General features: G+C 71.8%; 113 protein-coding genes, 1 tRNA gene and 6 pseudogenes (1 of these 120 running past the window's edge). 67 read left to right on the forward strand and 53 right to left on the reverse strand.

The genetic code is table 11. From position 1 onward, the window contains the following. Positions 1-357: 357 nt before the first annotated feature. Both ACLFMI_RS16075 and ACLFMI_RS16080 read right to left on the reverse strand, forming a co-directional pair. Entirely contained in the window at positions 358-972 is a 615-nt protein-coding gene (locus ACLFMI_RS16075) for an Asp23/Gls24 family envelope stress response protein (protein WP_410948674.1), read from the reverse strand. After that, positions 969-1,529, reverse strand: coding sequence for an RNA polymerase sigma factor (locus ACLFMI_RS16080; RefSeq protein WP_410948675.1), 561 nt, complete (start codon positions 1,527-1,529; stop codon positions 969-971). The genes ACLFMI_RS16075 and ACLFMI_RS16080 overlap by 4 nt, the downstream gene beginning before the upstream one ends. 449 nt (positions 1,530-1,978) lie before the next feature. Here ACLFMI_RS16080 and ACLFMI_RS16085 point away from each other — a divergent pair, with 449 nt between their 5' ends. From ACLFMI_RS16085 to ACLFMI_RS16115, 7 genes are read left to right on the forward strand one after another with little or no spacing between them, the layout of a single operon-like run. Further along, positions 1,979-2,524, forward strand: a complete 546-nt coding sequence (locus ACLFMI_RS16085) for an Asp23/Gls24 family envelope stress response protein (protein ID WP_410948676.1) — start codon at positions 1,979-1,981, stop codon at positions 2,522-2,524. Then, positions 2,524-3,027 carry an Asp23/Gls24 family envelope stress response protein gene (locus ACLFMI_RS16090; protein ID WP_410948677.1) on the forward strand — a complete coding sequence of 168 codons (504 nt, stop codon included), beginning with the start codon at positions 2,524-2,526 and terminating at the stop codon, positions 3,025-3,027. The genes ACLFMI_RS16085 and ACLFMI_RS16090 overlap by 1 nt, the downstream gene beginning before the upstream one ends. Next, entirely contained in the window at positions 3,027-3,257 is a 231-nt protein-coding gene (locus ACLFMI_RS16095; protein ID WP_410948678.1) for a hypothetical protein, read from the forward strand. The genes ACLFMI_RS16090 and ACLFMI_RS16095 overlap by 1 nt, the downstream gene beginning before the upstream one ends. Then, positions 3,254-3,757 carry an Asp23/Gls24 family envelope stress response protein gene (locus ACLFMI_RS16100; RefSeq protein WP_410948679.1) on the forward strand — a complete coding sequence of 168 codons (504 nt, stop codon included), beginning with the start codon at positions 3,254-3,256 and terminating at the stop codon, positions 3,755-3,757. The genes ACLFMI_RS16095 and ACLFMI_RS16100 overlap by 4 nt, the downstream gene beginning before the upstream one ends. Further along, positions 3,754-4,281: a DUF6286 domain-containing protein gene (locus ACLFMI_RS16105; protein ID WP_410948680.1), complete on the forward strand. Its 528-nt coding sequence runs from the start codon at positions 3,754-3,756 to the stop codon at positions 4,279-4,281. The genes ACLFMI_RS16100 and ACLFMI_RS16105 overlap by 4 nt, the downstream gene beginning before the upstream one ends. After that, complete coding sequence (locus ACLFMI_RS16110; RefSeq protein ID WP_410948681.1) at positions 4,281-4,901, forward strand: alkaline shock response membrane anchor protein AmaP; 621 nt, start codon at positions 4,281-4,283, stop codon at positions 4,899-4,901. The genes ACLFMI_RS16105 and ACLFMI_RS16110 overlap by 1 nt, the downstream gene beginning before the upstream one ends. A 60-nt stretch (positions 4,902-4,961) precedes the next feature. Further along, complete coding sequence (locus ACLFMI_RS16115) at positions 4,962-5,318, forward strand: PRC-barrel domain-containing protein (protein WP_410948682.1); 357 nt, start codon at positions 4,962-4,964, stop codon at positions 5,316-5,318. A gap of 96 nt (positions 5,319-5,414) precedes the next feature. Here ACLFMI_RS16115 and ACLFMI_RS16120 read toward each other — a convergent pair whose 3' ends face one another. From ACLFMI_RS16120 to ACLFMI_RS16130, 3 genes are all read right to left on the reverse strand, one after another. Beyond that, a complete protein-coding gene (locus tag ACLFMI_RS16120) occupies positions 5,415-6,206 on the reverse strand; it encodes a GAF and ANTAR domain-containing protein (protein WP_410948683.1) in 792 nt (263 codons plus the stop codon). 88 nt (positions 6,207-6,294) lie between these two features. Further along, the gene (locus ACLFMI_RS16125; RefSeq protein ID WP_410948684.1) at positions 6,295-7,032 is read right to left on the reverse strand and encodes a GAF and ANTAR domain-containing protein; all 738 of its coding nucleotides are present in this window, start codon (positions 7,030-7,032) and stop codon (positions 6,295-6,297) included. A 169-nt stretch (positions 7,033-7,201) separates the two neighbouring features. Further along, a complete protein-coding gene (locus ACLFMI_RS16130; protein ID WP_410948685.1) occupies positions 7,202-7,798 on the reverse strand; it encodes a TetR/AcrR family transcriptional regulator in 597 nt (198 codons plus the stop codon). A gap of 172 nt (positions 7,799-7,970) precedes the next feature. Between ACLFMI_RS16130 and ACLFMI_RS16135 the strand changes: the two genes are divergently transcribed. Continuing rightward, the gene (locus ACLFMI_RS16135) at positions 7,971-8,762 is read left to right on the forward strand and encodes a GAF and ANTAR domain-containing protein (RefSeq protein ID WP_410948686.1); all 792 of its coding nucleotides are present in this window, start codon (positions 7,971-7,973) and stop codon (positions 8,760-8,762) included. 624 nt (positions 8,763-9,386) lie between these two features. Here the strand turns inward: ACLFMI_RS16135 and ACLFMI_RS16140 are convergent. From ACLFMI_RS16140 to ACLFMI_RS16165, 6 genes and pseudogenes are all read right to left on the reverse strand, one after another. After that, entirely contained in the window at positions 9,387-9,776 is a 390-nt protein-coding gene (locus ACLFMI_RS16140) for a L,D-transpeptidase (RefSeq protein ID WP_410948687.1), read from the reverse strand. Positions 9,777-10,022: 246 nt separating this feature from the next. Continuing rightward, positions 10,023-10,322: pseudogene (locus ACLFMI_RS26780) on the reverse strand (arsenic resistance protein); the annotation flags it as partial. Positions 10,323-10,769: 447 nt separating this feature from the next. Beyond that, on the reverse strand, positions 10,770-11,450 hold the full coding sequence (locus tag ACLFMI_RS16150) for a cation transporter (RefSeq protein WP_410948688.1): 681 nt from the start codon (positions 11,448-11,450) through the stop codon (positions 10,770-10,772). Further along, a complete protein-coding gene (locus ACLFMI_RS16155) occupies positions 11,447-11,767 on the reverse strand; it encodes an ArsR/SmtB family transcription factor (protein ID WP_458788589.1) in 321 nt (106 codons plus the stop codon). Before ACLFMI_RS16155 ends, ACLFMI_RS16150 begins: the two co-directional genes overlap by 4 nt. Positions 11,768-12,013: 246 nt before the next feature. Then, positions 12,014-12,172, reverse strand: coding sequence for a hypothetical protein (locus ACLFMI_RS16160; protein WP_410948690.1), 159 nt, complete (start codon positions 12,170-12,172; stop codon positions 12,014-12,016). A gap of 79 nt (positions 12,173-12,251) precedes the next feature. Beyond that, complete coding sequence (locus ACLFMI_RS16165) at positions 12,252-12,941, reverse strand: TetR/AcrR family transcriptional regulator (RefSeq protein ID WP_410948691.1); 690 nt, start codon at positions 12,939-12,941, stop codon at positions 12,252-12,254. A 319-nt stretch (positions 12,942-13,260) separates the two neighbouring features. On the opposite strand from ACLFMI_RS16165, the gene ACLFMI_RS16170 reads away from it, so the two are divergent. From ACLFMI_RS16170 to ACLFMI_RS16195, 6 genes and pseudogenes are all read left to right on the forward strand, one after another. Beyond that, complete coding sequence (locus ACLFMI_RS16170; protein ID WP_410948692.1) at positions 13,261-14,085, forward strand: thioesterase family protein; 825 nt, start codon at positions 13,261-13,263, stop codon at positions 14,083-14,085. 70 nt (positions 14,086-14,155) lie between these two features. Continuing rightward, positions 14,156-14,290, forward strand: a pseudogene (locus ACLFMI_RS16175) (hypothetical protein); the annotation flags it as partial. Positions 14,291-14,717: 427 nt separating this feature from the next. After that, on the forward strand, positions 14,718-15,155 hold the full coding sequence (locus ACLFMI_RS16180; protein ID WP_410948825.1) for an MFS transporter: 438 nt from the start codon (positions 14,718-14,720) through the stop codon (positions 15,153-15,155). Next, positions 15,155-15,637 (forward strand): MaoC family dehydratase, encoded by a 483-nt coding sequence (locus ACLFMI_RS16185; RefSeq protein WP_410948826.1) that lies wholly within the window; start codon positions 15,155-15,157, stop codon positions 15,635-15,637. Before ACLFMI_RS16180 ends, ACLFMI_RS16185 begins: the two co-directional genes overlap by 1 nt. A 672-nt stretch (positions 15,638-16,309) precedes the next feature. After that, positions 16,310-16,501, forward strand: a pseudogene (locus tag ACLFMI_RS16190) (CNNM domain-containing protein); the annotation flags it as partial. A 171-nt stretch (positions 16,502-16,672) separates the two neighbouring features. Next, positions 16,673-16,876 (forward strand): cold-shock protein, encoded by a 204-nt coding sequence (locus ACLFMI_RS16195; protein WP_410948827.1) that lies wholly within the window; start codon positions 16,673-16,675, stop codon positions 16,874-16,876. Positions 16,877-16,950: 74 nt separating this feature from the next. Here ACLFMI_RS16195 and ACLFMI_RS16200 read toward each other — a convergent pair whose 3' ends face one another. From ACLFMI_RS16200 to ACLFMI_RS16210, 3 genes are all read right to left on the reverse strand, one after another. Continuing rightward, entirely contained in the window at positions 16,951-17,598 is a 648-nt protein-coding gene (locus ACLFMI_RS16200) for a TetR/AcrR family transcriptional regulator (RefSeq protein ID WP_410948693.1), read from the reverse strand. 160 nt (positions 17,599-17,758) lie between these two features. After that, positions 17,759-19,363, reverse strand: a complete 1,605-nt coding sequence (locus ACLFMI_RS16205; RefSeq protein WP_410948694.1) for an alpha/beta hydrolase — start codon at positions 19,361-19,363, stop codon at positions 17,759-17,761. Beyond that, the gene (locus tag ACLFMI_RS16210) at positions 19,364-19,687 is read right to left on the reverse strand and encodes a hypothetical protein (protein ID WP_410948695.1); all 324 of its coding nucleotides are present in this window, start codon (positions 19,685-19,687) and stop codon (positions 19,364-19,366) included. 202 nt (positions 19,688-19,889) lie between these two features. Here ACLFMI_RS16210 and ACLFMI_RS16215 point away from each other — a divergent pair, with 202 nt between their 5' ends. Next, the gene (locus ACLFMI_RS16215) at positions 19,890-20,303 is read left to right on the forward strand and encodes an SRPBCC family protein (protein ID WP_410948828.1); all 414 of its coding nucleotides are present in this window, start codon (positions 19,890-19,892) and stop codon (positions 20,301-20,303) included. A 31-nt stretch (positions 20,304-20,334) separates the two neighbouring features. On the opposite strand, the gene ACLFMI_RS16220 is transcribed toward ACLFMI_RS16215, so the two are convergent. Continuing rightward, positions 20,335-21,108, reverse strand: a complete 774-nt coding sequence (locus tag ACLFMI_RS16220; protein ID WP_410948696.1) for an IclR family transcriptional regulator — start codon at positions 21,106-21,108, stop codon at positions 20,335-20,337. A gap of 146 nt (positions 21,109-21,254) precedes the next feature. Between ACLFMI_RS16220 and ACLFMI_RS16225 the strand changes: the two genes are divergently transcribed. Further along, positions 21,255-22,745 (forward strand): aldehyde dehydrogenase family protein, encoded by a 1,491-nt coding sequence (locus ACLFMI_RS16225; protein ID WP_410948697.1) that lies wholly within the window; start codon positions 21,255-21,257, stop codon positions 22,743-22,745. Continuing rightward, positions 22,742-24,343, forward strand: coding sequence for a GMC family oxidoreductase (locus ACLFMI_RS16230; protein WP_410948698.1), 1,602 nt, complete (start codon positions 22,742-22,744; stop codon positions 24,341-24,343). The genes ACLFMI_RS16225 and ACLFMI_RS16230 overlap by 4 nt, the downstream gene beginning before the upstream one ends. A 67-nt stretch (positions 24,344-24,410) precedes the next feature. On the opposite strand, the gene ACLFMI_RS16235 is transcribed toward ACLFMI_RS16230, so the two are convergent. The 3 genes from ACLFMI_RS16235 to ACLFMI_RS16245 form a co-directional block, all read right to left on the reverse strand. Then, the gene (locus tag ACLFMI_RS16235) at positions 24,411-26,873 is read right to left on the reverse strand and encodes a glycoside hydrolase family 3 C-terminal domain-containing protein (RefSeq protein WP_410948699.1); all 2,463 of its coding nucleotides are present in this window, start codon (positions 26,871-26,873) and stop codon (positions 24,411-24,413) included. 94 nt (positions 26,874-26,967) lie between these two features. After that, on the reverse strand, positions 26,968-27,711 hold the full coding sequence (locus tag ACLFMI_RS16240) for a helical backbone metal receptor (protein WP_410948829.1): 744 nt from the start codon (positions 27,709-27,711) through the stop codon (positions 26,968-26,970). A 39-nt stretch (positions 27,712-27,750) separates the two neighbouring features. Continuing rightward, positions 27,751-28,650, reverse strand: coding sequence for a LysR family transcriptional regulator (locus tag ACLFMI_RS16245; RefSeq protein WP_410948700.1), 900 nt, complete (start codon positions 28,648-28,650; stop codon positions 27,751-27,753). Positions 28,651-28,718: 68 nt separating this feature from the next. On the opposite strand from ACLFMI_RS16245, the gene ACLFMI_RS16250 reads away from it, so the two are divergent. Next, entirely contained in the window at positions 28,719-29,954 is a 1,236-nt protein-coding gene (locus ACLFMI_RS16250; RefSeq protein WP_410948701.1) for an MFS transporter, read from the forward strand. 47 nt (positions 29,955-30,001) lie between these two features. Here the strand turns inward: ACLFMI_RS16250 and ACLFMI_RS16255 are convergent, their stop codons facing one another. The 3 genes from ACLFMI_RS16255 to ACLFMI_RS16265 all read right to left on the reverse strand — a co-directional run bounded on the left by ACLFMI_RS16255 (position 30,002) and on the right by ACLFMI_RS16265 (position 33,668). Further along, positions 30,002-31,177 carry a serine/threonine-protein kinase gene (locus ACLFMI_RS16255; RefSeq protein ID WP_410948702.1) on the reverse strand — a complete coding sequence of 392 codons (1,176 nt, stop codon included), beginning with the start codon at positions 31,175-31,177 and terminating at the stop codon, positions 30,002-30,004. After that, positions 31,174-31,758: a hypothetical protein gene (locus ACLFMI_RS16260; RefSeq protein ID WP_410948703.1), complete on the reverse strand. Its 585-nt coding sequence runs from the start codon at positions 31,756-31,758 to the stop codon at positions 31,174-31,176. The genes ACLFMI_RS16255 and ACLFMI_RS16260 overlap by 4 nt, the downstream gene beginning before the upstream one ends. 491 nt (positions 31,759-32,249) lie before the next feature. Beyond that, positions 32,250-33,668 carry an MFS transporter gene (locus ACLFMI_RS16265; RefSeq protein ID WP_410948704.1) on the reverse strand — a complete coding sequence of 473 codons (1,419 nt, stop codon included), beginning with the start codon at positions 33,666-33,668 and terminating at the stop codon, positions 32,250-32,252. Between the two features lie 189 nt (positions 33,669-33,857). Here ACLFMI_RS16265 and ACLFMI_RS16270 point away from each other — a divergent pair, with 189 nt between their 5' ends. From ACLFMI_RS16270 to ACLFMI_RS16285, 4 genes are read left to right on the forward strand one after another with little or no spacing between them, the layout of a single operon-like run. Further along, complete coding sequence (locus ACLFMI_RS16270) at positions 33,858-34,460, forward strand: DUF4178 domain-containing protein (RefSeq protein WP_410948705.1); 603 nt, start codon at positions 33,858-33,860, stop codon at positions 34,458-34,460. Continuing rightward, positions 34,457-34,876 carry a DUF4247 domain-containing protein gene (locus tag ACLFMI_RS16275; protein WP_410948706.1) on the forward strand — a complete coding sequence of 140 codons (420 nt, stop codon included), beginning with the start codon at positions 34,457-34,459 and terminating at the stop codon, positions 34,874-34,876. Before ACLFMI_RS16270 ends, ACLFMI_RS16275 begins: the two co-directional genes overlap by 4 nt. Positions 34,877-34,913: 37 nt before the next feature. Beyond that, positions 34,914-35,384, forward strand: coding sequence for a DUF350 domain-containing protein (locus ACLFMI_RS16280; RefSeq protein ID WP_410948707.1), 471 nt, complete (start codon positions 34,914-34,916; stop codon positions 35,382-35,384). 46 nt (positions 35,385-35,430) lie between these two features. Beyond that, positions 35,431-37,017, forward strand: coding sequence for a polyamine aminopropyltransferase (locus ACLFMI_RS16285; RefSeq protein ID WP_410948708.1), 1,587 nt, complete (start codon positions 35,431-35,433; stop codon positions 37,015-37,017). 24 nt (positions 37,018-37,041) lie between these two features. On the opposite strand, the gene icmF is transcribed toward ACLFMI_RS16285, so the two are convergent. Continuing rightward, entirely contained in the window at positions 37,042-40,356 is a 3,315-nt protein-coding gene (gene icmF / locus ACLFMI_RS16290; RefSeq protein ID WP_410948709.1) for a fused isobutyryl-CoA mutase/GTPase IcmF, read from the reverse strand. A 116-nt stretch (positions 40,357-40,472) separates the two neighbouring features. After that, positions 40,473-40,775, reverse strand: a complete 303-nt coding sequence (locus ACLFMI_RS16295; RefSeq protein WP_410948710.1) for a hypothetical protein — start codon at positions 40,773-40,775, stop codon at positions 40,473-40,475. A 149-nt stretch (positions 40,776-40,924) separates the two neighbouring features. Between ACLFMI_RS16295 and ACLFMI_RS16300 the strand changes: the two genes are divergently transcribed. Then, on the forward strand, positions 40,925-41,707 hold the full coding sequence (locus ACLFMI_RS16300; protein ID WP_410948711.1) for a maleylpyruvate isomerase family mycothiol-dependent enzyme: 783 nt from the start codon (positions 40,925-40,927) through the stop codon (positions 41,705-41,707). 19 nt (positions 41,708-41,726) lie between these two features. Here ACLFMI_RS16300 and ACLFMI_RS16305 read toward each other — a convergent pair whose 3' ends face one another. Further along, a complete protein-coding gene (locus tag ACLFMI_RS16305; RefSeq protein ID WP_410948712.1) occupies positions 41,727-43,433 on the reverse strand; it encodes an alkaline phosphatase D family protein in 1,707 nt (568 codons plus the stop codon). Positions 43,434-43,476: 43 nt separating this feature from the next. After that, positions 43,477-44,436 (reverse strand): ROK family protein, encoded by a 960-nt coding sequence (locus ACLFMI_RS16310; RefSeq protein ID WP_410948713.1) that lies wholly within the window; start codon positions 44,434-44,436, stop codon positions 43,477-43,479. Between the two features lie 110 nt (positions 44,437-44,546). On the opposite strand from ACLFMI_RS16310, the gene ACLFMI_RS16315 reads away from it, so the two are divergent. Then, the gene (locus ACLFMI_RS16315; protein ID WP_410948714.1) at positions 44,547-45,626 is read left to right on the forward strand and encodes a DoxX family protein; all 1,080 of its coding nucleotides are present in this window, start codon (positions 44,547-44,549) and stop codon (positions 45,624-45,626) included. Positions 45,627-45,691: 65 nt separating this feature from the next. Here the strand turns inward: ACLFMI_RS16315 and ACLFMI_RS16320 are convergent, their stop codons facing one another. Further along, positions 45,692-46,885 (reverse strand): hypothetical protein, encoded by a 1,194-nt coding sequence (locus ACLFMI_RS16320; RefSeq protein ID WP_410948715.1) that lies wholly within the window; start codon positions 46,883-46,885, stop codon positions 45,692-45,694. A 115-nt stretch (positions 46,886-47,000) separates the two neighbouring features. On the opposite strand from ACLFMI_RS16320, the gene ACLFMI_RS16325 reads away from it, so the two are divergent. The 3 genes from ACLFMI_RS16325 (at position 47,001) to ACLFMI_RS16335 (ending at position 49,538) form a co-directional block, all read left to right on the forward strand. Continuing rightward, positions 47,001-48,200, forward strand: a complete 1,200-nt coding sequence (locus ACLFMI_RS16325; protein ID WP_410948716.1) for a Tm-1-like ATP-binding domain-containing protein — start codon at positions 47,001-47,003, stop codon at positions 48,198-48,200. After that, positions 48,197-49,024 carry a phosphoenolpyruvate hydrolase family protein gene (locus ACLFMI_RS16330; RefSeq protein WP_410948717.1) on the forward strand — a complete coding sequence of 276 codons (828 nt, stop codon included), beginning with the start codon at positions 48,197-48,199 and terminating at the stop codon, positions 49,022-49,024. The genes ACLFMI_RS16325 and ACLFMI_RS16330 overlap by 4 nt, the downstream gene beginning before the upstream one ends. A gap of 79 nt (positions 49,025-49,103) precedes the next feature. Next, the gene (locus ACLFMI_RS16335; RefSeq protein WP_410948718.1) at positions 49,104-49,538 is read left to right on the forward strand and encodes an SRPBCC family protein; all 435 of its coding nucleotides are present in this window, start codon (positions 49,104-49,106) and stop codon (positions 49,536-49,538) included. A 94-nt stretch (positions 49,539-49,632) separates the two neighbouring features. On the opposite strand, the gene ACLFMI_RS16340 is transcribed toward ACLFMI_RS16335, so the two are convergent. The 5 genes from ACLFMI_RS16340 to ACLFMI_RS16360 form a co-directional block, all read right to left on the reverse strand. Then, complete coding sequence (locus ACLFMI_RS16340) at positions 49,633-49,824, reverse strand: DUF1918 domain-containing protein (RefSeq protein ID WP_410948719.1); 192 nt, start codon at positions 49,822-49,824, stop codon at positions 49,633-49,635. A gap of 229 nt (positions 49,825-50,053) precedes the next feature. After that, positions 50,054-50,278 (reverse strand): DUF2795 domain-containing protein, encoded by a 225-nt coding sequence (locus ACLFMI_RS16345; RefSeq protein WP_410948720.1) that lies wholly within the window; start codon positions 50,276-50,278, stop codon positions 50,054-50,056. A gap of 28 nt (positions 50,279-50,306) precedes the next feature. Then, positions 50,307-50,651, reverse strand: coding sequence for a hypothetical protein (locus ACLFMI_RS16350; protein WP_410948721.1), 345 nt, complete (start codon positions 50,649-50,651; stop codon positions 50,307-50,309). Between the two features lie 79 nt (positions 50,652-50,730). Continuing rightward, the gene (locus ACLFMI_RS16355) at positions 50,731-50,934 is read right to left on the reverse strand and encodes a DUF4177 domain-containing protein (RefSeq protein WP_410948722.1); all 204 of its coding nucleotides are present in this window, start codon (positions 50,932-50,934) and stop codon (positions 50,731-50,733) included. 59 nt (positions 50,935-50,993) lie between these two features. After that, complete coding sequence (locus ACLFMI_RS16360) at positions 50,994-51,875, reverse strand: phytanoyl-CoA dioxygenase family protein (protein WP_410948723.1); 882 nt, start codon at positions 51,873-51,875, stop codon at positions 50,994-50,996. Positions 51,876-52,081: 206 nt separating this feature from the next. On the opposite strand from ACLFMI_RS16360, the gene ACLFMI_RS16365 reads away from it, so the two are divergent. Continuing rightward, entirely contained in the window at positions 52,082-52,480 is a 399-nt protein-coding gene (locus tag ACLFMI_RS16365; protein ID WP_410948724.1) for a hypothetical protein, read from the forward strand. A gap of 32 nt (positions 52,481-52,512) precedes the next feature. On the opposite strand, the gene ACLFMI_RS16370 is transcribed toward ACLFMI_RS16365, so the two are convergent. Then, the gene (locus ACLFMI_RS16370) at positions 52,513-53,373 is read right to left on the reverse strand and encodes an LLM class flavin-dependent oxidoreductase (RefSeq protein ID WP_410948725.1); all 861 of its coding nucleotides are present in this window, start codon (positions 53,371-53,373) and stop codon (positions 52,513-52,515) included. Between the two features lie 94 nt (positions 53,374-53,467). Further along, the gene (locus tag ACLFMI_RS16375; protein ID WP_410948726.1) at positions 53,468-53,854 is read right to left on the reverse strand and encodes a DUF2267 domain-containing protein; all 387 of its coding nucleotides are present in this window, start codon (positions 53,852-53,854) and stop codon (positions 53,468-53,470) included. 113 nt (positions 53,855-53,967) lie between these two features. Here ACLFMI_RS16375 and ACLFMI_RS16380 point away from each other — a divergent pair. Continuing rightward, positions 53,968-54,042, forward strand: a tRNA-Ile gene (locus ACLFMI_RS16380). Between the two features lie 220 nt (positions 54,043-54,262). Here the strand turns inward: ACLFMI_RS16380 and ACLFMI_RS16385 are convergent. From ACLFMI_RS16385 to ACLFMI_RS16395, 3 genes are all read right to left on the reverse strand, one after another. After that, positions 54,263-55,135, reverse strand: coding sequence for an IS3 family transposase (locus ACLFMI_RS16385; protein WP_410948830.1), 873 nt, complete (start codon positions 55,133-55,135; stop codon positions 54,263-54,265). 8 nt (positions 55,136-55,143) lie between these two features. After that, positions 55,144-55,437: a transposase gene (locus ACLFMI_RS16390; protein WP_410948727.1), complete on the reverse strand. Its 294-nt coding sequence runs from the start codon at positions 55,435-55,437 to the stop codon at positions 55,144-55,146. A gap of 259 nt (positions 55,438-55,696) precedes the next feature. Beyond that, positions 55,697-56,263, reverse strand: a complete 567-nt coding sequence (locus ACLFMI_RS16395) for a PadR family transcriptional regulator (RefSeq protein ID WP_410948728.1) — start codon at positions 56,261-56,263, stop codon at positions 55,697-55,699. A 653-nt stretch (positions 56,264-56,916) separates the two neighbouring features. Here ACLFMI_RS16395 and ACLFMI_RS16400 point away from each other — a divergent pair. The 7 genes from ACLFMI_RS16400 (at position 56,917) to ACLFMI_RS16430 (ending at position 66,046) form a co-directional block, all read left to right on the forward strand. Then, positions 56,917-58,428, forward strand: a complete 1,512-nt coding sequence (locus ACLFMI_RS16400; RefSeq protein ID WP_410948729.1) for a class I adenylate-forming enzyme family protein — start codon at positions 56,917-56,919, stop codon at positions 58,426-58,428. After that, positions 58,421-60,832: a xanthine dehydrogenase family protein molybdopterin-binding subunit gene (locus ACLFMI_RS16405; protein ID WP_410948730.1), complete on the forward strand. Its 2,412-nt coding sequence runs from the start codon at positions 58,421-58,423 to the stop codon at positions 60,830-60,832. The genes ACLFMI_RS16400 and ACLFMI_RS16405 overlap by 8 nt, the downstream gene beginning before the upstream one ends. 1 nt (position 60,833) lies before the next feature. Next, positions 60,834-61,613, forward strand: a complete 780-nt coding sequence (locus ACLFMI_RS16410) for an enoyl-CoA hydratase/isomerase family protein (protein ID WP_410948731.1) — start codon at positions 60,834-60,836, stop codon at positions 61,611-61,613. Continuing rightward, entirely contained in the window at positions 61,613-62,479 is an 867-nt protein-coding gene (locus ACLFMI_RS16415) for an FAD binding domain-containing protein (RefSeq protein ID WP_410948732.1), read from the forward strand. The genes ACLFMI_RS16410 and ACLFMI_RS16415 overlap by 1 nt, the downstream gene beginning before the upstream one ends. Further along, a complete protein-coding gene (locus ACLFMI_RS16420) occupies positions 62,476-63,717 on the forward strand; it encodes a 2Fe-2S iron-sulfur cluster-binding protein (RefSeq protein WP_410948733.1) in 1,242 nt (413 codons plus the stop codon). The genes ACLFMI_RS16415 and ACLFMI_RS16420 overlap by 4 nt, the downstream gene beginning before the upstream one ends. A gap of 46 nt (positions 63,718-63,763) precedes the next feature. Next, positions 63,764-65,071: a benzoate/H(+) symporter BenE family transporter gene (locus tag ACLFMI_RS16425; RefSeq protein ID WP_410948734.1), complete on the forward strand. Its 1,308-nt coding sequence runs from the start codon at positions 63,764-63,766 to the stop codon at positions 65,069-65,071. Between the two features lie 102 nt (positions 65,072-65,173). Continuing rightward, positions 65,174-66,046, forward strand: coding sequence for a LysR family transcriptional regulator (locus ACLFMI_RS16430; RefSeq protein ID WP_410948735.1), 873 nt, complete (start codon positions 65,174-65,176; stop codon positions 66,044-66,046). A 22-nt stretch (positions 66,047-66,068) separates the two neighbouring features. On the opposite strand, the gene ACLFMI_RS16435 is transcribed toward ACLFMI_RS16430, so the two are convergent. The 9 genes and pseudogenes from ACLFMI_RS16435 to ACLFMI_RS16475 form a co-directional block, all read right to left on the reverse strand. Then, complete coding sequence (locus ACLFMI_RS16435; protein ID WP_410948736.1) at positions 66,069-66,662, reverse strand: UbiX family flavin prenyltransferase; 594 nt, start codon at positions 66,660-66,662, stop codon at positions 66,069-66,071. Beyond that, positions 66,659-68,014 carry a UbiD family decarboxylase gene (locus ACLFMI_RS16440; protein ID WP_410948737.1) on the reverse strand — a complete coding sequence of 452 codons (1,356 nt, stop codon included), beginning with the start codon at positions 68,012-68,014 and terminating at the stop codon, positions 66,659-66,661. Before ACLFMI_RS16440 ends, ACLFMI_RS16435 begins: the two co-directional genes overlap by 4 nt. Next, entirely contained in the window at positions 68,011-68,799 is a 789-nt protein-coding gene (locus ACLFMI_RS16445; RefSeq protein ID WP_410948738.1) for an SDR family NAD(P)-dependent oxidoreductase, read from the reverse strand. The genes ACLFMI_RS16440 and ACLFMI_RS16445 overlap by 4 nt, the downstream gene beginning before the upstream one ends. After that, positions 68,796-70,157, reverse strand: coding sequence for an MFS transporter (locus tag ACLFMI_RS16450; RefSeq protein ID WP_410948739.1), 1,362 nt, complete (start codon positions 70,155-70,157; stop codon positions 68,796-68,798). Before ACLFMI_RS16450 ends, ACLFMI_RS16445 begins: the two co-directional genes overlap by 4 nt. 50 nt (positions 70,158-70,207) lie before the next feature. Continuing rightward, a complete protein-coding gene (locus ACLFMI_RS16455; protein ID WP_410948740.1) occupies positions 70,208-71,389 on the reverse strand; it encodes a cytochrome P450 in 1,182 nt (393 codons plus the stop codon). A 93-nt stretch (positions 71,390-71,482) separates the two neighbouring features. Beyond that, the gene (locus tag ACLFMI_RS26785) at positions 71,483-72,268 is read right to left on the reverse strand and encodes an L-ribulose-5-phosphate 4-epimerase (RefSeq protein ID WP_458788590.1); all 786 of its coding nucleotides are present in this window, start codon (positions 72,266-72,268) and stop codon (positions 71,483-71,485) included. Next, positions 72,246-72,461 (reverse strand): class II aldolase/adducin family protein, encoded by a 216-nt coding sequence (locus tag ACLFMI_RS26790; protein ID WP_458788591.1) that lies wholly within the window; start codon positions 72,459-72,461, stop codon positions 72,246-72,248. The genes ACLFMI_RS26785 and ACLFMI_RS26790 overlap by 23 nt, the downstream gene beginning before the upstream one ends. Next, positions 72,458-72,658: a hypothetical protein gene (locus tag ACLFMI_RS16470; protein ID WP_410948833.1), complete on the reverse strand. Its 201-nt coding sequence runs from the start codon at positions 72,656-72,658 to the stop codon at positions 72,458-72,460. The genes ACLFMI_RS26790 and ACLFMI_RS16470 overlap by 4 nt, the downstream gene beginning before the upstream one ends. Before the next feature lie 125 nt (positions 72,659-72,783). After that, positions 72,784-73,011, reverse strand: a pseudogene (locus tag ACLFMI_RS16475) (hypothetical protein); the annotation flags it as partial. A 210-nt stretch (positions 73,012-73,221) separates the two neighbouring features. On the opposite strand from ACLFMI_RS16475, the gene ACLFMI_RS16480 reads away from it, so the two are divergent. From ACLFMI_RS16480 to ACLFMI_RS16520, 9 genes are all read left to right on the forward strand, one after another. Continuing rightward, entirely contained in the window at positions 73,222-74,382 is a 1,161-nt protein-coding gene (locus tag ACLFMI_RS16480; protein ID WP_410948741.1) for a nitrilase-related carbon-nitrogen hydrolase, read from the forward strand. 99 nt (positions 74,383-74,481) lie between these two features. Next, positions 74,482-75,423, forward strand: coding sequence for an aldo/keto reductase (locus tag ACLFMI_RS16485; protein ID WP_410948742.1), 942 nt, complete (start codon positions 74,482-74,484; stop codon positions 75,421-75,423). Between the two features lie 126 nt (positions 75,424-75,549). Continuing rightward, a complete protein-coding gene (locus ACLFMI_RS16490; protein ID WP_410948743.1) occupies positions 75,550-76,584 on the forward strand; it encodes a sugar ABC transporter substrate-binding protein in 1,035 nt (344 codons plus the stop codon). Beyond that, a complete protein-coding gene (locus ACLFMI_RS16495; RefSeq protein ID WP_410948744.1) occupies positions 76,584-77,219 on the forward strand; it encodes a gluconate 2-dehydrogenase subunit 3 family protein in 636 nt (211 codons plus the stop codon). Before ACLFMI_RS16490 ends, ACLFMI_RS16495 begins: the two co-directional genes overlap by 1 nt. Positions 77,220-77,225: 6 nt before the next feature. Continuing rightward, complete coding sequence (locus ACLFMI_RS16500) at positions 77,226-79,013, forward strand: GMC family oxidoreductase (protein WP_410948745.1); 1,788 nt, start codon at positions 77,226-77,228, stop codon at positions 79,011-79,013. Continuing rightward, the gene (locus tag ACLFMI_RS16505) at positions 79,003-80,562 is read left to right on the forward strand and encodes a sugar ABC transporter ATP-binding protein (protein ID WP_410948746.1); all 1,560 of its coding nucleotides are present in this window, start codon (positions 79,003-79,005) and stop codon (positions 80,560-80,562) included. Before ACLFMI_RS16500 ends, ACLFMI_RS16505 begins: the two co-directional genes overlap by 11 nt. A gap of 88 nt (positions 80,563-80,650) precedes the next feature. After that, the gene (locus ACLFMI_RS16510) at positions 80,651-81,715 is read left to right on the forward strand and encodes an ABC transporter permease (RefSeq protein WP_410948747.1); all 1,065 of its coding nucleotides are present in this window, start codon (positions 80,651-80,653) and stop codon (positions 81,713-81,715) included. After that, positions 81,712-82,731: a LacI family DNA-binding transcriptional regulator gene (locus ACLFMI_RS16515; RefSeq protein ID WP_410948748.1), complete on the forward strand. Its 1,020-nt coding sequence runs from the start codon at positions 81,712-81,714 to the stop codon at positions 82,729-82,731. The genes ACLFMI_RS16510 and ACLFMI_RS16515 overlap by 4 nt, the downstream gene beginning before the upstream one ends. A gap of 38 nt (positions 82,732-82,769) precedes the next feature. Further along, positions 82,770-83,867, forward strand: a complete 1,098-nt coding sequence (locus ACLFMI_RS16520; RefSeq protein ID WP_410948749.1) for a Gfo/Idh/MocA family protein — start codon at positions 82,770-82,772, stop codon at positions 83,865-83,867. Between the two features lie 579 nt (positions 83,868-84,446). On the opposite strand, the gene ACLFMI_RS16525 is transcribed toward ACLFMI_RS16520, so the two are convergent. After that, complete coding sequence (locus tag ACLFMI_RS16525) at positions 84,447-84,758, reverse strand: ANTAR domain-containing protein (protein WP_410948750.1); 312 nt, start codon at positions 84,756-84,758, stop codon at positions 84,447-84,449. A 450-nt stretch (positions 84,759-85,208) separates the two neighbouring features. Here ACLFMI_RS16525 and ACLFMI_RS16530 point away from each other — a divergent pair, with 450 nt between their 5' ends. The 10 genes and pseudogenes from ACLFMI_RS16530 to ACLFMI_RS16575 all read left to right on the forward strand — a co-directional run bounded on the left by ACLFMI_RS16530 (position 85,209) and on the right by ACLFMI_RS16575 (position 91,198). Beyond that, positions 85,209-86,204, forward strand: coding sequence for an AraC family transcriptional regulator (locus ACLFMI_RS16530; RefSeq protein WP_410948751.1), 996 nt, complete (start codon positions 85,209-85,211; stop codon positions 86,202-86,204). A 325-nt stretch (positions 86,205-86,529) separates the two neighbouring features. After that, positions 86,530-87,099, forward strand: coding sequence for a type 1 glutamine amidotransferase domain-containing protein (locus tag ACLFMI_RS16535; RefSeq protein ID WP_410948752.1), 570 nt, complete (start codon positions 86,530-86,532; stop codon positions 87,097-87,099). A 36-nt stretch (positions 87,100-87,135) separates the two neighbouring features. Further along, positions 87,136-88,275, forward strand: a complete 1,140-nt coding sequence (locus tag ACLFMI_RS16540; protein ID WP_410948753.1) for a glutathione-independent formaldehyde dehydrogenase — start codon at positions 87,136-87,138, stop codon at positions 88,273-88,275. 58 nt (positions 88,276-88,333) lie between these two features. Then, on the forward strand, positions 88,334-88,537 hold the full coding sequence (locus ACLFMI_RS16545; protein WP_410948754.1) for a GlcG/HbpS family heme-binding protein: 204 nt from the start codon (positions 88,334-88,336) through the stop codon (positions 88,535-88,537). Between the two features lie 37 nt (positions 88,538-88,574). Further along, positions 88,575-88,730: pseudogene (locus ACLFMI_RS16550) on the forward strand (heme-binding protein); the annotation flags it as partial. 31 nt (positions 88,731-88,761) lie between these two features. Beyond that, the gene (locus ACLFMI_RS16555; protein ID WP_410948755.1) at positions 88,762-89,070 is read left to right on the forward strand and encodes a putative quinol monooxygenase; all 309 of its coding nucleotides are present in this window, start codon (positions 88,762-88,764) and stop codon (positions 89,068-89,070) included. Between the two features lie 301 nt (positions 89,071-89,371). Next, positions 89,372-89,818 carry a hypothetical protein gene (locus ACLFMI_RS16560; RefSeq protein ID WP_410948756.1) on the forward strand — a complete coding sequence of 149 codons (447 nt, stop codon included), beginning with the start codon at positions 89,372-89,374 and terminating at the stop codon, positions 89,816-89,818. A 77-nt stretch (positions 89,819-89,895) separates the two neighbouring features. Further along, a pseudogene (locus tag ACLFMI_RS16565) lies at positions 89,896-90,123 on the forward strand (alcohol dehydrogenase catalytic domain-containing protein); the annotation flags it as partial. 85 nt (positions 90,124-90,208) lie between these two features. Beyond that, positions 90,209-90,985, forward strand: coding sequence for a zinc-binding dehydrogenase (locus ACLFMI_RS16570; protein ID WP_410948757.1), 777 nt, complete (start codon positions 90,209-90,211; stop codon positions 90,983-90,985). Positions 90,986-91,033: 48 nt separating this feature from the next. Then, on the forward strand, positions 91,034-91,198 hold the full coding sequence (locus ACLFMI_RS16575) for a manganese catalase family protein (protein WP_410948758.1): 165 nt from the start codon (positions 91,034-91,036) through the stop codon (positions 91,196-91,198). Between the two features lie 4 nt (positions 91,199-91,202). On the opposite strand, the gene ACLFMI_RS16580 is transcribed toward ACLFMI_RS16575, so the two are convergent. Further along, positions 91,203-91,892 carry a GntR family transcriptional regulator gene (locus ACLFMI_RS16580; protein ID WP_410948759.1) on the reverse strand — a complete coding sequence of 230 codons (690 nt, stop codon included), beginning with the start codon at positions 91,890-91,892 and terminating at the stop codon, positions 91,203-91,205. A 521-nt stretch (positions 91,893-92,413) separates the two neighbouring features. Here ACLFMI_RS16580 and ACLFMI_RS16585 point away from each other — a divergent pair. Genes ACLFMI_RS16585 through ACLFMI_RS16635 form a run of 11 tightly spaced genes read left to right on the forward strand, consistent with a single transcriptional unit; the run spans position 92,414 to position 103,944 of the window. Continuing rightward, a complete protein-coding gene (locus ACLFMI_RS16585) occupies positions 92,414-93,124 on the forward strand; it encodes an isochorismatase family protein (RefSeq protein ID WP_410948760.1) in 711 nt (236 codons plus the stop codon). Further along, complete coding sequence (locus ACLFMI_RS16590) at positions 93,121-95,004, forward strand: PEP-utilizing enzyme (RefSeq protein WP_410948761.1); 1,884 nt, start codon at positions 93,121-93,123, stop codon at positions 95,002-95,004. Before ACLFMI_RS16585 ends, ACLFMI_RS16590 begins: the two co-directional genes overlap by 4 nt. After that, positions 95,001-96,095 carry a PEP/pyruvate-binding domain-containing protein gene (locus ACLFMI_RS16595; protein ID WP_410948762.1) on the forward strand — a complete coding sequence of 365 codons (1,095 nt, stop codon included), beginning with the start codon at positions 95,001-95,003 and terminating at the stop codon, positions 96,093-96,095. Before ACLFMI_RS16590 ends, ACLFMI_RS16595 begins: the two co-directional genes overlap by 4 nt. Beyond that, entirely contained in the window at positions 96,092-96,952 is an 861-nt protein-coding gene (locus ACLFMI_RS16600; RefSeq protein WP_410948763.1) for an FAD binding domain-containing protein, read from the forward strand. Before ACLFMI_RS16595 ends, ACLFMI_RS16600 begins: the two co-directional genes overlap by 4 nt. 43 nt (positions 96,953-96,995) lie before the next feature. Further along, on the forward strand, positions 96,996-97,631 hold the full coding sequence (locus tag ACLFMI_RS16605) for a CoxG family protein (RefSeq protein ID WP_410948764.1): 636 nt from the start codon (positions 96,996-96,998) through the stop codon (positions 97,629-97,631). Continuing rightward, on the forward strand, positions 97,628-98,245 hold the full coding sequence (locus tag ACLFMI_RS16610) for a hypothetical protein (protein ID WP_410948765.1): 618 nt from the start codon (positions 97,628-97,630) through the stop codon (positions 98,243-98,245). Before ACLFMI_RS16605 ends, ACLFMI_RS16610 begins: the two co-directional genes overlap by 4 nt. Continuing rightward, positions 98,242-99,078 carry an alpha/beta fold hydrolase gene (locus ACLFMI_RS16615; RefSeq protein ID WP_410948766.1) on the forward strand — a complete coding sequence of 279 codons (837 nt, stop codon included), beginning with the start codon at positions 98,242-98,244 and terminating at the stop codon, positions 99,076-99,078. The genes ACLFMI_RS16610 and ACLFMI_RS16615 overlap by 4 nt, the downstream gene beginning before the upstream one ends. Positions 99,079-99,084: 6 nt before the next feature. Then, the gene (locus ACLFMI_RS16620; RefSeq protein WP_410948767.1) at positions 99,085-100,131 is read left to right on the forward strand and encodes a M29 family metallopeptidase; all 1,047 of its coding nucleotides are present in this window, start codon (positions 99,085-99,087) and stop codon (positions 100,129-100,131) included. Next, positions 100,128-100,685 carry a (2Fe-2S)-binding protein gene (locus tag ACLFMI_RS16625; RefSeq protein WP_410948768.1) on the forward strand — a complete coding sequence of 186 codons (558 nt, stop codon included), beginning with the start codon at positions 100,128-100,130 and terminating at the stop codon, positions 100,683-100,685. The genes ACLFMI_RS16620 and ACLFMI_RS16625 overlap by 4 nt, the downstream gene beginning before the upstream one ends. Beyond that, a complete protein-coding gene (locus tag ACLFMI_RS16630) occupies positions 100,682-103,132 on the forward strand; it encodes a xanthine dehydrogenase family protein molybdopterin-binding subunit (protein ID WP_410948769.1) in 2,451 nt (816 codons plus the stop codon). The genes ACLFMI_RS16625 and ACLFMI_RS16630 overlap by 4 nt, the downstream gene beginning before the upstream one ends. Beyond that, the gene (locus ACLFMI_RS16635; protein ID WP_410948770.1) at positions 103,132-103,944 is read left to right on the forward strand and encodes a maleate cis-trans isomerase family protein; all 813 of its coding nucleotides are present in this window, start codon (positions 103,132-103,134) and stop codon (positions 103,942-103,944) included. The genes ACLFMI_RS16630 and ACLFMI_RS16635 overlap by 1 nt, the downstream gene beginning before the upstream one ends. Before the next feature lie 491 nt (positions 103,945-104,435). On the opposite strand, the gene ACLFMI_RS16640 is transcribed toward ACLFMI_RS16635, so the two are convergent. The 6 genes from ACLFMI_RS16640 to ACLFMI_RS16665 form a co-directional block, all read right to left on the reverse strand. After that, positions 104,436-104,837: a hypothetical protein gene (locus ACLFMI_RS16640; protein WP_410948771.1), complete on the reverse strand. Its 402-nt coding sequence runs from the start codon at positions 104,835-104,837 to the stop codon at positions 104,436-104,438. Between the two features lie 191 nt (positions 104,838-105,028). After that, on the reverse strand, positions 105,029-105,802 hold the full coding sequence (locus ACLFMI_RS16645) for an SDR family NAD(P)-dependent oxidoreductase (RefSeq protein WP_410948772.1): 774 nt from the start codon (positions 105,800-105,802) through the stop codon (positions 105,029-105,031). Beyond that, entirely contained in the window at positions 105,799-106,572 is a 774-nt protein-coding gene (locus ACLFMI_RS16650) for an SDR family NAD(P)-dependent oxidoreductase (RefSeq protein ID WP_410948773.1), read from the reverse strand. The genes ACLFMI_RS16645 and ACLFMI_RS16650 overlap by 4 nt, the downstream gene beginning before the upstream one ends. Next, positions 106,569-107,891: an MFS transporter gene (locus ACLFMI_RS16655; protein WP_410948774.1), complete on the reverse strand. Its 1,323-nt coding sequence runs from the start codon at positions 107,889-107,891 to the stop codon at positions 106,569-106,571. Before ACLFMI_RS16655 ends, ACLFMI_RS16650 begins: the two co-directional genes overlap by 4 nt. 39 nt (positions 107,892-107,930) lie before the next feature. Beyond that, positions 107,931-109,667, reverse strand: a complete 1,737-nt coding sequence (locus ACLFMI_RS16660) for an oxidoreductase (protein ID WP_410948775.1) — start codon at positions 109,665-109,667, stop codon at positions 107,931-107,933. Then, positions 109,660-110,586 carry a dihydrodipicolinate synthase family protein gene (locus ACLFMI_RS16665; RefSeq protein ID WP_410948776.1) on the reverse strand — a complete coding sequence of 309 codons (927 nt, stop codon included), beginning with the start codon at positions 110,584-110,586 and terminating at the stop codon, positions 109,660-109,662. The genes ACLFMI_RS16660 and ACLFMI_RS16665 overlap by 8 nt, the downstream gene beginning before the upstream one ends. A 124-nt stretch (positions 110,587-110,710) precedes the next feature. On the opposite strand from ACLFMI_RS16665, the gene ACLFMI_RS16670 reads away from it, so the two are divergent. Further along, positions 110,711-111,035, forward strand: partial view of a LysR family transcriptional regulator gene (locus ACLFMI_RS16670; RefSeq protein ID WP_410948777.1) — the 5' portion only. The gene runs 569 nt beyond the window's last position; 325 of the gene's 894 nt are visible here — the first part of the coding sequence; the start codon lies at positions 110,711-110,713; its stop codon lies beyond the right edge, outside the window.

The following is a 111,035-nucleotide window of genomic DNA, read 5'->3' on the forward strand; positions in this document are numbered from 1 at the left end:
GCGGTCATCGCGTGGTCGTCCTTCTTGAGTTCTGTGAGAGGTGTTCAAGAAGATCACGCGGTGGCCGCCCTACACGAGGCTCCGCCCGTCACCGGGCCGGTCACACACCACTCTGGTGGACGCCACTTCGGTCCTTCGCAGCTCGAACTGAAGTGCGAGCTGTGGTGTTCTTCTGGTGAGACACCAGAGAGCGATACATCCTCATGGCGAAGGTGAGTGTCCTGCGTCACATTCGTTGCGGTGGACCGGTCGCGGTGCGCGTGGCGTCCGCTACCAGCGGTCGGCGGCGATGTCCGCAGTGCGGGCCCTGCAACTGTCGACAACTCCGATGACGAGGGCGCTGCCGTCGAGCCTGGTTCAGTCGAAGACGTCGTCGATGACCACGGTGATCTGTACCGGTTCGAGGTCTGTGAGCTCACGGACGCGATCGGAAACTTGCCGGCGGACGCGTTCGGCGAGTTCTGGCAGGTTCTGGCCATAGTCGGCGGCGAGCGTGATCTCGATCGCGGTGCTACGTCCGGCTACACCTGCGGTGACCTCGGCGCCTGCCCATTCGGACCCCGCGCCGCTCCCGGATGCCGAACCGCGGTCGGTGATGTGCTTGCTCAACGCCACTCGTACGCCGGGCGTCTGCTGGGCGCATTCCCGGGCGGTGACCACGACGACTCGGGCGGCGATGCGGGTGTGGCCTTCGGGGGAGTCGAGAACGCCGTAGTCAGCGTGTTCGACGCTGCCCCGGATCCGGGTCAGCGCGGTGTCGATGATGCTGTCCGGGGCGCTGACATGTTCCTCGGCCAGCGTGCGCAGCGGCGCCCACAGGCGCCCGTACTCGGCCAGGGCCGCCTGGCAATGTGGGCAGTGCTTCTGGTGCTCGTCCTGGTCCGCGCCGCGGTCGTCGGCGACCTGATCCAGGACCTGGTCGGCCGAGCGGCCGCACGCCAACCGGCTGGTGCCCGGCTCGGGTGTGTTCATGACCAACTCCGCATGTGGTCGACCAGTTGCTTGCGGGCACGGTGCAGACGACCGCGCACGGTGGCCTCGGGGACGTCGGTGATCTCGGCGGCGTCCCGGTAGCTCAATCCTTCCATCTGTACGAGTACCAAGGCGGCACGCAGCGGCGGTGGCAGGGCCGCGATCGCACGCACGGTGGCGGCGGCCTGGTCGCGTGCGACCGCGGCGTCGTCGGCGCCCGGCGCCGGGGCCGGGTCCTCATCGAGAACCGCGCGGGTACGGGTGCGGGCCTGACGGCGGATGTGGTTGTGGCAGCGATTGACCACGACCCGGTAGAGCCAGGTGGTGAACGAGGCGGAGCCGAGGAAGCCGGACACTGCGGTCCAGAGCTGGATGGTCACGTCCTGGGCGATGTCCTCGGCGTCGTGCGGGTTGCCCAGCATTCGCAGTGCGATCCGGTAGATCCGGTCGCGGTGGCGGCGGATCAGCACCTCGTAGGCGTCGATGTCTCCGCCGCGGACCTTGTCCACCAGCCAGCGGTCGGCCGACTCGTCGAGCCCCTCGCGGTCACCGCTCACGGTGTGCCCCGATCGTCGACGCCTGCGTGTCGCGGCGCGGTAACCCCGGTCTGGCAACGCCGCAGCTGCACCGGTCCGCGTCCCTCCCTGCCTCGCCTCGAGCATTCGCCGCGTCCTCGCGCGGGCGACCGGCTGGATTCGATCCCGGGGAAGCATAAGTTCGGATCGCTGCGAATGCTCTTCGTCGACCTGCAGGCATACCGCTCGGGCTACGGGGTAGGTGTGCAGAGCACCGGTAGGTGTCTGGCTGTTGGCACATCGACGACATGTCCGGGCCATTCGGCCAGAGGTCCGGCAGGCCGGCACGGGCCGTGATCACGTGCGACCGTGATGAGTGACGCAGATCACTATCGTCACCGTGTGACGACTCGTGGTGGGCGGTGTCCTACGTGTACCGACCTGCAACCGCAGGCATACGGCCCAGCAGGTTCCGACTGATGGAGGAACAGATGAGCAACCCCGCGAGCACCTCGTCGACTTCGACCGGCTCGACAGCGTCGACGGCCCCGGCCGGATCGCGTTCGGCCGACGGGTCCGCGGCCGTCGAGCGCTCCGGCGGTGGGGCGCTGGCGAGTTCGCACGGCTCGACCCACATCGCCGAAGCGGTGGTGTCGAAGATCGCCGGGATCGCGGCCCGGGACGTCCACGGCGTCTACCGGCTCGGCGCGGGTGCCGCGCGGGCCATGGGTGCGTTGCGCGAGCGGATCCCGGGCGCGAGCACGAGTGCCAGCCAGGGTGTCACCGTCGAGGTCGGCGAGCGCCAGGCGGCGATCGACATCGCCGTGGTCGTGGATTACGGAGTGGCGATCGCGGATCTCGCCGCGGCGATCCGGCGCAACGTGATCTCCGCGCTGGAGCGGATGACCGGCCTGGAGGTCGTCGAGGTCAACATCGCCGTCAACGACGTCCACCTTCCCTCCGAGGACTCCGACGGTGACGCCGACCGGGAGTCCGGCGACGCCCGCGGGTCGTCGTCGCACTCGCGCGTTCAGTGATGGGTACGCCGCCGGAGGCCGGGCCCGGCACGGGCCCGGCCGCCGAGCTGCTGGTGCCACTGGTGCAGGCGTGTCCGGCGGTGGCCGCGCTGCACGGCGGACCGTTCGGTGAGGTCGCCACCTACCTGCCCGGGCGACGCGTGCGAGGGGTGCGCGTCACCGAGGAAGAGGTCGACATCCACGTGGTGGGCCGCTACCCGGCCACTGTCACCGAGATCGCCACCCAGGTGCGCGCCGCGTTGGCGGAGCACATCTCAGACCGGGCCCTGCACATACGGGTCGAGGACCTGGCGGTGCCCGGCGACCCGGCCCCTGACGACGCGATCGTGCACGACCCACCTGCGCGCCCGCAGCGCGCACCGCACGCGGACGAGATCGAGCCCGGGGCGCGCTCCGGCTCGCCGCAGTTCCCGCCACCCGGGCGACCCGAACCGGTCGAGCAACCCGATTCGACCGCGACGGATTCGCCGGCCACCCGACTCACGACGAAGGAGTCGTCCTGATGAATCCCCACCTGGGCCTGGACCCGATGAACCAGGCCGCCCGGCCCAGTGCCACCTGGATCGGCCTGATCTTCGGCCTGGCCCTTGGTGGCGCTGCCGCGTTCGGCGGATTCGGCGCGTTCCTGGTGGTGCTGGTGTTCGGGGGGCTGGGCCTGCTGGCCGGGCTCCACCTGGACGGACAGCTGGACCTGTCCCGGATCGGCGCCGGCAGAGACCGGGTCGACCGATGAGTAGCACCACCGACACCCCCGCCACGGACGCGCCGGGCCCGGACACGCCGACCGGCCCGATCCCGGCCGTGGCGGACCGTGGTGCCAAGACAGTCGACGGCGGGACCGGACCGGACACCGGCCGGCACCGGCTGCGCGTGGACGCCGGCGGGCCGGGAACGACCCGGTTCGACCAGGCGGCGGTGGAGAAGCTCGCCGCGCAGGCCATCGGCGAGGTCGAGCACGTCGGCGGCGCGGCCAACCGGATGCTGGGTGTCGCGGTCGGCTCCGACCACGCCGACCGGAGCCCGAAGGTCAGCGCCCAGCTCGACGGCGCTGTCGTGACCTTGCAGGTGCGGCTGTCGGTCTACTACCCGGCCCCGGTCGGGCAGGTCACCCGCACGGTGCGCGAGCACCTGCGCGAGCGGCTGTCCACGCTGGCCGGACTGGATGCCCGCCGGGTCGACATCGCCGTCGCCGCCCTGCACACCCCCCACACCCCGGTGCGGAGGTTGGCATGATCCGCCGTCACCGCCGGGTCCTCCCGGCCAGGATCGTCGCCCTGCTGCTGCTCGCGGCGATGGTCGTTCTCGTCATGGCCTGCGTGCAGCTGCTGCTCGGACAGCCACCCCTGATCTCGTTCGGCGCGCTGGCGGCCGCCGGCGCGGCCCTGCAGTGGGGCAGCTCCGCCGTGCTCGCCGCCGGCGTGGTCGCCGCGGTACTGGGCCTGGTGCTGCTCGCATGCGCGTGGACCCGCGGGGCGGCCACCGTGCTGCCGCTGGCCACGACCGAGTACACCAGTGCCGGCGCGACCCGGCAGAGCCTGCGGCGCAGCATCGCCACCGTCGCGCACACCGTGGACGGGGTGCACACCGCCACCGCCACGGTGACCCCGCGCCGCGTGCGGGCCACGGTCACCACACCGCTGCGCGATCCCGGTGACCTGCGCGAACAGGTGAGCGCCGCGATCGAGGAACACCTCGGGGCCATCGCCCTGGCCCGCACGCCCCGGACCACCGTCCGGGTCACCTCCCGGAGCAACTGATGGTCACCAACCGCCTCGCCGCCCGGGCGGCCACACCGAACCGGCCCGCACGGCTCAATCGCGCCCTGCTCACCGTGGCGGGTCTGCTTCTGCTGCTCGGCGGCGCATACCTCCTGTTGCGCGGGCTCGGTCTACTCACCGAAGCACTCGGGCTGCCCGGGCAGGACCCGCAGGCCGTCCTGTTGCCACCGACGCTCAGCACGCCGGAATGGCTGACATGGGTGGTGATCGTGGCAGGGGTGGTCATCGGACTGTTGTGCCTGCGCTGGCTGCTGGCCCAGACCGGGCACCGCGCACGCTCACAGGCCTGGCAGTTCGCCGACGCCCAGGAACCGGGGCAGACCCGAATGGACAGTATTGCCGCGGCGACCGCAGTCGCCGCCGAGATCGAGACCTACACCGGCGTACACAGCGCCCGCGCGGTGCTCACCGGAGACCGTGGAGCCCCGCAGCTCCACCTGACGCTCGGTCTCGCCGAGCACGCGTCGCTCGACGAGCTCCGGGCGCGCATCGACGCCGAGGCCCTGCCGCGACTGCGTCAAGCCCTCGAACTCGACACCCTGCCCACCGAGATCCTCGTTCGACTCGACGCAGCCTCGGCCGCCAGCCGTACCAGCTGAACCGGGATCGACCAGAGCGTTACTACGCGAACCGACCACAGAAATGGGAGCGTGCCCGACATGGTGAACTTTCCGGCGGAGAACCTTCGCGACTGGCTGGGCAAGCACGTCATCGACCCCGATGACAACAACATCGGTGACCTCGAGGCCGTCTACTTCGACACCGCCACCGACGAGCCCACCTTCGCCACCGTCAAGATCGGCATCATCGGCCGGCACAAGCTCGCGTTCGTCCCCCTCGATGGCGCCAGGGTCAAGCCCGACGGCGTCCGGGTGCTCTACCCCAAGAAGCAGGTCAAGGACGCCCCCACCATCGCCACAGACGGAGAACTGCTCGCTACGGACGAGCCGGCCATCTTCGCCTACTACGGCATCGAGGCCTCGACCACCAGCGGGCGGATGCTGGCCCGCCGCTGATCTTTAGGCCCTGCAACACCCCGCCCCCCGGTGAATCGCCATAGTGTCGGACGCTTACCTACGGCGGTGGCGGGAGGCTGACCGGGCTCTCGATCGTCAGCGCGCTGCGGGAGGCTTCCGCGCCTGCTGACGGGCAGGGTGGTCGAGCACCGTTCGGGGGTCGAGTTGGCCGGCGACCAGTTGCAGGGCAATCTCGGAGAGGCCGGTGGCGTGGTGGCGCCCGTAGGCGCGCAGGATCCCGAACGTGTCGTCGATGTCGAGGTCGCCGGCATGGGCGAGGAGGCCCTTGGCTTGTTCGATGGTGTTGCGGTTGTTGAGCGCGGTCTGTAGCTGCTCGGTGAGGGTCTCGGCGCGGGTGATGGCGCGTTCCTGCAGGATGCCGATGGTGGCGGTGTCGGCCAGGGCCCGGGCGACGAGCAGGTCCTGCTCGGAGAGGGGCCCGGGTCGGTGGCCGAACAGGTTGAGCGCGCCGATGATCTCGCGGCGCAGCCGTAGCGGCACGGCGTGGACCGAGGCGAACCCCTGGCGGGCGGCTTCGGGGGCGAAAGACGGCCAGCGGTGCTCCGTGGTGGACGCCGTGAGGTCCTCGGTGATGATGGGTTCGCCGGTGCGGTAGGCGTCGAGGCAGGGGCCTTCGTTGGCCTGTAGCTGGAACAGCTCGATGAGGCGGGCGTGGTCGGTCGAGCTGGCGAGTACCTGCAGGCTGCCGCGCTGGTCGGCCAGCATCAGGCCGGCGGCGCCGGCGTCGAGCAGTTCCACGCAGTGCTCGACGAGCCGGTGCAGCAGGTCGACGACGTCGTAGTCGTCGACCAGGGTGTCGGCCATGTCGACGAACGCGGTCAGCAGTCCGGCCTCCCGCTGAGCGGGAGCAGGGGACATGTCGTTCATCGTCTCCCTCTCTGTGTGAGTCGATCCGCTCCGGTTCCACGGTAGCGAGGGTGTCGGCGCCGTTCCAGGCGAGTCCGTCGGCGCTCGTTCAGACGGCGATCTCTTCGGGGGGCAGTCGGCGGGCGACGAGGTCGGCGGCGACGTCGTCGACGAGGCGTCCGGTGGCGAAGGCGTAGCCGCGTAGCCGGGCCAGTGCCTGGTCGGCGGGGATGGTGTGGGCGGAGATGAGCATGCCGATGGCCTGGTTGACCTGTTCCCGGTTGCGGGGTAGCGCGCTGAACCAGGCGTAGTCGAGTTCCTCACCGTCGGCGGTGAGCGGCAGGCCCGCCAGGGCGGTGGCGGCGATGTCGGTGAGCTGCAGGGCGGTGGCGAGCGCGTCCGGTGCGAGTGGGCCCGGGGTGTGGCGGTACATGTCGATGGCGCCGATGCGGGCGGCGCCGAGCTGCAGCGGGAACGCGAAGATCGCTCCGACCGGCTCGTCGGCCATCTGCGCGGCGAAGACCGGCCATGCGGTAGCCGAGTCCGCGGCGAGGTCGGCGACCAGCACGGGGCGGCCGGTGGTGAACGCTTCGAAGCACGGGCCCTCGGCCAGGGTGAACTGCAGGGCCTCGATCCGGTCGATCACCGGGTCACTGGTGTAGAGAGTCTCGCGGTGTTCGGTACCCGACATGACCGAGATCGAGGCGCCCGCGACCGGCAGCAGCTCGGTGCAGGCCCGACAGACCTTGCCCAGCGGGTCGAGGATGTCGGTGTGGTCGCGCAGCGCGACGGCCACCGCGGTCTGCAGGCGGCTGAGTGTGTCGGCAGGATCGGCCGGGTCGGACATCACCGATCGCCGGCCCGGGGTGGAGCGGGTCGCATCGCCACCACCTTCCTCGGGTCGTGCCTGCGTGCGGTGGTGACGGGGTCACGGCCACCCCTGGGGACGCCTGCGGCGTCGCTCGTCGGCCACCCTAACCGTCGCATCGGTCCGTGGCCGTGTCGGCGGCGTGCTGCTACCGGCGGTGTGCGGCAATCAGATGTCGGGCAGTGTCCCGCGCGGTCCGGGCTGCGCCGGTGTCGCCTTCGGCCGCGGCGACGATCGAGCCCTTCATCAGCATGTGGAACGAACGGGCGAACTCCTCCGGGTCCGCCAGCCCGGCCCGTGCGGCGCGGTCGTGCACCAGGGAGCGGATGGTGGCCAGGTAGCCGATGGCGGCCTGGCCCGCGGGATGCCCGGCGCCGGTCTCGAGCAGGACGTTGATGAACGAGCAGCCTTCGAAGTCGTCACGGGCGAACCACTCGTCGAACACGTCGAAGATCGCCAGCAACTCCGTCGCCGGGTCGGCTCCCGGCCTGCGGGACCCGGCCTCGACCAGATCGAGGGTCCATCTCTGTTCCCGTTCGGCCAGGAAGGCCAGTACCAGGTCGTGCTTGGACGGGTAGTGGCGGTAGAAGGTCGCTTTCGCGACCCCGGACTCGGCGATGATCTCGTTGATGCCCACGGCCCGGACCCCGCGCCGGGCGAACAGCGCGTACGCGGTGGTCAGGATGTGCGCGCGTGGATCCGCACGTGCACTGGTCCGGACCCCGGCCGTCTGCTCGGTGGACATCGCGGACCACTGTAGGCCCTGGCACGTCGGGCGTGGGGATGTTAGAAAGAGACAACCTGGTCTTCCGGTCGTGCGCCGACCGGGAGCGTGGCGCCTTCCGTGTGGAGGCGAGGGCTGTCCCTGACCCCGGCAGTCACACCGTGACGCGTGGGACACCCTAGGCAGGTACTCGATGGACGTACGGCCGATCCACCACCCCCGGCTCCGTTGCGTCGACGGCGCGGAGCCCGCCCGGGCGACGAGCTCATCCGGCAGCGGGCACTTCGGGCCCGGGCTCGCCGAGATGGTGGCCGACTGGCACGCCGCCGCGGACGAGGACAGCGCCGCCGGCCAGATCACCGCCGCGGCGCTGGGCACCGTGACCGGCGCGGAGTCTGCCGGTATCGCCGGAATGCACGGCCGCGGCCGGCTGACCGGGCACGGGCCGACCGACGACACCGCGGCCACGCTGGGCCGGCTCCACACGGCACTCGACGACGGCCCCTGCCGGCACACGCTGCGGGACGGGCTTCCGCTCCGGATCCGGGACATGACCACCGAGACCCGCTGGCCCGAGTTCACCGCGCGGGCCGCCGAACTGGGCGTGGGCGGGATGCTGTGCCTGCCGTTGCGGGCCGCCGGCCGCGATCTCGGCACCCTGAACCTCTACGCCCGTACACCGGGTGCGGCGCCGGACGGCGACACCGAGGAGCTGACGGTGTTCACCACGCACGCCGCGCTCGCGCTGCACGCCCACGCCGAACGCGCACATCTCGGACGGGCGGTGCAGAGCCGGGACCGGATCGGGCAGGCCAAGGGCATCCTCATGGCACGCCACCACCTCACCGCCGAGCAGGCCTTCGCCCGACTCGTCGCCGCATCCCAGGCCGCCAACATCAAGCTCACCGAGGTCGCCGACTGGCTCGTCGACGAACAACAACACCGCGCCCAGGACGCGTCCCACAGCCCGATGGAGCACGAGTGACCGCGCCACCGGCATGGGTCCACACCCAGGAACGGGGCGACCACCTGTGGGTGCTGGAGCTCGGCGGCGAGCTCGACATGGACACCGCCGGGCAACTTCGCGTATCGCTGCTGGCCGTACCCGCAGTCCACCTGGTCTCGACCTGTCCGCAGTGCGCTTCTGCGGCGCAGCCGGCGTCACCCTGCTGCTCGAACTCCGCGACCACGTGGAGACCACGGGCCATCAGCTGCAACTGATGGTGCCACCCCGCCGGGCCCGCAGCCTGCGCTTCCTACTCGATGAGCACCTGCTCGCGTCGCACCGGCCCACCGTTGCGGAAGCGATCACTGCTCTCCCGTCCCGGGCTCTCGACGGCGCCACTCGTACTGATTCGCTGCCTCTGGATGGTCGGTCGCCACGAGCCTGTACGGAGCCGGTGGCCGTGGCAGATGAGACCGTAACGCCCCGGTAACAGGACGGCACCACCGAACACTTCGTGACCGGATGCGTCGTCGACTCCGAGTCAGCGGGTCGGTTCAGCAACCCCAGGGGACGCAGTCCTGACTCAGCAGCGTCGACTCAGAGTGAAAGTTGCTCGGCGTCCCTCTCAACCGGACCGCTGCGGTCCTCAACCCATGAGGCCGGTCAGCCGCCCGCCCGTGCCCGTTGCTCGGCCGAGGCGTTGAGAACCTGGACCTTGTCCCCCTCGGCCAGGTCGGTGAAGAACTTCTCCGCCGGCGCGGGGTCGAGCTTCACGCAACCGGCGGAGGACCGGGTCCGGTCACCGCCGTGGAAGGCCACACCGCCGTCGGCGAAGAACACCGACCACGGCATGGGTGCCGGCTGACCGTCCGGACCCGTGAACTCGCCACTCTTGTGGTCGGCGGACTTGCGGTAGACACGGAACGAGTGCCCCAACGGGGTCTCCCGCTCGGCGCCCCCGGAGGCGATCGGAACGGGCCCGTAGGAGACGGCGCCGTCGGTGATGAGCCACGCCCGCTGGGACTCCAGATCGACACACGCCCGCGTGGACACCGTGCACGGGGTACCTGGAACGACTGGCTCCGCGTGGGCGTCCTTCGCGACGGTGCTGCTTTCGGGGCCAGTGGCTGCGACGGCGGTACCGGCCAGACCCACTCCGACCACCGCGACCATCCCCGCGACGAGTGCGCCGACCCTTCGCTGTCCGTAGCCCACCCGAGTTACCTCCATGCATCGATTGTGCCGAGGAGCCGGCTTGCTGTTCGTCCGCCCCCTCTCAACGACGGGTCCGAGCCTGAGCTACGGCACATCCCATGCCGGCCGGGTCGGGTCACGCACCGAGAGGTGCGATCTCCTCGACGGGGAGGTGTACACGCTGGCCGCTGCGGCGAGCCGCTCGTGGGCGTAGCAGGCGAGTGGGTGCTCATCGGGGCTCGCGTGATCGATCAGCGGCCCGACGACCCCGGCCAGGGCCTGCCCCGATGTCACGCCGAACGTGCCGATGGCCACGGCGATGGCGAGTTCGAAGTTGTTGCCCGCGGCGGTGAACGCGAGCGTGGTGGTGCGCTCGTAGCCCATCCCGAACGCCCAGCCGACGGCGTTGTCCCAGGTGGAGAACGACACGTCGGTGACGGGCAGGCCGAGCCGGCCGGGGATCGCGACGAGATAGAACCAGCCGAGCACGCCGAACATGACGACCTGGAACACCGAGCTCAGCGCGACCAGCACCAGCCAGGCCGTCGGCCTCGGCGCCGGAGCATCGAACCAGCCAGCTCACCCGGCCGCGCATCGTCGAGCCACTCTGGACGATCGCAGTCGATACCCCGAGGGCCTGCTGGACCTGGTTGTCATCACCCTTCTGACGACGGGACACCGATCCAACGCGGCACCCGGCTGCACAGGCGTTCGTATGCTGCTCCGAACTGACGCTGCAAGTGGGCTTCCTCGATGCTCGTCCACACGCGCAGAACGACGGCCAGCTCTGTCGCAAGCATCGCAGCGCGTCGGGAGCTCCGAGCGGTAGCCATCGATCAGTCACCGCTGTCCTCAGTCTTCGCTGCAGCAGTCGTCGAGGGCCGGCGTTCTCGACCCTGGGGCTGTCAGGCTTGTCGACGGTGCGCAACAGCCGCGACCGTTCCATGCCTCCCGGCCCTCGCGGACGGCGAGAACGGCGAGAACGAGTGCGGCGGCCGGGTCGGCCCACCACCATCCGAGCCACGCGTTGAGCACCAGCCCGGCCAGGACGGCTGCTGACAGGTAGGTGCACAGAAGGGTCTGTTTGGAATCGGCTACGGCGCTGGCCGAGCCGAGTTCGTGTCCGGTGCTCCTCTGTATCCAGGACAGGAACGGCATGATCACGACGCTGATCGCGACCAGGACGATTCCCACGGTCGAGCGGTCCGCCTCGCCTGCTCCGAGCAGCGCGCGCAGGGCCTCGACGGTGACGTACGTCGCCAGCGCGAAGAACGAGACCGCGATGATGCGCAGGGCGATGTGTTCGCGTCGCGCCGGATCGCGGCCGGCGAACTGCCAGGCGACCGCAGCGGCTGAGCTGACCTCGATCACGGAGTCCAGCCCGAAACCGATGAGCGCGATCGACGACGCCGCGTGCCCGGCCGCAATCGCGATCACGGCTTCGATCACGTTGTAGGCGATGGTGATCGCGACCAGCAGCCGGATCCGTCGGGTGAGGACGGCACGACGATCCGCGCTCAGCAACGTAGTCACGAGGCACTCAGCTCGGTGGCCACGGGGTCGCCGTAGACCGGGCACAGGGCGACGGCTTCACCCGTCTCGGCCAGGAGGAACTCGGCGCTGCGCAGCAGTTCGAGCAGCTCGGGCCGGGTGAGCCGGTAGTAGGACTGGCGCCCCTCGGCCCGGTCGTCGACGAGGCGACAGTCCCGCAGGCACGCGAGGTGCTTGGACACCGTGGACTGCGCCAACCCGAGCTGGCGGGTCAAGTCCACCACTCGGACCTCCCCCTCGGCCAGCCGGGACACGATGGCCAGGCGAGCCGGGTCGGCCAGCGAGCGAAACAGTGCCACCGCTGGACTGGGATCGGGACAGCTATTCATCGCCATTAGACGATGATAGCCAGTTTCGGCGATGGAATGGAGGGTGCATCGGGGCGCCGTGCCTCGACCGGAAGCGTCCATGCCGTGGTACCGGCCGCAAGGGTGCGTCTACGGCGCCCAGCGCGATGGGCGCACCACCCTGCTCCGGCACCACGACGACCAGGGCGACCAGGACGAGGGGAATCGCTGCTCCCGGCCTCGGACGGGCTGGTCGAACTACTGCGCGGTTCGTAGCGCTTGGTCGAGGTGCCCGGCCGCGGTGGCCGGCTGTGGGGACGAGACGTCGGCGTGTCGGGGCACGGTGTCGTCGCGGCGGGTGGGGCGGGGAACGGTGTAGCCGCCGAGGGCGACGGCGAGCGTCAAGCTGGCGCTCATCGCGCTCAGCATCGTGGTCGGGGTCGCGCAGTGGGTCGTCGTCGCCGCCGGCCTCGTCGCCATTCCGGTCGCCTGCTGGCTACCGGCCCGGTGCGGTCTCCGTGGCACCTCCGGACGCCCGGTGTTGCGCGACCAGCGTGCGGGCGAGCTCCACGGCGGCGAGCACCGCGCTCACCGGCGGCTCGTCGTCGTCCCGCGCCCGGTAGGACGCCTGGGCGAAGAGTCCGTCCACGATCAGGCCAATCTGTTCGGCCAGAACCGCACCGGCGACCGGGCCGGCGAGCTCCTTCGCCGATCGATCGAGAACCGAGCGGGACTCCTTCAGTGTCCGGTGCGCGAGGGCCGCCGGCCCGGTCCCGGTCCCGGTCCCGGCCCCGGTCCCGGCCCCGGTCTCGTCGCCGGTGTCCGGCTCGTTGTCGCGGTCGGGGAACTCGACGAGGTAGTTGCGGAAGGGACATCCTCGGCCGCCGGGCCGCAGGATCCGGTGGCCGGCCTCGGTCACCAGGGCCACGATGCGCTCACCCGGATCGTCGCTGGCGGCCTGCAACGCCCGCGCGGACGAGCGCGCCAACCGGGCCGCCGACCGTTCGAGGTAGGCCTCGACCAGGTCGTCCTTGGTTGCGAAGTGGGCGTACAGCAGGCTCTTCCCGGAGCCGGCCTCGTCGATGATCTGTTTCATCCCGACGGCGCGGATCCCCTGGTCGTAGAACAGTCGTGCCGCGACGTCCAGGATCCGGTCGCGGCCGTCCGGGGCCGCAGTCCGAGCCACGATTCCTCCCGACCTGTCGAGTGGCGGACCACTCGGTCCGCCACTGGAGCTCGTTGATACCCGAGCCATCGACCAGGGTCAATCAGCAGCTCACGTGTCATCCGACAGTTTCGCTTGACGGGCGGCACCGGCGTCCGGTTATCTCGGACCGATCGGTCCGTTATAGCTCCTGGTGCCGCGGCACCCGGCCCAACCCTCGAGAACGACTGTGAGGCCTCAGCGTGATGTCCCTCGCCGCACGGCTCCGCCACGGTGTGTCCCCCTGTCCGTCCGGGCCCGGTCCGGACGGACCGTTCCCGCCCGCCGTCGGGGTGTCGTCGTGACGGCGGCCCCACCGGTCCAGGCGTCGTTCGCCGAGGTGACCGCGGTGCGACCGGCCGGGGACGGCTGCTGGCAGGCGGGCCTGGATCCTCGGTGGACGATCGCGGGGCGACCCAACGGGGGCTACCTGCTGGCGATCATGGGGCGGGCCGCGGTCGCGGCGTCGGACCGGCCGCACACGCTGGCCGCGTCGGTGCAGTACCTGCGGCCTCCCGTCCCGGGGCCGGTCGAGCTGCGGACCGAGGTCCTGCGGTCCGGACGGTCCGCCACCCACGTGCGCGTGCAGCTGTCCCAGGACGGCGATGCCTGCGTGGAGTCCTTGCTGGTGACCGGGCGGCTCGACGAGCCGGGCACCCCATCCGGATGGAATGCACCGGACGCACCGGTCCCGCCCGCGCCCAGCCGGGACGCGGTACGGGTCCCATCGGTCACCCCGGACGGCACCTCGGCACCGATCATGGACGAGGTCACGATCGCTCTCGACCACGACACCGTCGGGTTCGCGACCGGAGCCCCGTCCGGCCGGGGCGCAATCGCCGGCCGGATCACGCTGCCCGGGGGCGACCCGTTCGACGACTGTGCGCTGCTCTTCGCGGTCGACGCGCTGCCTCCGGCAGCACTCTCCATCGCCCCGACCGGCTGGGTACCCACGATCTCGATGAACGTCTACGTGCGCGCACTCCCGGCCACGGGGCCGGTGCACGTGCGGTGCAGCTCGGCCGTCATCGACGGCGGCCGGGTCGATGAGACCTGCTGGATCCATGACAGCTCCGGACGGCTGGTCGCGCAGGGCAGCCAGCTCGCGGGTATCCGGTACCCCTGACCCGCCACCCGGTTCGGTAGTCCAGGAAGGACACCGCATGTCCGCCCCCGCACGGCCGTCGTCGCCGACGATGGTCCTGGTGGTCACCTCGGCCGCCGCGTTCCTGTCCAGCCTCGACCTCTTCATCGTCAACATCGCCTTCCCCGCGATCCGCACGTACTTCCCGGGCTCGGACCTCGGCCAGGTGTCCTGGGTCCTCAACGGCTACACGGTCGTCTTCGCCGCGTTCCTGGCCCTCGCCGGACGTCTGGCCGACCGCTTCGGCCACCGCAGGCTGTTTCTGCTCGGGCTGGGCGTGTTCACGGTGGCCTCCGCGTTCTGTGCGCTGGCTCCGTCGGTCTGGACCCTCGTCGCCGCCAGGGCGGTCCAGGCACTCGGCGCCGCCCTGGTGATGCCGACCTCGCTCACGCTGCTGCTCGCGGCCTACCCGGCGGAGCGGCGCTCGCACGCCGTCGGGGCCTGGGCCTCCATCGGTGCCGTCGCCGCCGCGCTGGGACCGCCCGTGGGCGGTCTGCTGGTCGAGCTGTCCTGGCACTGGGTGTTCCTGGTCAACGTCCCGGTCGGCGCCCTCGCGTTGCTGGTCGGCCTCCGTGTGCTGAGGGAGCCGGGGACCGCCCGCCCTGGTCGGCGCGGTGGCGTTCGCCTCGGGGCCGACCTGGTGGTTGTTGCGGCTGGGGATCGGACAGGACTACTGGGCCGGCATGCTCCCCGGCCAGCTGATGACCGGCCTCGGAGTGGGACTCATCCTCCCCACCCTGTCCGCCCTGGTCGGCTCGGCCCTGCCCGCGCACCAGTGGGGATCCGGCTCATCGTTGATCAACACGGCCAGGCAGGCCGGCTCCGTGCTCGGGGTCGCGCTGCTCGTCTCGGTGATCGGGACCCACACCACCGGCCGCCCCGAGGAACTCGACGCGCTGCGCGCCGGCTGGGTGCTGCTGGCCGCGTCCGCGGCGGTCGCCGCCGTCCTCGCCGCCGCGCTCACCGTCGTCGAACGGCGGGGTGCCGCCCTGTCCACCGGTCCGCCCGCGTACACCCTCGAAGGTCCCAGGACCACGAATGGAGGCTCGTGATGACCGCTCCGAAACCGACCCGCGACGGTGTGTGGCTCGACGATCTCGTCGAGGGCGCCACCTACACCACCGACACCCACGAGCTGACCGCCGAGGCGATCGTCGCGTTCGCCCGCGACTTCGACCCGCAGCCCTTCCACACCGACGCCGAAGCAGCGCGCGGGACGTTCTTCGACGGACTCGTCGCCAGCGGCTGGCACACCGCCGCGATCACCATGCGACTGGTGGTCACCAGCGGTCCGCCGATCGCCACGGGCATCGTCGGCGGCGGTGGCGACATCGCCTGGCCGACCGCGACCAGGGCGGGCGACATGCTGCGCGTGGAGCTCACCATCAAGGAGATCAGGCGATCGCGGTCGCGCCCGGAGCAGGCCTGGGTCGTCGTCGAGCACCTGACACTCAACCAGCACGGCGACGTGCGCCAGAGCACCACCACACGCCTCCTGGCGTGGCAGCGCCCCGCCACGCCCACGAGCTCCTGAGATCGGCGTCGGGACGACGATCGGAGGGCTTTCGGCCAGTCCGTCGTGACGACGACCGTGCGCTTCGTCCGGCCGGAGGCGACGCGGAGTGCCGCTGTCGGGCCCGCTTCGGCAAGCGGGCCGTGATCTCACCGATCCCAGCTTCCGTCGCTCCGGAGACCGGGACGTGTTCGCTTCGACCCGCACAGCCCGCTCCCGGCCGAGATCCCCGGCCACGGCCCCGTCCCGCTCGACCTGCTGGCCACCACCAACGGCCGCACATCGCTGCGGCGACTCCTGACCCGGGCCGGGATCATCATCGGCGGCGAGTCCCGGCAACGCTGCTTCACCGGGCTCCTCGCCGAACTGCTCACAGCACGCGCCCGCAACCGCTGCACCGAGCCCTACTGCGACGCACCGGCACGACACCTCGACCACATCGACCGCGCCGCCGACGACGGACCCACCCAACTCGACAACGGCCGCGCCACCTGCCAGTTCCACAACCACGTCCGCGAACAACCCGGATGGACCGTCCACCGCACACCCGATGGCGTCCGCACCACGACACCCACCGGGCACTCCTACCTCGCCCCCGAGGGCCCGGCGTCAGGGAATCCCGAAGACCGCCGCGACAGCCAACGAGATTGATCTGTTCGAGAGCCCGGCGCCCGAAACGCCCCCGATGCCAGAATCGCCGCCGCCGAGATCGCGCTGGTCACCCTGCGGGCCGGGCAGGTGTCGGCCATGGCCGAACGCGGACGGCGCGGGGAACGGGTGGCGCGGCTGCGCGGCGACTCCAACCGGTTCCTGTCCGCGGTCCAGATCGGAGTCACCTTCGCCGGGTTCTTCGCCTCCAGCGACGGCGGCGCCACCATCGCCGCGCGCCTGGAGACCCGGTCCGGATCTGACGCGGCACCCACCCCGGATTTCGGTACGAACCGGACACTCGAGGGCGACGCGCCGATGGTCGATACCGGAGCGCTGTCCCGCTGGACGCTCCGGACGGCTAGGGTCGGCTTCGTAGGTACCGGCAAGACGCGAGGAGACATCCGGATGCCACAGGGAACCGTCAAGTGGTTCAACGCGGAGAAGGGGTACGGGTTCATCACGCCGGACGGAGGCGGGCAGGACCTGTTCGTCCACTTCAGCGCGATCCAGTCCTCCGGGTACCGCACCCTCGACGAGGGCCAGGCCGTGACCTTCGAGGTCACCCAGGGTCAGAAGGGTCCGCAGGCCGACCAGGTCGTGCCTTCCTGACCGGCTGAGGCCGGCAGAGGCGGAACGCCCGGGGTGCCGATCGCACCCCGGGCGTTCTCGTGTGCACGGTCCGCTCAGGTCGGCAGCCGGGTCTCCAGACCTGCGATCAGCAGCTCCACCCGGCGCAGCGTCCAGCTGCGGGGCGGGGCGTCGATCCCGTCCCGGAACACCGCGCGGACCTGCGGGTCGAACGGCTGCGGGGACTCCAGTACCTGGTCACGCCGGCGGACGTCGCCCGCGCCGGCGGCCGTGGCGGTCAGCCACGGCTGGAACGCCATGTGCATCACGGTCCCGGCGCCGAGCACGGCGTCCTCCGCACCGAACCCGGCTTCGAGGAGCCGGTCGGTCAGCGTGCGGAACACGGTCATCAGCGTCCCGGGTGCCTCCGGCAGGCGCACCAGGGCCGGGGCCATGCCCGGGTGCTCGGCCAGGACGTCGAACGTCGCCGTCGCCACGGCCAGCACCTCCTCCTGCCAGCGACCCTCGCCGAGGCTCGGGAACGCGTCCTCGGTGAGGACGTCGTCCGCCAGCGCCGCGACGAGTGCCTCGAGGCTGGGGAAGTGGCGGTAGAACGTGGAGTACTTGACGCCGACCCGGGTCGTCACGGCGCCGACCGTCAACTCGGAGAAGCCGAGATCGCGCGCGGCCGCCAGCAACGTGGCGCGGTCGGTCAGCGGGGGGCGTCCCGTGCGCCGCGCCGGTCTGCTCTCGGTGTCGGTCACGCCCGCATGCTACTGCCCGTGCCCGGGCCGGTGGGACGGTAGTTGCCGTCGATCGGACGACTACCTGTGACCTGGACCTCCGCTGCCCCGGAGGCCGGAGACCACTCCTCCTTACGGCGGTGCGGCGGCAACCGGTGGGCTCAGAAGTGATCACCGAGGGTCACGGACGGCCGGTGGTTCCGGCCACGATCCGGCCCAGCGTGGCAAGGCTCGGCGAGTGGGGCTCCCAGTACTGGCTGTGGGCCGCCGCGAGCGCCGACTCGTCGGACGGCGTCGCCGGATCGTCCGGGCCCGGCAGCGCGGACCCGGGCGCCGAGGCGAACACCCGGGCGCCGAACGCCGGCGAGGCCGGATCGATGCCGTGCGCCAGCCCCTGGGCGGCGAACCCGCGGGAGGTCCCGAACAGCTCCGGTCCGGGTATCCGGTCGATCGGGTCGTGCGCGGCGGTGGTCGCCCACACCCGCCCGGGCGGCAGGCCGAGGTCGGCGGCGGCCCGGACCCCGGCGCCCGGGCTGCCGACCAGGACGACGTCGTCGGCGGCCAGCTGCCCGCCGCGCGCGGCGTGGCCGGTCACGGTCGTCCCGTAGGAGTGCCCGACGACGGTCAGGTGGACCGGTCCCTCGTGCCCGGCCCGCACCCCGTCCTGGAACGCCCGCAGGTCGCCCGCTGCGTCCCGGGCGGCCCGGTCGAAGGCGGCGGCCGCCAGCGTCGGCGGCGCGTCGTAGCCGGTCCACAGGATCGCCGCGACCTCACCGGCACCCGTCGCCCGGGCCGCGTCCCGGGTCGCCTCGGTGCGACGCAGGTCCTCGGCCGCCGACGCCCAGCCCGCGCCGGTGCCCGGGACGTGCGTGACGACGTGGGCCGCGCGGTCGGGATCGCCGACGGCCAGCACGACCCGGCCGCCGGAGGCCCCGGCGGACCCGGCGGACCCGGCGTCGAGGTCGAGCAGGTACGCACCGCCGGCGTCGAGCCGGCGCCGGACGGCGGCCAGGCCGGCGAGTGCGGCCTCGGTGCGGGCCGCCCCGGCCGGGTCGGTGTGCAGCGACCGTCGCACCGCGCCCAGCCAGGCCTGTTCGGCGTCGAGCCGGAGCCGGTTGGCGCGGTCCCGGTCTGCGGCGGGGACGCCGACCAGCGTCCCGATCCGCGCGGGATCGGTGCCGACGAGCACGTCCCGTTGCGGCGGGGACAGCTCCGACCACCAGCGGCGGACGTCGGCGGGGGCGGCCGGCGGTTCCGGCGGGGCCGGCGGCCCCGGCCCGTCCGGTGCGAGACCGCGCAGCGCCGCGGCCGCCTCGGCGTCGGCCCGGGTGGCGTCCGCCAGCGCCGCGCAGGCCGCGTCCCGGAACCGGAGCAGGTCGGCGATGAGCGCGCCGAGCCCGGTGATCGGATCGGGGACCGCAGGCAGCCCGGGCACCGCGCTGATCGCACCGGTGGTCAGGTCGACCCGGGTGGCTCCGGGGTGCACCGTGACCACGGCCTCCAGCAGGCGGCGCTGGGCGTCCAGCGTGGCGCCGGCGTGCCGCCCGAGCACCTCCGAGATCCGGGCGGCCGACGCCGCGGCGGCGGTCACCCGGGCCCGGAGGCGGTCGTGGGCGTCCCGCGCGGCGTCCGCGTCGGCGCCCTGCCAGCCCGGCGGCGGGCCCGCGTTGCTCCGGTCCAGGGTGGCGGCGCACCCGGCGAGCGCCCCGGACAGCGCCTCCCAGTCCCGTGCCCGGTGCAGCAGCGCCGCCGGGTCGGCCGCGGCCAGCTCGGCGACGGTGGGCACTCAGCCTGCCCGGTGCGGGGCGAACCCCGCGGCCGCCGCCTCGTCGGCGGCCCGCCAGCCGGCCGCGGCGGCGCGCAGCGCGGCACTGCCGTGCCGGGCGGCCGCGGTGTCGACGTCCAGGGCGGCGGCCCAGCGCACGGCCAGCTCCGCGGCGATCGCCGGGGTGACGAACCCGTGCCCGGCCGCGCCCTCCGGCCGGGGTCCCTGCGCCGCGGCGTCCGCGAGCGCCGCGGCCACCTCCGCCAGCCCGGCGGCCACCGTGTCCAGCCGGTCCGGGTCCGCCCGGACCACGCCGCCGGCGCCGGTCGTTCCGGAACCCGCCATCGATTCCTCCCCGCACCCGTCGAGCGGACGATTCTGCGCCGGGCGGCATGTCCACCGCGGCGGAACGCCGCCGCCGGTCGCGTTCGTGACCGGCGCCGCCCGGGACCGGCACGCTGGTCTCGATCATGGGAGGCGGACGTGAGACCATCGCCGCCGTTCGGGTCGGGTTGAGGGGAGACACGTGGTCGGCGTCCAGCGGGTGATGACGGTGTCCACCCCTGTCGAGACCGTCCTCGGGTACCTGGCCGACTTCGGGCACAGCGAGGTCTGGGACCCGGGGACGCGCTCCTGCACCCGGTCCGACGACGGCGGCCCGGTCGAGCTCGGGAGCACCTGGCACCACGTGTCGGTGTTCAACGGCCGGGAGACCGAGCTGACCTACACGCTGGTCGACCGGTCGGACGCGGGGCTGGTGTTTGTCGGCGAGAGCCCCACCGTCACCGCAACGACCGACATCCGGGTCGAGCCCGCTGAGGACGGCAGCATCGTCACCTACCGCGCGGAGCTGCGGTTCAAGGGCCTGCTCAAGCTCGCGGCGCCGTTCCTGCGTAGGGAGTTCGAACGGCTCGGCGACGAGGTCGAGCGCACCATGCCGCAGGTGCTGGAACGGCTGTGACGCCGCTGCTTCGGCCCTCGACCGCCGGTTGCTAGTCGTCCCAGAACCCCATCCGGCGGCTGAGCTCCCGGCCGGCTGCGACGACGTCCGGGGTGATCTCCTCGACCCGGTCCTCGGGCAGCCGGTAGGCCGGACCGGAGACCGACAGCGCGGCGACGACGTTGCCGGAGTGGTCGCGCACCGGCGCGGCGACGGCGTTCAGGCCGGTCTCGAACTCCTCGATCGACCAGGCGTAGCCGCGTGACCCGACCTCGGCCAGCTCGGCGGCCAGCGCCTCCCGGTCGATCGGGCCGTCCTCGCCGTCCGGGGTCCGGTCCGGCAGCGCCGACGGGTCGTCGAGGATCGCCGCGGCCAGCAGGACCTTGCCGCTGGAGGTGTTGTGCATCGGGGTGATCCGGCCGAGCCAGTTGTAGGTGGTGACCATCGCGGGCCCGCGGGCCTGATCGACGTTCACCGCCCAGCCGCGGTCCGGGATCGCGATGTTGACGGTCTCGCCGAGCCGGCCGGCCAGCTCGTCGCACACCGCCCGGCCCTGGGTGGTGACCTCCAGCCGCTCGGCCACCCGGCCGGCCAGCGGGATCAGCCCGAAGCCCAGCCGGTACTTGCCACGGTCGCCGATCTGCTCGACCAGCCCGTGCTCCTCGAGCGCGCCGAGCAACCGGAACGCGGTCGACTTGTGCACGTCCAGGGCGATGGCCAGCTCGCTGACGCCCGCCTCGCCCCGGCCCGCGAGCAGCTCCAGGACGGTGACCGCGCGGTCGACGGACTGCACCCCGGACTCACGGGTGCGCACCGGGTTGCCCATGGCGCAACCCTAACGCCGGACCGGAGCGTTCGCCGCAGGGAGTCCCCGGGAGCGGGTAAGCGTCACATACACCCGAACGGTGAGGATCATCATCGGCCGCAACCACGGCTTGCGCTGCGGGTTTGCCGGGGTGAACCCTGCTCGACGTGCCGAGCCTCTACATCGACGGAACCTGGACCACCGGCTCCGCGGGAACCGCACCGGTGATCAACCCCTACGACGCCTCGACCGTGACCGAGGTCGATCAGGCGGGCCCGGAGGACGTCGAACGCGCGGTCGCCGCCGCCCGCCGGGCCTTCGACGACGGTCCGTGGCGGGCCACCTCCTCCGCCGAGCGCGGCGCGATCCTCTCCACGATCGCGGACCTGCTGGTGCGCGACCGGGAGGAGATCGCACGGACCGAGACCCTGGACACCGGCAAGACGATCGCGGAGGGCCGGCAGGACGTCGACGACGTCACCGCGGTGTTCCGCTACTACGCCGGCCTGGCCGACAAGGACGCCGGGCGGATCGTGGACACCGGCAGCACGAGCGTGGTCTCCCGGATCGTGCACGAGCCGGTCGGGGTCTGCGTGCTGATCACGCCGTGGAACTACCCGCTGCTGCAGCTGTCCTGGAAGGTCGCCCCGGCGATCGCGGCCGGCAACACCATGGTGATCAAGCCCAGCGAGGTCACCCCGCTCACCTCGATCAAGCTCGTCGAGCTGTGCACCGAGGCCGGGGCGCCGGCCGGGGTGGTCAACATCCTGCTCGGCGACGGCCCCTCGGTCGGGGCCCCGCTGACCGAGCACGCCGACGTCGACATGGTGTCGTTCACCGGCGGGCTCAGTACCGGCCGGGCGATCATTCGCGCGTCCGCGGAGACGGTCAAGCGCACCGCGGTCGAGCTGGGCGGCAAGAACCCGAACATCGTCTTCGCCGACACCGACTTCGAGCTCGCCGTGGACTACGCGATGCTCGCGGTGTTCCTGCACTCCGGCCAGGTCTGCTCGGCCGGCGCGCGGCTGATCATCGAGGACTCGGTCGCCGACGCCGTCGTGGACGAGATCGTCCGCCGGGCGCAGCTGATCAAGCTGGGCGACGGCCTGGCCGACGGCGTCGAGGTCGGCCCGCTGGTCTCCGCGGCGCACCTGGCCAAGATCGAGGACTTCGTCGCGGCGGCCCGCGCCGAGGGCGCCACGATCCGGTGCGGTGGTGGACGCCCGGAGGCCCCGGAGCTGAAGGGCGGCTACTTCTACCTGCCGACGGTGATCACCGACCTGGCCCCGGACTCCCGGCTGATCCGGGAGGAGACCTTCGGCCCGCTGCTCACCGTCGAGCGGTTCAGAAGCGAGGACGAGGCGGTCCGGCTCGGCAACGACACCGAGTACGGCCTGGCCGGAGCCGTGTTCACCCAGGACATGGGGCGGGCGCACCGGGTCGCGAACGCGCTGCGGCACGGCACCGTCTGGATCAACGACTTCCACCCCTACTTCCCGGGCGCGGAGTGGGGCGGTATCGGCCGCTCCGGCAACGGACGCGAGCTCGGCCCGACCGGTCTGGCGGAGTACCAGGAGATCAAGCACATCTGGCAGAACACCGCACCGGAGCCGCAGCGCTGGTTCTCCGGGGCCGAGGACGAGGGGGCTCAGGCGTGACCGATCGGTTCGACTACGTCGTCGTGGGGGGCGGCTCGGCGGGGTGCGCGCTGGCCGCGCGGCTGTCCGAGGACCCGTCGACCCGGGTGCTGCTGCTGGAGGCCGGCCCGTCGGACGTCGGCGACCGGAACGTCCTCGAACTCGCCGACTGGATGAACCTGCTCGACTCGGGCTACGACTGGGACTACCCGATCGAGCCGCAGGAGCGCGGCAACTCGCACATGCGCCACGCCCGGGCCAAGGTGCTCGGCGGCTGCTCGTCGCACAACTCGTGCATCGCGTTCTGGACCCCGCGCGAGGACCTCGACGAGTGGGCGTCGATGGGGCTGACCGGCTGGTCGTCGGCGGAGTGCTGGCCGCTGATCACCCGGCTGGAGACCAACGACGGCGAGTGGGGCGGCCACGGCCGCTCCGGTCCGGTCAACCTGATGCAGATCCCGCCGAAGGATCCGTGCGGCAACGCGGTACTGGAGGCCGCGGCGGGCGTCGGGCTGCCGACGGTGCGGTTCAACGAGGGCCACACCGTCACCGAGGGCGCCGGGTACTTCCAGATCAACTCGTTCCCGGACGGGACCCGGGCGTCGTCGTCGGCGTCCTACCTGCACCCGATCCTGGACTCCCGGCCGAACCTCGAGGTCCGTACCGACTGCTGGGCCTCGAAGGTGCTCTTCGACGACGGGGGTCGGCAGCCGGCGGAGCCGGCGGGGCGGGGAGGACCCAGCCGGGCGACCGGGATCGAGTACATGCGCGGCATCGGCCCGGGGTACGAGACGGTGCACGCCGACCGCGAGGTGATCCTCTCGGCGGGCGCGATCGACACCCCGAAGCTGCTGATGCTCTCGGGCATCGGGCCGGCCGGCCACCTGCGCGAGTTCGGGATCGACGTGCGCGTCGACGCGCCGGGGGTCGGGTCCAACCTGGACGACCACGTGGAGGGCCTGGTCTTCTGGGACGCGGCGAAGCCGATGGTCTCCGAGTCGACCCAGTGGTGGGAGATCGGGCTCTTCCACCGGACCCGGGACGGCCTCGACCGGCCGGACCTGATGATGCACTACGGCTCGGTGCCGTTCGACATGAACACGGTCCGCTGGGGCTACCCGACCACCGACAACGGGTTCTGCCTGACCCCGAACGTCACCCGCGGCCGCTCCCGGGGCACGGTCCGGCTGCGCACCCGCGACTTCCGTGACCGGGCCCGGGTCGACCCGCGCTACTTCACCGACCTCGAGGGCCACGACATGGCGGTGATGACCGAGGGCATCCGGCTGGCCCGGCGGATCGCCGAGCAGCCCGCGCTGCGGGAGTGGGTGGCCGCGGAGCTGGCACCCGGCCCGGACGCCGTCACCGACGACGAGCTGGCCGACTACATCATGCGCACGCACAACACCGTCTACCACCCGGCCTGCACGGCGAAGATGGGCACCGACGACGACCCGATGGCCGTCCTCGACGCGGCGCTGCGGGTGCGCGGCGTGCGCAACCTGCGGGTCGCCGACGGGTCCGCGATGCCGTTCCTGCCGGCGATCAACCCGAACATCACCACGATGATGATCGGGGAGAAGTGCTCGGACCTGGTGAAGGCCGCGCACGGCTCCTGACGCACCACCGAGCGGTACAGGAGGGCGTTCCGATCTCGGGTGAACAGCGCTCCCGTCCCGCTCGCGCTCAGCCGTCCACGATGACCTCGACCCGCAGCGGGGTGTCGGTCACCGAGAAGCCCAGGTGCAGGGTGTAGACGCCCGTCTCGACGGCCCAGCGGTCGCGCTCGCGGTGCCGGAACGCCGTGTCCGGCAGGGTGATCCGGGCGGTCGTCGGTCCCGGGGCGGCGTCGACGACCGCCCAGCCGGCCAGCCACCGGGCGGGCCGCTCGACCGCGCTGTCCTCCCGGGACAGGTAGGCCTGGACGACCTGCCGCCCGGCCCGGTCGCCGCTGTTGCCCAGTGTCACCTCGACCTCGCGTCCGGTGACGGTCGCGCCGTCCAGGGTCCAGGTGGTGTAGCCGAGCCCGTGCCCGAACGGGTATGCCGGTGTCCCGCCGTGGCGCAGCCAGTTCCGGTACCCGACGTGGACGCCCTCGTCGTAGGTCAGCACGCCCCCGGTCGGGACTCCGGAGAGCACCGAGCGCTCGTCGCCGGTCGCGGGCCAGGTGGTGGGCAGCCGCCCGCCCGGCTCGGCGGCGCCGAGCAGCACGTCGGCGACGGCCTCGCCGAACCGCTCGCCGCCGAACCAGCCGATCAGCACCGCGGCGACGTCGTCGCGCCAGGGCAGCAGCACCGGCGCCCCGGAGTTGACCACGACGACCGTCCGCGGGTTGGCCGCGGCGACCGCGCGGACCAGCGCGTCCTGGTGCCCGGGCAGGGCCAGCGTGGTGCGGTCGAAGCCCTCGCTCTCGAACCGGTCGCTGGTGCCGACCACCACGACCGCGACGTCGGACTCCGCGGCCAGGGCGGCGGCCGCCGCGACCTCGGCGTCCGGGTCGGCGACGACGATCTCCTCACCGACGGTGAGTGCGACCACCGGCATGCCGGCCTCGCCGACCGAGGGCCGGAACCGCAACAGCAGGTCGGCCGGGCCGTCCACGGTGATCTCCGCGGTCACCGACGGGGCCTCGAAGATCGCCGCGCCGGGGCCCTCGTCGCCGGTAGGGTGCCCGGCGGTGTCGAGGACCGTGACCCCGTCGATCTCGAGCCGCACGTGTCCCGCTGCGGCGGCGCCGACCCGGTGCGCCCCGGCCGGGGTGTCCCAGCGGAGCGCCACCTCGATGCGGTCGGTGCCGTCGGGGACCTCCGGGCCCATCCACACCAGCGACGCGGCGGTCCGGTCCTCGGCCCGCAGCTCGACGCCGTCGGCGTCCCGGAAGACCGCGCGCAGCCCGGGCCCGCCGGTGACCGGGTTGGTCATCGTGGCCGGGGCGAACGGCTGCACCCCCGCGGCGACCTGGGCGCCCATCCGGTAGCGCACGCGATCCGCGCCGAGCGCGGCGCGCAGCCCCTCCAGCGGTGAGACGACGGCGGCCGGGCGCACGGTCGCGCTGCCGCCGCCCTGGAACCGGGCGAGCGCCGCGTTGTGGCCGAGCACCGCGACCGGGCCGAGCGCGTCCGGGTTCCACGGCAGCTCGCCGGTGCTGCCGGCCGCGGTGTTGCCGGTGCGGTCCGCCGCGGTGTTGCGGACCAGGACGCTCCCGGCCACGGCCAGCTCGCGGGCCAGGACCGGGCCGTCCTCGGCGTCCGCGGGAGTCCCGGCGTCGGCGGGGGAGCCGGGGCCGAGCGCGCCGACCCGGACGGCCAGGCGCAGCAGCCGCCGCACCTTGCCGTCGACGACGGTCTCCGGCACCCGCCCGTCGCGGACCGCCGCGACCAGCCGGTCGCCCCAGGCCGACACCGGGCCGGGCATGACCAGGTGCTGCTCGGCGGTCGCGGACGCCTCAGTGGTGCGCACCGCACCCCAGTCGGACATGACCAGCCCGTCGAATCCCCACTCGCCGGTCAGCGGCTCGGCCAGCAGCGGGTTCTCACTCATCGTCGGCCCGTTGACGGCGTTGTAGGCCGACATCACGGCCCACGCCTTCCCGCGCGTGACGACCGGCTCGAACGCGGCCAGGTACAGCTCGCGCAGGGTGCGCTCGTCGACCCGGTTGTCCACGGTGAACCGCTCGGACTCGGCGTCGTTGGCGACGTAGTGCTTCGGGGTGGCGGCGACGCCGTGCGCCTGCACACCCTCGACGTAGGCGGTCGCCAGCTCGCCGGTCAGCAGCGGGTCCTCGGAGAGAGCCTCGAAGTGCCGGCCGCCGTACGGGGTGCGGTGCAGGTTGATCGTCGGCCCGAGGACGACGTCGGCGTGCTGGCGACGGGCCTCCGCTCCGAGCGCGGAGCCGTAGCGCCGGGCCGCGGCCGGGTCCCACGTCGCGCCCAGCGCCGAGGACGACGGCAGCGACAGCGACGGGTCGCGCTCGTCCCAGCTCTGGCCGCGCACCCCGGACGGCCCGTCCGAGAGCACCATCCGGCGCAGCCCGATCGCGGGCTCGGCCGGGGTGGACCAGAAATCGGCACCGGTGAGCAGCCGGACCTTCTGCTCCAGGCCGAGCTCCCCGATCAGGGCAGTGAGCAGGTCGTCGTCGACGGAAGCCATGTGTCCCAGCGTTACAGGTGGGCCGACGACATGGTGATCACCACGATCGTGACGAGAACACCGGCCGGCGGCGTCTCGGTCACGATCCCGCTGATCATGGGCTCAGCGCGGCGGGCAGCGCGCGGGCGGCCTCCGTCAGGCTGGGCCCGTACCAGGTCAGTAGCCGCCCGCTGACCAGCGCCGACGGCGCGTCGAACGCCTCGGGGCCGTCGTCGGCGGTGAAGGTGTAGGGCTCGTCGGGCAGCACCACGAGGTCGTGTTCAGGCAATGCGGCCGGGTCGATGCGGGGATAGCGCTCCGGGGAGTCGGCGAGCACGTTGTCGATCCCGAGCCGGTCCAGCACGGCGCCGGTGAAGGTGTCCGAGCCGACCGCCATCCACGGGCGGCGCCAGATCGGGACGACCGCGCGCCGGCGCGGGGAGGCCGGCTCGACCGCGGCCCACAGCTCCCGGGCCTCGCGCAGCCAGCCCGGCTCGGGCAGCCGGCAGGCGGCGAGCATCCGGCCCAGCGAGACCAGCCCGCCGTCGACGTCGCGGATGTCGGTGACGTACACGGCCAGGCCCGCGGCGCGCAGCGCGGCGAGCTCGCCGGGCTTGTTCTCCTCCTGGTTGGCCAGCACCAGGTCCGGGGCCAGCTCGACGATCCGGTCGACGTCCGGGTTCTTGGTGCCGCGGATCCGCTCGACGTCCAGGTCGGCCGGGTGCGTGCACCAGTCGGTGGCCGCGACCAGCAGCTCCGGCACGGAGGCGGCGACCGCCTCGGTCAGCGACGGCACCAGCGACACCACCCGGCGGACTTTCGCGGGCACCGGGACCTCGCGGCCCTCGTCGTCGATCACAGCGTGCACGACGACGACCGTATCCCGCCCGGGCGGGCGTCAGGACCCGTGCGCCAGCAACTGCGGCGCGTGCGCGGCGACGTGCGCGCGCAGCGCCCGCACCGGAGCGGTCGGCCGGTCGCCGGCCGGGTGCACCATGCCCAGCGTGCGCACGGTGTGCGGCGAGCGCACCGGGAGCTGCACGACGCCGGCGGTGGCCGGTCCCCGCGGCAGCAACGCGACGCCCAGCCCGGCGCCGACCAGCCCGCGCAGGGTCGCGGTCTCGCCGCCCTCGAACGCCCGCCGCGGCCGGAACCCGGCCTGCCGGCACCACTCCTCGACGGTCGCGTGCAGCCCGTAGCCGCGGGCGAAGAGCAGGAACGGCTCGCCCGCGGCGTCGGCGAGCGGGATCGGGCCACCGGCCGCCAGCGGGTGCTCCGCGGGCACGGCCAGGCACAGCTCCTCCTCGGCCAGCGGCGTCGTGGCCAGCCCGGGCTCGTCGGGCAACGGCGAGGTCAGGGCCAGGTCGACGGTGCCGGCCCGGACCCGGTCGAGCAGCTCGGCGTGCGGTGCCTGGGCGAGCTCGATCCGTACCCGCGGATGTCCGGCGCGGAACCCGCGCAGCAGGCTCGGGACGGCGTCGGTGCCCAGGGTGCCGAGGAACCCCAGCGTCACCCGGCCGGTCGTCGGGTCGGCGTCGCCGGCCAGCTCCGCACGTGCGGCGTCGAGCTCGGCCAGAGCCGCCTCGGCGCGCGGCAGCAGCAGCCGCCCGGCCGCGGTGAGCTGCAGGCCGCGCCCGGCCCGGCGGAACAGCGCGACGCCCAGCTCGGTCTCCAGCCGGGAGATCGCGCGGGACAGCGTCGGCTGCGGGACGCCGATGCGCTCGGCGGCACGGGTCAGGTGCCCGGTCCGCGCGACGGCGACGAACCGGTGCAACCCGGGTGCCAGCGACTCATGCACACATGGACTCTATATCGTCGGGACATGCATTGGACGCATGGGAACGGTGCCGCCTACGGTACTGAGTGATGACAACGACCGAGCGTCCCGCCGCCGGCCGCCTCGCGCCCCCGCACGAGCGCGGCACGCCTGAGTTCCGCAGGCTCGGGGCGGCGCTCTGGCTGTCCGGAATGGCGACGTTCGTGCTGGTCTACAGCGTGCAGGGGCTGCTGCCGACGCTGTCGGCCGAGTTCGGCGTCGGCTCGTCGGTGGCGAGCCTCGCGCTGTCCGCGACGACCGGCACGCTGGCGCTCGCGGTGCTCCCGCTGTCGGCGGTCACCGAGACCTGGGGCCGGACCCGGGTGATGACCTGGGCGCTGGCCGCGTCGGCGGTGCTGGCGCTGCTCGCCCCGCTGGCTCCGAGCTTCGGGGTGCTCGTGGCGATCCGGGCGCTGCAGGGCGTCACGCTCGCCGCGCTGCCGGCGCTGTCGATGGCCCACCTGACCCACGAGGTCAGCGCGCGCCACCTCGGCGGCGCCGTCGGGCTGCTCATCGCCGGCAACACCCTCGGCGGCCTGTCCGGCCGGCTGATCGCCTCCTGGGTGGCCGAGGCCGCCGGCTGGCGGGCAGGCCTGGCCGCGGTCGGCGCCGTCTCGGTCGCCGCGACGGTCGCGTTCCGGCTGCTGCTTCCGGCGCCCACCGCGGTCACCCCGTCCCGCACCCGGCTGCGCGACCTCGGCGGTCCGCTGCGACGGCACCTGGGCGACCCGGGCCTGCTCTGCCTGTTCGGGATGGCGTTCCTGCTGATGGGCGCGTTCGTGACGGTCTACAACTACCTGGGCTACCGGCTGCTCGCGCCGCCGTTCTCGCTGCCCGGCACGCTGGTCGGCCTGGTCTTCCTCGGCTACCTCGCCGGCAGCTGGGCATCCACCGGCGCCGGCCGGCTCGGCGACCGGCTCGGTCGTCGCCCGGTGCTGTGGGTGGCGGCCCTGCTGGCGCTGGCCGGGATCTGGGTGACGCTGCCCGACCTGCTGGTCACCGTCCTGCTCGGGTTGCTGATGGTCACCGTCGGGTTCTTCGGCGCGCACTCGGTCGCCAGCAGCTGGGTCGGCCGGCGCTCGGCGCTGCTGGACGGAGCGGTCCCGGCGCAGGCGTCGTCGCTCTACCTGGTCGGCTACTACGCAGGCTCGAGTGTCGGCGGCGCCGTCGGCGGCATCGCGTTCGACCACGGCGGCTGGGCCGGACTGACCGGCTACGTCAGTGCACTGCTGCTCGGCGCCCTCGGCCTGGCCCTGGTGCTGCGCCGCACGCCCGCCCCGGCCTGACCACCGACCCGCGGGCGGGAACCCGCGGCGCGGGACGTCGGCGCTGCTCAGCCGAGCAGGAGCAGCGCGGCCGCGGCACCGACGGCCAGCAGCGCGGCGAGCACGATCAGCGCCACCCCGATCGCGCGCCGGCGGTCGGCGCTGCGCGCGTCGTCGTGCTCGACGTCGGCGAGCGTGCTGTCCAGCGCGTGCGATCCGGTGCTCCGCGCGGCGCCCGCGTCCCTGCCCGGCGGCGCGGACCGGCCCGGCTCGTCGCGCAGCGGGCGCAGCGACGGGGCGTCGCCGGCCGCGTGGGAGTCGGTGCGCTCACCGGTGTGCTGCCCGGTCTGCTCGGCCGGGAGCTCGCGGGTCCGCGGGGGACCGGCCGGGGCGGGCGTGGTGCCGAGGCCGGCGGTCAGCTGCGTGGCCAGCGCCGCGGCGTCGGGGGGACGCAGGTCCGGGTCCTTGGCCAGGGTGCGCAGGAGCACCTCCTCCAGGGCCGTCGGGATCCCGGCCCGCAGTGACGACGGCCGCGGTGGGGTGTCACGCAGGTGGGCCAGCACGACGGCGAACGCGTCCGGGTCGGTGAACGGTGGCCGCCCGGTCAGGGCGGCGAACAGGCAGCAGCCGAGCGCGTAGAGATCGGCCCGGCCGTCCAGCTCGCCGGTGCTGCGGCCCTGCTCGGGCGCCAGGTAGGACGGCGTGCCGATCACGTGCCCGGTCTGCGTGCGGCCCGCGCCGGGCCCGATCCGGGCGATCCCGAAGTCGGTGACGGTGACGTCGCCGTCCGGGCCCAGGACGATGTTGCCGGGGCTGACGTCGCGGTGCACGACCCCGGCCCGGTGCGCCGCACCGAGCGCGTCGCAGACCGCGCAACCGATCCGCACGACCTCCTCGGGCGGCAGCGGCCCGGCCCGGTCGATCCGCCCGGCCAGCGTCTCGCCCGGCACGTAGGACATCACCACGTACAGCCCGGCGGTGCTCTCGCCGACGTCGTGCACCGTGACCACGCCCGGGTGGTCGATCCCAGCGGCGGCCCGGGCCTCGTCCCGCAGCCGGGCGAGGTCGTCCGGGTCGGCACCCTCGCCGGCGCCGCGCAGCAGCAGCTTGACCGCCACCGTGCGGTCCAGCTCGCGGTCCCGGGCCAGGAACACCCGGGACATGCCGCCCTCGCCGAGCAGCCGTTCCAGCACGTACCGGCCGGCGAGCACGTCCGGTTCGGACCGGGCGGCCGGACCGCTCACGGGGTCGGCAGGTCGCGTTGTGTGCTCTGCGGGGTGCCGGCGCCGATCAGCTCGTCGAACAGGTAGCGGTAGTCGACCATCGCCTGGCGCAGCTGCTCGGTGTCGGCGTCGTCGGTGGTGTCGGCGACCGCCACGGTGTGGGCGGCCCGGTAGTGACCGACCAGGTCCGGGTGCTCGACCGACACCATCGCCTCGCGCTCGGAGAAGTGCTCGACCGGGAACCCGCGCTCGCGCAGCACCTGCTGGACCAGCAGGTCGGCGTCCCGCAGCCCGGTGCGCGGGGTCTGCACGAAGGCGTTCTCGGCCCTCCCGAACCCGGCGGCGAACCGCTCCCGCTCGTCCGCGTCGAGCGACCGCACGTCCAGCTCGCTGCGCCGCTGCAGCCGGCGGCGCAGCTCCGACTCGCCCTGCGCACGGCTTCCGGACTGGTGCAGGACGTGCTCGTACTCCGGTCCGAAGTGCCGTCGCAGCGCGGCGGTCCGGCGCTTGCCCCGCACCCGGGAGGCGACGACCAGCCCCACCCCGATCGCGACCAGCACCACGACCGCGACGACGACCCACAGCAGTACGTCCGGTGACACCGGTGATCACCCCTCTCTCGGCCGGTCCATGGTCAGGGCAGCATGCCCCGTACGGTGGCGATCCGCCGGGCGGACACGGGCGATCACCCCCTGATGGACGCGTGGGTGCGGCTGGACGCCCGCGACGTTGCTCCGAAAGGAGGGGACCACTCGGACACGCCGCACAATGGTAGTCCTATCGGGTGAAGGTTCGTTCGATCCGGAAGGGTTTGGTGTCGAAAGGTCATCTGTTCGGCCCAGTGACCCCGCGGTCGGCCCGGATCGTGATCTGAGAGCGTGGAACGGCCCCCAGCACCGGAATCCCTGGAAGGAACCCCGATGAAGAAGGCCGGTCGCAAGTTCTCCAAGGCTGCCGAATCGTTCGTCGAAGCCGTCGGCATCCTCGGCGGCTGGAACCGTGGGCGGCGGCGCAGCAGGACCCGTCGCTGAGATGACCGGTGTCCGTCCGTGTCGGGGCGGGCGGGCATCGAGCGCTCACCGGGCGGGGTCGGTCACCACCGGCCCCGGTGGTTGGGGATGCGGGCCGCGAGCAGCATGACGCCCGCGAGGAGGCCGGCGAGCACGACCATCGCGATCGCCCCCGTGAATCCGGGGGCGTCCGAGGCGGCCACGGCCGCCGTCGTCGCCGAGATCGCGGCGATCCCGCCGACCTGCCGGAACATGATCCGCAGGCCGGTGATCGCGGTGACGTCGCCCGGGACGAGGTGCATCCCGGCGTTGTTCGCCGCCGGCCCGGCGAGCCCCGTGCCGAGGCCGAGGACGGTGGCCGCGAGCAGCAGCCAGGTCTCGGCAGGGCCCACCGGTGGTGCCGCGGTCAGCGCCAGCCCGAGCACGATCACGCCCATGCCCACGAGCAGCAGCGGCCGGTGCCCGGTCCGGCGCAGCAGCGCGACCGACACCGCGGACGTGGCGATCGTCCCCACCGCCCGGCCGGTGAGCAGCGCCCCGGCGGCCAGCGGGGCCAGCCCGTACCGGGTCTGCGCGTAGAGCGGCAGCAGGGCCGAGAACCCGACCACCGCCGTGCCGAAGAGCACGTTCGTCACGTTCATGATGCCGAGCCCGCGGCCGGTGAGCAGCCGCCACGGCACCACGGCGTCGGTCCGGCTCCGGGCGTGCCGGGCGAAGCCGTACCCGCCGGTCACGGCCAGGACCGCGGCGGTCAGGACGATCGCGAGCCCGGCCGGCGCGGTCCCGATCGCTCCGAGTGCGGAGACGGCGACCATCGCGGTCACCAGCGTGCTCAGCAGCAGCACGATCCCGCGCACGTCCACCCGCTCCGGGCGCCGGCGCGGCGGGTCGCTCACCAGGAACACGCCGGCGACCACCAGCACCAGACCGAGCGGCGCGTTGACCAGGAAGATCGCATGCCACGACCACACCGTGAGCACGAGCCCGCCGACCAGCGGACCGAGGATCGCGCCGATCGGGAACACGCTGGTGAACAGCGCGAGCGCGCGGTCGCGGTCCCGGCCGTAGTGGTGGGCGACGATGCCGTTGGCGGCCGGGAGCATCACCCCGCCCGCAACGCCCTGCAGGAACCGGCAGGCGATCAGCGGGCCGATCGCGCCGCTCACCGCACAGAGGCAGGACAGCAGGGCGTAGGCCGTGACCGCGCACAGGAAGACGCGGCGCCCGCCGAACTGGTCGGCCAGCCGGCCACCGAGCGGCAGCGCCAGGATCTGCCCGACGGCGTAGCCGGTCACGATCCAGCCGGTCCAGGCGAGGCCGGCCCCGAGGTCCTCGCTGACGGTGGTCAGCGCGGTCGCGACCGAGGTCTGGTCCTGGGAGAACATCAGCAGGGCAAGGGCGACCACGCCGAAGACCAGGTGCCGGCGGGGGAGCGGTGCGCCGCCGTCGGGCGGACCCGGGGTGGGCGCGCCGGGACGGACGTCGCGGACGGACTCGGACACGAACGGCGTCACCTTCCGGAGGGGATGCCGTCACAGTAGTTGCTTTGGGTAAAGCAACTCAAATCGATGCCGGGGCCCGCGGGTGGCCCGATCGAGCCGGTCCGTAACGATCCGCGCGTTTCGCGATCGACCGGACGCTGCCGACGATAGGGTCACGGCGGACCTTTCACCCCACCGCGGAGTCGCTTCGTGATCGAGATCCTGCTGGTGCTACTGGCGGTCGTCGCCGTGGTCGCCGTCGTCGTCCTGGTGCAGCGGTCGCGGTCGTCGGCGGGTACGCCCGCGCACGGACGGGCCGATCCGCTCGCCCACGAGCCGGGTCTCTACGACCCGCACCGGATCGGGGTGGGTGACGTCGTGACCTACGCCGGGGCCGACCACGTCGTGCGCGGCACGATCGTGCTGGAGGAGGGCGGCGCGCGGTGGCGCGAGCACCTGCTGGACGCCTCGACCGGCCGTCGCTGGCTCAGCGTCGAGGACGACGAGGGCGAGCTGGAGATGACCCTGTGGACGCGCCGCGAGGACGCCTCCGGGCTCGTCCCGGACGGTGACGTCGTCCTCGACGACCGGGTGCACCGGCAGGTGGAGCGGGGCCGCGCGTCCTTCACCGCCGAGGGCACCACCGGGACCTCGGCGACGGGGTCGGTCGACTACGCCGACTACGCCACCGCCGACGGCACCGGCCTGCTCGCCTTCGAGCGCTGGGCCGCGACCCAGTCGTGGGAGGTCTCCACCGGCCGGGCGATCTCCCGCGGCGAGCTCACCGTGCTCCACTCGGCGCCGCCCGAATGAGTGGGCGGCTCCGGGCCGGGGCGTTGTTCGCGTGCGGGCTGCTGGCCTGCGGGCTGCTCGGCGGCTGCGGTCTCGGCGCCGACGTCCGGGACGTGATCGACGACAGCTACCGCCTGCAGGACCGCACCGGGGACACGGCCGTCTACGCCTCGGACGACCCGGTGGGCAGCACCACCGCGGCCATCGCGGGCGCGGTGTCCCCGGCTTCCCGGGCGACCGACGGCGGCTCGGAGTACCTGCGTTACGACGACGACATCGTGATCGTCAGCCCGGCGGCCGCCGGGAGCACCGTCCGCGTCGAGGATCTCGACGGCCGGTTCAGCCGCGGCGGCTTCCTGTTCCTCGGGGTGCCCGGATTCCGTCCGGGCTCGCCGGCCGGCGGCACCCTGGGCGGTGGCCCGGGAGACGTGAAATGACCGACCTCGCCCGACCGGCGACCCCCAGGAGTGACAGGTGACTACGAACACGACGGATCTGGCAGTGGAGTTCGGACCGGTCTCGGGCGAGCTGCTCGGTCAGGGGGTGATCGCCACCCTGCTCTACTTCGTGATCGGTTTCGCCGTGCTGGGACTGGGCTTCCTGGCCCTCGACCTGCTCACCCCGGGTGACCTGCGCACCCAGGTCTACACCGACCGGAACCCGAACGCGGCGGTGCTGCTGGGCGCCAACCACCTCGCACTGGCGATCATCGTGGTGACGGCGATCCTGACCAGCGCCGACGCGCTCGCCCAGGGCCTGGTCGACTCGGTGGTCTACGGTCTGCTGGGCGTGGTGCTGCAGGCACTCGCGCTCCGGCTGCTCGACCTGTTCGTGCCCGGGCACCTGCGGAACCTGGTCAACGAGCCGCGGCTGAACGGCGCGGCGTGGGCGGTCGGGTTCAGCCTGGTGGCGATCGGCGCGGTGAACGCTGCCGCGCTGTCCTGATCACCCGACCCGGGCCGGGCCCTTCCCGGAGGGAGTCTGACGAGCGATGGCAGCTCCGGTCACCGAGCCGCCGCCGGCGCCGCCCGCGCTCGGCCGCCGGGGGCGCGCCCTGCTGCTCGCCGCCGTCGCGGCGTGCGCCGCCTGCGGGCTGACCTACGAGCTGGTGCTGCTGACCCTGTCGGCCGGGCTGACCGGGGGCGGGATCACCCAGACCTCGCTGATCGTCGCGGGCTACGTCGCGGCGCTCGGTGCGGGCGCGCTGCTGGTCAAGCCGTTGCTGGCCCGGGCGGCCACCGTGTTCGTGGCGGTGGAGATCCTGCTCGGGCTGCTCGGCGGCCTGTCCGCGGTCACCCTCTACGTGACGTTCTCCTACTACGGCACGGACACCGTGGTCCTGGTCGTCGCGACGGCGGTGCTCGGCGCCCTGGTCGGCGCCGAGGTGCCGCTGCTGATGACGTTGCTGCAGTCCGACCGTCCCGGAACGGACGCGGCGGCCACCGGCCGGGTGCTGGCCGACCTGAACGCCGCGGACTACGCCGGGGCGTTGCTGGGCGGGCTCGCCTGGCCGTTCCTGCTGCTGCCGCTGGCCGGGCAGATCCGCGGCGCGGCGCTGACCGGTGTGGTGAACCTGGTCGCCGCCGCGGTGCTGGCCGCGGTCCTGCTGCGCCCGGCGATGAGCCGGCGGGCACGGCGAGGCGCGACCGCGGCGTTGCTGGTCGCCGCCGCCCTGCTCGGCGGGCTGATCCTGAACGCGGGCGACATCGAGGCGAGCGCGCGGCAGCGGCTCTACGCCGATCCGGTCGTCGTCGCGCAGCGCTCCGACTACCAGGAGATCGTGCTCACCCAGCGCGGCGACGACGTGCGCCTGTACCTGGACGGTGACCTGCAGTTCTCCAGCCCGGACGAGTACCGCTACCACGAGGCGCTGGTCCATCCGGCTCTGGCCCGCGACCCCGGGCGGGTCCTCGTCGTGGGCGGCGGCGACGGGCTGGCCGCGCGCGAGGTGCTGCGCCATCCCTCGGTGCGCGAGGTGGTGCAGGTGGAGCTGGACCCGGCGGTGCTCGAGCTGGGCCGTACCCGGCTGTCCGAGCTGAACGGCGACGCGCTGCGCGACCGGAGGATGCACGTGGTCGCCGACGACGCGTTCCGCTGGCTCCGGGAGCGGGCGGCCCGGACCGGCCCGGCGACGGCCGGCTTCGACGCGGTCATCGTGGACCTGCCTGACCCGGACACCCCCGCGCTCGGGCGGCTCTACTCCACCGAGTTCTACGGCCTGGTGCGTGCCGCGGCGAACCCGGGCGGGCTGGTGGTGGTGCAGGCCGGCAGCCCGTACTCGACGCCCGCCGCGTACTGGCGCACGGTGTCCACGATCACCTCCGCCGGGATGGCCGTCACGCCGTACCACGTGCACGTGCCCAGCTTCGGGGACTGGGGGTTCGCCCTCGCGCAGGTCGGCCCGGCGCCGCCGGTGCCGGAGCTCTCGGCGCGAGCGCCCCGGATGCGCTACCTCGACGACGCCGTCCTGCGGGCCGCCGCGGTCTTCCCCCGGGATCGGCGGCCGCAGCAGCTCGCGCCGAGCACGCTGGACCACCCACGCATCGTCCGCGACCTGCGCCAGGGCTGGAGCCGGTAGCGATCGGAGAACCCGGCGCCCGGCCTACATGTTGCGCCGGTACTGCCCACCGACCTCGAAGAACGCGGTCGTCAGCTGCCCCAGCGAGCACACCCGCGCGGCCTTCATCAGCTCGTCGAACACGTTGCCGTCGCCGGTGGCCACGTCCTGCAGCCGGCGCAGCGCCTGCTCGGCCTCGGTGCGGTGCCGGGACTGGAAGTCCTCCAGCCGGTCCAGCTGGGAGCGTTTCTCGTCCTCGGTGGCCCGGGCCAGCTCGATCTCCTGCGGCTCGGAGTCGCCGTTCTCCGGCTTGAGGAAGGTGTTCACGCCGACGATCGGCAGCTCGCCCGAGTGCTTGCGGTGCTCGTAGAGCATCGACTCGTCCTGGATCTTGCCACGCTGGTAGCCGGTCTCCATCGCGCCGAGCACCCCGCCGCGCTCGGCGATCGAGGAGAACTCGCGGAGCACGGCCTCCTCGACCAGGTCGGTCAGCTCGTCGATCACGAACGAGCCCTGCAGCGGGTTCTCGTTCAGCGACAGGCCCCACTCCTTGCTGATGATCATCTGGATGGCCATCGCGCGGCGCACCGACTCCTGGCTCGGGGTCGTGATCGCCTCGTCGTAGGCGTTGGTGTGCAGCGAGTTCGCGTTGTCGTAGAGCGCGCACAGCGCCTGCAGCGTGGTGCGGATGTCGTTGAAGTTCATCTCCTGCGCGTGCAACGACCGGCCGGAGGTCTGCACGTGGTACTTGAGCTTCTGCGACCGCTCGTTCGCGCCGTAGCGCTCGCGCATCGCCACCGCCCAGATACGCCGGGCGACCCGGCCGAGCACGGTGTACTCGGCGTCCATGCCGTTGGAGAAGAAGAACGACAGGTTCGGCGCGAACTCGTCGATGTCCATCCCGCGCGCCAGGTAGCTCTCGACGAAGGTGAAGCCGTTCGCGAGGGTGAACGCCAGCTGCGAGATGGGGTTCGCCCCGGCCTCGGCGATGTGGTAGCCGGAGATCGAGACCGAGTAGAAGTTGCGCACCTTGTGCGCGATGAACCACTCCTGGATGTCGGCCATCATCCGCAGCGAGAACTCGGTGGAGAAGATGCAGGTGTTCTGGCCCTGGTCCTCCTTGAGGATGTCGGCCTGCACCGTGCCCCGGACGTTCGCCAGCGCGTAGGCGGTCAGGTCCCCGCGCTCGGCGGCGTCCGGCTCCCGGTCGTGCTCGTCGCGGAACGCGTCCACCTGCTGGTCGATCGCGGTGTTGAGGAAGTAGGCCAGGATCGTCGGGGCCGGGCCGTTGATCGTCATCGACACCGACGTCGTCGGTGAGCAGAGGTCGAAGCCGTCGTAGAGCGCCTTGAGGTCGTCCAGCGTGGCGATCGAGACGCCGGAGGTGCCGACCTTGCCGTAGATGTCGGGCCGGGTGTCCGGGTCGTGCCCGTAGAGGGTCACCGAGTCGAACGCGGTGGACAGTCGCTTGGCCTCGGAGTCCTGCGAGAGGTACTTGAACCGGCGGTTGGTGCGGAACGGGTCGCCCTCGCCGGCGAACATCCGGGCCGGGTCCTCGCCCTCCCGCTTGAACGGGAAGACGCCGGCGGTGAAGGGGAAGTAGCCGGGCAGGTTCTCCCGGCGCAGGAAGCGCAGCAGCTCCGCGTCGTCGTCGTAGCGGGGGAGCGCGACCCGGCGGATCTTGTTGCCGGACAGCGTCTCCCTCGTCAGCGTCGTGCGGAACTCCTTGTCCCGCACGTGGTAGACGTACTCGTCGCCGGAGTACTCCTCGACCCGCTGCGGCCAGGCGTCCAGCAGCTCGGCCGAGGCGGCCGGGAGCTCCCTGTCGGCCTTGTCCAGCGCGTCGGTGACCGACTCGCCGACCAGCTCGCGCGCGGTGCGCAGGTGCTGGCGGGTGCGCGCCGCGCGGGCGTGCGTCTCGGTGTCGGCGTGGTACCCGCGGATCGTCTCGGAGATCTCGGCCAGGTAGCGCACCCGCTCGGGCGGGATCACCGCGGCGTAGTCCGACGAGGTCTTGGTGGTGACCCCGGGCAGCCGGCCCTCGCCGACGGTCAGGCCGTCCTCGCCGAGCAGGTCGCGCAGGTGCTGGTAAAGCGCGGTGACGCCGTCGTCGTTGAAGGTCGCGGCCGAGGTGCCGTAGACGGGCATGTCCTCCCAGCTCGCGCCGAACTCCTCGCGGTTGCGGACCAGCTGGCGTCCGACGTCGCGGCGGGCGTCCTCGGCGCCGCGGCGCTCGAACTTGTTGATCGCGACGACGTCGGCGAAGTCCAGCATGTCGATCTTCTCGAGCTGGGACGCGGCGCCGAACTCGGGCGTCATCACGTACAGCGAGTGGTCGACGAACGGGACGATGCCGGCGTCGCCCTGGCCGATTCCGGGCGTCTCGACGATCACCAGGTCGAACCCGGCCGAGCGCAGCACCGAGATCGTGTCGCCGAGCCGCTCCGGGAGCGAGCCGCCGTCGTTGCCGCGGGTCGCGAGCGAGCGGAAGAAGACGCTGTCGGTGCCTCTGGCGCCGGCGGGCGCGCCACCCGACAACGCGTTCATCCGGATCCGGTCGCCGAGCAGCGCGCCGCCGCCCTTGCGCCGGGTCGGATCGACGGCCAGCACCGCGATCCGCAGCTTGTCCTCCTGGTCGAGCCGGAAGCGGCGGACCAGCTCGTCGGTCAGCGACGACTTGCCCGAGCCACCGGTGCCGGTGATGCCCAGCACCGGCACCGAGCGCTCGGAGCCCTCGATCCCCGATCGCACCTCGTCCGGAAGCCGGCCGGCCTCGGCGAGCGTCAGCGCGCGGGCCAGCGTCGCGGTCTCGCCGGAGAACACCCCGTTTGCGAAGGCGGAGCTTGCGGAGCCGACCATGGACACCGTCGACGCCGACGACGGCGGCTCGGCCGGGAGGTCCGTGTCGCAGTCCCGGATCATGAGGTTGATCATTCCGGGGAGGCCGAGCTGCTGGCCGTCCTCCGGGGAGAAGATCCGCGCGACGCCGCGCGAGTGCAGCAGCTCGATCTCCTCGGCAACGATCACGCCGCCGCCCCCGCCGTAGACCTTGATGTGCCCGGCGCCGCGCTCGCGCAGGAGTTCGACCAGGTAGGAGAAGTACTCGACGTGCCCACCCTGGTAGGAGGAGATGGCGACGCCCTGGACATCCTCCTGGATCGCGGCGGTCACGACCTCGTCCACCGAGCGGTTGTGCCCGAGGTGGATCACCTCGGCGCCCTGGCGCTGCAGGATCCGCCGCATGATGTTGATTGCCGCGTCGTGCCCGTCGAACAGGCTGGCCGCGGTGACGAAGCGGACCGGGTGGGTGGGGACGTGCAGCTCGGAATCGGCGCCGCTGCTCGTTCCGTTGCTGGCCATGACCGGCTCCTCCTGCCGGGCGGACGGTGGGGTCCCGGCTCGATTTACTTTGACATCCTAGTATTGGACGTACAAGCAAACGGGGACGCCGTCACACTGCGATCACCGGGAAGGGGTCACGCCGCGTGCGGCTGGGGCCGGACCGGATGCACCGCCTCCTCGTCGGGCCCGGCCACGCGCCGCGGCCGGGCGTGCCGGCCGGTCGGCCAGGCGGCGGTGGGCCGGTGGGCGGCGGCGCCGTGTGCGAGCTCGCCGTGCGCGACCCCGTCGACCGCACTCCGGGCCCGGGCCAGCTTGCGGGCCCGCCATCTCTTCCCGAGGATCCTGCCCACGACACCGAGCAGCAGCAGGGTCAATCCGGATCCGAGGACGAGCGGCACCGCGAGCGCGGGGAAGGCCGCCGCGAGCAGGAAAGCCACCAGAGGCCAGTACAGCAGCGCACGCCCCGCGCCCCGTCGCGTCCAGTCGCGGTGAGGCGGCATGATCTATACCTACCCGACCGGCAAGATCAGCATGCACGACGCGCCGGGACGGTGACCGACAGTTTCGAGACCGGGAGCCGGAATTCATGTCCACGACACCGGATCGCACCGCCATCGACCCGTACGCCGACGTGCTCGTCGCCGAGAACGACCGCCTGGCCGCGCTGCTCGAGGGCGTGGACCCGGAGACCGGGGTGCCCACCTGCCCGGGATGGAGTGTCGTGCAACTACTCCGGCACGTCGGCCGGGGTCACCGCTGGGCCGCGCAGATGGTCGCCACCGGCGCGACCGAGGCATTGAACCCCCGGGAGGTGGCAGGCGGCAAGCCGCCCGAGGGCGGGCTCGACGTCGCCGCGCAGTGGCTGCGGGACGGCGCCACCGAGCTGCTCGACGCCGTCGTCGCGGCCGGTCGCGGGGCCCCGGTCTGGACGTTCACCGGACCGCAGCCGGCGGCCTGGTGGATCCGTCGCCGGCTGCACGAGTCGACGGTGCACCGGGCGGACGCCGCGATCGCGCTCGGTGTGCCGTTCGAGATCTCCCCGGAGCTCGCCGCCGACGGCGTCTCCGAGTGGCTCGGCCTGCTGGCCTCCCGCCCGGCCGGTGACGAGCCGGCACTGGCGGACGCCGCGACGCTGCACCTGCACGCCACCGACGAGGCGCTCGGCGTGACCGGCGAGTGGATGATCCGGTCCGACGGCGGCCGGATCGTCTGGGAGCACGGGCACGGCAAGGGCGATGCCGCCGTCCGCGGGAGGGCCGCGGACCTGCTGCAGGGGATCCTGCGCCGGATCCCCGCCGACGACGACCGCCTGCAGGTCCTCGGCGACCCGGACCTCTGGCGGACCTGGTTGTCGCGCACCGACTTCTGAGCCGACCGACCCGCCCGCGTCAAGGCTCCACAACGCGGGGACGGGGGGTGGGTGCTGTGGGGGTGAGGACGACCTCGGCCCTGGTGTCCAGGGCGGACGCGCTGCGCGGCCGCTCGAACCGGACGACGGCGCGCCGGTCGTCCAGCTCCAGGGTCGCGATCAGGTTGCCGAACAACGGCCCCGTGGTCCGCTCCCAGGTGACGCCCGCCCGGTCCGAGCCGGTGTCGCGGGCCCACCGGTTGCTGGCCCGGGCGATCAGCCGGGACCAGGAGATCCGGAACAGCACCTTCATGAATCCCGGGACCACGTTGTGCACCGGTGAGCAGGTCAGCTGGTGGATCCGGGTCCCGTCCGGGCCGGCGGTCGGCCGGTCACCCGGGAGGTGGTCGTGCACGTCGGCGGTGGCCGCGTAGCTGTGGTGCACGTCCCCGGACAGCACCGACACCGTGGCCGGTGCCGGGTCGCCGCCGCGTGGCCGGCACACCTGCCGCATCAGCTCGGCCATCCGCGCGAACGAGTGCCCGAACGCGGGCCAGTGCTCCAGGTCGGCCTCCTGGCGGGCCCACTCGGCGGCCCGGGCCACCCGCCCGGTGCCGTTCCCGCCCTTCTCCACAGCGGCCTGCAGGTCCGAGATCACCTGCGGGAGCAGCCACGGGATCGAGGTGCCCAGTACCAGGTGGTCCATCGCTCCCGGGGCGAGTGCCTGCTCGGTGATCCAGTCGAACTCGCCGTCGGAGACCATCTTGCGCGGCGTCGACTCGACGATCCGGCCGTTCCGTGAGTCGATCACGATCAGCCGGGTGCGGCCGAGCTGCCAGCAGTAGGAGAACCGCTCGTCCTTGTGCCGCTCCGGCCCCTGCCCGGTCTCGGCGTCCCACCGGTCGGCCCGCTCGCGCAGCAGCGGCCACACGTCGCCCTCGGCGGCCTGCACCGCCTGCCAGTCGGGGTCGGCCGCGAGGTCGGCGGGGGTGAGGTTGCCGAGATGCTGGTACACCCAGTACGAGGCCAGCCCGGCCCGCATCCGGTCCCGCCACCACGGGACGCGCGCCATCGTCGCCCGCCAGGCGCCGGAGGTGTTCCAGTCGTCGCGGACGTCGTGGTCGTCGAAGATCATCGCTGTCGGGACCGTCGAGAGCACCCAGCGGATCTCGGGGTCCGACCACGAGTCGCGGTAGAGACCGGAGTACTCCTCGAAGCTCACGATCTCGTCGTCCGGCCACTCCGGGTGCCGTTCGGTGCGCACGCCGATCCGGCGGCGGCTCTGCGGGGTCAGCTCGTCGGCGTAGACCTGGTCGCCGAGCAGCAGCAGGACGGTCGGCCACTGCTCCGGCGGCAGGGCCGCCATCCGGGCGGCGTAGGCGTCGAGGGCGTCCAGGCCGTACTGCCGGGCCAGCTTCGGGTCGGCCAGCTTGGCGTACCGGCAGGACCCGAACACGATCTTCTGGTGCTGTTCGGTGGCCGGTCCCCGGGTCGCGATCGCGCTGGGCGGGAACGGCGAGTTCGGCTGCGGCCAGCACCGGACACCGTCGACGTGCACCTCGTACGGGGTGCGGGTGTCGGGTTCCAGCCCGGTCACCTGCACGAGCGCGTAGTGCAGGCCCGCGACCTCGAAGGTGTCGGCCCGGCAGCCCAGGATCTCCACCCGGGACCGGCCGACGGTCTGTACCCAGACCGTCGCGGTCGTCTCGTCGACGTGGCGCAGCACCGGGCCGAGCAGGAGTGTCACCCGGCCGAGCGTAGCCCCGTCCCGCGGGACCGGACCGGCCCGGTCAGCTCTCCTCGAGGGCCAGCAGCCCGGCGCCGATCTTGCCGGCGTCACTCCTGAAAGCGGCCGGCAGGACCGGCGGGATCGGCCGCGCGGTGGGCGCGTAGGCGAACTCGTGGGCGGCGCGCCGGGCGGGCGCGAGCAGCAGCTCACCGGTGTCGACCAGGCCGCCACCGATCACCACCGCCTCCACCTCGAAGATCGCGTTCAGGCTGGCGATCCCGATGCCGAGTGCCCGGCCGAGCCGCTGGAACAGCGTCTGCGCGGTGACGTCGCCGGCCATCGCGGCCCTCGTCACGTGCTCGCCGCCCACCTCCCCGCCGGACTCCGCGGCCAGCGTGGCGATCAACCCGGACGGGTCACCGGCGGCGGCACTGCGCCCCATCCTGGTCAGCGCGGTTCCGGACGCGAGGGCCTCCAGGCAGCCGTAGTTGCCGCAGCCGCACTGCGGCCCGTCCGGGTTGACGTTCATGTGGCCCACCTCGGCGCCGAGGCCGTGCGGGCCGCGGTAGATCCGTCCACCGAGGACGATCCCGGCGCCGACGCCGGTGCCCACGGTCAGCAACAGCATGTCGTCGTAACGGGTCTCGCCGAGCCTGGCCTCGGCCAGCCCGGCGACGTTGCCGTCGTTGTCGACGACGGTGGGCAGCCCGCTGGCCCCCTCCAGGAACCCGCGCACGTCCCAGTCCCGGTAGCTGTTGTTCGGGGCCCACCGGATCCGCCCGACCGGCCACACCACCGTGCCGGCCGCGCCCACCCCGATGGCGCACACGCCCTCGCCCGCCTCGTCCGCGCACAGGTGCTCGACCATGTCCCGCAACAGGTCGTTCATCGTGTTCGCGTCCGACGTGTCCGGGGTGTTGCGCCGCAGTTCGGCGTGGACCGTGCCATCCTCGCCCACGATCGCTCCCGCGACCTTCGTTCCCCCGATGTCGATCCCGATCGCCCGCCGTCCGTTCGTCACCCGGGCATGATTGCGACCCTACGGTCGTCGTGCCACACCGACCCGGGTTTGCGGACGTGGTGACCGGGGAAAGGTGCCCCATGCCAGTCTTGCGACGAGTTGCCCGCCCGATGCTCGCGGCCGTGTTCATCTACGGCGGCGTGAACGCTCTCCGCCAGCCCGAGGGTCACGCGCAGGTGGCCCGGCCGGTGTTCGACCAGGCCGCCCCGGTGGTCGACAAGGTGGTCGAGAACGCGCCGCTGCAGCGGCGCCCGGACAACGAGACCCTCGTCAAGGTGGACGCCGGCGTGAAGATCGCCGCCGGGACGCTGCTGGCGGTGGGGAAGTTCCCCCGGCTGTCGTCCACCGCGCTGGCCGCCTCCGTGATCCCGACGACGCTGGCCGGGCACCGCTTCTGGGAGGAGACCGACCCGCAGCAGCGCAACGAGCAGCAGATCCACTTCCTGAAGAACGTCGGCCTGCTGGGTGGCCTGCTCATCGCGGCTTCCGACACCCACGGCAAGCCGTCCCACGCCTACCGGACCCGCCGGGCCGCCGAGCGGGCCCAGGCGACGTTCTCCTCCACCGAGACGCCGGACCTCGCCGAGACCGGTGCGCAGTGGGCGGCCGGCCTGACCGGGGCCGGCACGTCGCTCGCGGCCGCCGCCTCCGGGGCCCGGGACAAGGTCTCCGAGGCCGTCGCCGAGCACGGCCCGACCGTCCGTGAGCGGGCCGCCGAGTTCTCCGGGCAGGCGTCCGAGCGGGCCGCGCACCTGAGCGAGACCGTGTCGGAGCGGGCCTCCACCTGGTCCGACGAGCTGTCGAAGACCGCCGAGGCCGCCGGGAAGCGGGCCGAGAAGCGGGCCAAGCAGGTCGAGAAGCGCGGCGCCAAGCTGCAGAAGACCGTCGACAAGCAGGGCAGGCACTACCGCAAGGCCGCCGGTCGCAAGGGCGACCGGTGGATCAAGGAGGCGGAGAAGCGCCGGGCCCGCTGGGAGCAGCAGGCGCAGAAGGCCGTCGCCCGGGCGGAGAAGCGCGCTCCGGAGTACGCCGACCGGCTCAGCGTGCTCGCCGACCAGGCCCAGACCCAGGCCGCGAAGCTCGGGTCGGACCTCGCCGACCGCGCGTCGGTGGCAGGCGCCGAGGCGGCGAAGAACGCGAAGGGCGCCGCCAAGGACGCCCGCAAGCGCGCGAAGGCCGCCGCCCGCTAGCTCCGACGGCACCCGACCGCCCCGGTACCCGGCAACGGGCCGGGGCGGTCGTGTGTCCGGGGCCGTCAGGCCGGGCGCAGCACCTGGAGCTCGCCGGTGTCGCGCGACCGCACCTCGACGACGACGGCGCCGGACCAGGCGGGCGGGTGCAGCGCGTTCGCCATCCGGGTGAACAAGGCCTGGGTGCGCGCGTTCGCCGACGCCTGGTCGGCGATCAGGTTCGGCATCATCCCGCCGGAGCGCTTGCGGACCGTCAGCGGCAGCGTCGACAGGCCGGTCAGCAGCCGGTGCAGCCGCCCGACGTCCGCGGCGCGGCCCGCCAGGTCCGACTCGATCAGCGGGCGGAGCGCGGTCAGCGGCCGGTTCGCCGAGCGCAGCAGCTGGTCGGCGGCGGTCAGCACCAGGCGCCGGGCGTCCAGCACGAGCGCCTGGTAGGCGCCGTGCACCGCGCCGGGGAACCCGGTCCAGCCCAGCTTCCCGACCTCGCCGAGCTGCTCGCGCAGGCCGATCCCCTGCGTCCCGCTCCGGTCGGCGGCCGCCACCACGCGCTCCCAGCCGGCGATCCAGGCGTGCGTCTGGTGCCGCAGCACCGACAGGTTCGCGACGGCGGTGTCCAGCCCGCCGCCCGAGCCCAGCACGCCGTTCTCGAGCAGCTCGGTCTGCGCGTCGCGCAGCGCCTCCTCGGCGGCCCCCAGCCGCGAGTCCAGCCGGGCCCGGCAGCTCGGGGCCAGGTCGGTGACCGCACCGGTCAGCTCGTCGAGCACCCGGCGCTGGGTACCGGTGGTGGCGATCTCGACGGCCGTCGTCAGGGCGAGCAGGCCCAGCCCGGCCCCCGGCGCCGGACCGGCACCGGGGGTGTCGACCGGCAGCAGCGCCGACGGTCCGGCGGGCCCCGGGACGGTCTCCGCGCCGCCGAGCCGCAGCAGCGGCTCGGCGCCGAAGGCCTCGGGGAGCGCGAGCCGGAACGTCAGCCCGCCCTCCGGCCCGCGGGCGGCGCCCGGGCGGGCGAGGCGGCGGGCCAGCTCGCTCGACGCGGTGACCGCGGCACCCCAGTGCCGGTGCTCGGCGTCCGGGCGCTCCGGGCGCCAGCTCAGCAGCAGCGCCGGGCCGGCCGGAGCCGGTGCGGGCGGGCCGCCGTCGCGGCTGTTGCGGGCATTGCGGGCGTCGCCGTTGCGCTCCGGTGTCCCGACGTCGGCACCGCCGGGCCGTCCGTCGAGCGGGAGGACGACACCGCGAGGGTCGTCGGGTTGACCGAGCATGTCTCTCCAACGACCTCACCGCCCGCGAGGTCACTGCGCCGATCAGGGCAGTTCCGGACGAGCATCGGTGGCGCGGCCCTCGCCCGGAGGCGCCACAACCGGTAGAACTCCGGTCGTGGGGACCGCGTACGTGATCGGCACGCACGATACCAAGGGCACCGAGCTGGCCCATGTGGCCGACCTGGTGGCCGCGACCGGTGTCGCGGTGCGGCGGGTCGACGTCTCGACCTCCGGTACGGCGGAACCGGGCCCGGACGTCGGCGCCGCCGAGATCGCCGCGCACCACCCGGGCGGCCCGGATGCGGTGTTCACCGGCGACCGGGGCAGCGCGGTCGCGGCCATGGCCGAGGCGTTGCGCGCCTACCTGCTGGGCCGGCACGCCGGCGGTGACGTCGGCGGGGTGCTCGGGCTGGGTGGCTCCGGTGGCACCGCGCTGGTCACCCCGGCGATGCGGGCGCTGCCGATCGGGGTGCCGAAGGTGATGGTGTCCACGGTGGCCTCCGGGGACACCGCGCCCTACGTCGGCGCCGGCGACATCGCGATGCTGCACTCGGTCACCGACGTCGCCGGGCTGAACCGGATCTCGCGCCGGGTGCTGGGCAACGCCGCGCACATGCTGGCCGGCGCGATCGCCGCGCCGGCGCCGGCGGTCGGCGACGACCTCCCGGCTGTGGGCCTGACGATGTTCGGGGTGACCACCCCGTGCGTGACGCAGGTCCGGGAGCGGCTCGGCGACGAGGTGGACGCGCTGGTCTTCCACGCCACCGGGACCGGCGGCGCGGCGATGGAGAAGCTCGTCGACGACGGCCTGGTCGACTCGGTGCTGGACCTGAGCACCACCGAGGTCGCCGACCTGCTGGTGGGTGGGGTGATGGCGGCCGGCGAGGACCGGCTGGACGCCGTCGCGCGCGTCGGGGTGCCCTACATCGGGTCCTGCGGTGCCCTCGACATGGTCAACTTCGGGACGCCGGCGACCGTCCCGGAGCGGTTCGCCGGGCGGCTGTGCTACGAGCACAACGCGAACGTGACGCTGATGCGGACCACGGCCGCGGAGAACCGGATGATCGGGGAGTGGCTGGCGCGCAAGCTGGACGCGCTGAGGGGGCCGTGGCTGTTCCTGCTGCCCGAGGACGGGGTGTCCGCACTGGACGCGCCCGGGCAGGCGTTCCACGACCCGGACGCCGACGCCGCGCTGTTCACCGCGATCGAGTCCGGGGTGTCCCGGCCGGATCGGGTGCGCCGGGTGCCCCGGCACGTCAACGACCCCGAGTTCGCCGACGCGGTGCTCGCCGCGTGGCGGGAGGTGCAGGCATGAAGCGTCGCGGCGAGCTGATGGAGCACTTCAGTGACATGGCGGCGCGCGGCGAGCCGATCGTCGGCGGCGGGGCCGGGACGGGGCTGTCGGCCAAGTGCGAGGAGGCCGGCGGGATCGACCTGATCGTCATCTACAACTCCGGCCGCTACCGGATGGCCGGCCGCGGGTCGCTGGCCGGGCTGCTGGCCTACGGCAACGCCAACGACGTCGTCGTCGAGATGGCGGCCGAGGTGCTGCCGGTGATCCGCCGGACGCCGGTGCTGGCCGGGGTGAACGGCACCGACCCGTTCCTGCTCACCGACCGGTTCCTGGACGAGCTGGTCTCGCTCGGCTTCGCCGGGATCCAGAACTTCCCGACCGTCGGGCTGATCGACGGCGTGTTCCGGGCCAACCTGGAGGAGACCGGGATGGGGTTCGCGCTGGAGGTCGACCTGGTCGCCGCGGCGCGGGCGAAGGACATGCTGACCACGCCGTACGTGTTCTCCGCCGACGACGCCCGGGCGATGGCCAGGGCCGGGGCGGACATCGTCGTCTGCCACATGGGGCTGACCACCGGTGGCTCGATCGGAGCGGAGACCGCGAAGACCCTGGATGACTGCGTGACGCTGGTCGACGAGTGGGCGGAGGCCGCGCTCGAGGTCCGCGACGACGTGCTCGTGCTCTGCCACGGCGGCCCGATCGCGATGCCCGACGACGCCGCGCACGTGCTCGCCCGGGCGCGGCACTGCCACGGCTTCTACGGGGCGTCGTCGATGGAGCGGCTCCCCACCGAGACCGCGCTGACCGAGCAGACCCGGGCCTTCAAGAGCGCGGTACGGCGATGAGCACCCCGCGACGGACCCGCACCCCGAGGCGGCCTCGCACCCCGAGCCCCGAGTAGTCCCCGTCCGAACAGGAGCACCGATGCCCCGCCCGTACTCCAGCGCCGTGATCCCGGCGCCACTGGCCGAGGTCTGGCCGCACGTCCGCGACTTCGGTGGCATCCACCGCTGGCACCCGGCGATCGAGACCGGCGAGCTGGTGCGCGGCGCCTCGGGTGCCGAGGTCGGCGCGCAGCGCCGGCTCACCCTCGGCGACGGCGGCGTGGTCGTCGAGGAGCTGCTGGCCCTCGACGAGCGCGGTCACGCGGTCACCTACGAGATCCTCGAGGCGCCGTTCGCGGTCCGGCGCTACGTCTCGACGCTGCGGCTGGCCCCGGTGACCGCGCTGGGACACACCTTCGGTGAGTGGTGGACCGAGTTCGACGCCGATGCCGACGCCGAGGGCGACCTGGTCGACCTGTTCGCGAACGGTGTGTTCGGCGCGGGGCTGGCCGCGTTGGCCGAGCGCTTCGCCTGACGCGGCGCCTGCCCGCGGCCGTGATCGCCGGTTGTGGAAGGGGACGTTCGCGATGCGACCGCCACGCTCCACAACCGGAGATCTCGACGTGTGCTCAGCCGCGCTCGACCCGCGCGTCCGGCCCGGGAACGAAGATCGACTCGCTGCGGTCGTCCCAGCGCACGCGGTAGCGCGGCTGGTCGGTGTCGCCGCTGATGACCTCCAGCACCTCGCCCTGCCGACGACCGTGGTCCACGATCGCGGCCTCGACGACGATCCGGTCGCCCACCGTTGCCGTGTCGTGCATCGCTGCTCCTTCCGATCGGTAGATGCGGATGGTCCAGGATGCCATCCGGCGTGCGGTCCTGCCGGATAGCCGGGGCGCGTCGGCGTGCGCGGCGCGCAGCCGGTCGGTTGACTCGACGGGTCAGTCGCAGTCGGGTCCGCTCGACGGCGTCGCCGAGCAGCTGCAGCGGGCCGGGACCGATGTAGCCGGGATCAACGGCCTGGGATCAAGGACCGGGCACGGCCGGGCTTCAGCGCTCGGTGCCGCCGGGGCGGGCGCCCTCGGGTTCCTGCGGGACGGCGGCGACGACCTCGGCGGCGTTGCCGTAGGTGCCCTCGGGCAGGCTGCGCATCGCCTCCAGGGTCTCCTCCCCGGCGTCGCGCTCGCGGGCGTAGTCGAGCACCTCCTGGCGGGTTCTGGGGAAGCTCGCGCCCTGCAGGGCCTTGTCGACGCGCAGATCGTCGCGGTGGGTCACGGTGTCTCCTCTCGCGCAGCCGGCCGGATCAGCGGGTCGGCCGGTTCGGGGTCTGCCCGGCGACGCCGTGCCGCAGCGGCTGGTTGTACTGCTGCTGGTCGGCGTCCTCCACCGGCGAGCCGCGGTCCGGGACACCCGGCTTCTCGGGCTGGGCGCCGGCCGGGTCACCACCGGTCGGGGCGGCGTCGCCCGAGCGCAGGTCGGACAGCCGCTGCTCCATCAGCTGCACGATCGGGAGCCGGTTCGCGTGCCCGCGCTCGTAGTCGAGCAACTGCTCGAGGCCCGCGGCGTCGAGGGTGCGGATCCGGTTCGCCAGCCCGTTCTCGGGCAGGTGGTCGAAGTCCGGGATCGGGAGCTCGGATCGGTCGGTCATGCAACGGGATACCACGTACGGCGCAGCTCACACGTCGTACACCCGGTCCGTCCGGGCCTGGTGGACACCGCCGGTGGGGTCAGCGCGGTCGCTCGAAGGTGACCAGGATGCCGTCGACGCCGCCGGGGCCGATCCGGCCCTTGACCTCGACCGAGGTGATGGCCTTCAGCTGCCAGCCCTTGTCCGCGTGGTCGTTGAGGATCTTCTCCAGCTTGTCGCCGGACATCTTGCCGCCGACCAGGCCCTCGCGGAGCTCGACAACCTTGTACTCGTAGCCGCTCATGTCCGGTCAACGTCCGCGGGACCGCGTCCGGTTCCCCGCCGCCGGGAGGCGGAGCGCGGTCAGCGGCCTGCGGTCGTGGTCTCCAGGTCCTCGACGCGCAGCGGGGTGAGGTCGGAGACGCGCAGGAAGTCGCCCAACGTCGTGCCGGTGGCCCCGCTGTCGACGTTGCGCGGCCCCCGGCCGGCCCGCACGTCGTCGATGTTGATCGTGCGCAGGTCGTAGGAGAACCGCGTGACGCCCGAGGTGTTGGGCGCGGAGGCGTGCAGGTGGTTCGAGGAGAAGATGAACACGTCACCCGCCCCGCCGGCGACGCGAATCTCGCCGTGGCTCTGGAAGTCTTCGAGCGGCAGCGGGTGCGGGCGGTCGTCCTTCGTGATCTTCTCGTTCGCCGCGAACCGGTGGTTGGAGACCCACTCGTCGTAGTCGTAGGCGTTCGAGCCGTTCTTCACCGGCCTGTCGAAGTAGTCGGTGTACATGCTCATGACGTTGTCGCCGACGACGGGGAAGACCGGCGTCCAGTAGTTCACGAGCTGCTGGGGGTGGCCGTACCACATGTCGCGGTGGGCCTTGTAGTTGTAGCTCACACCGGCGGTCAGGAAGTCGTCGGCGGGGATGACCCGCAGCCGCGGGATGTCGAAGTAGGTCCGCTCCGGATCCATGTCCAGGTCGAGGGCGAACTGCCGGCACAGCTCCTTGGTCCGCTCCCCGTTGGTGAACTCCGCCTTCAGCGGGCCGACCCGGCCGACGAACTCCTCCACGCTCAGCTCGAACTGGGCCCGCTCGGGGTCGAGCCCCGTGAACGCCCCCGAGATCAAGTCCTTCGCGTGGTCGACCAGGGCGAGCGGGCCCGGCTTCCCGCTGTAGAGGTAGAAGTCCCCGGCGAACAGCGATTCCCGACGTTCGTCGTCGGTGACCTGCCGGTTGAGATAGACCGTGATCATTTCGCCCCTGCTCCTGAGGTCCGCAATAGCTATTGCGGACCGCAAGCTACCAGCCGCCGGAAGGCGTTCGCGACGGGGTGCCGGGTTCCCGGACGCGTGAACTTTCCGGGCGATGGTGGGCAGGTCACCGGGACCTTCAGGTTCCTTTCAGCATCGTTGTGGTCGCATGACCGGTTCCGGCCGGACACGAACCGAGTGGAGCACGCGTGAGCCAGAGCGAGGAGCCGGCGGTGCGGGCGCTGCGCGAGCTCCGCGAACAGTTGGCGGCGACGGTCGGTGACCTGGAGACGGCCGCCGACCGGCTCGCGGAGCTCGCCGAGCTCCGGGCCGCCGGTCGCTCGTGGTCGGAGATCGTGCTCGACGAGGACCGCCCGCTGATCGTCGAGACGATCACTCAGGCCCTGGACGACCTGGGCGCCGTCGGCAGCCGGTTCCGCCGCGAGGAGGCCCGTGCCCTGCACCGGGAGGAGATGGGCATCAGCCGGATCGGTCAGCTGTTCGGGGTCAGCCGGCAGCGGATCTCCGCGCTGATCCACGGCGGGCCGTCCGGCGACCGGCCGGAGCCCGGGCGTGCCGACGAGAGTGGCGGCGAGCTACGCGGCTGATGGCGCGGGCATCGCGGACGCCCGCCGGAGCGCTACCGTATCGTGCGGGCGGCCTCCGCCGGGCCGATCTGGGCGACCGGCCGCGGTGCCGGGCGGGGCGAACGGAGGGTCTCGGTCGTCGGCGTCACCGGAGCCAGGGACGGCCGGATCCGGCGGGCGACCCGTTCCAGCACCTCCCGGTGCACCTCCGCGGGAGCCGTCGACGGCTGCGCCTGCACGATCACCTCACCCGCCCAGGACAGGGCCCGATCGGCGGACAGGTCGTCGGCCAGCTGCTCCGGTGTCCGCCCGGCCGCCAGCGGACGGGACAGCGCTACCCGGGGAACTCCGCGGGCGTAGGTCCAGTAGCGCGCCAGGTCGGGCACGACGCCGCCGGTGCCCGGCGGCTGCCCGGAGACGATGCCGACTCCACGGGCCGCGGCCGCGTCGATCGACGACGACGTGCCGGTGGCCCACCACACCCGTTCGGCCAGGTCACCGGGCAGCAGCTCCAGCAGGATGTCGAGCCGGGCGAGCGTGTCGGAGTGCCGGTCGTCGTAGCGGCGTCCGAACCGTCGCGATGCGTCGGCGTCCGCCCCGGCGCCGATCCCGAGTTCGAGCCGTCCGCCGCAGAGCGCGTCCAGCACCGCGGCGTCCTCGGCGAGCCGTCGGGGGTCCTCCAGCGGCAGCGCGACGACCGCCGTGCCCAGCCGGATCAGCCGGGTGCGTTCGGCGACCGCGGCCAGCAGCACCAGCGGAGAGGGCAACAGGCCGTCGAGATGCCCGTCGCGGTGCTGGGCGACCCAGAAGGAGTCGAAGCCGAGCTGCTCGGCCCGCACCGCGAGCTCGACGGTGTCCCGGAACGCGCGCGCCGGGTCGTCACCGGTGACGTGGGTGAGGTAGCCGAACTGCACCGTCGGAGGGTAGGTGAGCCGGGGTCGCCACCGGACGGGTGACCGGGCGGGGCGGGCTCGACCGGCTCGGCCGCCACGCGTCGAGCCGGCCTGTTCAGTGCTTCTGTACCGGCTCGGTGCCGAGCAGGTCCGCGTACTCGGGCGGCAGCTGGGCGGCGACGTGCTCGATCTCGGCGTCGGTGACGGCAACCGTCACCGCGTGCATCGTCGCCCGTGCGTGCTGACGGCCCTGCGCCTCGGTGACGTTCTCCCGCTCGGCGACCCGGCGGTAGAACTCGGCGAGGTCGAACCGCTCGCCCGGCGCGTCGGACGGGAGGAACGGCTTCAGCTCCGCGGGGAGCTGGGCGGCGAGGTTGGACGACTGCCCGCCCGCGAGCCGCTGACCGAGCACCTCGAGCGTCGAGCGGACCGCCCGACCGGCGGTCTCTCGGTCGGTACCGGTGCTCTCGGACACTGCCTGGACGATCTCCTCTTCCTGCATGGCCCTCGTCTACCCGGCGACCGGCGCTTCACACTCCACCCGAGCGTCGGGGGAGCGACACGAGGAGCGTGTGCGGCAGCCGGAGCATCGGTGTCCAGTAATCTCGAGGTCCCGCGGCGGTAGCTCAACTGGTCAGAGCAGCGGACTCATAACCCGTCAGGTTGCCGGTTCGAGCCCGGCCCGCCGCACAAATCCCCAGTTCGTAGCCTTGCTGTCGAAGCACGACGCCGTAGAGTGATCTAGTCACACGACGCTCGAACGTGTGCTCCGGTCGCAGCGGCGCGACAGCGACACTGCGAGTTCGAGTACGGATCTCACCTTGGATGGCCCGTGACGCCGCCGCCTTCGTCGAGCCGGCACGCTCGATCCTGAGCTTGACCCCCTACGCCGGACACCGACGGTGCGGGGTCAGTGATCCTGGTCTGGCGGGGCGTGGGCGGCTTCGTAGCCGACCGGGCTGAGCATCCCGATACTGGAGTGGCGCCTGATCGGGTTGTACCAGCACTCTATCCACTCGAATATCGCGTTGGCAAGCTCGGCACGGTTTTTCCAAGTCCGGGAATCGAGCAGTTCCAGTTGCATCGTGCCCCAGAACGACTCGACCACGGAGTTGTCGTAGCAGTCGCCGATCGACCCCATCGAGCCGACGAGTCCAGCGTCGACCAGTCGCCGCCCGAACGCCCATGAAGTGAATTGTGAGCCGTGGTCGGAGTGCAGGATCGCCGAATGCGGCTCGGGGCTGCGGCGGATGGTCGCCATACCGAGGGCGTCGGTGACGAGTTCGGTGCGCATGTTGTCATCGATCGACCAGCCGACCACCCGTCGTGAATAGGCGTCGAGGACCGCAGCGCAGTACAGCTTCCCTTCTTGCGTGGGATGTTCGGTGATATCGGTCATCCACAGTTCGTCCGGGCCGTCGACGGTGAAGTCCCGGTCGACCAGGTCGGCGTAGGGCTCGGCGTGCGGGTCACGGACCGTGCAGCCTCGGCGGCGTCGCCGGTAGAGGCCCTGGATCCCGGCCTGACGCATCAACCTGGCGACACGCTTGTGGTTGACCACCTGCCCGAGCCCGAGGGTGAGCTCGGCGTGCACCCGTGGCCATCCGTAGGTCCCGCGAGAGTCTTCGTGGATCCTCTCGATGTGTTTGAGCAGCAACTCGTTCTCCATCGCCCGGGCAGATTGTCGCCCGGATCGCCATTCGTAGTAGCCCTGGCGGCGTACGCCAAGAACCCGGCAGGTCACCGCGACGTCGAATCCGTCGTCGGCGAGTTCACGGACCAGCGGGAAGACTACTTTGGGAGAACGTTCTCCCGGGCGAAGTACGCGGCCGCGCGCTTGAGGATCTCGTTCTCTACCTCAAGGCGACGCTTCTCCTTACGGAGCTCGGCCAGCTCACGCTTCTCCACGCTGCTCAGGCGCGAATCGGAGCCGCCGGCGTCGTCCGCGTCGGCCTGCGCCATCCAGTTCCGCAGGCACGACTCTGAAATCGACAGTTCTTTCGCGATCGCAGACACCGGCTTGTCGCCGGCGCGAGCGAGGTCGACCGCGCGGCGCCGGAACTCCGGCGGGTGAGGTGCAGGCACGAACAACATCCTCCCTGGCGGACCGGGTCCACCTCAGGTGACGTGTCCGGTGTCAGGGGTCAAGCTCAATCCAGCGGGTGGCGCCGTCGAAGTCCCGAAATCTGCAGCGGGCGCGACCACGGGCACGCCTTCGAGGACAGGGCTCTGATCCACGCGACGCGCCCACCGCACCGCAGACTTTCGGCCCTGTCGGCCTCTCCAGGGGCGCGCTCACCCCGGACTCCACCAGACTGCCCGCCGCCCGCCTGCAGTGGGTGGGTCAGCCGCGCGGATCGCGCTCGGCCCGTTCGCGACGGAGCCGGTCGAGGTCGTCACCGGCGAGCGCGGTCCAGAACCTCAGTGCGGCGTGCTCCATCTCCAGACCCAGCTCGAGAGTGATCATGCGCGGCTCTGCCCAGTCTTCGCGGCCGTGCCGGGCGACCATGTCCTCGTAGTCGGCGATGCGGCTCTCGTGCTGACGGATCTGCTCCCGGGCGAGCTTCCCGACGTCGTCCGGGGAGCCGGCTTCGTTGAAGAACAGCTTCAGCTCGGCGACGTCGCGCATCTCGAAGTGCTCGGGTGTGGGCGCGGCGAGCCACTCGCGCAGCGCGGACCGGCCCTCACTCGTAAGGGAGTACGTCTTGCGTCGCCGACCGCGATCTTCAGTGTTGAGTGCGAGCAGCCCGGCATGGGCGAGTCGTTCCGGCTCGGAGTACAGCTGTGCGTGCGGGAAGTGCCAGAAGTAGCCGACGGATCGGCTCACCGCCCGCTTGAGGTCGTACGGCGTCGAGGGCCCGCGCAACGCGATCATGCCCATGACCAGATACGACGTCGTGGACAGCCGCATCTGCTCTCCCCTCGTGACGGTCGTTGCTTCGCAAACTCTAAACCCGGGCAGTCGCTGGGCCGCGGATGCGGCTGCACGGCCATCTCACACATCGCAGGGCTCTTCGACGCCGCCGTGTTCAGGCCCGGTATCGGAGTGTGCGGGTGCGTGCTGATCCGGGTGCGATGACCAGGGCGGAGATCGGGAGTGCCTCGGTCGGCCCGCCGGTCTTGGGTACGTAGGGCTGCACGGCGGTCCGCACCGAGGCGACCCCGGGCGATGTCGTGCCGCTCCTACGGAGCGTGACCGTGCGGGAATACCGCTCGTGCAGGCCGTGGCTGCGGCCGGCCGGGGACGACCTCCGGCAGGGCGATCGTGCTCTCCGATGTGGACGTCACTTGTGGTGAGGCCGCAGACCGTCGAGAGCAGCCGGGCCGCGGCGCCCCGGTGACGACTGCACGCGCCAGGTATGGGGCTCGGCGAACTTCGCGGTGGGGCGGCCTGTACACCGCAGCACGGAGCGCTCGGGACGAGAGCACGACCGGGGTGGGACCCCGGCGTGTGCTGCCCCATGGACGTTGTACGGGTTCGGCGCTCCGGGTCGGCGCGCTCTTGGGCTTCCGTTCGCACCATATGAAACGTATGGTCTGGAACAGACCAACTGAGGGAGTCGGATGGACCTGGTGACGACACTGCGATGGGCGGTCGAGCGCAACCCCGACCGGCCTGCGGTCAGGGGCACCGGCAGGTGGCTCTCCTACCGGGAGTGGGACGCGCGGACCGACCGACTGGCCGGAGCTCTGCGCAGCTTGGGCGTGAGGCCGGGGGAGCGCGTGGGTCTGGTGATGCACGGCGGCGAGCAGCTCGCGAGCCTGCATCTCGCCGTGCAGAAGCTCGGTGCGGTCTCGGTGCCGCTCTCGACCCGCTTCGGGGTCGACGAGCTCGCTTACTGTCTAAACGACGCCGACACCTGCCTGGTGATCGCCGACCCGGCGCACGCGGAGCGTGTCGCCGCCGCAGGCCGAAGCGAGCTGCTGCGCGACGTGGCGGCCGTCGACGAGTTGGCGGCCCGTCTTGACGACCCGGTCTGTGTGGTCCCGGACGAGGTGGACCTCAGCGTCATGCTCTACACCTCCGGCACCACCGGTAAGCCGAAGGGTGTCCCACGCACACATCGTGCCGAACACCACGCCGCCGTCGCGCACGTGATGCAGACCCGGCAGCGGCAGGGCGTCGCGACCCTCGGTGTGATGCCGCTGTTTCACACCATGGGCCTGCGCACCCTGCTCGCCTCGATCGTCGTCGGCGGCACGTGGGTGGGCCAGGGCGTATTCGACGCCGACGAGTCGATGCAGCTGATCCTCGACGAGGGTGTCGGATCGCTCTACCTGGTCCCGACGATCTACTGGTCGCTGCTGCGCACCGGCCGGCTCGGCGAGGCCCGAGCGCTCGACAACCTGGCCTACGCCGGCGCCGCCATGACGTCGTCGCTTGCCGAGAAGCTGGTCGCCGAGGTCGGGCCGGCCTCGTTCGTCAACCACTTCGGCTCGACCGAGATCTACACCTTCACCATCGGACCCGACGTCGCCGCGAAGCCCGGCAGCGCGGGCCGCGCGGGGCTCTTCTCCCGGGTGCGGCTGATCGCCCCGGACGCCGGCGCCTCCGTCGACGAGGAGGTCAAGCGCGGAGAGCAGGGGCAGATGATCGTCTCGATGGCCTCGCCCGAGGCGTTCGGCGGATACTGGCAGCGGCCGGACGCGAACAATAAAACCATCAGGGATGGCTGGTACCACACCGGTGACCTGGCCATCACCGACGAGGACGGCGATCTCTGGGTCTCCGGCCGCACCGACGACATGATCAACTCCGGTGGCGAGAACATCTACCCGGACGAGATCGAGTCCGTCCTGGCCCGTTGCCCCGAGATCGACGACGTCTGCGTGGTCGGGCTGCCAGACGAACGCTGGGGCCACGCGGTGTGCGCGTTCGTGGTCCCCGTCCGCGGAGCCGACCCGCTGGCCACGGCCGAACACGCGCTGGCCTTCACCCGGAAGCACCTGCCCTCGCTGAAGCGACCGAAACGGGTGATCGCTGTCGACTCGGTCCCACGATCCGGGGTCGGCAAGACGCTGCGCCGCACGCTCGTCGCCGGCGAGTACATCCCGAAGGGAGAAGCGCGTGCCTGAGGGCGCCGAGAACTGGGTCCCGAGCCGGGACGAGGACGCCGCGCTGATCACCGGCCGGGGCGCGTTCCTCGATGACCTCGACCCACTCCCCGGCACGCTGGTCGCCGCCGTCGTGCGGTCCACCCGCCCGCACGCCCGGCTGCGGTCGGTCGATCTGTCCCGGGCCCGGGCGTATCCGGGGGTGGCGGCGGTGATCGGCCCGGAGGAGGTGCGCGCCGCGTTGCGGCCGTTCCCACTGTCCACTGGGGCGGCGATGCCGTACCTGCCGACCGGGGTGGACAAGGTGCGGTTCGTCGGCGAGCCGATCGCCGTCGTCGTCGCGTCCGACCGCTACATCGCCGAGGACGCCGCCGAGCTCGTCGCCGTGGACTACGACGAGCTGGGCGCCGTCACCGCCGCCCGCGCCGCGCTGGAACCGGACGCTCCGCTGCTGCACGACGACGCCGGGTCCAACGTCGCCACCGACCGCACCTTCGCCTTCGGCCCGGTGGAGGAACGCTTCCGCGACGCAGCGCACGTGGTGACTGGCAGCTACGACTTCCCGCGCTACTCGTCGGTGCCGATGGAGTGCTACTCGGTCATCGCGCACTGGACCGAGGGCAACGACGGGCCGTCGGTCGAGTCCTGGGCGAACTTCCACGGACCGTTCTCGATGGTGCCGGTGATGGCCGGCGCGCTCGGGATACCGACGTCGCGGGTGCGCTTGCACGTGCCCGCCGACATCGGCGGCAGCTTCGGGATCAAGGCCGGGATCTACCCCTACGTGGTGCTGATGGCGCTCGCCTCCAAGCACGCCGGCACCCCGGTCCGCTGGACCGAGGACCGCGTCGAACACCTGATGGCAAGCTCCACCGGCGCCGACCGGGCGATGACCTTCTCCGCCGCCGTCGACGCCGACGGCACGGTCACGGCGCTGCGTACCGACCTGATCGACAACGTCGGCGCCTATCTGCGCCCGCCGGAGCCTTCCACGCTCTACCGCTGCTACGGCAACATCACCGGCCCGTACCGGATCGGCGCGGTCGAGATCCGCGCCCGCGCAGCGGTCACGAACACGATGCCGACCGGGCTGAACCGCGGCTTCGGCGGTCAGCAGCTCTACTTCGGGTTGGAGCGGCTGATGGACGCGGTCGCCGCGGCGACCGGCCTGGACGTCATCGAAGTGCGACGCCGGAACCTGGTGACCTCGTTCCCGCACGAGACCGCGACCGGTGGCGTCTACGACTCCGGCGACTACGCCGCGGCTCTGGACCTGGTTGTGAAGAACGCCGACCTGGCCGAACTGGAACGTCGGCGCGAGGCGGCCCGCGCCGAAGGCGCCTTCTACGGCATCGGCACCGCGCTGGTCGTCGACCCGTCCGGTACCAATATCGGCTACGTCGGCCTGGCCACCCCCGCCGAGGACCGCAAGCCGGGGAGGGACAAGTCCGGCTCGACCGAGCACGTCCGGATGTCGGTCGACCTGCAGGGGGCAGTGACCGTGCTGCTCGGCTCGGTACCGCAGGGCCAGGGGCACGCCACGGTGGCCCGCAAGGTCGCCGCGCAGCGGCTCGGGCTCCCGCTGTCGCAGGTCCGGGCGGTCGTCGACATGGACACCGCGACGACGCCGTGGACGGTCAGCTCGGGCTCCTACTCGTCGCGGTTCGCACCGCTGGTCACGAGTGCGGTCGTCGCCGCGGCGGACACCATCGCGTCTACCGTGAAGGCTGCCGCGGGAACGATGCTGGAGGGGGCCGCTCCCGGCGAGCTCACCCTCGCCGACGGCAAGGTCATCCACCCGGACGGCCGGTCGGTCGCCTTCCGGCACGCGGCGGGCCTCGTGCACTGGGACCCGGCCGCCTTGCCCGACGGTGTCCCCGCCCGCCTCTACTCCGAGGCCGAGTTCTCCCCGCGAGAGACCAAGGCCGCCACCGCGGACGACCGGATCAACTCCTCGCTCTGCTATGGCTTCGTGGCCGAGATCATCGCGGTACGGATCGATCCGGAGACCCTCGAGATCGCGATCGACCGGGTGTCCTCGGTCCACGACGCCGGCACCGTGCTCGACCAGACGCTGCTCGAGGGGCAGGTGTACGGCGCGCTCGTGCACGGTCTCGGCGGTGCCGCCTACGAGGAGTTCACCCACGCCGAGTCCGGCCAGCCGACCGCGGCGACCTTCCTCGACTACCTGTGCCCGACCAGCGCCGAGGCCGGGTTCGACCTGCGTACCGACCACGTGGTGACCCCGTCGCCGCTGACCCCGCTCGGCGCCAAGGGCTGCGGCGAGGGGTCGTCCATGAGCTTCCCGGTGGCCTACGCCAACGCCGTCGCCGACGCGCTGGCTCCGCACGGGATCGACATCACCCGCCTGCCGCTGCACGGCGAGGCACTGCACCAACTGCTCACCGAGAAGGGGAACTCCTGACATGGCACTCACCGGCGGCGACGTCGTCCTCGAGCGCGGACACGACGGGCAGATCGCGTACCTGACCCTGTCCCACGGGAAGTACACGGTCGTCACGATGGAGATGCGCCGGCTGGTCGCCGAGCGATTCGCCGAGATCGACCGGGACCCGCAGATCCGGGTCGTGGTGGTCCGCTCGGACGGCGAGCACTTCACCTCCGGCGGCGACATCGCCGGGTTCATGGAGGTCGACCCGATCGACCTCACCGACCTCGGCCACGACGTCACCGCGCCGGCCCGCAGCACCAAGCCGGTGATCGCCGCGATCGACGGCTACTGCTTCGGCGTCGGGCTGGAGATGGTGCTGTCCTGTGACATCCGGCTCGGCACCCCGCGTACCCAGCTCGCGCTGCCCGAGATGAACCTCGGCATGATCCCCGGCTCCGGTGGCACCCAGCGCCTGGCCCGGCTGATCGGGCTGTCCCGGGCGAAGTTCCACATCATGACCGCGACGCGGATCAAGGCCGAGCAGGCGCTGGACTGGGGACTCCTGGCCGGCCTGTATGAGGACCGCGACGCGCTGTACTCGGACGTCGACGCGATCGCGCGGAAGATGGCCGGCTTCTCCCCGGCCGCGCTGCGCACGGCCAAGGAGGTGCTCGACCGCGGGGTCGACGGACCGCTCTACACCGGCATCGAGCTGGAGCGGAAGGCGTACTCGATGCTGCGGGCGACCGAGGACTTCGCCGAGGGCGTCAAGGCGTTCGGGGAGAAGCGCACACCGAACTTCACGGGTCGCTGATGAAGGCCGCACCGTTCGCCTACGTCCGCCCCGCCCGGCTCGACGACGTGCTCGGCGAGCTCGCCGGCGGGGACGGCAAGGTACTGGCCGGTGGCCAGTCGCTGGTACCGGTCCTGGCGATGCGGCTGGGCCGCCCGAGCACCCTGGTCGACATCACGGCCGTACCCGAGCTGACCTCGTCCACATCGGACACAGAGGGCTACCGGGTCGGCGCAGCGGTGCGGCAGCGCGCGGTCGAGCACGACCGGGCGGCCCACGCCGTCCCGCTGATCGGGATGGCCATGCCGTTCGTCGGGCACCGGGAGCTGCGCAGCCGCGGCACGGTCTGCGGCAGCCTTGCGCACGCCGACCCGGCCGCCGAGCTCCCTGCCCTCGCGTGCTGCCTCGACGCGACCGTCGAGCTGGCCGGCCCGGCCGGACGGCGGAGGGTGCCGGCCGGGGAGTTCGTGACCGGTGCGATGACCACCGCGGCCGGCCCGGAGGACGTTGTCGTCTCGGTGACGTTTCCCCCCGCCCGCACGAGGGAGGGGTTCGGGTTCGCCGAGATCGCCCGGCGGCACGGCGACTTCGCGCTCGCCGGCGCCGTCACCCGGGTCCGGGTCGGCGGCGACGGCGCCGTGACCGACGCCCGGCTGACCGGCTTCGGGATCTCCGACCGGGCCGTGACCCGAGACGTCACGTCACTGCTCACCGAGCACGAGGACGACCTGCGCCCGGCCATCGCGGCGCTCGCCGACGACGTCGTCGACACCGGAGGAGACGCGCACGGCTCCACCGGCTACCGACGCCGGCTGTTCGGCGTGCTCGCCGCTCGCGAGCTGTCCCGTGCGCTGCACCGCGCCCGGAACGGGAAGGAAAGTTCATGACCACGGTGGAGCCGAGAAGAACGGGCCCCGCCCAGCCGCGGGCCCGGGTCGCCGCCGACGAGACCGCCGGAATCACGATGACGGTGAACGGCACCGAGACCACGGTCACCGTGCCGCCCCGCGCGCACCTCGGTGACGTGCTGCGCGAGCAGCTCGGTCTCACCGGCACCCACCTCGGCTGTGAACACGGCGTCTGCGGCATGTGCACCGTGCTCGTCGACGGCGAAGCCGCCCGCGCCTGCCTGTTGTTCGCGGTGCAATGCGACGGCTCGGAGATCGTGACCGTCGAGGGCCTGGGCACACCCGACGACCAGCACCCGCTCCAGCAGGCGTTCTCAGCGCATCACGGCCTGCAGTGCGGGTTCTGCACCCCCGGAATGCTCATGAGCAGCTACGACCTGCTCGCGAACACTCCGGACGTCGAGAGCGACGAGCTCCCCGAGCAGATGTCCGGCGTGCTCTGCCGGTGCACCGGGTACCGCGGCATCCTCGCCGCCGTCGACGACGTGCGCCAGACCTATCCGGACGGTGTCCCGGGGCCACGGGCGTGCGGCGCGCGCACCCTGGTCGGGCGGGTCTCGTCAGGCGGGACCGGAGCCGCGGCAGCCGAGACGGACGTCCCGGAGGCGGCGCTCCCGCAGGAGGTGCGGCTGCCGTCCGGGCCCCCGTCTGCGGTCGTCGACGTCACCAGCCCGCTCCGCTCGCCGGTCGAGCGGGTCTGGGCGGTGCTTGACGACTTCGACCTGCTCGCCCGCTGCCTGCCGGGAGCGCGGCTCACCGAGGTGCTCGACGACGACCGGTACCGCGGTAGGGCCGTCGTCGCGCTCGGCCCGGTGAAGCTGTCCTTCGATGGTCTGGCCCAGGTCGTCGAGCGGGACCCGGCCGCGCACCGGCTGCGGTTCCACGCACAGGGCGCCGACGCCGGCGGTAGCGCCACGCAGGCCGACGTCCTGCTGGCCGCCGAGGCCGGACCGGACGGCGGCACGGTCCTGACCGCGCACGCCGACGTCCATCTCACCGGCCGGGTCGCGCAGTTCGGCCGGGCATTGGCCGGGGACGTGTCGCGCCGAATGTTCGAGCAGTTCGCGGCGAGCGTCGACGAGGCCGCAGAGACCGGGTCGGTCACCGAGCCCCGCCGGGGTGCGCAGCTCCGCCTGGTGCTGGGGACCGTCCGGGACACCGTCCGCGCGCTCACCCGCCGTGGGCTCGCCCGCGCCCGCGTCCTGCGGCGCCGGTAACCACCCGGCCCTCCAGTCCGGTAAGTGATCGCAAGGAGGCGACACGATGACCGCACCCACCGACGAGCCCGCCCAGGGCCCCGCCGCCGCACCCACCGCCGCCACCGAACCACAGCCGCCCCGCCGAATCGAGCCGGGCCCGGGGATCCGGTCCGGGCTGCGCGACCTGCCCCGGCGGCTCAACCCCGCGACGATCGGCGCCGGGGTGGTTGCGGCCGTGTTCGGCTGCACCGGGCCCGCACTGATCGTGATCGACGGCGCCGCCGCGAACGGACTGTCCAGTGGGGCGATCTCGTCGTGGATCTTCGGGATCTACGTGTTCGGGGGGCTGATCTCGCTGTTCCTCGCGCTGCGCTACCGAATGCCGGTCGTCGGCGCATACTCCATCCCGGGTGCGGTCCTGGTGGTCGGGGCGCTGGCGACGTTCCCGTTCTCCGCCCTCGTCGGGGCGTTCCTCGTCGCAGGGCTCCTCGTGCTCGTGCTCGGGCTGTCCGGACTGATCGGCACGGTGGCCCGGTGGCTACCGCAACCGATCGTGATGGCGATGATCGCAGGGGCACTGATCAAGTTCGGCACGGGAGCTGTGACTGCGGCCGAGTCCGCGCCCTGGATCGTCGCGGCCGCGGTCGTCGGGTTCCTGCTGCTGTCCCGGTTCGTCCCGGCGGTGCCTGGAGCGCTGGGCGCACTGCTCGCCGGGCTGGTCGCCGCCGCGGTCACGAGCGGATTCGCCGCACAGGACACCGCCGTGGACGGCTGGACGGCGCCGGTACTCGTGGCCCCGACATTCGACCTCGGCGCGATCCTGGCCGTCGGGATCCCACTGGCGGTTCTCGTGATCGCCGCGGAGAACGCCCAGGCCTACGGCGTGCTGCTCAGCCAGGGCTACCGGCCACCGATCAACGCGATGACGGTCGCCAGCGGCGTCGGCGGACTGCTGGCTCCGCTGACCGGCGGCCACAACGCCAACGTCGCCGGGCCCATGACAGCGATCTGCGCGGGCCCGCAGGCCGGACCGGACCCCGACGCCCGCTACGCCGCGAGCGTCGTGAACGCGGTGCTGTTCATCGTGTTCGGCGTGCTCGCCGGGTTCGCCGTCACCGCGGTCACAGCGCTGCCGACCGAGCTGGTGGCGGTCGTCGCGGGGCTCGCGATGATCGGCGTGCTGGTGTCGTCGTTCCGTGGCGCGTTCGGCGACGGCCGCTTCCGGACCGGCGCGCTCACCGCGCTGGTGGTGGCCATGAGCGGGGTTGCGCCGCTGGGGGTCTCCAGCCCGTTCTGGGCGCTCGTCGCCGGTGTCGCGATCTCGGCGGTACTCGAACCGGGCGACTTCAGAGTCCGGGCCGAGGCCGGATGAGTGCTGGCACGTTCGCCAGACACGTCGTGTACGGCAGGTGTCCGATCCGTGTGCGCGCCAGTACTGTGAAAACAGTATGAAACGGATGGTCCGGGGTGATCTGTGGAGCTTCATCAACTACGCTACTTCGTGACGATCGCGCACGAGGGGAGCTTCACCTCCGCGGCCGCCCGCCTCTACCTTTCCCAGCCGTCGCTGTCGGTGCAGATCCGCAAGCTGGAGCAGGACGTCGGCGCTCGGCTGTTCGAGCGGACCGGCCGACAGATCGTGCTGACCGCGGCCGGGGCCGCGCTGCTCGAGCACACGGAGGTCGCGCTCGACGAACTCGAACGCGGTCGGGAACGGGTGGCCGAGGTCAGCGGTCTGCGCGAGGGTGAGGTGCGGGTGGGCGTGTTGCCCAGCATCGGTGCCCGGATGCTGCCCGACGTGCTGGCCGAGTTCCGGCGCGCGCACCCGCTGGTCGGGGTGCGGATCGTCGAGCACGACATCTCCCGGGAGTTCGAGCAGCTCGTGCGCTCCGGGGCACTGGATCTGGCGATAACTCGGATGCCGCTGACCCTGAGCGGGCTGTGCGTCGACGTGCTGATCCGCGAGCCGGTGCTGTTGCGGATTCCTGCCGAGCACCGGCTGGCCGGACGTGAGGAGGCCACGCTCGTCGAACTGGCCGGCGAGGATCTCGTCGGGATGCGTACCGGGTACGGGTTGCGTGACCTTGCCGACCGGCTGCTGGCCGAGGCCGGTGTCCGCCCGCGGGTGGTACTGGAGACCGGACAGTTGGCGATCGTGCACGGCATGGTGGCCGCCGGCATGGGGGTCGCGCTGCTGCCGAGACTGGCTGCGGGCGAAGGCCCCACGATCCCGCTCGCCGACCCCTGTGCGTTCCGTGAGCTGGGCGTGGTCTCGCGGGCCAGCGCGCACGTGTCACCGCCGGTACAGGCGTTCCGTCGGTTGCTACTGCGCACGGCGCGCGAGTGAGAGCGGAGCGCCGACCGCGTGTCTACAACCGGTGCACGACAGCTTCCCCGTCGCGCTCACCGGTCCAGCGGGCGACCGCGTCGGTGTCCACGTCGAGCAGGTCGAGAGCCCGGCCGGTGGTGTGCTCGACGAGGTCGTCGATGCTGCGTGGGCGCGTGTAGAACGCCGGCACCGGGGGCATGACGACCGCGCCGGAGGCGGTGACCTCGGACATCAGCCGTAGGTGCCCGGCGTGCAACGGGGTCTCCCGCAGCAGCAGCACCAGGCGCCGGCGTTCCTTGAGCACGACGTCCGCGGCCCGCACCACGAGCGACTCGTCGTAGCTGGAGGCGATCCCGGACAGCGTCTTCACGCTGCACGGGGCGACCAGCATCCCGGCCGTCCGGAACGAGCCGGAGGAGATCGATGCGCCCAGGTCGCCGTCGGAGTGCACGACGTCGGCGAGTGCGCGGACGTCGGCGACGCTGCGGTCGGTCTCGTAGCCGATGGTCGCCCGCGCCGCCTTCGTCAGCACCAGGTGCGTCTCGACGTCGGGCACCTCGCGCAGCAGCTCCAGCGCGCGGATCCCGTACACCGCCCCGGACGCCCCGGTGAGCGCGACGATGATGCGTCTCATCGGAGGTCCCCCAGCTCTGCGAGGTGGCGCTCGAGTGCCGAGGGGTCGGCCGGGGCCACCGTCATCTGCCGGTAGCGGTCCCGGTCGGCGGCCGGGACGGTGGCGTCGAGGCCCAGCTTCGCGGTGAGCCCCTGCTCGGCCGAGGGGTCCAGGCTGCTGCCCTTCGCGTTCGGCACCACCAGCAGGTCCCGGTCGGGTTGCGTCCGGGTGGCCACCGCCCAGGCGACCTGCTCGTCGTCGGCGATGTCGACGTCGTCGTCGACGACGGTGACCTGCTTGATCGTGGACGCGGTGAGGAACAGCGTCATCATCGCCGTGGTCGGCGCTCCCGGCGTGGGCCCGCGCAGCGCGACGACGGCGGTGAGCCGGCAGGACCCGGACTCGGGTAGCCGCAGCGCCGCCACGTCGAGCCCGGCCCGGCGCAGGGCCCGCAGGCAGGCCGCCTCGCGCGGGACGCCGCCGGCGTAGAAGTGCTCGCGGCCGCCGGAGAGGATCGTCTGGAACACCGGGGCGTCGCGGTGCCAGCCCTGCAGCAGCTCGATCACCGGGGCGGGGCCGCCGGGACCGTAGGTGCGCGGGTACTCCCCGAACGGCCCCTCGGCCCCGCGGCGTCCGGCCCGGAAGCGGCCCTCCAGCACGAACTCCGCCCGGGCCGGCACCAGCGCGTCCACGGTCGGGGCGGCGACCAGCTCGACCGGTGCGGCCAGCGCGTTGGCCACGGCGTAGTCGTCGAGCTCGCGGTCGGCGGGGGACTGGCTGGCCAGCACGAGCGCCGGGTGCACCCCGACCACCAGGGCGACGTCGAGGTCGCGCCCCGCCGCCTCGGCCTCGGTGAAGATCCTCCGCAGCCGCCCGGGCAGCAGCAGCGCACGCAGCTCCCGCTCGCCCGCGGCCAGCAGCCGGTTGATCGAGAGGTTCATCCGCCCACTGGCCGGGTCGCGGACCGCCAGCAGCGCCGAGGTCAGGTACCTGCCGCCGTCCTCGGAGTGCTGACGGGTCAGCGGCAGCGCCGAGAGCATCCGATCGTCGTGCATGCGGTTGGCCAGCACCGGAGCCTCGAACGCCTCCATCTCCGGGCAGGGCACCGGAGCGTCCAGGGCGGCGGCGAAGCGGTCGGCGACCCCGGCCGGTTCGCAGCCCAGTACCAGGCCGAGGTGCGTCCGACTCGGCACGGTGTTGCCCACCAGCGGGAACTCCGCGCCGATCACGTGGCCGAACTGCACGGCGCGTCGCCCGTCGGCGCGTGTCAGTACCGCGGCGACGTCCTGGTCCGGGTCGATCGGGGACCTCAGCCGGGCGAGCTCGCCGCGGCCGTCGAGCACGTCGAGCCAGGAGCGCAGGTCGGAGCTCACGTGAACACCCCACCGCCGTCGACGACGACGGTCTGGCCGGTGACGAACCCGGACGACGGCGAGGCCAGCCACATGACGGCGCCGACCAGGTCGTCCGGGGTCATCTCGCGGCCCAGCGCCCGCCCCTTCGCCGCCGCGGCGATGTAGTCGCCGGTGTTGAGCGTCCGGCTGGCGGCGTCACTGACCAGGCCGGGCGCAACGCCGTTGACGGTGATCGCGTCCGCTCCGAGCTCGCGGGCCGCGGCCCGGGTGAGACCGTCCACGGCCGCCTTGGACGCCACGTAGTGCGCGAACCCGGGCGCGCCCATCCGCGCCACGGTGGAGGAGATGCTGACGATCCGTCCGCCGCCGCGGGCGCGCATCGCCGGGGTCACCGCCTTGATCGCCTGCCAGGTGCCGCGCACATTGACCGTCAGCACCCGGTCCCAGGACTCGTTGGTGAGCTCGGTCAGGGGCGACTTGGTGCGCAGGCCCTGGTAGATCGCGGCGTTGTTGACCAGCGCGTCGATCCCGCCGAACTCGGCGCCGGCGGTGGCGACGACGGTCTCCCAGTCGGCGTCGGAGGTGACGTCGGCCGTCACGAACACGACCTTTCCCGCGCCGGCGGAGCTCACCTTGTCGGCCAGGGCGGTACCCGCGTCCGCGGCCCCGGCGACGTCGGTGGCCACGACGTTCGCGCCCGCCGCGGCGAACGCGGCGACGTAGTCGCCGCCGATCCCGCCGCCCGCGCCGGTGACGAGGACGGTGCGGCCCGCATGCTCGCTGCTCGGCTCATTCGTGCTCATCGTGATCCTCCCGGGAGGGCCTCCGGCCGGTCGGCCGCGGCGGTGGGTGACGGACTCGGAACGGCGTCGCGCGGGTCCTCGCGGTCGAGCGCGCCGCGCGTCTCCGGGACGAACGCCGCACCGAGCAGGAACAGCGCGACGACCACGGCCAGGAACACTGCCAGCCGGCCGGGGATGTCGGGCACGGTCGGGCTGGCGAGGCTCACGAACGTGGTGGTCAGCCCGCCGATGGCGAACCCGCCGTTCCAGATCAGGGCGGTCGCGGTGGCGCGCAACCGGGTCGGGAACAGTTCGTTGAGGAAGATCGGCACCGCGGCGATGGGGGCGTTGGCCAGCACCGTGATCAGCAGGCCGTAGCCGAGCAGCGCCCCGGTGTCGTCCGGGCCCAGCCCACCCATGGCCAGCGCGAGCAGCGGCAGAGCCACCAGGTTCACCGCGCCGGTGGCCAGGAACATCGGGCGGCGGCCGAACCGTTCGGAGGCGTGCCCGGCCAGCAACGCGATCGGCAGGATGGCCAGGCTGGTCCAGACCAGCAGCAGCCCACGCGCGCCCGTCGGCAGCTGGTTGATCTTGTCCAGGAACGTGGGCAGGTAGCCCGAGGTGAGGTAGTACTGCGCGCCTGCGCCGATCACCAGCGCGGCGGCCGCGACCAACGTCCGCGGACTCACCGCGGTCGGCAGCTCCCGGGCCCGGGCCGGCCGCTCCGGCGCCGCACCGGCGGCCCGCGCCCGCGCGGCGGCCCACACCGGGGACTCCTCGAGCAGCCGGAAGAACGCGAGGCTCGCCAGCGAGGCCACCAGCCCGGTGAAGAACATGATCCGCCAGCCCCACGCGTCGAACGCGGGTCCGGGGAACGCCGAGGACACGGCCAGGAACACCAGCGACGCGATCACGGCGCCGAGCCCGGGCCCGCCGCCGGCGACCAGCCCGGAGACCAGCCCGCGCCAGCGCTGGGGCACCGTCTCGGTGCCGAGGGTGTGGGTCGAGGCGACGACGCCGCCGACGAGCAGGCCCTGCACCAGGCGCAGCGCGACGAACACCAGCGGTGCGGCGACACCGATCGCGGCGTAGGTCGGCAGCGTGCCCATCAGGGCGGTGGCCAGACCGACGCCGCCCACGGTGACCAGCATGGTCTGCTTGCGGCCGTGCCGGTCGGCGTAGCGGCCGAACACCGCCCCGCCCAGCGGGCGCATCACCAGGCTCACCCCGAACGAGGCGAACGTGGCCGCGAGCGTGAGCGTGGGGCTGTCGGTGGGGAAGAACAGCGGGCCCACCGTGGAGGCCACGTAGAGCAGGATGAACAGGTCGAACAGGTCGAACGCGAAACCCACCGTGGACGCGGTCCCCGCGGTGACCATCTGACGGGTTGTCGGTGCGGGGGTCGGGGCTGGGCCGGGCATGGCGGCGCTCACCAGGTCACTGGCAGCCGCCGGACGCCGAGGTGGCGCCCTCCGCCCTCGAGCGGGTCGGTCCGCTCGACGTCGCCGTCCACCCGGAACCCGGGGATACGCTCCAGCACGACCTGGACCGCCGTGCGGATCTCGAGCTTGGCCAGGGCCATTCCGGGGCAGGTGTGGATCCCCGCGCCGAACGCGAGGTGCCGGTTCGGCCGCCGGTCGATCACGATCTCGTCGGCGCGGTCGAAGACCTCGGGATCGCGGTTGGCCGAGGCGAACAGCAGCAGCACCCGTTCACCCGCCTTCATCCGCTGACCGTGCAGGCAGGTGTCGGCCGTGAGCTGTCGCGGGAACCAGTGCAGCGGGGTCTCGTGGCGCAGGATCTCGTCGATCATGGAGGGAACCAGCTTCGGCTCGTCGAGCAGCCGCTGCTGCACGTCCGGGTGCTCGGCCAGGTACAGCAGGGTGTTGCCCAGCCCGAGCGCCGTGGAGTCGTGGCCGGCGTAGGTCAGGATGAACATCATGTTGGCGAGCTCGTCGTCGGTGGCTCCGAGCCGGTGGTTGGCCTCGAGGAGTCCGGTGAGGAAGTCCTCGCGTGGGTTCTCGCGGCGGTCGGCGAACAGCCCGACCCAGTACCGGCACACCCGCTCGATGATCTCCGGGCCGCGGGGGCCGGAGGCGTGGGTCAGGAACTCCTCGGAGTAGCCGCGGATTTCCTCGGTGTCCTCCGGACCCAGGTCGTAGAGCTGGGTGATGACCTCCAGCGGAAGCGGAGTGGCGAGCTCGGCGGCGAGCTCGGCGCGGCCCCGTCCGGCGAACCCGTCGACGAGGCGCTCGGCGATGGCGCGGACCGCCGGTTCCATCGTCTTCACCGCGGCGCCGCTGGTCAGCGGCGCGATGAGCTCGCGGAACCCGGCGTGTTCGGGCGGGTCGTGGTCGATCGGGGGGAACCGGCTCCCGGACACCGGGGGCAGGTAGACGCCGCCGGTCGAGGAGTAGGTCGTGTGGTCGGTCGCGGCGTCGCGGACGTCGGCGTACCGGGAGACCGACCAGTAGCCGCCGTGGCGCTCGCCGTGGGCGACCGGGCACCGCTCACGTAGCTCGGTGTAGGTCGCGTAGGCGCGTTCGGGGGACAGGCCGGGATCGTGCGGATCGAACTGCGGGAGGGCCCCGCTCAGTCTGCTCTCGGGCACCGTTGCCTCTTCTCGACGCTCGTTGCTCCACCCGCTGGGGCGGAGTGCTCCGAGTCTGCGAGGCGGACCGCTGCCCCGACGATGCGCAGTTGGCTATGCCAGCGATAGCCGCTCACCCACGGGGAACGAGGGACGGGCCCCACCCGGACGACTGTCGTCGGTGCACCGGAGTGCGTCTGCGTCACGGCGGACGCACACGTTCTCGCCCGCCCGCATGTGGATCGCGCGGTGGATCCCGTCGGAGTCGGTGAGCACCGGCTTCCAGACGATCTCCGCCGGAACCGCGCGCCCGAGCTCCTCGGCGATTGCCTGCGACTGCTCGATGACCTGCTTGAGTGTGTCCTCGCCGTACAGTCCCTGACTGCCGGTGAGGAACCAGATCTGCTTCACGCGTGCTCCTGTCTGCCCGTACACGTTCTGGTAGCGGTTGAAGAGAGCGTCGACGTCGTCGTGCGGGAGCGGGACGACCAGGCCGAGTTGGCGGGCGATGTGCGTGGAACGGGCGACGTCCTCGCACATCACGGCGGCTTTCACGGCCGCCTTCGCGTCCCGGCCGATGGAGAAGACGCCGTGGTTCTGCATGATCACGGCGCGGGAGCGGTGGCTCGTGAGGGTGTCGACGATGCCGCGGCCGATGGAGTCGTCGCCGATGCGGGAGAACGGGCCGAGTGGGATCGGGCCGCCGAACTCGTCGGCCATCGCCGTCAGCGCGCAGGGTATCGGTTCTGCCCGCGCTGCCCAGGCGCTCGCGTAGGTGGAGTGGGTGTGGACGACCCCGCCGACGCCCGGCAGGTGTCGGTAGACGTAGGCGTGGGCAGCGGTGTCGCTGGAGGGGGACAGGTCGCCGTCCACCAGCTCACAGTGCAGGTCGCAGGCCACGATCGCGTCGGGCGTCAGGTCGTCGTAGGAGACCCCGCTGGGGTTTGATCACCAACAGGTCGTGGCCGGGCACGCGTGCGGAGACGTTGCCCGCGGTCCAGACGACCAGCTCGTAGCGCACCAGGTCGGCGTGCAGGGCGGCGACCTGCTCGCGCAGCTTGTCGACCGCGGGCTTCGCGGAGCGGGGGATCACGCCGTCGCTCCCGGTCCCTGAATGGCCCTGGTCCGGATGGTGCGCAACCGGTGCAGCACGTCGTTCTGCCCTCGTCCGAAGTGGTCGTGCAGGCGGAGGTACTCCGCATAGAGCGCGTCGTAGGTGCGAGCGCGCTCCGGGTCGGGCCGGTAGGCCTCGCGGTGCACCGCGCCCATGGCGGCCGCTGCGGCGCGCACGTCGGCGTGGTGGCCCGCGGCCACGGCGGCGTGGACGGCCGAGCCGAGCGCGGGCCCTGCTCGGAGGCGATCGTGGACAGCGGCCGGTCGCACACGTCGGCGTAGACCTGCATGAGGAACCGGTTCTTCAACAGCCCGCCGGCGACGACCAGCTCCCGCACCGGCACGTCGGCCGTCTCGAACGCCTCGATGATCGTGCGGGTGCCGAAGGCCTGTCGGCAGGACCGTGCAGGCAGCGTCCGCTCGATAGCGCCGTGCTGGTACGGGTGCACCGCGGACGCGAGCTCGGCGCCGTCGGCGACGCGGACGACAACCGCGCGACCGGGCGGGGCCATGGGCTCATGTTGCCCCATCGGGAACCGCGGCCGTCCGGACCTCCCCGCGGCCTGTCCGCCCGGGTCGGCGGAACTACTGTTAGCGATCACTGAGCTCGGTCTGTTGAGCCTCCCTGAGCGGTCGGATCAACCGTAAAGCCAGGAACAGAGGCCGGGTCAACCCTTGACACTCCGAATGTTACCGCTCACAGTTTTCGCTGACCGAGCGATTCAAGGAGGACTCGCCTGATGGTTGACCCCTTTGCAGTGGTGGCCCTGTCACCCCGCACCTTCACCGTCAAGGAGCGCACTGACGCGCTCGCCAACGTGAAGCGCATCAACGAGTTCATGGACACCGCGGTGATGGTCGCGGCGTGGGAGGGGGCGCCCGTCAAGCTGGTCGTCGTCCCGGAGATGGCGATCCAGGGGATGATCCCCAACACCCCCGGCAACCGGGAGCGGGAGGCGCACTTCGCCGTTGAGATCCCCGGCCCGGAGACTGACGAGCTCGGCAAGAAGGCCCGTGAGCTCGACACCTACATCGCCGCCGAGCTGTACATGGTCCGGGACTCCGACTTCCCGGACCGCTATTTCAACGTTGCCTTCATCATCGACCCCAACGGCGACGTGATCTACAAGCGCTACAAGGCCACGAGCGACGCCTATGAGGGCGGCATGCTCGGCAACATGAACCCCCACGACATCTGGGACGAGTTCATCGAGAAGAAGGGTGGCGGCGACGTCATGGAGGCGATCTTCCCGGTCGCCCGTACGGAGATCGGTAACATCGGCATCGCGATCTGCCACGAGGGCGTCTACCCCGAGATCGCGCGGGGCCTGGCGATGAACGGCGCGGAGATCCTCATACGCCCGACGCTCATCGAGCCCGCGGTCATGAACGGCATGTGGGAGCTGCAGAACCGCGCCCACGCGGTGTTCAACTCCGTTTTCGTCGTCGCCCCGAACCTCGGCCCGGAGATTCGCGACGACGGAGGCCTCCAGGACCTCTTCGGCGGCCAGTCGATGATCGTCAATCCGCGCGGGCAGATCGTCGCCCAGCAGAAGGGCTGGGCCGCCGGCGACTCCTTCGTCTGCACCACGATCGACATCGAGGCGCTGCGCCGCTCCCGGATCGCCAACGGCCTCTACAACCAGTTCAAGGACCTGCGGACCGAGCAGTACCGGGCGATCTACGACAGGCCGATCTACCCGAAGAACCAGTATCTCGACGCGCCGCCCACCGAGGGCTGGCTCGCCCGTGAGGACGCCACCCGCGCCCGCAACATCGCGACGCTCGTCGAGCGTGGGGTGTTGGTGCCGCCGTCGAGCATGTCGAACGGCGCTGCCTCGGGCGCTGGGAACGGCAGGCCGATCACCGAGACCGCCGCGAGGACGTCCGACGAGGCCTGACGCCGACGGCTCCCGGTCGCGTTCCTTCGCGGCCGGGCGGCCGGGTGCATTCCTGCTGAACAGCGTCAACCGGCCGAACCCGGTCGTCTGGAGGACCACATGGAGAACAGAAGGCTCGGCCACACCAAGCTGGTCGTGTCCCCGGTATGCGTGGGCACGAGCCCGCTGGGCAGCTTCCCCGCCCAGTACGGGTACGAGGTCAGCACCGAGCAGGCCATCAGCACGCTGCGGAGGGTGTTCGAGGGTCCCTTCACCTTCATCGACACCTCCAACGAGTACGGCGGCGGGGAGAGCGAGCGCCGGATCGGGCAGGCGATGGCGCAGGCGGGAGGCCTGCCCCAGGACGTCGTCCTCGCCACCAAGGTCGATCCGCTCCCCGGCAGCACCGACTTCTCCGGCGACCGGGTCCGGGCGTCGGTCGAGGAGAGCCTGGAGCGGCTGGGCCTGGACCGCCTCCAGCTCGTCTACCTCCACGACCCGGAGAAGATCTCCTTCGCCGACGGCGTGGCCTCGGGTGGCCCGCTCGAGGCCCTGATCGGCCTGCGGGACCAGGGCGTGATCGACTACATCGGGGTGGCGGGCGGCCCCATCCCGCTCATGCTCCAGTACCTCGACACCGACGCGTTCGACGCCGTGATCAGCCACAACCGCTTCACCCTCGTCGACCAGTCGGCACTGCCCCTGATCGAGGACGCGCACCGGCGCGGCGTGGGCTTCGTCAACGGCGCCCCCTACGGCGGCGGCATGCTCGTCAAGGGACCCGACGCCCACCCGAACTACTGCTACGCCCCCGCGGGCGAGGCCACCCGGGACCGCGTGCGGGCGATGGAGCGCGTCCTCACCGCGGCCGGGATCCCGCTCGCCGCCGCCGCCCTGCAGTACTCGCTGCGGGAGGAGCGGATCGCCGCGACGATCGTCGGGATGTCCACCCCGGAGCGCGTGGAGCAGACGATCGAGCTTGCCGAATGGCCCATCCCCGCCGAGGTCTGGGCCGAGATCGAACCGCTCGCGGTCGTGGGGCGCTCGGGCCACGAGGTCTGACCTACCACCGCCCGCCGGGCTGTCACCAACCCCTTCTCTTCTCGTCCCGTGCACGAAGGAGTGCGTCCGATGAGTTCTGCCCGATGTCGATCTGGTCGTCGTGGTCGTCTGCTGCCATGGATTGCGGTGCTGGCCGCGGGTGCCCTCCTCCTCAGCGGGTGCAACCGTGCGGGGCAGGACTCCGCCAGCCCGCAGGAGAAGGCCACCGGCAAGGGGCTGGTGATCGGCTGGTCGCAGCGCGGGATCTCCGGCAGCGACTGGTTCAAGACGTTGGTCGCCGGGGGCGAGGCCGAGGCGGCGAAGATGGGCGCCGAGATCCAGATCCTCGACGCCAACCGCGAGACCACCCGTCAGAACGAGGATGTCCAGACCCTGATCAGCCGCGGCGTGGACGTGGTGGTCATGAATCCCAACGACCCACTGGGCGTGGCGTCCTCGGTCCAGGCGTTGAAGCAGGCCGGCATCCCGCTGGTCACGGTCAACTCGAACCTCGATCCGACGCTGGTCGGGGACACCTTCTGCTACGTCGCCGAGGATCAGGTCGCCACCGGCGCCCTCGCCGGCGAGGTCATCGCCCAGCGCGCGGTCGAGAAGTTCGGCGCGTCGGGCGAGATGAAGTTGGTCGGCGTCGGCGGCTACCCCGGTGACGTGCTCAGCGAGCTCCGCTACCAGGGCTTCATAGAGGGCTACGACAAGGTGATGTCGGCCCATCCCGCCGTGCGGACGACGGAGCTCCCGTTCCGCTACGGGGAGTGGTTGCCCGACCAGGCGCTCATCCCGGTCCGCGACGTGGCCACCGCCAACCCGGATCTGAAGATCGTCTACAGCGAGAGCGACGTCATGCAGGCCGGCATCCAGCAGGGCCTGCAGCAGGCCGGCCTGTGGGGTCCCGGAATCGTCGAGGGCTCCTACGACGGCGGGATGAACGCCGTCAAGGAGATGGTCGACAACCCCGACGGCCCGCTGCAAGCCACCGCGTCCAACCAGCCCTGGGACCAGGGTGCCGAAGCGGTCCGGATGGCGCTGTCCGCCTTCAACGGCGACGCGAGCGCCTGCCCCGGCGGGAGCAACTACGTCGAGACCACCGTGGTCACCCCGGGGAACGCGGCCGAGTACTTCAAGCCGGAGGACACCTACGTGCGATCGCGGGAGAACAGCTGATGGCGCACCAGCAGGGGACGAGCCGGCAGGAGTCCGTTGCCCTTGTCCACTTCAACGACGAGGAGGCCCGCACGGTCGAGGCGCTGGCCGAGCGGATCATCCCGGGCGACGGCGACAACGCGGGCGCGACCGACGCCGGGGTCGTGTACTACATCGACCAGGCGATCGCCGGCTTCAGCACCGATCTGCAGACGGTCTACCGGCGGGGGCTGCGCGAGCTCGACGCGCTGTGCCGGCGCGAGCACGGCGCCCCGTTCACCGACCTCGACGCCGACACCCAGGACGACGTGGTGCGCCGGCACCTCGGACCCGAGATCCTGCCGGCGGACTCGTTGCAGTTCGGCCCGTCCGACCAGCCCGGCGGCGCGGTGCTGCTGCGCTTCTTCGCCGTCGTCCGCGAGCACACCGTCGAGGGCTTCTTCTGCGATCCGGCATACGGCGGCAACCGCGGCGCGGTGGGCTGGAAGCTCGTCGGGTTCCCCGGGGCGCACTGGGGCTACACGGCCGAGCAGATGGGTCCCGGCGTCGACGCCCGCTCGATCCCGATCAAGACCCTCTCGGACCTGCGGAGCGAGCTGCCGAGCCTGCCGCCGAACGAGAACTTCACCCGCAACGAGCCGAAGACGGAGTGCTGATCGCCCATGCCCGAGAAGAAGCACGACGTCATCGTCGTCGGCGCCGGGGCGTCCGGCGCGATCGTGGCCTCGGAGCTGGCGCAGGAGGGCTTGGCGGTCCTGTGCCTGGACAAGGGCCCACGCTTCTCCACCGAGGATTTCCGCCTCAAGCAGGACGAGATCCGCTACTACGCCCGTGGTGCGCTCGTGCCGTCGATGAAGACCGACCCGCTGACCTGGCGGGAGACCAGCGGCGACGGCGACGGTGAGCCGGCACCTTGGGCGGACGGCCCACTCGGCACGGCGAACCCCCTGCACCTGCCGCCGTCCCTCGGCACCGGCGGCGGCTCGATCCACTGGGGCGGGGCGTGCTGGCGGTTCCGGGAGAGGGAGTTCCGGATGCGCAGCTCGATCGAGGAGCGCCTCGGCGCGAACGCGCTACCGGAGAACCACACCCTGGTGGACTGGCCGATCAGCTACGCCGACCTCGAGCCGTACTACGACAAGGTGGAGTGGGAGCTGGGGATCTCGGGTCGCGGCAGCAACGTCGTCGACCGGCCCGAGCTGGACGAGAATCCGTGGGAGGCCCCGCGTGCCCGGGACTACCCGATGCCCCCGCTGCGCCAGGGCACCGCGGACATCGATTTCTCCGACGCCTGCAGCCGGCTGGGCTACCATCCGTTCCGCACGGCCGCGGCCATCGCCTCCGAGCCGTTCAAGGGCCGCTCGGGCTGCACGTACTGCGGTTTCTGCCACGGCTATCCGTGCCACGTCGACGCGAAGACCTCCACCCACGTGGCGTCCCTTCCGGCCGGGGTCGAGAGCGGCAATCTCGAGATCCGCGACTTCTGCCGGGTATACCAGGTGAACCGCTCTGCCGACGGCTCGCGCGTCATCGGCGTGTCCTACCTAGACCCGAACGGCCACTCGGTCGACGTCGAGGCCGACCGCGTCGTGCTGGCCTGCTACGCGCTGGAGAACGCCCGACTGCTGCTGGCATCGGGCATCAACCGCAACGGCCAGGTCGGCAAGCATCTGATGACCCACGCCTTCGGCTTCTTCCTGGGCCTGACGAAGGAACCGTCCAACCCGTTCATGGGCACGCTGGTCGCGTCCACCTCCATCGAGGACTTCAGCGGTGAGTTGGTGCACGAGCACGATCCGTCCGTGCTCTGGGGCGCGCCGATCATCAGCTGGCCGGGCGACTATCAGCCGATCGAAATCGCCCACGGCATGCCGGGCACCGCTCCCCGGTGGGGGGCGGGCTTCCGCGACTGGATGCGGGACAACTACGCCCACGTCTGGTCGATGTACTCCCAGACCGCCAACATCCCGACCACCGAGACCTATGTCGATCTCGACCCGAACCGCACGGACCCGTGGGGCCAGCCCGCGCTGCGGATGACGCACGGGTGGGGCGAGCACGACCAGCGGATGGTCGAGTTCCTGCTCACCAAGAAGCGCCTGATCGCCCGGGAGATGGGATTGACGACGTGGTGGGAGGAGACCACCAAGCCCGCCTACCACCTGTCCACTCACGAGGTCGGCACGCACCGGATGGGGGAGGACCCGGCCACCTCGGTGGTCGACGTCTTCGGCCGGTCGCACGAGTGCGAGAACCTCTACATCATCGGCGGTGGCCAGTTCCCCAGCTACCACGGCTACAACCCCACCGAGACGATCTGGGCGCTGGCCTACATGACCGTCGACCGGATGCTCGACCGGCCGCTGCTGACCAGCCACGTACCTTCCGATCAGTTCGCGGCAGGCCGCTCGGCGCTCCTCCTGGCCGGCGGTGGCGGTCGTGTCGAGTGATCCGGCCTGGGCGGAGCGGGCGAGCTTGCGCGACGCGCCCGAGGAGCTACGGGTCGACGGCGTCACGAAGGGCTACCTCGGGGTTCAGGCGCTCGCGGGCGTCGACATCAGCGTGGTACGCGGCAGCATCCACGCCCTCGCCGGACAGAACGGCGCCGGCAAGTCGACCCTGGTGAAGATCCTCTCGGGGGCCGAGACGCCCGACGGCGGCACGGTCTGCGTCGGGGGCCGCGCGGTGCGCCTGCGCTCCCCCCAGGACGCCCAGGACGCCGGCATCCAGACGATCTACCAGGAGCTCAGCCTGGTGCCGCAGCTGTCCGTGGCGGAGAACATCTTGCTCGGGGACCTGCCGCGCAAGGCTTTCCCGGGGGTCGACTGGCCGACGATGCGGCACCGGGCGACCGACGCGCTCGACCGGGTCGGGTTCGCCCTGGACGTGCGCGAGCCGGTCGGCAATTTCTCCGTCGCAGAGCAGCAGGGAGTGGAGCTGGCCAAAGCCCTGCACAAGGAGGCGCGAGTGCTGCTGCTGGACGAGCCGACGTCCGCACTACCGCCGCCGGACGTCGCACGGCTCTTCCAGGTGCTGAAGGCGCTCGCCGAGCAAGGCGTGACGATGCTCTACATCTCCCACCGGATGGACGAGCTCTACGAGCTGTGCGACGCCGTCTCGGTGCTGCGCGACGGCCGGCTGGCAAAAACCGTCGCCACCGTGGACAGCACCCCGTCGCAGGTCGTCTCCGAGATGGTGGGCAAGAGTCTCAAGGGGTCGCTCGCCGAGGCGGCGCTGAGCGGGGAGCGCAGCCCGCGCCTCGGTCCCGGTCACGACGGCACGGTCCTGATGTCGGTCCGTGACGTCGGCCAGGAGGGGAAGCTCGACGACATCTCCTTCGACCTGCACCAGGGTGAGGTGCTGGGCATCGCCGGGCTGATCGGCAGCGGCCAGTCCGAGCTGGCCTCCGTCCTGGCCGGGACCCGCGGACGGGACAGCGGCGAGATCACCCTCGACGGCCGCCCGGTTGCGCTGGCCTCGCCCCGCGAGGCGATCAGGGCCGGGATCGGGCTCCTGCCCCAGGACCGCAAGACGCACGGCTTCGTGCCGGACATGAGCGTGGCGGGCAACATCACCCTGGCCAGCCTGCCGATGTTCAGCCGGCTGTCGGTGCGAAGCGACCGCAAGGAGAACGCCGCCGCAGCGCGCCTGGCCGAGCGCCTGGACATGAAGATCTCCAGCGTCGCCCAGCCGATGAAGACCCTGTCCGGCGGCACCCAGCAGAAGGCGATCCTGGCCCGCTGGCTGGTGCGCTCGGCCCGGATCCTCGTCTGCGACGAGCCCACCCGCGGAGTGGACGTCGGGGCGAAGGAGGACATGTACGAGCTGATCCGCGACTTCGCCCGCCAGGGAGGCACCGTGGTCATCGCCAGCTCGGAGATCTCCGAGGCGATGATGTGTGACCGCGTGCTGGTGGTAGCGCGCGGCCGTGTCGTCGCCGAGCTCGACCACGACCAGATGGACCCGCACGGCGAGGCGATCGTCGCCCGCTTCGGCTGACCCGCGCCTCGCGCGCTCCCGGCCGGCCCGGGCAAGCCCACCGAATCCACGGCACGAGGACGTGCCGCCCGCGCAGCAGAGGTGCGAGATGGTTGACCAGCATGTGAACAGCAGCCGCGACGTGACCGCGCCCGCGGCGCGCCCCGGGGTACTGGCCGCGCTGCGGAAGGCCCTCCCGCAGAGCTACCTGCTCCTGGTCCTGATGGCGATCATCGTGATCGGGTTCATCGCCTCCCCGGACTTCCTCACCACCCGCAACGCGACGAACGTCATCACGTTCTCCGCGATCGTCGCGGTGCTCGCCGTTGGCCAGTTCTTCGTGGTCCTCACCGGCGGCATCGACCTGTCGGTCGGCTCTGTGGTCGCGCTGTCGACGGTGGTCACCGCGCTGATGCTGCAGCAGGGGCAGCCCGCCGGCGTCGCGGTCGTGATCACCCTGGCCGTCTGCGGCCTGGTCGGCCTGCTCAACGGCGTGCTCGTGGTGTGGCTGGGCATCGCGCCGTTCATCGCCACGCTGGCGATGCTCAGCATCGTGCAGGGTCTGAGCTACATCATCCAATCGACGAGCCTGATCCAGATCACCAACACCACCTTCGTGGGCTGGTTCTCCGACGGCGCCGTCCTCGGCGTCCCCAATCCAGTGCTGATCTTCGTCGCGGTGACGCTGCTGGCCGCCTTCGCGGCGCGCTTCTCCACGTTCGGCCGCCGGCTCTACGCGGTCGGCGGCAACCGCGAGGCCGCCCGCCTGTCCGGCCTGCCGGTCAGCCGCGACCTACTGCTGACCTACGCCCTCTCCGGGCTGCTGGCCGGGCTGGCCGGGCTGCTCGCCGCGGCGCAGTTGCTCCAAGGCAGCTCGCTGATCGGCCAGGGCTACGAGCTGGACGCGATCGCGGCCGTCGTGGTGGGTGGAGCCTCGCTGTTCGGCGGCAAGGGCAGCCCGGTCGGCGCGGTGATCGGCTGCTTCATCATCTCCATCATCACGAACATCATGAATCTGATCGGAGTGTCCTCCGACCCGCAGCTCGTGATCAAGGGCATCGTCATCGTCGTGGCGGTGTTCCTGTCCAGCGCAGGCGGCGTCGCCCGCGTCTCCGGCGCTCTGTCGGGCGTCCTGGACCGGCGACGGCGGACCGCAGGAGGGAGAGCGACATGACCCGTGGAGGGCCCGGCAGCCGTCCCCCCGTGATGCGCGACGTCGCCCGCCTGGCCGGCGTCTCCCATCAGACCGTCTCCCGGGTCCTCAACGACCACCCGCAGGTCCGGTCCGAGATCCGCGAGCGCGTGCGGGCGGCGGTGGAGCAGCTGGGTTACAAGCCCAACACCACCGCCAGGGCACTGGCCTCGCGCCGCACGATGAATCTCGGCGTGGTCGTCGCCGGCTCCTTCCAGTACGGGCCGACGACCATGCTGCTGAGCATCGCCGAGACCGCGCGGCGGGCCGGGTACGCCACCCGATTACTCAGCCCGGGGACCATCGACCGGCCAAGCATGCAGGACGCCCTCGACCAACTCGTCGACGACTCCGTGGACGGCATCGTCGTGATCGCCCCGGTCACCGCGGCGGCCAACGCCGTCGAGGGCTTGACCACCGACGTCCCGCTGGTGATGTTCGAGCCGGCGATGGACAACGGAACCACGATCGTCGCGATCGACGAGAGCCTCGGCGCACGCCTGGCCACCCGGCACCTGCTGGAGCGGGGGCACCGCACGGTGCACCACGTCAGCGGCCCGGACGGGTGGCTCGGCAGCGAGGCGCGCATCCGTGGCTGGCGGGAGGAACTCTCCGCCGCCGGCCGCGTCGCGCACGCCAGTTACGCCGGAGACTGGAGCTCGGAGTCGGGCCACGCGGCCGGGCGACGGATCGCCGCCGACCCGGACGTCACCGCGGTCTTCGTGGCCAACGACCAGATGGCGCTCGGTGTCCTGCAGGCGCTGGCCGACGCCGGCCGGGACGTCCCCGGCGACGTCAGCGTCGTCGGCTTCGACGACACCCCGGAGTCCGGCTTCTACCGGCCCGCGCTGACCACAGTGCGGATGGACTTCGCCGAGGTCGGCCGCCGGTGCGTGGAACGTCTCCTGGGGCTGATCAGGGACCAGCCACTGCAGCCGCAGCCTTCGGTGCCGCCCGAGCTCGTGCTCCGCGCCAGCACCGCCACGCCCCGGCGTTGAGCCCACATCCCCGAACCTCGAAAAGAGGACCCAGCACGATGGACACGCAGGACAAGTCAGGCCCGACCCGATACGGGATCGTCGGGAGCGGCTGGCGCACGGGATTCTTCCTGCGCCTGGCGCAGGCGATGCCCGAGCGCTTCACCGCGACCGGCGTCGTCACCCGCACCGCGGAGCGCGGGGCGGAGGTCGAGGCGCAGTGGGGCGTCCCGACGTTCCGCACGGCGACCGAACTGGTGGCCGCCGACCGGCCGGACTTCGTGATCGTCTCGGTGCCCTGGGAAGCCGCCCCCGCCGTCACGGTTGAGCTGGTCGGGCTGGACGTGCCGGTGCTCAGCGAGACCCCTCCTGCCCCCGACCTCGCAGGGCTGCGGGAGCTGTGGGCCGCGGTGGGCGGCAGTGGGCTGGTCCAGGTGGCCGAGCAGTACCTGATGATGCCCGCGCACGCCGCCCGATGGGAGGTGGTCCGCACGGGCACGATCGGACGCCCCTCGTCCGTGCAGGTCTCGTCCACGCACCTTTACCACGCCGTCTCGATGATCCGGCTGATGCTCGATGTCGGCTTCACCGAGACCGAGGTGACCTCCCGAGTGTTCACCGCGCCGCTGGCCGACCCGCTGTCCCGGGAGGGCTGGACGGGCGGCGTCGAGCCGGCGCCGGCCGCGACGACGCTGGCGACGATCGACTTCGGAGAGGGCCGGTCGGGCCTGTACGACTTCACCGACAACCAGTGGTTCAACCCGCTGCGTAGCAACCGAATCGTGGTACGCGGCAGTCAAGGGGAGCTGGTGGACGACCGGGTCATCCGCCTGGCCGACCCGGTCACCGCGATCGAGTCGCACCTGGTGCGGCGCCAGACCGGGATCGACCTGAACCTCGAGGGCTTCGACCTGGACCACATCAGCTTCGACGGTCGGATCGTATACCGGAACCCGTACCAGGGGGCGCGCCTGGCCGAGGACGACATCTCGGTGGCCACCGCTGTGGAGCGGATGGGCGCCTGGTGCCGCGGCGAGGGCGAGCAGCCCTACCCGCTCGCCGAGGCCTGCCAGGATCACCTGATCAGCCTCGCGATCGAGGAATCCGCGCGCACCGGCCGGACCGTTCACACCTCGCGGGAGGCGTGGGCCCGATGAAACGATCCCCGCTGAGCTTGATCTTTAAGCTTGGCTGTTCGGCTCGTCGCGGCGGTAGTCGCGCGTTTCCGACGTCGTGGTGGGTGGCGCGGTGCCGGTTGTGGGAGCCGGGTGGGCGGCCGGGGCCGGGTCGGCTGGGTTTCGGTGCTCTGGCGGGACGGCTGGTCTTCGTGCGCAGCTGACGACGGTGTTCTCGGTCGGCCTGGCGGCGTTCATGACCGCCGTCCTGGTGGGTGGCGGATCGCCGACTCGATCACCCCACGTCCGATGGCTGTGGTTGGCAGTCGGCACGGTCGCGGGTCTACTCGGAAGCGCAGCGGCGTCGTCAGTGCCTACGCGGTCGGCACCGCGATCGTCGCCCCTGTCGCAGCCGCCCTGATCGATGCGCTCGGCCGCAGCTGGACGTCCGTTCTGTTGGCTACCGCCCTCGGTGTCCTCTTCGTCGTGGCGGCCGTCCTGCTTCCCGCTGAGGCGGCAACCGCGTCGACAGCTGAGTCCGGTCCGGACGACCGACCGACGCCGCGCGGTCCGGTCCTCGCTCTGTGGCTCGCCTTCGGGCTCGGGAGCGTCGTGGCGCATTCATCCCTCCGGATCGGGTGGCGCGCCGGCGGGAGCGCGACGCGCGTCCTCGGCGAGCCGCGCGAGGCAGGTGGTGACCCGCTGGCAGTGCTCGGCGGGCGCAGGCCCGTCTCGGCGGATGCGGGCGAGGAGTGCGGTGGCGATCGTGTGCAGTTTGGTGTTGGTGTGCTGGGAGAGCCGGACCAGCAGGGCGAAGGCGTCCTCGTCACTGATCCCGTAGTGCGATACCAGGACGCCCTTCGCTTGACCGATGACATCGCGGGTGCGCAGGGCCTGGGTGAGGCCCTCGATGCGGCGCTGCAGTTCGGCCACGTTGCCGGCCGGGTCGACCGCACTGGCCGGGTTGATCGCACACGGTTGCGGTCTGTGCGGCGGGGAGCCCGACGGTGCCACGGCTGCCTCCGGAGGGGTCGGCGGCGAGTTGTCGGATCGACGCTAAGCATCGGCGGCCGTGCGGTGCGAGCCGCTTCCCGCCGGGCCGCGGGCCGATATCCGAACCCCTGAACATCAGCTGTCCCCTCTTGGTGGCGGCGGGGTGCTGACCCATCAGGGGCAGGCCACGACCTCGTCGGGTCGGTTCCGATGGCGGTATCCCGCGCGCCCGGTGCCCTTCTACGGTGACGCATTCGTCGACATGGCCCGGCTCGTGGCTGTGACGTCGAGAGCGTCTCGTAGTCGAGGGGCGGCGCGTTGAGCCACCACAGCGCCCCGTCGAGCCCGGATGAGCCGCGGTTTGGCGCCGTGGGGTGATGTAGGTGTGTCATGATCGAGCGCGACCAGCCGATGATCGGTTCCCCGCTGGTGCACACCAGCGACCTCGGCGAGCTGGTCGACAAGGTCACCCGGCTCTTGTCGAGCCACACCGTCTGCCCGGCGCGTTCGGGGGGGTTCACCGCCGACGTCGAGGGGTTCCAGGGTCCGGAACTGTCGATGTTCCATCTGGATTACCGGATGCCGCTGCGGATGCGGGCTGCCCGGCTCGATGACTACCTGGCCGTGTGTCTGCCGCTGACGGGGTCGATGGGCGTGGCCCACAAAGGGGTGTCGTTCCAGGCAGTGGCGGGAGCGCGAGGGTTTCTGGGCACTCCGGACGCGGAGCTGGTCATGGACTGGGACGAGCAGCTGACCCTGCTGGTGCTGCGGGTCGAGCTCACGCCTCTGCGGCGCATGGCCGCCCGGATGATCACCGACATACCCGGTCAGGTGGACGGGCTGGACTTCGAGCCGGTCATGGACTCCGGCACGGTCGTCCCGGCGGCCCTGAGCCAGGCGCTGCTGCTGGCGAGACTGGTCGGGGCGGCCCAGGGCCGGGAGGTCAACCCGCTGGCCGCCGCCCAGCTGCGCGAGCAGGTGCTGGGCACCCTGTTGCTGGGGCAGCCGAACTCGTGGTCGCGGGTGCTGTGCTCGGGCGCCCAGCGGCGCTCGGCGCGCTCCACGATCCGCGACGCGGCCGAGTACATCGGCCTGCACGCCCACGAGCCGCTGAGCATCGCCGGGATCGCCCGGGCGGTGGGGCTGTCCGAACGGGCGTTGCAGGCCGGGTTCCGACGCGAGTTCGACCTCTCCCCGAAGCAGTACCTGCAGCAGATCCGGCTCGATCGCGCCCACGACGAGTTGGCCGCCGCCGGCCCCGATGTGCGGGTCATCGACGTCGCCCACCGGTGGGGCTTTACCAACGCCGGGCGCCTGGCTGCCGCCTACCGGCGTCGCTTCGCCACCACCCCTTCCGCCACCTTGTTTCACGCGACCCCACCCTGAGCCCACCGTGAGTCCGCCGGGGACGGCGGGTGGCGGGGCGGGGAGTGGCTGGTGCGGGTTCCGGCCGGTCGATGCGCGGATTCCGTCTCGGGAGCGCCCGGGGCCGATCCCTACTGTCGTGTCTCGAGCCCGGTGCGTCGCTCACACGACGTCGACTGCACCCGAGATCGCCGTCGCTACCGGGGCGAGCCGGGCAGCACCGTCGACACGACGACACGACTCTGCTCGGTCGAGCCACACCGTCCATCCGGCGCTCGGGGTTTACCGCCCACGTCGAGAGGTATCCGGCCTGCAGCCTGACCAATGGAACGAGAGGTGATGGGTGATGGCTGACGAACTCAATGGCCGCCGGGTCGCGGTGCTGGCCGCCGACGGTGTCGAACAGGTCGAGTACGAACAACCGCGCCAGGCGGTGGAGCGGGCCGGTGCGCAGGTCACGCTGCTCTCGATCCACACCGGCGAGATCCAGGCGATGCATGGCGACATCGACAAGGGCGACACCTTCACCGTCGACGGGCTGGTCTCTGACGTCTCACCGCAGGACTTCGACGCCCTGATCCTGCCGGGCGGCACGGTCAACCCCGACCAGCTGCGGGTCAACTCCGCGGCGGTGGGTTTCGTGCGGGACTTCGTGGGCTCGGGCAAGCCGGTCGGGTCGCTGTGTCACGGACCGTGGACATTGGTCGAGGCCGATGTGGTCCGCGGCCGCACGTTGACCTCGTTCCCCAGCATTCGCACCGACATCCGCAACGGCGGCGGCAACGTCGTCGACGAGGAGGTCGTCACCGACCAGGGCCTGGTCACCAGCCGCGACCCCAACGACCTTGGCGCGTTCTGCTCCAAGATCGTCGAAGAGTTCGCCGAAGGCCGCCATCCCGCGCCCACTCAGTCCTGAACCGAGCACCCGCGAGCTAGCTAGGAGACGATCAACATGAAGGCACTGGTCTACAACGGGCCCCGCGACGTCGCAGTCTCCGATGTCGACGACGCTCGGGTCGAGAAGCCCACCGACGTATTGGTGCGGATCACCGCGACGAATATCTGTGGGTCGGATCTGCACATGTATGAGGGGCGGACCGACTTCGAGCAGGGCCGCGTCTTCGGCCACGAGAACGTCGGCGAGGTGATCGAGGTCGGCTCCGGGATCGACAAGGTCGCGGTCGGGGACATGGTCTCGGCGCCGTTCAACGTCTCCTGCGGGCACTGCGAGAACTGCGAGCACGGGCTGACCAACTACTGCCTGGTCGCCAACGTGGAGGGGATGGCCGGCGGCGCCTACGGGTTCGCCGACATGGGCGGCTGGGTCGGCGGGCAGGCCGAGCTGCTGCGCATCCCGTGGGGTGACTTCCAGTGCCTGCGCCTGCCCGAGGACGCCCGCGAGAAGCAGAACGACTACGTGATGCTCTCCGACATCTTCCCCACCGGCTGGCACGCGGTGGAGATGTCGGGGATGAAGCCCGGCGAGACCATCGTGATCTACGGCGGTGGCCCGGTCGGGTTGATGGCCGCCCTCTCGGCCATCACCAAGGGCGCGGCGAAGGTGATGGTCGTCGATCGCCATCCCGATCGGCTGCGACTGGCCGAACAGATTGGAGCGATCGCCATCGACGACTCGAAGGCCTCCCCGGTCGATCAGGTCATGGAGCTGACCAAGGGTGTCGGTGCGGACCGCGGCGCGGAGTGTGTCGGCTATCAGGCCCACGACCCCCAGGGTAACGAGGACAACGCGGACACCCTGAACAAGCTGGTCTCCTCGGTGCGGTTCACCGGTGGGATCGGCACCGTCGGGGTGTTCGTCCCGCAGGATCCCGGCGGCCCGGATGAGCTGTCCCAGCAGGGCAAGGCCCGCTTCGATTTCGGCAATTTCTGGTTCAAGGGCCAGCAGATGGGCTGCGGGCAGGCCCCGATCAAGCGCTACAACCGTCACCTGCGCAACCTCATCGCCGCCGACAAGGTCAAGCCGTCGTGGATCGTGTCCCACAACATGGCGCTGGAGCAGGCCCCGGACGCCTACAAGCACTTCGATGCCCGCGAGGACGGCTGGACCAAGGTCGTGCTCAACCCCGCGTGACCCACCGGGCCGAGAACCGGGTGTCGCTGGAAACGGAGATCAACGACAGGTCGAGACAGTGGCCCTCGACGATGCCCGCAGGGTTATCGCCGCGGGCGAGCAGAAGGCCCGCGAGATCGGGTCTCCGAGCAACGTGGCGGTGGTCGACGCGGGCGGGAATCTGGTCGCACACATCCGGATGGACGACGCCTGGATGGGCAGTATCGACATTTCGATCAACAAGGCGTTCACCGCGCGGGGCTTTCGACACCTCGACCGGTGAACTCGCGAAGAACTCCCAGCCCGGCGAGCAGTTCTACGGCATCAGCGACTCCAACCACGGCCGCGTGATGATCTTCGCCGGAGGTTTGCCGCTGCGCGGGAGCAACGGGAACGTCGTCGGCGGGGTCGGAGTCTCCGGAGGCACCGGTGAGCACGACCAGATCGTCGTCGAGGCGGCCGAGGCCGCATTCTGACCCCCACGACGTTATTGGAAGGAGACCGATCATGGCTGAACCAGTGACCGCGGGCCTTCTCGTGCGTATCGAGGCGCTGCCAGGCCGAGAGAAAGACGTCGAGGACTTCCTCCTGCACGGGCTGAGCCTCGTGCAGGACGAACCCGACACCGTGCGGTGGTTCGCCATCCGATTCGGGCCCTCGTCGTTCGGCATCTACGACGCGTTCCCCGATGACTCCGGGCGCCAGAAACACCTGGCCGGTCAGGTCGGGCAAGCCCTCGCCGACAACACCGGCACCTTGTTCGAGCAGCCCACCATCGAGCCCGTCGACGTCATCGCCGAGAAGCCACCGATCTGACCAACCCACCATCGCCCCTGGCTGATCCGGTAACCGGGCGGCCTGCGCCGTTCGGGGGCAAACTGGATGTACCGCGGACCGCTGCTCGTCGAGATGGCCCACCTGTGGCCGAAGCCGATCAGACCCGGCGTGACATCGGTTTCGACCGCATGCCGCTCGGCGCGGGCCGGCGCGGGAAACGTCAAGGAGACCGGGCAGCGCCGTCACCGACCCGCAGTGGCCAGTTCGCCTGATCCGGCGGCGTCGCGGTCGGGTGGGTCGCGATATGCGGGCAGAAACCGTTGCGAGGCAGGAGAAGACGATGAGCAAAGTGGTGGACGCCGCGACCGGGGTACCGAAGTGGGCGGTCGGGGCGCTGCGAGGGCTGGTCGGGTCCGCCGACCGGCGTCCCGATGGGGCTGATGGCCCCGGGCGGTGGCTGGTGGTCACCGTCTACCGGAAGCCGGAGGACGTCCAGACCCAGGTGGACGGTTCCGGTCCGTTGAGCCGGATGCGCAGCGAGATCGAGCTGACGGTGCGACCGGCGCCCGGTGACAAGGGCGCCGAGCTGGCCGCTCGCCCGACCGCCCCCGACGGCGGATCGGTCGACATGCGCCGCCGGCTTCGCGCTGCGTTGCGCGAGACCAAGTCGATCCTCGAGTGCGGCGAGGTGGTCGAACCGTCCCGCCCGGGCTCGAGCCACCCGGGCCTGGCCGGACAACTGCTGCGTGCGGTCACCGCGCGGGCGTGGGGAGAGGGGCGGCTGTGAAGGCACTGTGCTGGGAGGGCGTCAACAAGCTCGCGGTGGAGCGGGTCCCCGACCCGCGGATCCAGAACACCCACGACGTGATCGTCAAGGTCCGCTACACCGCGTCGTGCGGGTCGGACCTGCACCTGCTCGGCGGGTACATCCCGGCCATGGAGGCCGGCGACGTGATCGGGCACGAGTTCATGGGCGAGGTCGTGGAGATCGGCCCCGACGTGACCAGGCATCAGGTCGGGGACCGGGTGGTCGTGGTGTCGTTCATCGGCTGCGGCACCTGTTGGTACTGCGACAACGACCTGTGGTCGCTGTGCGACAACACCAACACCAACCCCGGCATCGGCCAAGCGCTGTGGGGCTACGAGCCCGGCGGCATCTTCGGCTACTCCCACCGCCATGGGCGGGTTCATGGGCAGCCACGCCGAGTACGTCCGGGTCCCGTTCGCCGACCACGGTGCCTTCACCGTTCCCGAACAGGTCGACGACCTGTCCGCGGTGTTCGCCTCCGACGGGGTCCCCACCGGCTGGATGGGCGCGGACCTCGGCGGCGTCCAGGCCGGGGACACCGTCGCGGTGTGGGGCGCCGGCGGGGTCGGGCAGATGGCTGCCCGCGCGGCCACGCTGCTCGGCGCGGAACAGGTCATCGTCATCGACCGGCTCCCCGAGCGGCTGGCCATGACCGCGACCCATGTCGGGGCACAGACCCTCGACTACAGCCGCACCGACGTCGGCGCCGAGCTGCGTGAGCGCACCGGGGGACGGGGCCCGGACGTGTGCATCGAGGCCGTCGGCCAGGAGGCGCACACCTACGGCCCGGAGTACCTCTACGACCAGGTCAAGCAGCAGCTACGTCTGGAGAACGACCGGCCGATCGCGATCCGTGAGGCGGTCATGGCGTGTCGTAAGGGCGGGTCGGTGTTCTCCCTCGGGGTGTTCGCCGGCCTGGTCGACAAGTTCCCGCTCGGCGCGCTGATGAACAAGGGCCTGACCCTGCGCGGCGCCCAGCAGCACGGGCAGCGCTACCTACCGATGCTGCTCGACCGCATGGCCAACGGCGAGATCACCACCAGCCACCTGGCCACCCACGTCCTGTCACTGGACGACGGGCCACGCGGCTACGACATCTTCAAGAACAAGGAAGACGGCTGCGTCCGGGCGGTCTTTCAACCCTGACACTCCCTCGACCTCGACGGCGACCGCCACCCACTCGCGAGGAGATTCGTGTACACCCACACCCGGCGCCTGCAGTACCAGGCGAGCCCCGAACGCCCCGACCCCGTCTACGCCGCCAAGCTCCAGGAACTCATCGACGGGCAGTACGGCGAGATCACCGTGACGATGCAGTATCACCCCGGCCTCCACGATGGGACGCGGCGATGGTCGTAGTTCGTCACGGAAATACAGCATTTTCGCTCTCGTCGAAATGCTTGAGAGCGAATTCGCGGGATGATTCGACATGCTCGGCCATGAGCCGCTCGGCCAGCTCGCTGTCCTGCGCTCGTAGGGCCTCGAGAATATCGTGGTGCTGTTCGATCGCGAGGGCGGCACGCTCGGCCGGGTAGGAGTAGCGGGATCGGTAGCTGACAGTGAACGCAAGCACTTGCCCCATGATCGTTTGCAGCAGACTACTGCCGGTCGCGTCGCTGATCAGTTTGTGGAACGCCAGGTCGGCAAGTGCCTGTTCGTGTGCCGTGCCGGATACGCCGACGCGTTCAAGTTTGGCCTGGGCGTCGAGGAGCGCGTCGATGTCCTTCCGAGTGCATGTGCGAGCGGCCTCCGCGGCCGCGTACGCCTCCAGAACGGCGCGCAACGAATAAATTTGCACGATGTCCTTCGAGGTAATTCTGCGCACAGTCGCGCCTCGGTTGGGCGTGAGTTCGACAAGGCCTTCGCTTTGCAGCGTGAACAGCGCCTCGCGAACGGGGGTGCGGCTGACACCGAGACCCTCGGCAAGCGTCCGCTCCGGCAGCGGTTCTCCTGGCTTGAGATTGCCGGAGAAGATTTCCTCGCGCAGGACTCGGGCGACGCCCTCGCTTGTGCGTTGCGACAGCGGAACGGTGTTGGGCTCCGAGAGCTGCATGTACCGGTCTCCGTTCTGGGCGGTCCATCGTCCGCCGGTTGTCTCACGTGCGGACCTTTCCTGATCGATGACGATACGGGCACAAGCGTTCGCCACGGCCACGGAGTGACGGTTGCAGGGCTCTGCCCGCTCGTGCCGGGCGAGGACACCGGCGGACGCGCGCCGCACGAGACGCCGCCGGTCAGCATCGCAACATTCGACGACGTGACAGAAGGCGAGCGTGCGGTTCCTGGTCAGCCGGAGCCGGCTTGCTGGTCAAGCCCCCTACGGCACACCGCAGCGGTACACGGTCTCCGCACGGCCGAAGGGCGCTTGCCGTCGTTGGTGCGAGGACGCGGGTGCCACGACCTCAGTGCGGTTGTCCGGCAGCACTCGCCGCCGACGGCCTTCCTCCCATGCCACCCGTGAGGCGCACTGCCGGCGATCGACACGGTCGGTGGATGGCAGGTGGTATACACGTATGCCGTCGCCTGCTATACATTCCGCTGACGCCGGATCACGACGACGTGAGAGGAGTATCGGTGGACGACGAGCCCAACACGGTCGATGTGTACGATCGCGCAGGTTTCGGCCATTCCCTGGCACGGGGGGCCCGGCCCGCGGTGGTGGTGGTCGACTTCAGCTACGGCTTCACCGACCCCGCCTACCCGACGGGCGCGGACATGACCGGGCCCGTGCTCGCGACGGGGCGCCTGCTCGCCGCTGCGCGGTCCGCGGACGTGCCCGTCGTGTTTACGACCATCGCCTACGACCCGGGGCAGGTCGGCGGGCTCACCTGGCTGCGCAAGGCCAAGGGTATGGCTGCGCTGACGGCGGGAAGCCGGCTCGTGGAGATCGACGACCGTCTCGAAGCGCGGCCTGACGAGCACATCGTCGTCAAGACCGGTGCGTCGGCCTTCTTCGGAACGGGGCTGGCGACGTACCTGGTCTCGAAGGGCGTCGACACGGTCGTCGTTGCCGGTGCCACGACGAGTGGATGCGTCCGCGCGACCGTGGTCGACGCGGTCCAGTACGGCTTTCCGAGCCTGGTCCCGCAGGAGTGCGTCGCCGACCGGGCTCCAGGTCCCCACGCTGCGAGTCTGTTCGACATCGACGAGAAGTACGGCGACGTCGTGGACCTCGAAGAGGTCATCGACTACCTCGCCCGACCGGTCGGCGCGGCCGAAACGCTCCTCGGCCCCGAGACCGCACGCCCGCCCGCCACCGAGCCCAAGTCAGAGGTCCCTGCATGACCATCACGAGCCCTGATTCGACACCTGTGCCGGGTGAGCCCGCTCAGACGGTTCCCGGGAAGCGATTCGCCAGCCCGTTCGCGGTGACGACGCCCCCCGGCGCCGAGGGCTGGGAAAGCATGTACCCGTACTACGCGCTGCTCAGCACGGAGCGCGCGGAGTTCGAGGACGGCAAGTTCTGGTTCTTCGACGGGATGCACAATCCCGAGCCGCTCTACCCGTTCGACACGATCATGACCGAGAACTGGTGGGTCGCGGTCAGCCAGATGTCCACCCGGGTGTGGCCCATCCCGCTGGCCGGCGGGATCGACCAGCGCATCATCAACGGCTACCTCTACATCAGCCCGAACGCTGTGTTCGACGCCGACGAGATCGCCGCTCGGGCGGGGGATTTCGAGGTGCGGGCGGGACACTATTACGAGAACTGGGACGAGATCTACGAGCAGTGGGTGGCCAAGGCGACCGACTGCATCGAACGATTGAAGCAGATCAGCTTCGCGCCGCTGCCGGACAAGGAGCCGGAGTCCGCGATCTTCTCCCATCGCGGGCTGTACTCCACCTATGATCTGCTCACCAGCTACAGCGAGCTCATCCACAACCTGTTCGAGATGGGCTCCTACCACTTCGAGATGCTCAATCTCGGCTACGGCGCCTACCTGACGTTCCGCGAGTACTGTCAGGCCGCCTTCCCGGGGATCACCGACCAGACGATCGCGAGCATGGTTTCGGGCATCGACATCATGCTGTTCCGGCCCGACGACGAGATCCGCGCGCTGGCCAGGCTCGCCGTCGACCTCGGGCTGACCGAGCAGCTGCTCACCCACGAGGACCCGGATGCCGCCATCGCCGCGGTCGCCGCCCAGCCGGTCGGCGGCCGCTGGATCGAGGCTTTCGAGCAGGCCAAGGACCCGTGGTTCTGGTTTTCCACCGGAGCCGGATACCAGCACAGCGACCGCGCGTGGATCGACGACCTGCGACTGCCGTTCACCGCCCTGCGCGGCTACATCAAGACCCTGCTCGACGGCTATGAGATCGAGCGCCCGCTCGAGGCCATCCTCGCTGAACGGGTCCGGGTCACCGACGAGTACCGCACCTACCTTCCTACCGATGCCGACCGGGAGTCGTTCGACGGGCTCGTCGAGCTCGCGCGCAAGGTCTTCCCGTTCGTCGAGAACCACAACTTCTACGTCGAGCACTGGCACCACTCGATATTCTGGTCGAAGGTGCGCGAGCTGGGCGACGTGTTCGTCGCGCACGACTTCCTCGACGACCGCGAGGACATCTTCTACCTGCACCGCAACGAGATCTACTCGGCGCTTTACGACCTCAACATCGGGTGGGCGACCGGGACCCAGGCACGGGGCGTCACGTACTGGCGGCCGGAGGTCGAGCGCCGACAGCGCATCCGCGACGTGCTCAAGGCGAACCCGCCGCAGCCCGCGCTCGGTGTGCCGCCGGAGTACATCACCGAACCCCTGACGGTGATGCTCTGGGGAATCAACCAGGAGTCGGTGCAGGAGTGGCTCGGCTCCGAGGGTCAGGACCCGAACCGGCTCAACGGCGTGGCCGCCTCTGCAGGGAAGGTGACCGGCAAGGCCCGGGTAATCCTCGACCCCGAACAGCTCCACGAGGTCGAGGACGGGGACATCCTCGTCTGCCGGATCACCGCGCCGAGCTGGGCGCCGGTCTTCTCCCGGCTCTCGGCCGCCGTGTCCGACGTCGGCGGCATCATGGCGCACACCGCCATCGTGTGCCGTGAGTACGGCCTCCCGGCCGTCGTCGGCACGGGCTTCGCCACCACCACCATCAGGACCGGACAGCTCATCGAGGTCGACGGCGGCAACGGCGTCGTCCGCGTGCTTGAGGACGTGACCGCATGACCACGACGGAGACCCCCTTCGTTCTCCGGATCGACGACCCCGCGGCCGTCGCCAGCCCGCTGCTCGGCGGGAAGTTCGGCAGCCTCGCCGAGATGACCGCGGCCGGGTTTGCCGTCCCGCCCGGGTTCGGCGTCACCACCTCTGCCTATCGCTACTTCCTCGCCGAGTCCGGGCTGGCAGACGCTGCCCGCACGGTGCGGGCCGAGGCGCGTGATGCCGACCTGGCCCGCGTCCAACAGCTGAGCGCGGAGTTCTCGGCTGAGATCGAGGGCGCGGCCGTGCCGCCGGCCCTCGAGGACGCCATCCGCTCCTCCTACGCCCGACTCGAGCAGGAGACCGGGAGCGCCGACCTGCCGGTCGCCGTCCGGTCGAGCGGGGAGTCCGAGGACCTGGCCGGGGCCAGCTTCGCCGGGCAGTACGACACCTTCCTGTGGATCCGTGGCGTCGACGACGTCCTGACACACGTCCGCCGGTGCTGGGCGGGCATGTTCGGCCCGGCCGTGCTGACCTACAAGCCGGAGGCCACCGCGGACGCGGTGCTCGCCGACCACGGCATTTGCGTCGGCGTGCAGCGGATGGTGGAGGCGCGCTCCGCCGGCGTCATGTTCACCCTGGACCCGGTGACCGGCGACCGCTCGAAAGTCGTCGTCGAGGGGTGCTGGGGCCTGGGCGAGGGGGTGGTCGGCGGCGGCGTCACGCCGAGCCGCTTCGTCGTCGACAAGGTGACCTTCGAGGTCGTCCGACGCGAACTGACACCGCAGGAGTCCGCGTACGGCGTCGATCCCGCCACGGGCGTGGTCGGTCTCGTCCCCGTGCCCGAGGACCGGCACCAGCGACCCTGCCTGACCGACGAAGAGATCGACGCACTGGCCAAGCTGGCCAAGCGGATCGAGCACCACCGCAGCGCCCCACAGGACATCGAGTGGGCGGTCTCCGAGGCCGGCGAGGTGTTCGTCCTGCAGGTGCGCCCGGAGACGGTCTGGGCGCAGCGCCGGGCCGAGCAACTCGTGGCGGCGCCGAAGTCAGCGGTCGGGCACGTGTTGGCCAGGTTCTCCGGCACGGGTGTCGCCGCGGCGAAGCGTCCGTCGTGAAACCCGCGCGCTTCGCCTACCACCGGCCGAACACCGTCACCGAGGCCGTCACACACCTGCGCGAGCACGCCGGCGGCGCCCGCGTGCTCGCCGGTGGCCAGAGCCTGGTCCCCATGCTCAACATGCGGCTCTGGCGGCCCGACGCGCTCGTCGACATCAACGAGATCGACGAGCTCGACGACCTGCGCGTCCACGGTGAGCGCACCGAGATCGGCGCACTGGTCCGGTACTCGATCCTCGAGCGCTCGCCACTCGTGACCGAGCGGCTGCCGCTGCTCTCGCGGATCGTGACCCACATCGGCGACCGGCAGGTCCGCAACCGGGGCACCATCGGCGGATCCCTTGTGCACGGCGACCCGACCGGCGAGATGCCCCTGGCCTGCCTCGTGCTCGACGCGACCGTCGTCGTGGTCGGGCCGGACGGCGTGCGCCGTATCCCCGTCGCGGAGCTGTACACGGGCTCGTACGCCACGGTGCTCGAACCGGACGAGCTGCTGGTCGCGGTCGACTTCCCGGGGCACCCGCAGCACTTCGCGTTCCGCCAGTACTGCCGCAAGCACAACGACTTCGCGGTCGTCAGTGTGGTGGTCACGGGCGACCGGGATGCCGAGGGCCTCTGGCGCCACGTCCGCATCGCCCTCGGCGGCGTGGCGGACAGCCCCGTGCTCGCCACCGCGGCGGCGAACGGACTCGAGGGCTCGCGCCTGACCGACGCCGACCTCGACGCGGCGGCCGCGGCCGCCGCGGAGGTCATCGATCCGCCCTCCGATGTGCGTGCGTCCGCGGCCTACCGGCGCCACCTGCTGCCGGTCCACCTCCGCCGCGCGCTGACCGATCTGCGGGCCCCGCGTCCGTGACCCCGACGTGCCCGTGGCAGCGTCCGCGGGTGGAAGAGAGATCATGCAACTCCGTGAGGAATTCGAGGTCGCGCAGCCGCTGACCTCGGTGTGGGCGTTCTTCGAGCACCCCGAGAAGGTGGCTGGCTGTGTGCCCGGCGTCGAGGACCTGGTGCTGACCGGGCCCGACGACATCGACGTCCGGATCACTCAGAGCGTCGGCCCCATGTCGGCCACCTTCGCAGCGGCGGTGAAGATCGTCGAGCGGGTGCCGGAGAAGCTCATCGCCTTCACCGCGACCGGAAAATCCGTCCGTGGGGCCATAGGCAACGTCCGAGCCACCGTCACCGTGCAGGTCGAGGCCGCAGGGCCGGACCGGACGACCGTCTCGGTCGACGGCGATGTGGTCCTCGCGGGCGCCTTGGGCAGCGTGGGACAGAAGGTCGTCGCCAAGCAAGTGGGGAAGGTCACCACCACGTTCTCCCGGAACCTCGAGAGCGCTCTCGGCGGCGTCCCGGCGCCGACTTCGCGCCCCTCGATCGGCACAGCGGCCTTCACCGACCGTGCATCCACCTCGACCGCACCGGCGCTTCCCACCCGCCGCGGGCCCGACCACTGGACGGTCGCTTCCGTCGTGTTGAGTGCCGTATCGGCGGCCCTCGGCGCGGTCGCCGTCTGGCAGAATCGGCGCGCGCGATGAGCGCATCGATGCCCTGGACGGCACCGCTCGTGGAGGCACACGGCGAGGTCGAGGCGCTCGCCACCGAGTGGATCGCAGCGTACGAGCAGGCCGAGCACCTGGTGCGGGCGCGGGACTGGCTCGTGCACCTCGCGCCCGCGGCGACGGCCGAGATGCGGATCGCGGCGCTGACCCACGACATCGAGCGGATGTTCCCGGGTGGGCCGGTCCTCCGGCACGCCGACGGGCGCTGGGACGACCCGGACTACCTCTTCCCGCACATGCTGCGATCGGCCGAGGTCGTCACGGTGTGGCTCGGGAACCTGGGCCCGGTGGCCGCCACCGTCGACCGGGCCGAGATCCGGCGTCTGGTCGGGCTGCACGAGGTCGGCGGCATCGACGGCGCCGACGAGGTCCAGGCGGCGGACTCGTTGTCGTTCCTCGAGACCCTCGCGGGCCTGACGTGCGACTGGGTCCGCTCCGGCGTCTGCTCGCGGTCGCAGGCCGAGCGCAAGCTGCGCTACATGACCGACCGCGTGCGAACCCCCGCTGCCGCCCAGTACGCGGCCCCGCTCCTGGCGTGGGCCCTCGACCAGCTCCCGACGGAGTCGGAGACGGAGGTACCGCAACGATGACCACATCGGCCGAACTCGCGGGAGCGAGCAGCACGGTGTGGGCGAACGGCCTCCGGCACCGGGTGCTGCGCTACGGGCGGGAAGGCGATCGTCCGCTGCTCCTCCTCCCGGGCATCACGACTCCGGCGGCCTGTGCGGACTTCCTCGCCGTCCGGCTGGCCGAACCGGGTTACCGGGTGACGGTGCCGGACGTGCGAGGACGCGGGGAAAGCGACCGGGCCCCGTCGGGATGTCACCGCCTGGTCGACTACGCCGCCGACGTTGCCGGGCTCGTGGAGGCGCTCGACCTGCATAATCCAGTGATCGTGGGCCACTCGATGGGTGCCCGGATCGCCGCGGCCTACGCGGCCCGCCACGCCCCCGACGACCACGGGCCTCTGGTGCTGGTCGACCCGCCGACCTCCGGCCCCGGCCGCCGTCCCTATCCCACGACGCGGCAGGCGTTCCTCGACCAGCTCCGGCAGGCCCAGGCCGGAACCGACGCCGACGGCGTGCGCGCGTTCTACCCGCGCTGGCCGCAGCGCGAGCTGGAGCTGCGCGCCCGCTTCCTCGCCACCTGCGACGAGACCGCCGTCGTCGAGACCCACGAAGGCTTCGAGACCGAGGACTTCGTCGACTACTGGACCGCTCTGCGCGGGGAGGTGCTCCTCGTGCGCGGGGCCGACAGCCCGGTCGTGCCGGCCGACACGGCCGACGAGCTGCACCGGGCCCGCCCGGACATCCCGATGCTGAGCGTCGCCGATACCGGGCACATGGTGCCGTGGGACGACCTGGCCGGCTTCCTCAATGTCCTTCGCCCGCATCTGTTGTCCTACCTCGAACCCAAGGAGTAACCAGCCATGGACCAGAACCTGTTCAACGACATCTGCCTGCAGCAGCTGACGCTGTCCGGGGTGCACGAGGGCGAGACCGTCGTGGTGCTGACCCGGGGTGGGGAGCGCGGCGAGTACGCGGACGCGTTCCTGTGGGCGATCCAGAAGCTGGGCGCGACCGGATACCACATGCGGTTGCCGTCGCCGGCGAGCGCGGGTGGTGCGTGGGCGGTCGGCGACTCCGGGCTGGGCCGGATCCCCCTCGCCGTGGATGCGCTCAAGGCCGCGGACATGGTGGTGGACTGCACGTTCCTGCTATTCTCCCCGGAGCAGTTCGCGATCCAGGATGCCGGTACCCGGATCCTGACCGCGGTGGAGCCGCCGGAGCTGCTGGCCCGGTTGATGCCCACGACCGAGCTGCGGGAGCGGGTGGAGACCGGCGCGGAGCTGCTGGCCAAGGCCTCGTCGATGCGGATCACCAGCCCGCACGGCACGGATGTGACCTACAAGCTGGGCATGTACCCGACCATGTCGGAGTACGGCTACACCGACACCCCGGGCCGGTGGGATCACTGGCCGGCGGCGTTCGTGTTCACCGGCGGTTCCGACGACGGCGTCGACGGCAAGATCGTCCTCGCGCCGGGTGACGTGTTGCTGCCGTTCAACACCTACGTCCAGACCCCGGTGGAGATCACCATCGAGGCCGGGTTCATCCGCGACATCCGCGGCGGCAAGGGCTCGTCCGGCCTGGATGCGGACCTGCTCGCCTCCTACATCAAGAGCTTCGACGACCCGCGCGGCTACGGCATGTCCCATGTCGGCTGGGGCCTGGACGAGCGGGCGCACTGGCACGGGCTGACCCAGTTCGGTGGCGGGATGGGGATGGAGCTGCGCTCCTTCTACGGCAACGTGATGTTCTCGATCGGCCCGAACAACGAGCTGGGTGGCCCGAACGACACCGCGTGTCACTTCGACATCCCGATGCGCGGCAACAGCCTGTACCTCGACGACGAGCTGATCGTCGACGCCGGTGAGCTGACCGTGCCCGAGATGCGCCCGGTGAACCGACGGTGAGCGGCCTCGAGGCACCCGAAGAGCTGCTCGTAGAGACGGTCACCACGATCAACGGACGTGTCGTGCGGGCGAACGTTCCCGCGCGGCTGCACCTCGCTGACTTCCTGCGTCTGCACCTCGGTCTCACCGGGACACACATCGGCTGTGAGCAGGGCGCCTGTGGGATGTGCACCGTGATCGTCGACGGTGAGGCAGTCAAGTCGTGCCTGATGTTGGCGTGCCAGGTCGACGGCCGCGACGTCCGGACCGTCGAATCGCTCGCGGAGGGGGACGAGCTCAACACCCTGCAGCAGGCCTTCAAAGAGGAACACGCTCTGCAGTGCGGCTTCTGCTCCCCGGGCTTCCTGATGACCGCGACCGCGCTCGCCCACCAGAGCTGCCGGCCGGGTCCGGACGGGATTCGCGAGGAGATCGCCGGAGTCCTGTGCCGGTGCACCGGCTACGACAACATCGTGGCTGCCATCGAGCGCTGGTTCATGGAGAACCCGCAGGGAAGCCCGGCGGATCCCCTCCCGGCCGGCCACCGAGACCACTGCGACCCAGGGCTGACATGACCATTCTGGAAGAACCCTCAATCGGCGCCGAGCGTGGCGACACGAGCGGTCGGCGCCGAATCATCGGCACCTCGCAGCTCCGCAAGGAGGACGACCGCCTGCTCCGCGGTGACGGCCGCTTCACCGACGACGTCGAGCCGGCACGGGTGCTGTACATGGCCGTGGCCCGCTGCCCCTACCCGCACGCACGGGTCGTGCACGTCGACACGAGCGCCGCGGCGGCGCTCGCCGGCGTCGAGCACGTCCTGACGCCGGCGGACGTCCGGCGGTGCACCGAGCCGTTGACCGTCCTCCGACCGGTACCGGGCGCGCCGAGGTTGCCGTACTACGCGCTCGCCCAGGACGTCGCCACACACGAGGGGCAACCGGTCGTCAGCGTCGTCGCGAACAGCCGGCACGTCGCCGAGGACGCGCTCGAACTCCTCGACATCACCTACGAACCCCTGCCGCACGTCGTGGACGTCCTTGCCGCCCTCGAACCCGACGCGCCGGTGGTGCATCCCTCGGTCCTGGACTCCAATCTCCTGGCCGCCAACTCCGACGGCAGCGGCGACCCGGACTCCCGGTTCGCCCAGGCCGACGTCGTCGTGGAGGGCCGCTTCCGGATCAACCGGGTGACCGCGCTCCCGATGGAGACCCGGGGAGTGGTCGCCGAGTGGCGTCCCGGGGCTCGTGAGCTCACCGTTCACTGCTCGTCGCAGGTCCCCCATCTGATCCGCAAGCAGCTCGCCGAAATCCTCCGGCTCGGCGAGAGCGGGATCCGTGCCGTCGCGTCGGACGTCGGCGGCGGGTTCGGGCTGAAGCTGGGCGTCTTCCCAGAGGACGTTTTGGCCTGCCTGCACGCCATCGCACTCCGGCGACCGGTGAAATGGTCCGAGGACCGTGGCGAACACTTCCGCGGGAGCACGCACGCCCGCGAATCCGTGCACGACTACCGCATCGCCGCGGACGCGACCGGCCGCATCCTCGCGATGACGAACGTCTACGCCACCGATATCGGCGGCTGGAACTCGCCCTTCGGCTCCGCCCAGCTCTCGAGCGTCGTGTTCAACGGCCCCTACAAGGTCGACGACGGCTACACCGAACGCCGCGTGACGCTGACGAACAAGACGCCAATCGGAGCGTACCGCGGGTACGGCCAGCCAGAGGTGAACTTCGCCTACGAGCGGTTGATGGACCAGCTCGCGCGCCGTCTGAACCTCGATCCGGTCGAGCTTCGGGCCCGTAACATGGTGACCTCGCAGGACATGCCCTGGCGCAATCCGACGGGTGCGGTCTACGACAGCGGCGACTACGAGCGGTGCCTGCGCATGGCGGCAGACGCCGTGGACTGGGCCGGGCACCGCGCTCGCGGCCGGGTACCGCGGGCGGACGGCCGGCTCGTCGGAATCGGGTTCTCGTCGTTCGTGGAGCGCACCGGGTATGCGAGCGCGCGGTTCCTCGCTCGTCGGGGCTCGATGTTCGGCGCCCACGAGAGCGTCACGCTGCGCGCCAACCGGTCCGGTGGGATCGACGTCTACACCGGTGTGTCCACGATGGGGCAGAGCGGCGAGACCGCCTTCGCGCAGGTCGTAGCCGATGTGTTCGGGACCGACTACGAGGCGGTTCGGGTCCACGCCGGGGACACCGCCACGTCGCCCCTCAACACCGGTGCCTTCGCCTCCCGGACCATGATCGCCGCCTCGGGCGCCCTGCGGGCGGCGGCCGAGCAGCTCGCCGCCAAGACACGACGGATCGCGGCCTGGCGCCTCGACGCGTCGGTCGACGACGTCGAGATCATCGGCGCCGCGGTCCGGGTCCGGACCGACCACTCCCGAGCGGTCCCGCTGGCGACCGTCTACACGACCGCGATCACCGGCCAGGGGATGCCTCCTGAGGAGGAGCCCGGGCTGGAGGCGACCGCGCACTTCGAGCCGTCGGACGCGGCCTACTCGTTCGGTACCGCCGCGGCGCAGGTCGCCGTGGACGCGCAGACCGGCGAGTTCGACATCGAGCGGTTCGTCGTGGTCCACGACGGTGGGACGATCGTGAATCCCACGGTCGTCGACGGCCAGGTCCGCGGTGGGCTGGCTCAGGGATTCGGAGCGGCGCTGGCCGAGGAGCTGCGCTACGACGCCGACAGCGGTCAGCTCGTCAACGGGTCCATGATGGACTACTTCGTCCCGACCGCCGCCGATCTTCCCCGGGTGGAGCTCCGCCACACCACGGTGCCCTCACCGGTCACGCCCTTTGGCGTCCGCGGCGTCGGTGAGGTGGGGACCATCCCACCCGGAGCAGCCGTCGCCAATGCGGTCTGCGATGCCCTCGCCGACTTCGGGGTCGAACTCAGCGCCTTGCCGATCACGCCCGAGGCGGTCTGGAACGCGCTCGCCGGCCAGACGGCGTCCCGCGGCATCGAGCTCACACCAACGCCCTCGGGCCTTCCCGACGGAGGAATCGAGTACTGATGACCGACCACCCCACCGGCACGTCGACCGCTCCCGCGGCGCTGTCGCGCATCGGGCTGATCGTGCCCAGCTCCAACACCACCATGGAGACCGAGCTCCCAGAGCTGTTCCGCCGGCAGACCGAGGCCACCGGGCACCGATACACCTTCCACTCCGGCCGGGCCGCGATGAAGCAGGTCACCCCCGACGAGCTCCAGGCCATGGTGCGCCGCGCCGGCGAGTGCGCGACCGCGGTGTCCGACGCCGCCGTCGACGTGATCGCCTACGCCTGCCTGGTCGCGGTCATGGCGCAAGGCCCCGGCGCCCACAAAGAGTCTGAACAGGTCATCGCCGACGCAGCACGGCAGAACGGCCATCCCGCCGAGGTGGTCAGCAGCGCGGGTGCACTCGTTCGCACGCTCCGCGCCTTCGGCTGGTCGCGGGTTGCGATCGTCACCCCGTACATGGCGCCGTTGACCCGCATGGTGAAGGAGTACATCGAGGGCGAGGGAATCGAGGTCCTCGACGCCGTCGCCCTCGAGGTACCCGACAATCTCGCGGTCGGCCGACTCGATCCCGAGCAGCTGCCCGAGATCGCCCGGGCCCTGCGACAGGACGACGCCGACGCGATCGTCCTCTCCGCCTGCGTCCAGATGCCGTCGTTGCCCGCGGTGCAACGAGTGGAGGACGAACTCGGACTGCCGGTCATCACTGCGGCAACGGCAACGGCCTACGAGGTACTGACCCGCCTCGGTCACACGCCCGCTATCGCGGGAGCCGGGCGACTGCTCGCATCGGGTCCGGCCGCCTGCGCCGGGACGCGGATGCCCTGACTTCGACGGGCAGGCGCGGGGGTGCACGGTGAGGGTGTTGGGGGTGCTATCGGCCGGGCCGGCAGCACGCCGGCACCCGCCCGGCCTACTCGACTACGTCGACCTGATTGTGGTCTCCGGGCGACCTCGGGTTCTGCAAACCCGCCGCGACGGCACGCGGAGCCTCTACTCGCTCGCCGGTGACGACGTGGCCGTCCTCTACGTCGCTCAGCGCGCGGTTGCCGCCGCGCACGTCGGTGGCCTGGAGCCGGCTCGGCGTTCCTTCTTCGGGATCGACCGCGCAGGGCCGGCCGACCCGGACAACACGTTCTCAGAGCAAGCACCAAGCAACCGGCTCAGGCCGTCTACAGGCCGTCAGAGGTCGGGCAGAGGCAAGAACACCCGACGACGTAATTCCGCAGGTCAGCAGCACTACCGGACCGATCGGCCGAGGCTGGAGGGTGCGGGGCGGGCGAGTTGGCGTGTAAGCCGGATTCATCGGGACCTGCAGGTCAGGGCGCTGATGCTGCGCCTTGGGCCGCCTCTGGGCCGTCGCGGCCCTCGTCCGTCTCGGCTGCTCGTGAACGGCGCAGGGCTTCGCGGCGCTCGCGTTCGCGGTAGCTGTACGTGGCCTCGCGGACCGACTCTTCGCTCTCGAAGCCCGAGCCGATGGCGCCCGCGACGGTTGCGGCGGCGATCGCCAACAGGACGACGGTGACGTAGTCCCCGAGTCCGTGCTCAGGTCCGGCGTACTGACCGAAGACTTCGGATGTGAAGATGATGAGCGCGGCGATCAGGTTCAGGACGAAGAGTGCTACGTAGCCGCACACCAGCCCGATGGTTGCGAGGATGCGCAGGTCGGTGCCGTCCTGGTCAGACGTGGTCCGCCGGAATGCCCCGCCCAGTACGGCCACTCGGCGGCAGCGATGTTCCCCAGTATCGTCGTCCGGAGTTCTCTCGCCGCGCAGGTCCGCGATGAGCTGGACCACTACCCCGCGCACTCGGCCTCGTTAGGCCATGGCGCCGAAGGACGGGAGTGACACCACCGCGACCTCGATCCGACGCGAGGGGGAAACGAGGCCGATCGGACCGCGCCGGTCCTCCATCATCGCGGGACGCGGAGGCCCGACATCCCACCGTCGACGGCCACGTCGGTGCCGGTGAGCGAGCACATCCGCGGATCGGCGAGGTACACGATGGACCGGGCGATCTCGTCCATCCCGACGAGACCACCGGTCGGCTGGCGGCTGCGCAACGCCTCGAGTTCGCTGCCCGGGTCGTCGGCCGCATCGAGCAACCGGCCGATCCACGGGGTGTCGACCGTGCCGGGGCACACGCAGTTGATGCGGATCCCCTCGTCGACGTGGTCGGCAGCCATGGCCCGCGTCAGGGACAGCACGGCGCCCTTGCTCGCCGAGTACAGCGCCCGGTCGGGCAGGCCGGCAGTGGCCACGATGGAGCAGACGTTCACCACCGCCGCCGAGCGCGCGCGGCGCAGCGCCGGAAGTGCTGCCCTGGTCGTGCGCACCAGCCCGAGCAGGTTCACGTCGAGTACCCGCCGCCACTCGTCGAGGTCGTTGGCCTCCACCGTGCCGGACGCGCCGACGCCCGCGTTGTTGACGAGGACGTCCACCCCGCCGAATGTCGCCACGACCTCGTCGACGGCGGCGGTCACGGAATCATCGTCGGTGACGTCGGCGCGGACACCGAGCATCGGGTCGGGCACACCGCCGGGGTCGAGGTCGAGAACGGCGACCCGGGCGCCGCGCGCGGCGAACAGGACCGCCGTGGCGGCGCCGATCCCGGAGGCCCCGCCGGTGATGACGGCGGTCAGTCCGGCGAGGTCGTTCGCGCGGGAGTCGGTCGTGGTGTCGTTCATGGCAGGGTCTGTCCTCCGTCGACGTGCCAGGACTGGCCGGTGACGAACCGGGTGGCGTCCGAGGCGAGCACGAGGGCCAGGTCGGCGACGTCCTGCGGGGTGGTGAGGCGTCCCATCGGGATACCGGTTCGGTACTTGGCGGGGTCCCCGTGGATCTGTCGCTCCGGGCCGACGCCGAGTCTGCGCCACTGCTCGCGCTGCAGCTCGGTGTCGCAGGAGCCCGGGCACAGGGTGTTGACCCGGATGCCCTCGTCGGCGAGCTCGAGGGCCAGGCAGCGGGCCATCATGTCGGTGGCCGCCTTGGACGCGCAGTAGGCGCCCAGGTCCATCCGCGGGGTGCGGGCGCAGTTCGAGGCGACCACGACGATGGAGCCCGGCCCGCCGCGGGCCCGCATGTGTCCCGCGGCGGCCCGCACGGACAGGTACGCCGCCCGGGTGTTGACGGCGAACTGGGCGTCCCAGTCGTCGACCCCGGAGGTGACCAGGTCACCGGCCCGCAGGATGCCGGCGTTGTTGACGAACACGTCGGGTGCGCCGAGCTGCTCGACGACCTCGGTGAACGCCCGCTCCACGGCGGCGGCATCGGTGAGGTCGGCCGACACCGGCACGCCGCCGACCTTGTCAGCGACCAGCTGCGCGCCGTCGGCGTCCTTGTCGATCACGGCGACCCGGGCTCCGGCTTCGGCCATCGCCGTGGCGATGGCCTGGCCGATGCCGCGGGCCGCGCCGGTGACGGCGGCGGTGCGGCCGGTGAGATCGAGTGCGGTCACGGCGTGACCTCCCCGGCGGTGTGGTCGACGCCGGTGTGGTCGGCGTAGCGGGCGCGGACCGTGAGCAGGGAGAGCAGGCTGATCACGGCGGTCACGGCGAGCAGCGCGGCCATCGGCCAGGACGCGTTGTCGTAGCTGATCAGCAGGGCGCTGGCGACGAGCGGGACGAGCCCGCCGAGCATGCCGCCGAGCTGGTAGCCCAGCGATGCGCCCGAGTAGCGCAGCGCAGGCGGGAACATCTCCGAGTACAGCGCCGCCTGCGGCCCGTACATCAGCGGGTGTCCGATACCCATGATCACGATGACGCCGAGGAACAGCAGCGGCGTCGACATCGTCTCGATCAGCCAGAACAGCGGGAACGCGAACACCGCCACCAGGATCGCCCCGGCCGCGAACACCGGGCGCCTGCCGACCCGGTCGGACAGCGCGCCGAACAGCGGCACGGTGCCGCACATGATCACTGCAGCGACCAGGACGGCGGCCAGGAACGTGCCGCGCGGGATGCCCAGATGCGAGGTGGCCCAGGACAGGCCGAGCACGGTGACCAGATAGAACACCGTGTTGATCACGATGAACGCGCCGGCGGCGCCGAGCACGCTGCCCGGGTGCTTGGCCAGTGCGTCGCGCACGGGCAGCCGGGCGGTGTCACCTGCGGACTGCATCTGCGCGAACACCGGGGACTCCATCAGCCGCAGCCGCACGACGAGCCCGACGATGATCAGCACCGCGCTGGCCAGGAACGGTACCCGCCAGCCCCACGACAGGAAGTCCTCGTCGGGCAGTACGCTCACCGCGGAGAACGCCGCGGTGGAGAGCACCAGCCCGAGCGGGCTGCCGACCTGCGGCCATGATCCGTACCAGCCGGCCTTGCCCGGTGGCGCGTGCTCGACGGCCATCAGCACCGCCCCGCCCCATTCGCCGCCGACGGCGACGCCCTGGACGAACCGGAGCGCCACGATCAGGATCGGGGCCAGGATGCCGATCTCGGCGAAGCCCGGGACGAGACCCATCGCCAGTGTTCCGAGGCCCATCGCGAGCAGCGAGATGACCAGCATCTTCTTGCGCCCGACCCGGTCACCGTAGTGACCGAACACGATGCCGCCGAGCGGGCGGGCGGCGAAGCCGACCGCGTAGGTGGACAGCGCCGCGAGGAGGCCCGCTCCCGGGGAGAACTCGGGGAAGAACAGCTTCGGGAACACCAGCGCCGCGGCGGTGCCGTAGATGTAGAAGTCGTACCACTCGACGGTGGTGCCGATCAGGCTGGCGAAGGCGACCTTGCTGCTCTGCCGGCTGCCCGGCGGCGCGTGGTCTGCGCTCACTGACGTCTCTGTCATGGCTTTCGGACCTCTTGTCGGGTGTCAGCGGGTGGGTGCGGGACGTGTGCTGGGGGCCAGAGCGGCCTCGAACGCGCTGGTGATGGCCTCGCGGGCCTTGCCGGCCCGGCGGGCATCGCCGAGCACGAGCACCTCGGTGCCCGGGTCGAGGGGGAGGCGCCGGGCCAGCGCGGCGCCGTGTCCGATGCGCAGCCGGTAGTAGAGGCTGTCGCGGACCCGGGTGGAGGCGAACAGGCGGGCGGCGGCCCGGGAGCGGGCGGCGCGGGTGCGCAGCAGCCGAGGGACAAGTGCGCCGAGCCCGAACCGGTAGTCCGCCCCGGTGGCCACCGCGACCAGATCCGCGCCACGCAGGTCGTCGCGGGTGGCCTTCGAGCCGTACCGGAACCGGACGCCGCCCAGCCGGCAGGTTCGTTCGAGCTCGCCGACGTAGGCGGTGAACGTCGGTTCGGCCGCGGCGACGTCGTTGAACCGCGGGGCGAGGCCGGTGAGCCGGAACGCCCCGCCTGCGCGGTCCGCCGTGTCGATCACGGTGACGTCGTTGTCCTCGGCGACCAGCGAGGCGTAGGTCAGCCCGGCCGGTCCGGCGCCGAGCACCACGATCCGATGGCCCGCCGGTGCGCTCGTGCCGGCATAGGCGTCCTCGCGACCGGTCGCCGGGTTCACCACGCAGGAGAGCTGGGCACCGGAGCGCATGTTGGTGATGCAGTGGTTGCAGGCCAGGCAGCGCCGGACCGGGACCCCGGCCTGTGCCTTGGCCACCCAGTGCGGGTCGGCGATCAGCGGCCGGCCCAGGGCCACGACGTCGAGCTTGCCCTCGGCCACGGCACGGGCGGCAAGATCGGGATCGCCGAGCCGCCCGACCCCGATCACCGGGACGTCGACGAGCTGCTTCATCCGCGCCGCGTACTCCACGAACGTGGCCGCGGGGTAGGCCATCGGCGGGATCATCCGCTCGGCGGCCGGCAGCGAGCGGTAGTGCCCGGCGGTCACGCTGACCGCGTCCGCGCCGTTCTGCTCGGACCACCGGCCGACCTGCATGCCCTCGTCGGCGGTGAGCCCGCCAGGGAAGAAATCCTCCACACCGATCCGGAAGATCACCGGCAGGCCTGGGACCTCGGACTTGATGCGGCGCAGGACCTCCAGGCCGAACCGGGCCCGGTTCTCCAGCGATCCGCCGTAGGAGTCGGTGCGGGTGTTCTCCAGCGGGGACAGGAACTGCGAGATCAGGTAGCCGTGCGCGCCGTGCAGCTCCACCATGTCGAACCCGGCCCGCTGCGCACGGGCCGCCGCGGCCACGTACGCGTCGACCGTCTCGCGGATCCGGGCCGGCGACATGGCCTCCGGGACGGCGATCTCGCTCTCCACCTCGAAGACCGGGGTGGGCACGGCCGAGGGCGCCACGGGGGTCGTGCCGGAGACTGCGGACCGGGCCCGGCTGCCGCCGTGCCCGAGCTGGATCGACGCGCATGCCCCGGCCTCGTGCAGCGTGTCCACCAGCCGGCGCAGGCCGGGCAGGAACACGTCGTCGTAGATGCCCAGCTCGTGGAAGCGGTGCTTGCCGGCTATCTCGGGGGAGGCCATCTCGATGGTCACCAGCCCCACGCCGCCCTCGGCGCGGGCCCGGTAGTAGGCGAGCGTCGCGTCGGTGACGTGCCCGGCGTCGTCGGCGAGGCGGGTGGTCATCGAGGGCAGCAGGGTGCGGTTGCGCAGCCGGACGCCGCCGATCTCGATCGGGTCGAACAGGCCGGAGCTCTCACCCACGGGGCAGCTCCGCTCGCTCGATGGCGGCGCGCAGCATCGCCCGCTCGGTGTCGGGCACCGGCTGCAGCGGTGGCCGGACATGCGCGGCGTCGATCCGGCCCAGCTGGGCCAGCGCGACCTTCATCCGGTTGTGCCCGTCCAGGAACGGGTCGGCGTAGCACGCCTCGGCGAAGGGCTGGATGCGGTCCCAGACGCGGCGCGCCTGGGTCAGGTCCTGTTTCTCCACGGCGCGGAACAGCTCTACGTGCAGGTCCACGACGACGCTGCCGTGCCCGGAGAGGATCCCGTCCGCGCCCAGCACGAGCGAGGCGAGCAGCGAGCGACTGAAGCTGGACAGCACCGAGACCGGCTTGTCCAGCGCCCGCAGCGCCCGCAGGTTGCGCTCGTAGATGACGATGTCGTTCGACCACTCCTTGACCGCGACCACGTTGTCGATCTCGGAACAGATCCGGACCAGGGCGTCGGTGCCCAGCCGCAGCCCGGACGTCGCCGGATAGACGAACGCGATCATCGGCAGGGAGGTGGCGTCGGCGATCGCGGCGTAGTGGCCCACCGCCATCTCCGGGCGCAGCTGCGCGCCGCCGTCGAACACGACCGTGGGGAACACCAGCAGGCCGTCGGCGCCCGCCGCCTCGGCGTCCGCGGCGATCCGCGCGGCCTTCGCGGAGCCGTCCTGGTAGACCCCGGAGATCACCGGGACCCGCCCGGCGACCTCGTCGAGGACGATGTCGAGCTGGCGGCGCTGCTCGTCGGCGGTGAGGGTGGCCACCTCCGAGGCGTGTGCGTTGGTCGTGATGCCCGCGACGCCCTCGACGTCGAGCAGGGCACGCAGGTGGCGGCGAAGGTTCGGCTCGTCGATCTGCCTGTCCTCGGTGAACGGGAGCAGATGCGCCGGGATCACACCCTGGAAGGAGACCATCGTCGGTCCCGTCCTCTCTCTTGTCAGCTCGGCCTCTCCTCGTCGGATCAGCGATGACAGAACGCTAGGCCCGCGGTCGGCGCGGGTGGAAATGCCGATCCAGCAGCACTTATGCTGCCCAGGCATGAGTGAGATGCCGGCGGAGCACGGAGTGGAGATGCGGCATCTGCGTGCGTTCGTGGCCGTCGCCCGGGAACGCAACTTCACCCGCGCCGCGCAGCACCTGCAGATCACCCAGCCCGCCCTGAGCCGCACCGTCGCGTCGTTGGAGCGTCTGGTCGGCACGGCCCTGTTCGCGCGAAACCGCCGCACGGTGCAGCTCACCGTGGCCGGTCAGCGATTTCTGCCGCACGTGCATCGCGCGCTGGCCGTGCTCGACGAGGCGATCGGCGTCGCGACCGGTGGACCACCCGTCCTGCGGGTCGGATTCACCTGGGGCTCCACGGCCG

The organism is Pseudonocardia nantongensis, assembly GCF_046546495.1.
Lineage (GTDB): Bacteria > Actinomycetota > Actinomycetes > Mycobacteriales > Pseudonocardiaceae > Pseudonocardia > Pseudonocardia nantongensis.

What these genes read in the sequence shown, in the direction of transcription:
- ACLFMI_RS16075 (WP_410948674.1), bottom strand. Translation starts at nt 972, where the DNA reads ATGAACACACCCGAGCCGGGCACCAGCCGGTTGGCGTGCGGCCGCTCG.
- ACLFMI_RS16085 (WP_410948676.1), top strand. Translation starts at nt 1,979, where the DNA reads ATGAGCAACCCCGCGAGCACCTCGTCGACTTCGACCGGCTCGACAGCG.
- ACLFMI_RS16090 (WP_410948677.1), top strand. Translation starts at nt 2,524, where the DNA reads ATGGGTACGCCGCCGGAGGCCGGGCCCGGCACGGGCCCGGCCGCCGAG.
- ACLFMI_RS16095 (WP_410948678.1), top strand. Translation starts at nt 3,027, where the DNA reads ATGAATCCCCACCTGGGCCTGGACCCGATGAACCAGGCCGCCCGGCCC.
- ACLFMI_RS16100 (WP_410948679.1), top strand. Translation starts at nt 3,254, where the DNA reads ATGAGTAGCACCACCGACACCCCCGCCACGGACGCGCCGGGCCCGGAC.
- ACLFMI_RS16105 (WP_410948680.1), top strand. Translation starts at nt 3,754, where the DNA reads ATGATCCGCCGTCACCGCCGGGTCCTCCCGGCCAGGATCGTCGCCCTG.
- ACLFMI_RS16110 (WP_410948681.1), top strand. Translation starts at nt 4,281, where the DNA reads ATGGTCACCAACCGCCTCGCCGCCCGGGCGGCCACACCGAACCGGCCC.
- ACLFMI_RS16115 (WP_410948682.1), top strand. Translation starts at nt 4,962, where the DNA reads ATGGTGAACTTTCCGGCGGAGAACCTTCGCGACTGGCTGGGCAAGCAC.
- ACLFMI_RS16120 (WP_410948683.1), bottom strand. Translation starts at nt 6,206, where the DNA reads ATGAACGACATGTCCCCTGCTCCCGCTCAGCGGGAGGCCGGACTGCTG.
- ACLFMI_RS16125 (WP_410948684.1), bottom strand. Translation starts at nt 7,032, where the DNA reads ATGTCCGACCCGGCCGATCCTGCCGACACACTCAGCCGCCTGCAGACC.
- ACLFMI_RS16130 (WP_410948685.1), bottom strand. Translation starts at nt 7,798, where the DNA reads ATGTCCACCGAGCAGACGGCCGGGGTCCGGACCAGTGCACGTGCGGAT.
- ACLFMI_RS16135 (WP_410948686.1), top strand. Translation starts at nt 7,971, where the DNA reads ATGGACGTACGGCCGATCCACCACCCCCGGCTCCGTTGCGTCGACGGC.
- ACLFMI_RS16160 (WP_410948690.1), bottom strand. Translation starts at nt 12,172, where the DNA reads ATGAGCGCCAGCTTGACGCTCGCCGTCGCCCTCGGCGGCTACACCGTT.
- ACLFMI_RS16185 (WP_410948826.1), top strand. Translation starts at nt 15,155, where the DNA reads ATGACCGCTCCGAAACCGACCCGCGACGGTGTGTGGCTCGACGATCTC.
- ACLFMI_RS16195 (WP_410948827.1), top strand. Translation starts at nt 16,673, where the DNA reads ATGCCACAGGGAACCGTCAAGTGGTTCAACGCGGAGAAGGGGTACGGG.
- ACLFMI_RS16210 (WP_410948695.1), bottom strand. Translation starts at nt 19,687, where the DNA reads ATGGCGGGTTCCGGAACGACCGGCGCCGGCGGCGTGGTCCGGGCGGAC.
- ACLFMI_RS16215 (WP_410948828.1), top strand. Translation starts at nt 19,890, where the DNA reads ATGACGGTGTCCACCCCTGTCGAGACCGTCCTCGGGTACCTGGCCGAC.
- ACLFMI_RS16220 (WP_410948696.1), bottom strand. Translation starts at nt 21,108, where the DNA reads ATGGGCAACCCGGTGCGCACCCGTGAGTCCGGGGTGCAGTCCGTCGAC.
- ACLFMI_RS16235 (WP_410948699.1), bottom strand. Translation starts at nt 26,873, where the DNA reads ATGGCTTCCGTCGACGACGACCTGCTCACTGCCCTGATCGGGGAGCTC.
- ACLFMI_RS16250 (WP_410948701.1), top strand. Translation starts at nt 28,719, where the DNA reads ATGACAACGACCGAGCGTCCCGCCGCCGGCCGCCTCGCGCCCCCGCAC.
- ACLFMI_RS16275 (WP_410948706.1), top strand. Translation starts at nt 34,457, where the DNA reads ATGAGTGGGCGGCTCCGGGCCGGGGCGTTGTTCGCGTGCGGGCTGCTG.
- ACLFMI_RS16285 (WP_410948708.1), top strand. Translation starts at nt 35,431, where the DNA reads ATGGCAGCTCCGGTCACCGAGCCGCCGCCGGCGCCGCCCGCGCTCGGC.
- icmF (WP_410948709.1), bottom strand. Translation starts at nt 40,356, where the DNA reads ATGGCCAGCAACGGAACGAGCAGCGGCGCCGATTCCGAGCTGCACGTC.
- ACLFMI_RS16300 (WP_410948711.1), top strand. Translation starts at nt 40,925, where the DNA reads ATGTCCACGACACCGGATCGCACCGCCATCGACCCGTACGCCGACGTG.
- ACLFMI_RS16315 (WP_410948714.1), top strand. Translation starts at nt 44,547, where the DNA reads ATGCTCGCGGCCGTGTTCATCTACGGCGGCGTGAACGCTCTCCGCCAG.
- ACLFMI_RS16320 (WP_410948715.1), bottom strand. Translation starts at nt 46,885, where the DNA reads ATGCTCGGTCAACCCGACGACCCTCGCGGTGTCGTCCTCCCGCTCGAC.
- ACLFMI_RS16330 (WP_410948717.1), top strand. Translation starts at nt 48,197, where the DNA reads ATGAAGCGTCGCGGCGAGCTGATGGAGCACTTCAGTGACATGGCGGCG.
- ACLFMI_RS16335 (WP_410948718.1), top strand. Translation starts at nt 49,104, where the DNA reads ATGCCCCGCCCGTACTCCAGCGCCGTGATCCCGGCGCCACTGGCCGAG.
- ACLFMI_RS16340 (WP_410948719.1), bottom strand. Translation starts at nt 49,824, where the DNA reads ATGCACGACACGGCAACGGTGGGCGACCGGATCGTCGTCGAGGCCGCG.
- ACLFMI_RS16350 (WP_410948721.1), bottom strand. Translation starts at nt 50,651, where the DNA reads ATGACCGACCGATCCGAGCTCCCGATCCCGGACTTCGACCACCTGCCC.
- ACLFMI_RS16355 (WP_410948722.1), bottom strand. Translation starts at nt 50,934, where the DNA reads ATGAGCGGCTACGAGTACAAGGTTGTCGAGCTCCGCGAGGGCCTGGTC.
- ACLFMI_RS16360 (WP_410948723.1), bottom strand. Translation starts at nt 51,875, where the DNA reads ATGATCACGGTCTATCTCAACCGGCAGGTCACCGACGACGAACGTCGG.
- ACLFMI_RS16375 (WP_410948726.1), bottom strand. Translation starts at nt 53,854, where the DNA reads ATGCAGGAAGAGGAGATCGTCCAGGCAGTGTCCGAGAGCACCGGTACC.
- ACLFMI_RS16395 (WP_410948728.1), bottom strand. Translation starts at nt 56,263, where the DNA reads ATGCGGCTGTCCACGACGTCGTATCTGGTCATGGGCATGATCGCGTTG.
- ACLFMI_RS16400 (WP_410948729.1), top strand. Translation starts at nt 56,917, where the DNA reads ATGGACCTGGTGACGACACTGCGATGGGCGGTCGAGCGCAACCCCGAC.
- ACLFMI_RS16410 (WP_410948731.1), top strand. Translation starts at nt 60,834, where the DNA reads ATGGCACTCACCGGCGGCGACGTCGTCCTCGAGCGCGGACACGACGGG.
- ACLFMI_RS16415 (WP_410948732.1), top strand. Translation starts at nt 61,613, where the DNA reads ATGAAGGCCGCACCGTTCGCCTACGTCCGCCCCGCCCGGCTCGACGAC.
- ACLFMI_RS16420 (WP_410948733.1), top strand. Translation starts at nt 62,476, where the DNA reads ATGACCACGGTGGAGCCGAGAAGAACGGGCCCCGCCCAGCCGCGGGCC.
- ACLFMI_RS16425 (WP_410948734.1), top strand. Translation starts at nt 63,764, where the DNA reads ATGACCGCACCCACCGACGAGCCCGCCCAGGGCCCCGCCGCCGCACCC.
- ACLFMI_RS16435 (WP_410948736.1), bottom strand. Translation starts at nt 66,662, where the DNA reads ATGAGACGCATCATCGTCGCGCTCACCGGGGCGTCCGGGGCGGTGTAC.
- ACLFMI_RS16445 (WP_410948738.1), bottom strand. Translation starts at nt 68,799, where the DNA reads ATGAGCACGAATGAGCCGAGCAGCGAGCATGCGGGCCGCACCGTCCTC.
- ACLFMI_RS16450 (WP_410948739.1), bottom strand. Translation starts at nt 70,157, where the DNA reads ATGGTCACCGCGGGGACCGCGTCCACGGTGGGTTTCGCGTTCGACCTG.
- ACLFMI_RS16480 (WP_410948741.1), top strand. Translation starts at nt 73,222, where the DNA reads ATGGTTGACCCCTTTGCAGTGGTGGCCCTGTCACCCCGCACCTTCACC.
- ACLFMI_RS16485 (WP_410948742.1), top strand. Translation starts at nt 74,482, where the DNA reads ATGGAGAACAGAAGGCTCGGCCACACCAAGCTGGTCGTGTCCCCGGTA.
- ACLFMI_RS16495 (WP_410948744.1), top strand. Translation starts at nt 76,584, where the DNA reads ATGGCGCACCAGCAGGGGACGAGCCGGCAGGAGTCCGTTGCCCTTGTC.
- ACLFMI_RS16500 (WP_410948745.1), top strand. Translation starts at nt 77,226, where the DNA reads ATGCCCGAGAAGAAGCACGACGTCATCGTCGTCGGCGCCGGGGCGTCC.
- ACLFMI_RS16510 (WP_410948747.1), top strand. Translation starts at nt 80,651, where the DNA reads ATGGTTGACCAGCATGTGAACAGCAGCCGCGACGTGACCGCGCCCGCG.
- ACLFMI_RS16515 (WP_410948748.1), top strand. Translation starts at nt 81,712, where the DNA reads ATGACCCGTGGAGGGCCCGGCAGCCGTCCCCCCGTGATGCGCGACGTC.
- ACLFMI_RS16520 (WP_410948749.1), top strand. Translation starts at nt 82,770, where the DNA reads ATGGACACGCAGGACAAGTCAGGCCCGACCCGATACGGGATCGTCGGG.
- ACLFMI_RS16530 (WP_410948751.1), top strand. Translation starts at nt 85,209, where the DNA reads ATGATCGAGCGCGACCAGCCGATGATCGGTTCCCCGCTGGTGCACACC.
- ACLFMI_RS16535 (WP_410948752.1), top strand. Translation starts at nt 86,530, where the DNA reads ATGGCTGACGAACTCAATGGCCGCCGGGTCGCGGTGCTGGCCGCCGAC.
- ACLFMI_RS16540 (WP_410948753.1), top strand. Translation starts at nt 87,136, where the DNA reads ATGAAGGCACTGGTCTACAACGGGCCCCGCGACGTCGCAGTCTCCGAT.
- ACLFMI_RS16555 (WP_410948755.1), top strand. Translation starts at nt 88,762, where the DNA reads ATGGCTGAACCAGTGACCGCGGGCCTTCTCGTGCGTATCGAGGCGCTG.
- ACLFMI_RS16560 (WP_410948756.1), top strand. Translation starts at nt 89,372, where the DNA reads ATGAGCAAAGTGGTGGACGCCGCGACCGGGGTACCGAAGTGGGCGGTC.
- ACLFMI_RS16570 (WP_410948757.1), top strand. Translation starts at nt 90,209, where the DNA reads ATGGGCGGGTTCATGGGCAGCCACGCCGAGTACGTCCGGGTCCCGTTC.
- ACLFMI_RS16580 (WP_410948759.1), bottom strand. Translation starts at nt 91,892, where the DNA reads ATGCAGCTCTCGGAGCCCAACACCGTTCCGCTGTCGCAACGCACAAGC.
- ACLFMI_RS16590 (WP_410948761.1), top strand. Translation starts at nt 93,121, where the DNA reads ATGACCATCACGAGCCCTGATTCGACACCTGTGCCGGGTGAGCCCGCT.
- ACLFMI_RS16595 (WP_410948762.1), top strand. Translation starts at nt 95,001, where the DNA reads ATGACCACGACGGAGACCCCCTTCGTTCTCCGGATCGACGACCCCGCG.
- ACLFMI_RS16605 (WP_410948764.1), top strand. Translation starts at nt 96,996, where the DNA reads ATGCAACTCCGTGAGGAATTCGAGGTCGCGCAGCCGCTGACCTCGGTG.
- ACLFMI_RS16610 (WP_410948765.1), top strand. Translation starts at nt 97,628, where the DNA reads ATGAGCGCATCGATGCCCTGGACGGCACCGCTCGTGGAGGCACACGGC.
- ACLFMI_RS16615 (WP_410948766.1), top strand. Translation starts at nt 98,242, where the DNA reads ATGACCACATCGGCCGAACTCGCGGGAGCGAGCAGCACGGTGTGGGCG.
- ACLFMI_RS16620 (WP_410948767.1), top strand. Translation starts at nt 99,085, where the DNA reads ATGGACCAGAACCTGTTCAACGACATCTGCCTGCAGCAGCTGACGCTG.
- ACLFMI_RS16630 (WP_410948769.1), top strand. Translation starts at nt 100,682, where the DNA reads ATGACCATTCTGGAAGAACCCTCAATCGGCGCCGAGCGTGGCGACACG.
- ACLFMI_RS16635 (WP_410948770.1), top strand. Translation starts at nt 103,132, where the DNA reads ATGACCGACCACCCCACCGGCACGTCGACCGCTCCCGCGGCGCTGTCG.
- ACLFMI_RS16645 (WP_410948772.1), bottom strand. Translation starts at nt 105,802, where the DNA reads ATGAACGACACCACGACCGACTCCCGCGCGAACGACCTCGCCGGACTG.
- ACLFMI_RS16665 (WP_410948776.1), bottom strand. Translation starts at nt 110,586, where the DNA reads ATGGTCTCCTTCCAGGGTGTGATCCCGGCGCATCTGCTCCCGTTCACC.